Genomic DNA, 91,396 nt, shown 5'->3' with positions numbered 1-91,396 from the left:
CTTCCGATTTGTTAGCCAGCTTTGGTCGGCAACTAACAAGGGAAGATATATCCTACACACAGAAACGCACATCATTAAGCATTTTCCGATAGGAACAGTATACCAAAGGAAGTGATATCTGAAAAGAGTAAATTTCAAAAAAATAATTCACAGAAAGAATGGAAGTAGAATTCTTTTGGCCAAGGGTTGTGGATAAAACTTCTGAAAAAGCAGAAACAATTCCAATAATCCCCTTATTTATCCACAATAGGAATTATTGCAGAAATTAATGAAGTTTACCTTTCAGAGCTGACTTCTATTGCGATTCCTTGCACTCTTCCCTGTTTTATAATATAATGAGCAGATAACAACCTGACAGAAAGTAGAGAATATACCATGGATCATGATAATAAAATGCCCTGCAGGCATAGCTATGCTGTTGGGTATTCCTTTCGTATGCCCCACGCATTTTTTACCAGCCTGCCCTGTGACAAATGCGGCTGCATTATAAGGCTTAGTATGCCCTGGCGCATCCTTTTTCTATTTACAGAGCTGGCAGGCTTTCTGCTTGCCTATATCATAGCCGAAGCTGTTCCCTTCAAAATCTTCAGAACTACCTTCCCTGCTTCCCTGGCGGTCTTCATTTTGCTTATCGCAATTGTCCAGGTAATAGGACGGCTCATCCTAAGGTCTGCCAAATGGGTGGAGGCTGATAAAAAATAAATGGCTGCTTAAGCCCCGGTGGCACCCACAATCAAACTCTTTCTGCCGGACCGCAGACTTCATTCGGGAAGCAGTATATAATTTACAGGGGGAATTATCTTGGAACCAAAAACGAAGAAATATACCATTAACAGAAGCATTAAACCGGAAGCCTCAGAGGGCTCTGCCGTTATACTGGAGGACCAGAAGCCCCTGTCCCAATCCATGGTATGGAGATTGCAGGCAGACTTCTATGCAAATCAAGGGCCCGAAGCATGGATTAAAGGAATCGTTCCTCAATATATAACAACAAATCCCTATATTGCAACCCTTTATGCCAGGACTGTATTTGGCTACTGCAGAGACATAGCCGCCAGCGAAGCTTTCGATAAAAATACTACCATTTATATTATGGAGCTGGCCGCCGGAGTCGGGAGATTTACCTATACTTTTCTTAAAAGGTTTTTGCATATGGTTGAAAATTCTTCCCTGAAGGGACTTAAATTTCAATACATTATAACGGACCTGGCTGAGAGAAATGCTGCCTACTGGCAGAATCACAGCTATTTAAAGCCCTTTTTTGAAAGCGGGATACTTGACTGTGCCGTTTTTGACATGGCAAAGGAGGAGGAACTCCGGTTAAGAAACAGCGGCAGAGTTATCAGGAAAGGCTGCCTTAAAAGCCCCCTTATTCTGTTCGCCAACTATACCTTTGACAGTATTCCTCAGGATACTTTCTATGTAAACAAAGGAAAGCTCCATGAGGGGCTGATTACTGTTACTTCCAATAACGGACAGGATGAGCTTAAGGATAAGTCCATACTGGCAGGTAAGGATTATTTCTATACGGATAAGCAGATTCCGGGCAGCGGTTATTACGAGGATGTCCATTTTAATGATATTCTCCTGTATTATAAAGCCTGCCTGGAGGATACTGCCTTTTCCCTTCCCATCACTGCTTTACGGTGCCTCCGGAGATTAAAGGAGCTGTTTGATGATGACTTAGTCTTGATTTCCGCCGATAAAGGCTACCGCAGCACTGCTTCTATGGATAAAAATTATCACCCCTATTTATCAAAGCATGGCTCCATATCCCTGACTGTTAACTTCCATGCCCTGGAGCTTTATTTTAAGAGCCTTGGCGGAAGTGCCATACACAGTATCTATGAGCACGAAAATATAACCATGTCTTTATTTTTACTAAGTAACCGCTCCCATGATTTTTTAGAAACCAAAATGGCCTATCAGGAGATTATTGAAGGCATCGGACCGGATGATTTTTATATTCTGAAAAAGGCTGTAGTCCCCTTTAACAAATCTCTGACAACGAAAGAACTGCTGACCTTTATCAGGTATACCGTTTGGGACGCAAGGACATTTCTTGAATTCTATAATACGCTTTTGGAACGGATTGCAAAGGAAGAGGATTTTCCAAAGGATGAACTGATATCCGTAATCTATAAGCTTTGGGAATATTATTTTCCTATTGGGGAAGAAGGAAATTTGTTTTATTGTCTGGCAACATTATTAGGATACTTTGGCTATGATACGGATGCCATCAGACTTTTTGAATCCTCCCTGGAATTTTACGGCGAAGATGCCGGGATATATTATGAAATTGCTCTATGCTATTATAACTTGCAGGAATTTGAAAAGGCCATGGAATTTATTGAGAAATCCCTTCTGTTAAATCCTGAATTTGCAGAGAGTATTAATCTGAAAGACTTAATTGGAGAGGTTACCGATTAACATTGCATTATCCTTTGTATTAAACGGAAGCCTGTATTTATGCGGCTTCCGCCATTTATTGAATTTTAATTTTTCTCCTGCCGATTATTCTTATCCGATTCTCAGATTACTACATACGCAGATAAGCCTATTTCTTATAATTATTATTTAAAACTCTCTTTCTTTTCAGCTCCTTATCATTATCCTCTGTGCCCCGGTACACGCTTTTATATCTCCTTCCGTCTGCTGATACAATCGTACCATCCAGGCCGGACAGGTTATCACTAATTCCGGCAGTTCTTCCTTCATGGATACATGCCTTTCCGCCTTATCCTTTCTTACCCCGCCGATTACGGCCATAAGATGCTGCCCGAACTCCAGCATATTCTGGTCTTCTTCTTTGGTCTCCCACTGGGTCAGGTGGATGGATCTCTCCCTTTCATACCTGCTAAAAAACTGCTGATAGATATATTCCGTAATATGGGGAGTATAGATGGCATAGAGCTGTAATATTCCATAAAGGCTGTGATAGAGGGCATACTGCCCGGAGCGCCTTTCTTCCTCTCCGTGTTTCTCCGGCTGGTATAAGCGTTCCTTCACAATTTCTATATAGTAGTCACAGAAATCCCTCCAGAACAGCTCGTCAATTACATGCCTTGCCTGACCCGTTTCATACTGTTCCAACAGCCTTTTCGCATTTACGGTGGCTTCGTTTACTCTTGCAAGTATCCACCTGTCCGCCGGCAGCAGCTTCGGTGCTTCAGAGGCTTTATAATCAGCCAGATGAAGGATAGCAAAATTAGACGCATTGTAAAGCTTTGTTATAAAACGCTTTGACACCTTTAATTCCTCTTCCTCAAAAAAGGTATCGGTACCAAGCTTGGCATTTGCTGCCCAGTAGCGGATAGCATCCGCAGAATGGTTTTCTATCAGGCGGCTTGGTGAGGCGGAGGCATTGTTTTTGGACTTGCTGATTTTCTCTCCGGGCTTTGCAAGTACAAAGCCGCTTATCATAATATCCTTCCAGGGAATCTGTCCGGTGTGGTAAATGCTTTTTACAATGGTGTAAAATGCCCAGGTCCTTATGATTTCATGAGCCTGGCTCCTCATGCCCATGGGCAGTATTTCTTTTTCTTTGCTCCCTGCCTCCCAATATCCGGCATTAATTAAGGGCGTAACGGATGAGGTCGCCCAGGTATCAAATACGGCTGCCTCCGGAACTGCCTCCCGGCAGCCGCAGCTGCAGGGGTGGGGCGGCTTATCCTCCAGAGGATTGACCGGAAGCTCCTCCTCCCTTGCATAAATAGGCTTTCCGCATTCCTTACAGTACCACAGGGGAAAGGGAACACCGAAATACCTCTGCCTGGATATGCACCAGTCCCATTTCAGATTTTCCACCCATAGCTGATAGCGTTTTTTCATATATTCCGGGTACCAGTTTATTTCATCTGCCGCCTGTAAGAAGCGTTCCTTCTGCGACATAATGTCAATATACCATTGGAGGGAGGGAAGGATTTCGATTTCCGTACCGCATCTTTCATGGATTGCCACCGTATGGGTAATTGCTTCACTTTTTAGGATCAATCCCTCTTCTGTCAGCCTTCTAACAATTTCACTTCTGGCCTGCTTTACTTTCAATCCTCCAAGAAAGGGAACCTCCTTATGGATTCTGCCTTCCTCCGTAATGACCTTCTTATAGAGCAGCTTATGCTTGTGAAACCATTCCACATCGGCAGTATCCCCAAAGGTGGCACACATAACCGCTCCCGTGCCCTTATCCATGACAACTCCCTCATCCTCCAGAACAGGTATTTCAAAGCCATACAGCGGTACCTTGGCAGTCAGCCCGACAAAATCCCTGTACCGGTTATCCTTTGGATTTACAAAGATACAAACACAGCCATATAGCAGCTCCGGTCTGGTGGTGGCAATCATCAGCGGCTCCTTCTCCGTCTGAAAGGGCAGATAATAAAAAACCGAGTCCGTGTCCTTTGTATCAAGCTCTGCCTGGGCAACGGAGGTCCTGCACTCCGTACACCAGAATACCGGAGATTCCTTCATATAGGCTTTATTTTCCTTTGCAAGCTTTAAAAAGGAACGCTGCGAAATCCTTTGTGCCTTCTTTGATATGGTCTGGTATTCCAAAGACCAGTCAACGCTGAACCCTAAGCTCTTCCATAGTGCCTTGAATTCCTCCTCATAGCCTTTTACCGTATCCATGCACCCTTGGGCAAAGCTGCTTCTTGGCAATTCGCCGGCCCGGATACCCTGTACCCTTTCTACCAGACGCTCCGTGGGCAGGCCGTTGTCATCAAAGCCAAAGGGATAGAATACATCAAAGCCCTGCATCCGCTTGAACCTCGCAATCATTTCCGCCTGGGTATAGGAAAATACATGACCGATATGAAGGCTTCCGCTGACCGTTGGCGGCGGGGTGTCTATGGAGAATACCTTTCTTTCCCTTCCGTTCTGATAGGCATATACTTCTTCCCTCTCCCAAAACTGCTGCATTTCCTTTTCTGCCGTTCGAAAATCATACTTCTTATCCATTCTGGATACCTCCTGAAATTTACATACAAAACAGACAAAAAACGCCCTAAGCCAGGTAATTAAATACTTGGCTTAGGGCGAAACGTGTCCGTGGTACCACCTAATTTCAGAATAGACTTCTGCACTCATACAATACGGGAACAACTATGCTCCGATACCGCTTTCCCTGATAACGGTGGAAATCTCCGTTGGAGTCTACTAAGAATCTATCCGTTCAATCCAAAGCTCAAAGGCTACTTCCATGTTCCCATCACGAAGATTTTCACCAGCCATCTTCTCTCTGTTCATCCGGAATAACATGTACTCCTCCTCGTCAACGCTTTTGTCTGTGTTTGTTAGATTTATTTTATCATCTTTCTATTTTCTGTCAAGGACTTATTTCTATCTTTTTTTAACAAATTAACAAATCTTATTCCTATTTTATTTTTATAGGTCTTATTCGTATCTTATATAACAGGACTTATTCTTGTCCTATTTCACAAAAGCCCTCTCTGCTAATCTGCCAGAAGGTAGCCAAAGGCAGTTCCTATCTGTCCGCCTTCCCTGAAATATTTTTTGATATTTCTTTGCAGGGAAGTATTTTCCGGTAATTCCTCCAGGGTCAGTTTGGGATTTTTAAAGACCCATTCAAGGCAGGAAGGGTCCTCCTTATCCCAGGAATCAATGGTAAAGCCCTCCTGGAATTGAAGAATTTTTGATTCCGGTGCCAATACTGCCTTTAGTCCCGGGGAAAGCAGCCAGGAATCACAAATATAGTATTTATAGGAAAACTCTTTAAAATACGCTGCAAAGAATTCTCCTGCCTACTTATAGGATGCCTGGCAGTTTTCCTTTGTGAGCTTGGCATCGGAGGGGATATGTACACTGATTACATTTTCGCCCTTCCATTTCTCCAGCTCAAATTCCAGCTCACCCAGACGGAATTCTTCCATGGAAAGCTGCCTCGGTGTCCACCAACACCTGTCAAAGCCATAGGAGCCATAGCTTGCCAGGTGCTCCTTTACGAACCTGGAAAAACAGCCGAAGGTATCATAGAAAATCTTATCCTGAATGCCTTTTTCCTTATATATTTTATAGGTATCAAGAGCGGCTGTAAGCATACAGGTAAGGATTTTATAGCCTTTCGGATCTTCTCCCAATTCTGTTTTAAGCTCCTCCAGTCCCTCCTGCCATACTTTACGCTCATAAAGCTTGCTGACCATTGGTTTCAGTTTCTCATAATCTATTTCCTTTTCCAGCTGTATTATCTTTTCTGCCGCTTCTTCGGGCATATGGATGCCTTCCAGTAAACCTTTAAGTAAGCTCATATACTGTCTCCTGTTTCCCAATTTGATACCTTCAGTATAGCATGTACAGGGAGGTGCTGCAATACTTCCCCACCCTTTTTCCATGGCAGCCACAGGGAGGAAATTCTTACTTTTCACAGCGCAGCCTTTGCAGCCTGAAGGCAATAAGAACAGCCATAAATGCAAAAATTCCGCTCATTGCCAAAAGTGCCGTGGATACTCCCTCTCCCGTGGTCATCATACGAAATCCCCAGGTAGCCGGAAATGCCTTTCCCGCCTGGGCAAGTGCCTTAGGCAGCAGCTCTGTCGGAAACATGATGCCGGACAGCATAAGTGACGGCAAAAAGACCAGCTGTGACAGCATTGTAAGCCTGGAGGAGCCTCTGAAATATAATCCTAGGGCTGTACCGACGCTTAAGCATACGGCAATCAGCAAGGCAAGGGAGGCAAAATAGGCTCCTGTATCTTTTGGCACTGCCGCCTGAAAAGCAAGGGGCGCGGCAAGGTATATTACCAGGCTCATAAGAAGCAGATGTAAAAAGGCTGACAGGAAGTTATTTGCCGCACTGACCCATACCGGTATTCCGCCGACTTTATACGCCTTTTTGATTTCACTGCCATAAAGCTCCGAAAGGGGTACCGGGGCGCCAAGAATTGCACCCATTGAAACACCGAATATCGTCATTGACTGAATTAAAGTAGCCTTTGCCTCCTGGTTGATGGATGTAAAGATACCGCCCATAAAGGCAAAGAACAATAAAGGAACCACATAATAAGTAAGCAGCACACCTTTGTTACGCAGGTCCAGCTTCCACTGAAGCACTGCACCATATAAAAATCCATTCATATTAATTGCCATGTCCTTTCCGGTACCTGCAAGCTTTGAGCCGCAGGTATAAAGTTGTGTGTGAAATGCTATTCATTTCTAACCAGCTCCCACGCATATCCCAAGCCTTTAAATCAATCCCCTCTGGCTATATCAATAAACCGTTCTTCCAGGCTTGCCCGCTCAACCTTAATATCCTCTACTGTAATTTGCCTTTTCTTATAACTGTGTAGCACTTCAAGCAAAGTATCTACCATATTATCCGTCGTAAGCCTTTCTTCGCCGCTGCTGGTCTTAATCTGAATAACGGAGCTTGCTCCGGCTTTGTCAGTGAGCTCCCAGGCTGTTCCCATAAACCCGATTTTCCCGTCTTTTAAAATGGCAATGCGGTCACAGAGATTTTCAACCTCCGACATATCGTGGCTGGCCATAATGATGGTTTTACCGCTCTCCTTTAACCGTCTGATCTGCTCGTGGAGCCTGGCCCGGCCTTCTACGTCAAGCCCTGCCGTAGGCTCATCAAGAAAGATAATGTCCGGGTTTCCAATCAGGGCAATTGCCAGGTGAAGGCGGCGCTTCTGACCCGTTGACATATCCCTGTATTGTTTGTTCTTGATTTCATCAATGCCCAATGCCTTCATGACAGAATCCTCCAAAGGAGCCCGGTTCCATTTTGCAAACAGCCTCATGGCTTCATGGGCTTTTATATTGGCAGGAAGTGATGACGATTGCAGCTGGACACCAATTTTTCCGGTGCGGCTTATACTGCCGCCATCATAACTCTTTAGCCCTTCGATACATTCCAAAGTGGTGGTCTTACCTGCCCCATTGGTACCAAGAAGTGCGAAAATCTCTCCCTGCCTGACGTCAAAGGAGATACCCTTTATTACCTTGTTATCCCCATAGCTTTTATATAAATCGCAAATTTCAAGTGCATTGCTCATAAATTTACCCCCTCCATAGGATTATAGCCAAGAGTTTTGAAATATACCTCCAGCGCTTTTCCGATAAATCCATCGGCAAGAGCCTGCTTCTGGCGCCATTCCTCACTCCAGCTCTCCTTGCTTTCATTAAATTTCATAATTTGAGGCAAAAGGCTCATATCTCCACCGGTAAACTCCGTTACCATATCCCACCACTTTTTGGCCACAGCCTGACTCTGTTCGCTTTCCGGTTCTATACCCTTTTGAACCAATAGGGCTGTCTCCTCGCACAGCAGCTTCCAGGTATTGATTAATGCGGTTCCGCTTTGCTCATCAAAGCGGTTTCTGATATGCTCCATCAATTTTTCATCAAAGTGCTTGACTACCCAATAGCATTCATTCTTGAATTGCAGAAGCCTTATAATATCAGCGTATTTCTCAAAATCCACAGTCTGAATCTGTACAATTTCATTTTTTAATGCTTCAATTGCAGAAAGTGCCTCGGATAAAGCATTTATTTTTTCTTTTACCAGCTCTGCCTGTTCTGTCAGGACATAGGCTACCTCGTCAGGTGTTTCCAGCGAAATCAGGCGGTTCTTGATGTCATCAAGGGAAAAGCCAAGATACTTCATTGACAGTATCTGATGCAGCCGCACCATGTCTTTGTGATTATAAAGCCTCCTGCCTCCCTCACTTTCTGCGGAGGGTGTAAGGAGCCCTTCCTTATCGTAATACTGCAAGGTCCGTACAGTCGTATTCATCTTCTTTGCAAGTTCTCCCACTGTCATATAACCATTGGGAATAGTTTTATTATTTTCCATCTGTCTACCTCCTGTTTTTATTATAATTCATGACGCTGCGTCACAAGCAAGAAGAATTTTTAAAATTTATTATATTTTTTAACTGCCAGCAGACTGCTGCATTTTTGTGCAGCATAATCGGAGTAACCGTACATAATTTTTCCTTCTGAACTGTTTTTTTCTATGTACTGCTTTTCCTTTGTACTGCTCTTCCTATGTACTGCATTTCCTATGTACTGCTCTTCCTATGTACTGCTCTTTCCAGCATTTCCTATGTGCTGTGCTGCTTTTACCAGAATAAATTGCAAACAAAACCATTCTTTACTATAATAGAAACAAGTTCTACGTTTCAGAATGTTCTCCTCCAAATAAAAGTACTGAAATAATATGAAGAAAAGGCAGAGAAAAATACTTATGAAAAAAAGCGGACTATTAAGAAAAGGGATTATTGCAGCAGTATCAATCATACTGGCAGGAAGTGAATTAGCAAACCCCATTCCAATCCATTACACGAATGTGGTGCAGGCAGAGACAGCAGATTCTATAACACCGGCAGCCGGTATTAACGTAGCCCGGCATACAAAAGAAGAGATACTGGCGTTTCTGAACAGCAGCGGAGCAACGGCAGAGAATCCGGTTGTTTATAATGAAAAACCAAGTAACGTATCACCCTACAATACGGGCAGCCTGTCAGATGAAACCCTGAATTCAGCTGTAAAAATGCTCAATCAGATACGCTATATAGCAGGCATATCCTATAATGTCACTTTAAATGAGGACTACAATGCAAAAACCCAGGCAGCGAGCCTGGTAAATAGCGTGAATGGTGCATTGACCCATACTCCGTCAAAACCTTCCGGTATGGATGATTCCCTGTACCAGCTGGGAGCAAAAGGCGCCGGCAGCAGCAATATTGCCCTTGGGTATGATACGATCAATGGAAGCCTCGTTTATGGCTACATGGAAGATGGGGACAGCTCTAACATTGACAGGGTAGGACACCGCAGGTGGATTCTCAACCCTCCGATGTCAGCTACGGGATTCGGTTACTGTAATGGATACAGCGCTATGTACGCTTTCGATAAAAAGAATACATCGGCTGCTGAATATGGTGTGGCATGGCCTGCCCAGACAATGCCCGCTGATTATTTCAGTACGGCTTATCCCTGGAGCATATCCATGGGATATGAAGTTAATAAAGAAAATGTACAGGTAACCCTGGTTCGGCTTCGGGATAATAAGACCTGGAACTTTAGCAGTGCTTTAGCGGACGGATACTTCAATGTAAATAATAGCGGCTACGGTCAGACCGGCTGCATTATATTCCGCCCGGATGGTGTTGATGCCTATGGGGACGGAGACCAATTCCAGGTTACCATTGCAGGGTTAAAAACACCGGTATCCTATCAGGTATCCTTCTTTGACCTGGTACCCTCCACAGCTGTCAAGATAAAGAAAAACAATACAAAGCTGAACATAGGCTCCTCCATTTATCTGGATGCTGAAATTTCACCATCTAATGCAAGCAATAAAATGATAAAATGGACTTCCTCCGATGAATCGGTCGCAGTGGTTTCAGATTATGGTGAGGTTGAAGGCAAAGGCTACGGCAATGCAGCCATAACCGCCACCTGCCTTAGCAGCGGCCTGTCCGCAGATTATACGGTAACCGTAGTTCCCAACCCTATCGGTATTGACAGTGTCACCTCCCAAAAGAAGCAGCAGATAACGGTATCTTATACAGCTGATAAATCTGTCAGCGGGTATGAGGTCACCTATGCCGCCAACGAGAAATTTACCAAAAGTAAAACAACGACAGTTAAAAAGCCGTCCTCATCCAGGTTAACCATTACCGGCTTAAAAAGCGGAAAAATTTATTATGTCAGGATACGTGCTTACTATATTAAAAGCGGTAAGAAAATATACGGAGATTATGGTTATACTGATAATGTATGGGTTAAGTAATTTAACCCGGCCAAACAAGAGATAAATGGGGAAGTACAGCAGAAAGCATTGGAATACCCGCTACTGGGGCATGAGCAAAGATTATGAGGAAGAATTTTGTTCAAACTGTCATCAGACTTTATCTCCAATCCTGGGGTGCATTGATTACTTACAATACATCCCAGGATTGGCAGTTCTCAACACGTCCCTATCCCTTCAAAAAATTTCGAATACTCAACGTCATAAATCTTCTTTAATGCCACCAAGTCCGTAACTTTTATATTCCTATTCCCTTGCTCTATCTTAGCATAGGTAGAACGTGACATTGTACTTCCAAGCAACTGCATTTGTGCCACCAATTCATATTGTGATAAACTGCTAGATTTTCGTAATTTCTTCAAGTTAATATATAAATCTGCATTTTGTAAAATCATTGTCATAATCATCCTCCCTCTGTTCCTAATTAGGTACATTTCTTCCATTTTATCCGATAGCAACTAACTATACGGTTCACAATTAGGAACAAAAGATATTCACAGGACAAACTATTTTATGCATTTATTATTCTTCTACTTCTACCCCCTCAAAAAATTCAGCATAATCCACTTTATATATTTTTTGCAATATAACTAGATCCGTTATCTTTATATTTCTGTCTCCCGCTTCGATTTTTGCATAAGTAGATCTAGACATATTACTCCCCAACAACTGCATTTTTGCTACTAATTTGTATTGGGATAGACCACTTATTTTTCTTAATCTTAATAAATTGTCTCCAAATCTGGAATCTTGAATAATCACTCTCATCCTCATCTCACTTTTTTGTTCCTAAAAAGGAACATTATTATTGATTATATCTAACTATTTGTGTTATAATGGTTCACAAATAGGAACCAGTCAAAATTCAATTAACTAATAAATTTGACTAAGGAGGATAAATAAATATGCACTACAATCGGATTTCAGCCATATACTATTCCTTTTTGCAAAGCCATGAGTATGATGAAAATTTCAAAAATATAGAATTTGATATTTCTTGGTTGGAACAGAAATTAGAAATTTCAGACATTTTGAAGTTAGAAGAATTAATTATGTCATATAACCTTCAAACCTATCAAACAACCTTTGAATGTGGATTCACATATGCATGGGAATTATTTTATGAATGTCAAGAAAGGAAGATTCAAAATGAACAATAATCAATTATAAATAAAAAAAGTACTTTTCAAGATATCTGTAGGTTAGTACATTTACTTATACCATTGACACCTTTTATTATAAATCCATATTAAAATATTAAAGGTACTCATTACGGCACATGCCGCCATGGCATCCTGTATAAAACTTGCTCTTTTTGATGCATCATGATATGATAACTAGAATATTAATTTAATTATACTTACAGAGCCTGCCTGGCTGTTGGCTCTCCAACCATTCCAACTTTTAATGAAAGGGTTCAGGTAATATGAACATAGAGAAAGAGCATAAATACATCCCGTCCTATTCCCGGCCGGATACCTTTACCGATCAGGCATGGATTATTGCACTGGCGGAGAATAAGGTGCTGATGAAAAGAACTGAAACGGGGTATTCCATTCCTGCTTATCAGGATTTTAAGGGAGTTTTACAAGACAGCGGAGACCTTGAATTTATCGGAACTTATGACGGACATGACTGTTATTGCAAAAGGATTCCTGAAGCAACAGTGCTTCCGGAGCATTTTGAATTTGTTGAAAGAAGAGAGATTACCGCTCTTACAAAAGAGCCAGACCTGTTTCTTTTGGCCGGCAATGCCAATCATATCCTGCATTGGTACAGTATGAACCAGTTTTGCGGCCGCTGCGGACATAAAACATACAGCAAAGAGGATGAACGGGCAAAGGTCTGCCCGGCCTGCGGCAATATCATCTATCCAAGAATCTCACCGGCAACCATAACCGCCATATTTAAGGATGAGCAGATATTACTGGCACATAACCGGAAGTTTAAGGAAGGCCTTTACAGTCTGGTCGCCGGTTTTGTAGAAGCAGGTGAAACACTGGAAGAATGTGTGGAACGCGAAATAATGGAAGAGATAGGCATAAAAGTTAAGAACGTAAGATATTTCACCAGCCAGCCCTGGGCCTTCCCGGATTCCTTGATGTTTGCCTTTACAGCCGAATACGAAAGCGGCGAGATTACTGTCGACGGCGATGAAATTACGGACGCCGGCTGGTACACGGCAGACTGTTTGCCGGATATACCCACAAGGGACAGTGTAGCCGGTAAGCTTATCCGTTGGTACCGGGATAAACAATAAAAACAGCAAAAACAAAGGACTGCCTGTAAAATTACAGGCAGTCCTCATTGTAGGAAATACATTGTATATGAATTTGCACCAAATCATAATAGATACAAATTGCTACATAATTTACAGAACAAATACTTACCAAGCGGAAGCTTCCGTTCTCAATTCTTTCTCACCTGTTATGAGCATCTGTTCGAATCTGAAATAGCTTAGCGTTTAGCTGTGGGATTCTTTATCTTTCAAAAATTCTATTTTTCAATCTGCGTTAGCACCAACAGTTTCTAATTCTAAAAAGTTATTTATACCTGCCTTTTACTTTTAATTCCAAAAATTAAGTCACACACTTTTAATAAAGCATAAAATAGTATCAACTTTATTGAGGGGTAATATAGTTTCAACCGTCTTATGCTTTATTAAAAATGTATGGCTTAAGAATTCCAACTTCCCATTTTTTTATATGCCAGAAAGAACTGCACATAATAAAGGTAAGCGCCATCTTTTCTACTACATTTTTAATTATACATTCCATCCTTCATTTAGCAATATATAATGCAGAATTCGACTAATTAAAGCAGAAAGTGTATCTATAACAGGTCTTACAGCTATTTTAAATAGAATAGATGTTTTATTTTGGAATAATTATAGAAAAATAAAACTCGTCCCCACTATTTTGTATTATATAGGAGCCGCCATATTTTTCTATTGTTTCAACAATGTTTCTTACCCCGATACCATGCTCCTCCTCTTCTGGCTTTGTTGTCTGAAAGCCTCCGTTTACCTGATTCGGTGGTTTAATAAATGTATTTTTTACAGAAATAATAATATCATCCTCTTCCATAACGAATTTCAGTTTTATAACTTTTTTATCACTGCACTGTTCACAGGCTTCAATTGCGTTATTTAAAAGGTTTGACAGTATTACTACAATGTCCGTATCACTTAATTTCAAATTTGAAAGGTCATTGACTTTAAATGCAAATACAATATTCTTATCCCTTGCTTCCTGATACTTTGTATTCAGTATGGCATCTACAATAACATTATTGGTATTTATGGCATCAAGGTCCTTTTTTAAATTACCACTGATGTCTCTTACATACTCTTCCGCTTCGTTATATTTGTTATTTCCCAGCAGGTATTCAATACAGGTTATTTGATTTTTAAATTCGTGGGATTTCTTCCTCTGCTTTTCAAAATTTTCTGATATGGAATGATACATTGCTGTCTGGCTTTTTACCTTCATTTCAAATATCTTATTTTCACGTATTGTAATTTCTCTTTTTAAGATATCATGAATTAAATAAAAGGATACAATATTCATTCCTGCCAATCCGATTGCCATTGATACCAATAAATTGGACTGTTTCTCATTTTCAACATAACCGAAATTCGCCAAAAGTGCGGCTATCACTGCAATTGTCACTACTGGAAAAAATAAGAATTTAATCCATTCCGTGTCGGACACCATTTCATACGGCTGATGTCCGAAATATTTTTTCAGTACCAGTACACAGGCAAACAATAGCATTCTGCCAAGAATCACTACCATAATATTTACATTCTGATTTACTTGCAATAATAAAACAGCATTAGGAAAAAATGTCCCCATCAAGGCAATATCTAAATTATCTACCACTAACAATAGTCCCTGATATAAAAATACAAGAACCACTGTATTTTGAATATTTACTTGATAATACAGATGCATCACGATTACCGTAATCAATATAACAAGTATTTGTTTTATCATAAATTGACCGGACAGCAATAAAGCAATTCCATAATCAAATACTGTTAATACTGTAATTAATAAATACCCGAACCATATATGTTGATTTTTTCGCTTACCCGCAAATACTTCAAAAAACATTTTGCAGCAGAATATTTCCAATATTATAATAAAGAAACTCTGTATGTACGTGACCATTTACACTTCTCCTTTATATGCGATAAATGCATTTTTAACAGATTTATAACGGGACTTGGGTATGGGAAGTTCTATGCCATTGTTCAATACCGCCCGGTAACCGGAAACTTTATAAAGATACTTCAGATTCACAAGATAGCTCTGATGGATTCGAACGAACCCATATTCCCCCAGTATCTTCTCCTGTTTATTTAGCGTATCATACAAAGAATATGTTTTTGTTTTTTCCCCGACAACATAAAATTCCAGTTTATGAAGCCTGCTTTCAATATACAGTATTCGTTCCAGTAGCAGGTCCTTTTCGCCTTCAACAAAGGAAAAGTGTTTTTTTATAATTTTATAATTCATTTTTTCAATAATGGCATCAAGGCACTCATGCATCGTATTCTCAAAATTTGTATTATCCTTTAATAAGTACCTGACTGCGTCCACTCTGTATCCCTCTAACGCATAATTGAAATATGCCGTTACAAATACCAAATATATCTCACTGCTGATTTCTCTGATTTTTTGGGCTGCTTCTATTCCATTTAATCCCTCCATGCTGATATCCAAAAACACGACCTGAAAACGAACTATCTTAAATCCCATGCCAATCAATTCTTTACCGGAATGAAACAGCTCTACCTCACATTCCAGATTTAATTTGCCCATGTATTTTAGTATAAGCTCCTTAATAAGTTCCCGAAAGTGCCTCTCATCATCACAAACCGCTATTCTATACATTTATCCTCTAAAACCCCTCCATCTCTGAATTGTTTTGATAAGTAACATACCTCTTTTTCTATTTCGTCATAGTAATTGGAAAACAATAGTATAAACTTACATTTACTGATGCAATTCTGCTGCATCACCCAAAAATATACCTATGAACATAAAAAACCTATGTAAAAGGAGTTCATTCCACTTTTACACAGGTTTCTAATTGTTTTAATTTTATTTGTATGCGTTTAGCGGCTGCCTTTTTCATTGGTTCCACGTCGATACAAATTGCTTTTACACCTTGTTAAATAAAAACATAACTATATTAATTTACAGAATCCATCCTTTATACTCCATATATCAAAGTGAATTAAACTACAGCTCCGTTCCCTGCCCATCATCAGTCATGAGAATTTCTGCTGCGGAATATTCCAGCCGTTCTTTGGCAGCCTGAATCCTGTCCGCTTCTTCCTTTGTGATTGTCCCAAGCTTGGTCTTGCTTACTGTTTTTCTTAATTCAGCCAAAGCTTCCTTAATTTCCTTCTTCTTTGCCTTATCCAGCTCTTTCTTCCTGGAGGCAAGGGCAGCATCTGTCCTTAAAATAAGATTCTCCGCTTCATTCCTGGTATCCACTGCCTGCTTCCTTACCTCGTCTCCCGCTTCGTACTGGGCGGCTTCCCTTATGGCATTTTCAATTTCCCCTTCGGAAAGGTTGGAGCTTGCAGTTATCACAATATGCTGTTCTTTTCCGGTTCCCAGATCTCTTGCCGAAACCTTCAGGATACCGTTGGCGTCTATATCAAAGGTGACTTCAATCTGAGGCACCCCTCTCATAGCACGCTTAATTCCGTTCAGCTTGAAATTTCCGATAAGCTTATTATCCTTGGCAAACTGCCTTTCTCCCTGCAGTACCTTAATGTCAACGGAGGTCTGGAAATTTCCTGCCGTGGTAAATATCTGGCTGTATTTTGTCGGTATGGTTGAATTTCTCTCAATCAGCCTTGTGGCAACACCGCCGATGGTTTCAATAGAAAGGGAAAGAGGCGTTACATCCAGGAGAAGAATCTCCGATAACCCGGCCTCTCCGGCTAATTTACCGCCCTGAATGGAGGCTCCCAGGGCAACACATTCGTCAGGATTCAGATTTTTACTGGATTCCATTCCGGTCAGCTGCCTGACCTTATTCTGCACTGCGGGTATTCTGGTAGAGCCGCCCACTAACAGCACCTTGCTTAAATCGGAAGGCTTGAGGCCTGCATCCTTTAAAGCGTTCTGAACCGGCAGCGCTGTTCTTTCCACCAGGTCATTGGTCAGCTCGTCAAATTTAGCGCGGGTCAGGGTAATATCCATATGCCTGGGACCAGACTTGTCCGTGGTGATAAAGGGCAGATTGATGTTGGTACTGGTAGCAGCCGAAAGCTCTTTCTTAGCCTTTTCCGCCGCCTCCCTGATGCGCCCCAGGGCAACCTTATCCTTGGAAAGGTCAAGCCTTTCCGCCTTTTTGAATTCCTGCACCAGATAAGTTGTAACCCTCTCGTCAAAGTCATCACCGCCCAGCCGGTTATCTCCGGAGGTGGCAAGTACCTCGATTACACCGCCGCCGATTTCAATCACCGATACATCAAAGGTACCGCCGCCCAAGTCATATACCATGATTTTCTGGGCACCCTCATTATCAAGTCCATACGCCAGGGCAGCGGCCGTAGGTTCATTAATAATACGCAGTACATTTAACCCGGCGATTCTGCCGGCATCCTTGGTTGCCTGCCTTTGGGCATCATTAAAGTAGGCTGGTACGGTAATTACAGCTTCCGTTACAGCTTCTCCCAGATAGCTTTCCGCATCCTTCTTCAGCTTGCCAAGAATCATAGCAGAGATTTCCTGAGGGGTATATTTCTTTCCGTCAATATTGACCCTGTAATCCGTTCCCATCTCACGTTTAATGGATGCTATTGTCCTTTCTCCGTTGGTCACAGCCTGACGCTTGGCGGTGTCTCCCACAAGCCTCTCTCCGGCCTTTGAAAAAGCCACGACGGAAGGAGTCGTTCTCTGTCCCTCTCCGTTGTTTATGACTACCGGTTTGCCTCCTTCTATTACCGCTACACAGCTGTTGGTCGTACCCAAATCAATTCCTATAATTTTACCCATTCTGTCCTCCGTTCATTTAAATACCCCTTGCACTTCGCAAGTTTACGTGCGAAACTTTCCAATTAGAAAGTGAAAATTGCTTTTTAATTTTCACAATATCATTAAAGTCCGCAAACCTTTGTCAGCAAATTTTAAGCGGGCTATATGTCTGTCATATTACCCTTTTAACAGCTTTACTGTCAATTATGGGAATCTAAATAAATTATTAAATATTTAGTTTAGGCACCGGTATTTGAAGGATTATCAACGGTATCCACTATAGGAATATTATTGGACAAGAAGGAGCGGCTATCATCGACTATCATACGGGAACTAACAGCTGCCATCAGCAGCTGATTATTAAATCCTGATTACCATTTCATCCATTAGAAATCTGGAATTTACAAATTCCTTTGTGTCGGCTTCATTAAAGTTTATACTTAGCAGTCTTGAAATTTCTGGCTTAAGATATTCTCTCATGGTCTCCAGCTCTTTGACCTTCCTGACCACAATAGCTTTTTCCCTTTCTGGTGTTCCGTCGTACAATTTGTACATTTCCCTGTAGGTCGCCATGCTTTTTTGCCTGTAGATGGAAAGCAGGGAAGTGAATTTGTACACCTCTGCAATATACTTGTTTCTTTTGCAGTTCTCTGTAAGGAAGGAGGTTTTTTCATATATTTCCTCGCTTTCATTTCCAAAGCAATTTTCTACGCCCTCCACCCCAAAGAAATTCTCCAGAAACCTCTTCTCAAACTCCTGACTGTCGGACGCCGTATTCCAATATTTATCTGCCGAATAAAGCAACGGATACCAAATAGTATCAAAAAATGGATGGGGGGGAGCTATTGTACCGGTGTAATTTGACCAGACAGTCGTTAGTACTCCCATCAAATCAAATTTTGCTGATAATTCGCTCCAGTCATTTATGTTTATCAAACGGTCTTTTATGTTGGGCATATCAAGGTAATCAGAGCTCATCCCTTCGCAGCACTTCGCCGAGGAGGCCCCTATCACACGAAAGCCGGATTCCCTGTATTTTGTGAGCAGTGATATTCCTCTATCCAAATCGCCATTATAATAAAGCCAGCACATTATTACGATGTTCTTATCCAGCAGCTCAAATTCTTCTTCTGAAAAGCCTCTCAACATGTCATCCCAGATAACAGGTGTTTTATCTAAAGATGTAATAACCCTGGCCACACGGTTTGTGTGTTCCAGAAAAACCTTATGGAAGCCCTGTTCTCCGTACCTTGCTTTGCACAATTCACAATTGATCAAATTCCAAGCCTCGTCACAGCCGATATGGATATACTTGCTTGAGGGGTATTTTTCTGCCATCTCCCTGCACATTTTTTCTATCAGCTCATAGGCTTCTTCATTGGATGGGCAAAACTCGTCTATCTCATTAAAGGAAAGGCTGCCAATGGGATTGAAGGAAAAAGGCAGTTCACTATTAACCGCGTCGCTTCTCACTTCCCTCATAGGATAATAGTCATCCTTTTTCAGTATGTATTCCACATGTCCCAGAGTCTGCTGCAGGGGTATTATTTCAATGTATCGGTCATTTGCATACCTGATTATTTCCTTTAATTGCTCCTTGTTCAGGGCATTTGGCGAGGTTATTCCCTTGACCTCTTCATAGGGGAATTTGTCTTCCAATTCCATCAAAATGGTGTTGAATTTATATTTGCACAGCTCCTCTATTATTTCTATTATTCTTTCAAATTTGGGAATGCCAAATCTTGATTCAAAATGGTACCCTCTGATATCATTATCCGGCCAGTCGATTATTTCAAGTCCCCTTTCCCAGCCCTGCTCTTTTAGCTGTAAGAAGGTCTGTATTCCATAAAATAAACCTTTGCTGCTCCTGGCTGCAATAACAATTCCCTTCGCATCAGCCTTTAATAGATATCCTTCCTCTTTATCCTGTAAGATTTCAGGCAAATGCTCCATTTCCAGGCTAAATCCATCGGAAATCTGTAAAAAAAAGAAGGGAGCTTCCTCCTCCTGTAAAACATCCCGGCTGAATAGACCTGTTACATATTCCAGCATAAATCCGTCTGCATTGGTATATATCTTCTTTTCCGAAGGCTTACCCTTCTGTAATGTTTGGCCCTCCGTTATATTTTTGGGCCTTGGTATTATGTTCATGAATCCACCCCTTATATTTAATATTTTCGCTAAAACACGGTGTTGTTAATTTACTCAACTTTGTAAATTATTTCTTTCTTTTTATAAACCGTTTTTCCTTTATTCAACTTTGCAGCTTATTTTCTTTATTTCTTTTTACAACGTTTTTCCCTTTATCCAACTTTGCAGCTTATTTCATTTATTTCTTTTTACAACGTTTTTCCCTTTATCCACCTTTGCAGCTTATTTCCTTTATTTCTTTTTATAAACTGTTTTTCCCTTTATGATCGTTGTCTTTATGTCTATATCCGAATCAAATATCACGATATCTGCATCCTTCCCCGGTACCAGACTTCCCTTTCTATCATCGATTCCTATAACCTTGGCCGGTGTGATGGAAATCATTCTTATGGCATCAATCAGCGGCACTCCTGCCGACTTTACCATTGTCCTGACAAGCCTGTCTGCTGTGGCAACACTGCCTGCAAAAGCTTTTCGATCGGGCAGCTTGGCAACTCCATCCTCTACAAATACTTCCATGCCATCTTCCAGGCTCCCCAATATGCTCGGACCCTCACCCATACCTGCCCCACGCATGGAATCCGTAATAAGTACAGTCCGGGAGGGGCCTTTTATTTTATAGACCAGATGAAGCAGGTCAGCTGGAATATGTATTCCGTCCGCAATGATCTCAACCGTCATTTCATCTGTCAGAAAAGCACTTTCGATTACTCCTGAAACCCGTAAAGCATTTATTCTTTTTACACCAGACATAGCGGAATACAAATGTGTTATATGTGAAAAGCCATTTTCAAAAGCCTCTGCCACCTTTTCCCCTGTGGCATCGGAATGTCCTATGGACATTAAAACACCCTTTTTCCGGGCATATCTGCCAAACTCCAGTACTCCTTCAATTTCGGGAGCTGCACTCCACCTTATAATATCGTCGCTCCATTCGAAAATTTTTTCATATTCTTCTCTTATTGGTACCCTGATATATCTGGGATCCTGCGCGCCCTTTTGTTCCATTGAAAAATACGGTCCTTCCAGATGTATTCCAATCAGTTCTGCCCCCTGTTTATTTAGGGCCTTTGATTTTCTGAAAGCTTCAAAGGATTGCCTTAGACCTTCATTTGTACTGGTCAGTGTAGTCGGTACAATAGAAGTCGTTCCATACCTGGCATGAGTTTCTGCGGCTCCCAGGTATGCTTCTACCGTAGCATCCATAAAATCAAAGCCGCCGCCTCCATGTGTATGAATATCAATAAACCCGGGAGCTACATAATGCCCCTTTGCATCTATTATAACCGCCTCCTGTACAGGCACCTCTTCCCTTGTGACGCATGAAATAACGCCGTCTTCAATAATGATTGTTCCTCTCTCAAGCAGCCTGTACGGGGTTATGATATTACCATTGATAATTTTTATTCTATGCATAATCCTCCCTCCTATATTTGCATCTTCTTGCTGCTGATCCGCTATACTATCCCTGAAGCCCTATACTATCCCAGCAGCCCTATACTATCCCAGCAGCCCTATACTATCCTTGTAGCGCTGTCTGCATCCAGAAATAGTTCCGCAGCTTCATGTAATCTGAGTATGGAGGCAGGGCAGGCCTCGGAAATTTCACCCTTCAGAGCCTTCTCTACAGCCACTGCTTTGGACTTTCCAGGTACCATACAGTAAATATATTCCGCCGACATAATGGCAGGAATAGTAAGAGTAAGAGCACGGACAGGCACCATAGCAAGGGCCTCAAAGCATCCGTCATTTACCTGCTGCTTCCTGCAGACCTCATCCAATTCAACCACCTTGACCAGGGATTTATCATGAAAATCCGCTACCGGCGGATCATTAAAAGCAAGATGCCCATTCTCCCCAATACCGATACACGCTATATCCAGAGGAAATTGCCCCAAAAGCTTAGAATACCTGTCACACTCCATGAGCTCCCCGCCATTGCTTCCATTTAAATAATTAACAGACTTAAAACCCACCTTGTCAAACAGCTTCCTTCTCAAAAAATTCCCAAAGCCTTGCGGTGCCTCACTGCTCAACCCGATATATTCATCCAAATGAAAGGCATTAATCCTTTCCCACTGTATTTCCTTATTTCTTACTAACGTATCAAGAAATTCATTCTGAGATGGAGCCGCCGCAAACACCATATTAATTTCACTCTTAACCGCCAAAAGACCAATAATTCTTTCAGCAACTGCTCCCGCTGCAGCTTTCCCCATTTCTGATCTATCTCTGTAAACTTCTAACTTTAATTTATCCTTTGACATCTTAATTTACTACCTCCATTTTCTATCTATCATGATTAACCCACAAATGCCTTATTTCAATATACACGGCAATTTGCACAAAATCTTCAGAGAATTAGGACTTCTTATACATTGTAATCGAAGCATAAATCATCCTATTTTGTGCAAATTGCCGCCCCATTGTGAAAAACTGCCCTTTAACCAACCTAATCATATCATCCCAGTATATCGTTTCCTCCTGAACTCCCCAGGATTAACCCCCGTCACCTTCTTAAACACTTTTGTAAAATAAGCTTTATTCACATGCCCAACCATCGCTGAAATCTCTTCAATCGATAAATTCGTCTCCGCTAAGAGTTCTTTTGCCTTTTCAATTCTCATACTGGTCAGAAAGTCAATAAAATTGCCCCCGGTCTTACTCTTAAAATATCTGCTGAAATAGCTGCTGTTCATATTTACAAAGGCAGCTATGGTGTCAAGGCTGATTTCCTCCTGTAAATTTTCCGTGATATAATTTAAAATCTTTTTCATCTCAGGCGTACAGGTAAATGCAGCATTCTTATTTAAGACCTCCACAGCATTTTTCAAAAAGCTGTGAAAGGTTTCATTTAATTCATAAACACTATCAATGATACTAAGCTGTTTCAAGTAAGAGTCCAGAATGACAGGCTGGTACATAAGAACGTTCTTTTCGATATACTTATTCAAACTATTCACTATTCTTTCAATAACCATCTTTACATCTGCAGCAAATATAGTTTCCTTCTTCACTTTTTCAAAAAATATATATTCCAAATGTGTGAGCAGTTCGATATTCCGATTTTCCAAATGACGGTCAAACTCTTTCATTAAGTCATTTACATACTGAAAATCAATACTTGTAAACCTGGATTCTCTTTTTGAGTAAGACAAAAGGAAGCCATCCTGCATATAAAATCTATTATTTTTTAATATTAAAATCTCTTCATAGGCATGCTTGATTTCATACAGGGAGCCAACCTGAGCTCCGATATATATTGTACAGGTTGTTTTTATGACCTCTTTGATACAGCTCTGGATTTCTTTTGAAACAGCGGCTATTTTCTCATCTATGCTATATTTGAGGTTCGGGGTGTAATTAAAAATGATTACATAATTATTTTCACTTTTTGGAAATACTTCTCCGATATCATTTTTTTTCAGAATCTCCTCCACAACATTTAAAACTGCAAATTGTATTAATTCTGCATCCCTGTTAAACATATTGCTATTTAGTAAATTAATATACCGGTCTATGGTAAGTAAGGATAAAATATACTTTTGCTTCGATAAATTATAATTGTAAATACTTAAACGTCTTTCAAAGCTATTAATGTCCACTAATTCCTTTTTGAGTAATTCATTAATGAGTTTTTCACTAAGCTGGCAGCGATTGCGGTTCAGTTCTATTAAAAGCTCCTTCGTCTTTTTCTTTTTCAGCCATCTTTCCTCAATGCCGGCTTTGACTTTAGCTAAGGCCAGATAGATTTCCTCTCTTGTCATGGTATCTTTTATAAGATATTCATCAATATTTAAATTGACGGCTTTCCTCGCAAAATTAAAATCCTGATGACATGTCAGAAATATGATACTTAGTTCCGGCTGCTTTTCCCTGATTTTTTCGGCCATCTCAAACCCATCCATTTTATGCATGGTAATATCCGTAATTACCAGGTCAGGTTTATACTCGATAGCCTTTCGGTATCCCTCTTCCCCGCTATTTGCCGTACAAACAACCCCAAATCCATGTTTTTCCCACTCTACGGAAACCTTCAAACCCTCTATCACATTAATTTCGTCATCTACCAGCATTACTGTCAGCAATATGTTCTCCCCCTTTCTGGAATGGCATATATAAGGTTACTTTTGTTCCGTTTTTTTCTCCGTCACAAATATCTATTCCGTAGTTCTGTCCATAAATAAGCTTAAGCCTGTCATGTATGTTTTTTAACCCAACACTTTTGTAATACTTTTTATCATCCAGCGCCTGAGACTCTCTATTTAAAATACTGTCCAGAGTATCACCTTGCAAGCCCTTACCATTATCAGTCAGCTCTATCTTCAGCAAATCCTCTGCTGCTATTGCAGTTATTCTGATAACACCCTGCTCATTCCGATCCTCAAACCCATGCAGGATTGAATTTTCCACAATTGGCTGCAACAGAAGGTGAGGTATCCTGTATTTCATAATACTTTCATCAATATTACATTCAAAAATAATGGTGGTGCCCTGTTTCATCTGGATCAAATCAAGATAATTTTTCAGGATATTGATCTCACTTTCAAGAGAGACCATTTCCTGTCCGTTTGTAATACTGGCTCTGAGTAATATTGATAAAGCATGGACCATATCTTCAACCTTTTTATCTCCATAAGCTGCCGCCGCCCATCTTATAGAGCTTAAGGTATTAAATAGAAAATGCGGATTGATTTGGGCTTGCAGTGCTTCAAATTCAGCATCTCTTTTTAATCTTTCCTGCTCTTTTGTAAGTACCAGAAGTTCACTGACCCTATCCAGCATATTATTGAAGTTCTGGCTCAGCTTTCCAATCTCATCTTCACTTTGAACCTCTACCTTTCCATTAAAATCGCCGCTTTCTACTTTCAGCATACTCATTCGTAATTTGATGATAGGCTTACTTATGATATTTGAAATAAATAACGCTACAATTAAAAAGGAAACCATAAAAATCAAATTGATTAATAAAAGAATATTTTTAATACTGGTCAAAGGCGCTACCAGCTCCTCGTAGGATACCAGTGATATCAGTATCCAGTCGCCCTTATCAATCGATACGCTGTTAATGACTATTTTTTTTCCGTTTTTATCTACATCAATATAGGATTTCCCCAGGTTCTCGTTTATTTTTGTAACATTAAGCCTGTTATTTATGTTTTTAGAGATTTCGTCTTTGTTTTTACAGGAAAGGATTTCACCATTATGCTGTAAAAGATAAATTTCATTTGTTTCGTTATTTGAGCTTAGCGCCTTGTAAATATCCTTCTCATTAATGCGTATATGTACCACACCTACTCTGGTCAAGCTGCTGTTGCTTATCTTTATAGGCATGGCTGCTTCAAAAAAATAATTATCCTTATTTTCAACACCGGGCATAACTCCTATCCAGCGTATCCTCATATCCTTAGATTTGATTATTTCCTTATACCAGGCATTTTGCTTCATTTCTTTTGTATATCTTGAATACTCCTCCCAGTTCCCATAATCAAAATGCTTTTCTCCTAATATGGTGATGCTTGTGTTATAGGTCATTAATGAAATGGGAATGTTATCAAATATATCATCAAATTTTTTTTGCTTTACATATCTTTGGATTTTACTGAACTGAATTTTATAATTTACATTGTCGTCTTGAAGTAATTCTCTCACACGGCTGTTATTGGATATGTTTAATAATGTATAGGCCATATCATCAAGTGTTCTGTTTAATACCTTGGAAGAATCATTTATTGAAGTTTCGTTTAAACTGGCTATTTCGTCCAGCATAAAATTTGTTACGATATTATTGGACAGTAATAAAGAAGTTATTAATGGAAATACCACAATAACAGAGAAGGATATTATTAACTTTCTTTTTATGCTTAAATTTCGGAATTTACCGACAAAATTTCTCATAAAATCACCTGCTCACATTATAACATTCCACATTTCAAATATCCATATCTCCCTATTTCCATATTTACGAATAAGTGGTTTTACATGCCTTCCCAACGCGCCGCAAGACTGGGTAAATGAGAGAAACACTCTTCATTTACCCAATCTCATCTGCTAAAGCCTGAACTCTTTCTATTTCTCCGCTTTTTCGACTATCGCATTTGCCTTATCAATTGTATTTTTCATAGTGGCATCCAAAGACTGACCGCCTACAAAGTATTTTTCAGCCTCCGATGTAAACGCATCAATGATTTCACTTTCTCCGGGGCCAGATCTTGTTACAACGTTATCGACCCTCTGGGGATCATATATAACACTCTTAAGAGCCTCTAAATCATATAAACTCTCATCAGGACCAATAATACCTTTTATCACTTCGTCAGAATTAGCCTTTTTCCAGGGAGTCCACTTTTTATGTCCTATTTCCAGGCCTTCCGAGGTTAATGCTGTTAAGAATTTGTAGGCGGCTTCCTTATTTTTTGACTTCGCATTAATTGACCAGCCGAATCCGGCTCCATCAAGCTGAGATGTATTGGGTTTACTGTCCTTGCTCCATCTTGGGTATGTGGCAAATGTTGTTTTAAAGGTATGGGGATATTTATCAAGGAGCTGAATATCGGATACCATCCAGGAGCCCATACACACCATAGCTACTTTTCCGCTGAAGAATTGATTTCTGTATAAAAGTTTCTGTGATGACATATCTACATAGGGAACCTGACTCTTATCTACATTTTCCAGATCATATCGGTACTGTAAGCCGTCTCGGAATACGGGATTTTCAAAATTTAATTTATTATCCTCCGTAAAAAAAGGATCATCCATTATTTCGCTCTGAGTACCAACAGAGAAGAAATTTGACCAATCATTCATAAAGGAGCCATATATCTTATTGGCGCCTTCCCCTTTCGTAAGCTTTTTGGCATATTCCCTGTAATCATCCCATGTCCAGTCTCTTGAAGGCATAGGAAGCCCTGCCGCATCAAGCATATCCTTATTTATAAATACCAGCCATTGTGTGATTTCCTCAGGGATTGCATAAATTTTGCCTTTGTAAGGTGTAACACCTTTATATTCATCTGACAGGTTAACACCGGCATTCTTGGCATAGTCATCAAGAGGTTCGATTACGCCGTTATCAATCCACTCTGTTAATTCATATAAAGCAGAAGATTTCACCAAATCAATCTGTTCACCTGCTGCAATCATAAGGTCTACTTTTTTCTTATACTCATCATTATTTACATTTGCAACCAAAGGAGCCATTTCAACCTTAATGCCGGGATTCTTCTTTTCAAACTCATCAATAAATTCAGGCCATTTCAGCTGCTTGTTTGTAACCTCATCCGTAGAAGTATAGAACTTAAGAGTAACCGTTTTAGTATCCTTTCCAGTAGATGACGTTGCCGTCTTATCATCATTTTTAGGACTGCAGCCGGAAAGTACTGCAGACATTAAAAGTATTGCAGTTAAAGCTGTTGATAAAAGTCTTGCAAATCTTTTCATAAAATCTCTCCTTTTTTTATTTATAATAACGGCGTTCCTTATATTACGCCAAATATCCCAAACAAAGACTTTCAGCCTTTCACACTTCCGGCAGTCAGACCCTCAATTATGTATTTTTGTCCAAGTGCAAATACGATAAACAGCGGAATAATTGCCGATACCGAGGCAGCCATGATCAGCGAATAAAATGATCCGTATCTGTCAGTAAACATCCGTACTCCGATTTGAATCGTAAACAGCTTTGCATTAGTTATAAAAACCAGAACGTTCTGATAATCATTCCATGACCAAATAAATTTAACAATAGCCATTGTTGCTATAGCCGGTTTAGACAAAGGTAACATGATATTCCAGAAGGTCCTTAACGTTCCGGCTCCGTCGACTTTAGCCGAATCACTAAGCTCTGAGGGCAATGACTTCATAAACTGCGTAATAAAAAATATACTTGACTGGCTGAACAGCATACTGATTATCAGACAGAGATGCGTATCAAACAGATGAAGCCATTTGAAGTATAAAAACCTTGGAATAAGTGTAACCTGATCAGGAATTATCATTGTTGCTATTATTAAAACAAAGATTTTATCTCTGCCCGGAAATTTAAGCTTTGCAAAAGCAAAGGCTGCCATACTTGAAATCAATAAAGAAAAGAAGGTTGTTAATACTGTAACTTTAATAGAATTAAAATAATATAGAGCAAAGGGAGCATCTCCGAACCAGACTTCTTTATAATTTTCAATAATTCTGAACTTCCTGGGAATCCATTGAATCGGAAAAGTAAAAACATCAACTTCATATTTCATAGAGGTAGATATCATCCAGATAAATGGAAGTACCATTAATAGGCCAAATGTAAATAACCCGATTGTAACCACTATCTTCCCAACATTAATTTTCTTGTTTAAACGCAAGCCCTTAACACTATTATTCACTGCCATATCATTCATAAGAATCCCCTTTTCTATTCATGTACCCATTTTTTTCTGCCTAACCACTGAATCAGAGTAATGATAAAAACTATAATAAAAAGTACAACCGTAATCGCTGCTCCATAGTTTATATGGCTATTTCTGAATGCTTGTTTATATAGATAGAAAACGAGAACCTGTGTTGCATCACCGGGGCCGCCATCCGTTAAAACACTGATTTGGTCAAATATCCTGAAGGTTTCCATCGTCTCATAGATTATAAGAAAAAATATCGTAGGCGTTATCATAGGAAGCGTAATTTTTGTGATCTTTACGAACCAATTGGCCCCATCCATATCAGCGGACTCATACAATTCAACCGGGACCGTCTGCAGTGCTGCCAAAATAATGATAATATCATATCCAAGATTCTGCCATACGACCATTCCTGATAAGCTTGGAAGGGCCCAATGCATGTCAGAAAGCCATTTCGGTGTATTTTCAATTCCTATGGCTTTCAACATTTCTGTAACCGGGCCATAGGAAGGCTGCAAAACGACCATCCATATAGTTGCAACCGCTACTGTACTTGAAATATAGGGTAAGAAATAAACAGACTTAAAAAAGTTTTTAAAATAGCAATACTTGTTTATCATTACGGCTAATATAAAACTTAATAGTAACTGGATCGGTATTGTATAAAAAAGCAGCAATATATTATTTTTTAAAGCTGTATAAAAAGTAGCATCCTTGAATAAATCCTTATAATTTTCTAATCCGACAAATGATATCTTCGAAAATTCGGTAGCAACCGAGCCCCAATTGGTAAGGCTGATAAAAGCAGTTAAGAAAACTGGTAAAATCGCCATAAACAGCAGAAAAAACAAGCATGGTAAAATAAACATATACCCGGCAAAAGCTTCATTTCTACGCAGAGATTTTGTCTTTCTAGTATTTAAATCCATAATTATCGACTCCTTAATTATTTGTTTATCTATGCTGATTCAAATCCTTTAAACTAATTATATACTCAGGGTTACACTGCCTCAATCTTCTATTTTTACATATAATATTTATATTTTTACCTTTTGGCATTGCAGGGATGGTTTTTATAAATGCCTTGCCATAGCATTGATCTATACATAAAAGGGAAAAGGCTGCTGATAGTGCATCAGCAGCCTTTAAAGTGCAGACAAAGTCGATTATCTTGAATTTATAAAACAAGAACCCGATGCATAAGCTGGCATCGCCTTGCATGTGCATTGGGTTCATTAATTATGATGATGGAAGCCTCTATACGATAAATGGTGTTACATCCGGTTTCTTATTTAATAAATTCTTTAGTATGGTCAATCCCTTAATAAGTTCGTCTTGATTTTTGACAGACACCGTAGCAATTCGAACAGCGGCAGGTACTAAATTGCTGCCAACCGCAAATCGTTCGGCACAATAAATTTGCACACCTGATGCCTTCGCACAATATTCAAATTCCTTCCCAGTCCATCCATCCGGTAATATAAGCCATCTGAAATAATCACGTTTGTTCCCTTGAGTAATGAAGCCATTTAGGATTTCATCCGTGAGTTTATTTCTCTCTTCTGCTTCCAGTCTTTTCGCTTCGAGAATTTGATCAGCCAAACCGTTCTCTATAAGATTGGCTACAATCTCTACATTAAAATGGGATGTATTCAGATTTATGTTGTAAATACCACGACTAATTTGATCATGGAATTTAGGGGCAACAGCCATGAATGCAACCCTCAAGCCTGCGCTTAAAGATTTAGAAGTGCAATTTATATATATACTTTGCTCCGGAATTAATTCCGACACAGGAGGTAAATCTGAATTCTTTAAAAAAGAATAGGTATCATCTTCTATCAAAATCAAGTTATTTGCCTTAATAATTTCAGCTATCGCCTGCCGGCGGTGAATTGGCATTGTACATGTTGTAGGATTCTGACATTCCGGTATTAAATACAGCCCTTTTAAACATTCGTTTTTGCACGTTTTGCTAAGCATTGCAGGATTCATGCCATCTTCGTCCATTTCAACAGGAACCAGGCGAACGCCAAATGTACTTGCAAGATTTTTATAGCCTGTGTAAGTAAGAGAATCCGTGCCAATTTTATCTCCAGGCTGAAACAATGAGATCATTGTAACCGCCAAGGCATTTTGAGTACCTGAAGCAATGGCAATATTCTCAGGTTTAACATTTATATGAAATCGTTTAAGCCACTCACTTCCTATCTCACGATGGGATATCTTCATCTTAGGTTCATCATATTCCAAATACTTTCCGATTGTTATATTTTGAACCGTTTGCCTGATGGATTCAACCACCAGCTTATTTTGACTATATAATGGACGAATTGTTCCCATTTCAATTAATCCATTATCTATTTCGTCATCCTGTGAAACTGCTGAAATATTTGCATCAGAAGAAATGAAGGTTCCTTTGCCGACAGTTGCATAGATCAATCCTTTTTGTTCGCAAAGCTTAAACGCTTTCGTCACAGTTGTGAGATTAATGTGAAGAAAATCAGCCAGTTCTCTTTGTGGAGGCAGCTTATCACCCGGCTTTAAAGCTCCATTTTTAATATCGGAGTTCAACGTTTCCATAATGGCTAAATACATTGGCTTATCCGTTTTATCGATTTTAGGCATCCATGTTAAGTCGTTATAAAATGATTGCTGCATAAGAAGCCCTCCTTTTTGTATGTCATACAATCATATCATTGACATCATACAATGTCAACATTATAATTTATTGTATTATAATTATTATAAACAAGGAGAGGAAACAATGGATACTGAAAGGCATGTACTCAATCGAAATCTTGCACAAATGCTAAAAGGCGGCGTAATTATGGACGTCACCAATGCTAAGGAAGCCGCCATCGCCCAAGAAGCAGGGGCCGTTGCTGTCATGGCTCTGGAAAGAGTCCCTGCCGATATTAGGAAAGACGGTGGCGTTGCCCGTATGAGTGACCCCAAAATGATAAAAGAAATTCAAAAAGCCGTATCTATTCCCGTTATGGCTAAAGTACGTATCGGTCACATGGCAGAAGCACAAATCCTGGAGGCTCTCGGCATTGATTTTATTGACGAGAGTGAAGTTCTGACCCCAGCAGACGAACTATACTATGTTGATAAACTGGCATTTAAAGTTCCGTTTGTCTGCGGTGCTCGTAATCTGGGCGAAGCTCTTAGAAGAATAGGTGAAGGTGCTTCCATGATCCGTACAAAAGGAGAAGCAGGTACAGGAGATGTCGTTGAAGCTGTACGCCATATGAGGATTATTATGTCGGGTATCAGAGAGCTTTCCAATAAGCGAAAAGAGGAGCTTATGACATATGCGAAAGAAAATGGTGCCCCTCATGATTTGGTTGTATCGGTTGCGGAAAATAAGAAGCTGCCCGTTGTTAATTTTGCTGCGGGAGGGATTGCGACTCCCGCTGATGCGGCATTAATGATGCAGCTGGGTAGTGAAGGAATTTTTGTTGGATCCGGCATATTTAAATCCGATAATCCACTCGCGAGAGCGAAAGCAATTGTAAAAGCAGCTGCGTATTATGACAAACCGGAAATTCTTGCTGAGGTAAGCGAAGGGCTTGGAGAAACTATGAAAGGGATATGCATTAACTCAATATCTCCCGAGAACCAGTTTGCTAAAAGGGGCTGGTGAAATGGCAAAAAACTTGCAGATCGGTGTTTTATCATTACAAGGTTCCGTCCGAGAACATATAAGCATGTTAAGTAACATCAAAAATGTTAAACCCCTTGAAGTGAAATCCTTACCTTCATTGGAATCTGTCGATGGCATAATTTTACCTGGAGGTGAAAGTACAACCATATCAAAATTACTTATTGATTTTGGCCTTTTTGAACCGCTGAAGCAAAAGATAAAGCAAGGGCTTCCCGTTTGGGGAACTTGTGCAGGTATGATCCTGCTTGCTAAAGATGTAATTGACGAGAATCCGCATTTGGATCTGATGAATATAACAGTCCGGCGAAATGCCTATGGACGGCAAATCAACAGTTTTACAGTGGTAGAAGATATCCCAGCCATATCAGAGCAGCGGATTCCCCTTATTTTTATCCGTGCACCATGGATTGAAAACGCCGGTAAGGATGTTGAGGTGCTTTGTTACCTGGATAAACATATTGTAGCTGCGAAAGAAAAGAATATGCTTGTGACCTCCTTTCATCCCGAATTGACAAACTGCCTTGCTGTGCATCAGTACTTTATTGAGAAAATGATACGAGTTGGAGAAAATAAAAAATGAATAGTACATGTGATGCAAAGGCTTCTGGAAAACTAGTTTTGATATTGGGTCTTGCAGGATTTGTCTCAGCTGCAGACAATTGGTTTGTATCACCATCGCTTTCAGCTATTGCGGCCAGTTTCGGCATATCGGCTGCCATGACAGGCAGTATCTTGACTGCTTATATGATACCCTATGGTTTTATGCAGCCAGTATATGGCTTTTTCGGCGATCAGCATGACAAAATCAAACTACTGCGCTTAATTATAATTGGGCTGGCAATCGGGACGGGCGGCAGTGCGCTTTCAAACTCACTGCCCATATTGTGTGCCCTACGTGTGATTACCGGCTTTTTTGCTGCCGGGATTATCGCTTTGTCGCTTTCGGTAATTGGTGACACGGTTCCGCCGGGAAAACAACAGATATATGTTGGAAGGTTCATGGGTATTGTTTTTACAGGGCAAGGATTAAGTTCCGGCCTTGGAGGCATATTGACCCACTATGTCAGTTGGCGCGGTGCGTTTTTCTTCTTTACTGCATTTGCAATTGCAGCAGCAAGCCTTCTTTGGGCACTGCCGTTGTGTCCAGTGAAATCAAATGGACAGAACCGCAATTTCTTTTATCAATGCAAGCTTGCAGTTCTTTCACCAAAAGGAAAGCTGATTTTTCCGCTGGCTTTTGTAGCAGGGCTTTTGCTTCTGGGTATTTATGGATACCTTGGTTCATTTTTAAATGAACATATTCATCTTAATTACATACAATCTGGGATCGTCGTAATGTTCTATGGATTTGCATGCCTGATCGGAGGTTCAAAAATAGGAAAGCTGGCAAGCAGGTTCGGTAAAAAGCAGGTGATTATAGCTGGAGAATGCTGGGCTATTATTTCAACTATTCTTTTAAGTTGTAGTTTTCAAATAAAGAGTTGGCCGTTAGCGTTAGCTGCAACGGTATGTTTAGGTTTTGGCTACATCTCCATTCAATCCACATTGGCCACTATGGCTCTCAACGTCACAGAAGAATGCAGAGGGCTTCCTTCCGGTCTTATCGGATTCGGGCTTTTTTGCGGCGGAGGCATCGGCAGTATGATTGGAAGCTGGCTGCTTTTAGCTGGAACATACCAGACAATCTGGACGACATTTGGAATTGCCTTGTTACTCTTGATTATTATAACAGCAAAAATGCCGCTCAAATAAGCAAATTCAGCATATGATAAATGAAACGTTTTGAACGTTTGAAAACAACTTGTTTTAATTATCGAGATGATGGTATGTATACTTTGATACTTCTTTAACCGTAATACTTCGTAATGTTATTTCAAAGTGACCAGAATATAATTACATAAAAGACAGACAACCATCTGTCAATAATAAAAATGGACGCCTGTATTTTGATATGTCAAGAATATAAGTATAATCTTCTCTCAACAACTTTCCAATTTAACAGTATATGATTTACTATAGATTGTAAGTCCCATTCTTTAGTTTGTATAAATATATGTCTTTCACTATACCCAGGCAGTTTGCACCAAATAGAAAGATTCATGCGCCTATGGAGATGTATTAGAAGTCCTTTCCGCTGAAGATTTTGTGCTATATCATCAAACAGATTGTTTGAGCCTAGCGAGTTATCTGTTTGATGATATGTCCAGCACAAAATCTTCAGAGGATTAGGACTTCTTATACATTGGAATTGAAGCATGAATCTTTCTATTTGGTGCAAACTGCCGTCCCCTTGTGAAAACCTGCCTTTCAGCCAAATTAATACAGCTAACTAATTAACCACTAAAGCAGGCTTATTAGACGCATTCTCCCTACTGTTAAAACTTAAAGTCGCCCCATTATTGTTCTCAACCTGCATCTTAAAAGTCACCTTCTTATCCCCGCTCATCTGACTGTTCACATAGCTTGTAACATCTATAGCATACCACCCGGCAGCTGTAACATTCAGAGTTCCTATTGTTACCGCATTTGTACTGCTGGGCTGATTATTCCAGGTAATACTTCCGCTCCCCGATTCAATCCAGGTATCAGTCCCGGAAAACCCGTATATCACTAACGGTGTTGCTGCAGAAGCCCCATTGCAGTACACCTTCAAAGTTGCCGAAGCTACGGAGGTTCCCGTCCGGCCCGTAAGGTCAAACTTCAAAAAGCTCTTCCGGTTTTAGCCGGCATCCGGGTCTCCCTTAACATCAATCGTTGCAGCTGTGCCGTAATTCGTTGTGGCATAGGTTCCGTCCCTTACATAGGCATCGGCATTGGCCGGATAATCAACAGCGGAGGCAGACGTCACTGCACTTACGGCTGTACTCCATGCGCTTGTTCCGGCGCTGTTCTTGGCTCTTACCCTATAGCTGTGGGTCTGGCCCGGCGCCAAGCCTGTATGCACATAAGGAGAGACTGCATTGCTGATTATTGTTCCATCCGCTTCAAGGTCATAACCGGCTGCCCCTGCTGCCGCACTCCAGGTCACATTTATTTGAGAGGACCCTGCCGCAGCAGCCAATCCGGTCGGTACGGTTGGTACGCTCAGCGTATAACTGACTCCCATAAAAGCTGCCATTGCCATACCTGCCACATTTCCGGAAATCGTCACCTCATTTGTTGCATAATCTCTTCTGTTGTCGTGCCAGACCATACGGCTGTCATTGAATTGCACTATATTCGGATTTTCTTGTCCCGAAAGCAATGGGTCCGATTGATCTACGGCATACTGGGCGCTTGTCTCAAAGCCCTCGCTCCAGGCTCCAAGGAGCTGGTATCCGGGATTGCTTACCCGATTCAGTGTTGTCACACGATGACGGGGATTCTGAAACCAGGTGGTACCCGCACCATTTAACATACTGACACCCCACGGATTTTTGCCTAACATAAAGTCAAGCTGCTGCTGTGCCAGATTGAAATAAGTGGAATTGCCCGATAATTCCTGATACATCATGGCTTCAACAGCATTGTTGCTCATAGCTTCATAAGTGCCCCATTTGGGCTGGCTGCTGTTATTCCAGAATTGTGCATCTGCATAGGTTTTCATTACATTGAGATGATTATTCATACGGCTTATAACTGTACTTTTATATGCCGGATCAAGTGATGCGACCTCATAGTTTGCCCAGGCATAAGCCCTTGACCAGTTGAGACTGGTATCAGATTTGTTATACCATTCTCCTGCGCTGTCACAATAAGACTTTGCATCTGCCAGATAAGAAGCTGTTCCCGTAGCACGGTAGAGTTCAGCTGCTGCCCAGGCCATATCATCTTTATAATCGGTATCCACATAGAACTCATCGGCATCTCCTGCAATACCTGTTCTGGTCTTGCCCCAGGTATATATCTGCTGTGCTGCCGTAAGGTAATTGCTGGCTAATGCGGCATTGTAGCTGGGACCGCTTGGGTCTCCCCAGATTTTAGCTCCAAGTGCCAGGGCTGCCGCAGCTTTACCTGCCAGATTTGCACCTTTTCCAGCCGGGCATGGATGGACAGGCCGGGATGCACCATATATGGTGTTGTCATTTTCCGGCCAGCATTTACTGCGGGAATCAAGATCATCATTTTCAACATCATGGTCAAGACCATCTGCAACTTCCATATACAATATCTGGTTCGTGTTATCCCACATCTTTCGTATAAAATCCAGCCCGACCTTTGCTTCGGTCAATACACCGCCGGTACTTTCGGGTGAAGGGAAAACTTCCGGATGATGAATATAGGTTGTAAGCATTACATCTGCGACATGTCCGATGGTACTCATGAATTTGATGTAATCCGAGGCATCATGCCAGCCGCCTGTTACATCAATTGTACCGGATGCTCCATCCGGTTTACCGTCCACCGATGAACTTGTTCCTGTTATATGGCAGACTCCATGGTCCTTTGGATTTGTATTTCCGCAGCGCTGTACCTTGAAGAACTGCATTGATAAATCAGCTAAGCTGCTGTAAACGGAATCACTGACAGGAAACACCGGTGAAGTGTAGTTGTTGATTTTTATATAATATCCGCTGCCTATCGTACTTAAAGCGCTGAAATCAAGCGCATAGGTGTAGGCACAATTTGCACCGCCGGCATCGCCCCAGCTTCCTTTATTGGCTGATGAAACCGTTCCATTCAGAACTGAGGTATTGCTGGAATTAAAAACATCATATCTTACTCCGTTTAAATTGGTACTGGATAGAACCATAGCCACTTTACTTGCCGATGGTTTGTATCCCACCTGGTTTACTCTGATAAAAACCCCGCTTGCATTTGCCTGGACCACTGCCGCCGGCATAATGAATGCTGCAATCATGATAACCGCAGCCAGAAATGAAATAATTCTGCTTTGTCTTTTCATAATTTACACTCTCCCCAACTTTAATATATTCGATTATGACTATCCAAATCCTTCTGTCAATTCTCAAATGTGTTTAGTTCGTATATATATTTTAATTCTGGCAGCACCTCCTTATTAACCAGCAATTCTCATTATTTTCATAAGTTTTTGAGTTCAGAAGTTATTATAATATGATAGTTCTATTGTTCAAAGGCTTTTAGGACCTTTTCCCTGTCATGCTTTTTACATCCATTTTGCTCCAGTGCCCATAAAATAGCCCCTGCTACAGGCGGTGAATTTAAAACCTTAAAAGAAATTTCCCTGTCTTCATTTTTCAAAGAGACCTCCTGCCTGATTTTATCGATTGCCCTTGAATTTTCACCTTTGACAAAAATGGAACCGGCCATTACAACCTCCACAGGCTCCTGCCTGTAAAAATCCAGATTGGCTATGACCGCATTGATGCACCTTGCATATTCTCTGCCCATATTGTCCAGCAAACCCTTTGCCACCTCATCATTTTTATTGGCTGCTTCGAATACCAATCTATTAAAATAGTCATATTTATAGGTGCCGTCATCAATCCTGCCTTTTAGTGCTTCCACAAAATCAAATTTTGATTTTATATCTAACATGTTAAAAAACAGTTCCGTTATTAAAGTTTCCGGGTCTCCTTTAAAGATAGAGTTATAGGCTGCTGCTATAGCCTTACCTGCCAGATATTCTCCGCCTCCGAAATCTCCGCCGCTGATTTCCCCCAATCCGCCAATCTGCAGCATATTGCCCCTGGAATCAATCCCTCCTATGGAAAAGGCTGTCCCATTTATGGCACAGATTCCAAAGCCCTTCTCACAACCTGCCTTTATTCCCAGGTAAGAATCATTGCAAAGAGTAAAGTCTCTGATCCCCAAGTCTCTGATCATATTAGAAATAAATTCCTGCTGCCTTTTCGTATCCACTCCGGCCAATCCAAATACACATTTCCCCAAGTCCTCTGTGCCTATGCCGTTTTTAGCAAGAATATAGGTAAAAAGCTTGCCTAGCTCAATCTTAAGCTCATCATAGCTGCCGTTTAAGCACTCATGGTTTGTTGTTCCCCAGCTAATCAAGTCAACCATATTTCCATCCAGGTCAAAAATTGAACAATGGGTCTTTGTTCCGCCGCCGTCCATTCCAAGTACATATTTTTTCATATAGTTTATTTCCCTCCGAAAAACTGCGGTAAAAATTCTTTATTGGCTTCCAGCATCTCATCGAGTACACTTTTTGCCTTATAGTAATCTCCAATCAGAGGATGTGTCAGTAAAGCTCCCAATGCTGCATTATAATCTCCCTCAATTCCCGCTTTCACCGTTAATTTTTCAAATGCTTTGACAGCCTGCATTAAACCGATAATATGCTCATTGTTAAAATCATTCAGCTTCAGAGGGGTTGCACCGTCTTTGTTTATGATACATTTGGCCTCAATTACATCATCCTTATCCATAAAACTCAATGCCCCGTTGTTTTTTACATCAACCACATGGACCTCATTTCTGTCGTTTTCTATGGCATCCACAACTGAAACCGCAGCCTCCGAGTAAAGAGCTCCTCCTCTTTTATCCAATACTGCGGGTTTCTCCTTCAAGTTGGTATCCTTGTACAATTCCAGGAGTTCAGCTTCTATCAGCTTACATTCCTCTCCTCTGGTCATTTCGGCTTCCTTGCACTTTTTCACCATTTTATCTCTGAAGTAATAGTAATTAAGATAGGATACCGGAAGGCCTTTTATTGCTTTCAGTAATTCTTCCTCGTAAACAACTTCGGGTATATTCTTTAAACTGTTATTCTTATAGCCTCCCAAAAATAAGTTCTGCAGAATTTCCTTATCATCAGCATATAATGCCGTCAGCCAGAACAGGTGGTTTAAGCCTACAAAATCGTAATCAAATTTCTTTGTGTTTTCAGGAAGCATTTCCTTGGCACGCCGGAGCATATTGATAGGAGCATTACAAAGGCCCAGCATTTTTACATCTGAATTATTCAGCAGGACCTCCGCTATAATACCGGAAGGATTTGAAAAGTTTATGAACCACGCATTCGGCGAAAGCCTTTCTATTGTCTTTGCAATGTCCATCATAACAGGTATTGTCCGCAGAGCTTTCATAAATCCGCCTGCACCGGTCGTTTCCTGACCAAGGAGGTCATATTTCAAAGGAATCTTTTCATCCCTTATTCTGGCATCCAGCTTACCAACCCTGATTTGTCCCAGAACGTAATCAGCACCTTCCACTGCCTCTTCGACCTTGTCGGTAATGATGACCCTTGAATTCATTCCATTGGCCTCAAGCATTCTTTTACCAAGCCCTGTTACAATCTCCGTTTTCTCTTTATCAATATCCATCATATAAAAACTGTCGACCTTTAAGTGCTTATTCCTTGTTATAAACCCATTCATAAGCTCCGGTGTATAGGTACTGCCGGCTCCAATAACTGCAATTTTCAGATTTTTCATAACCATGCTTCTCCTGTATTTTCATGTCACCATTAATAAGTTATTTTCTAATATAATCCTTGACTTTCATTATATCCCTGCTCCATAGCAGCCTCAATGTCATATTTTTACTGATATTTCTTCTTTTTTTACATCCTACAATCTGAAATTTAAGGAATTTTCTTATTTCGATGAGTGTACTTCTTTCTTCACTCTTTCTCACATATAATGAACAAATAGCTTTAAGGATTGTGCTGTCATGTCGGACCAGGAATTTTACACCTTTCGGGAATACTTAAGAAGCGAGCACGAAGACTTATCCCCATCCGCTGAGGATTATCTGGAAATGATATACCGTCTGGCCAGGGACAGCGGATATACCAGAGCAGGAGATTTGGCACAGGCTTTGAATGTACAGCCTCCCTCTGTAACAAGTATGGTAAAGAAGCTGGCAGAATTGAGTCTTATCAAATACGAAAAATACGGCGTCATTACCCTGGAACCAAGAGGAGTTATAAAAGGAAAAGCCCTTTTGACAAGGCACAATCTGGTGGAAAATTTTCTGAAATTCCTGGATATTAAGAATGGCCTGTTAGAAGAAACCGAGAAAATAGAGCATACCATGAATGAGGAAATACTGTGCGGAATCCAGGATCTGCTGGATTTCTTTGAGAATAATACGGAAATGAATGATAAATTCAGGCAATACCGTAATCGGCAGCGCTAGGAGCATTTACCATAGCCTTTATATGGAATAATCATTTTCCGGCAGTATTCTCCTTAAGAACTGCCTGGTACGCTCTTCTTTGGGATTCGTGAAGATTTCCTGGGGCCTCCCCTCCTCAACGACCATGCCGCCATCCATGAATACTACTTTGTTGGCAACATCGGAAGCAAAGGCTATTTCATGGGTAACGACTATCATGGTAATTCCCTCAGCAGCTATTTTTCGAATAAGTTTCAGGGTTTCTCCTACTAATTCCGGGTCCAGTGCAGAGGTGGGCTCGTCAAATAATATGACCTCCGGGTTGAGAACAATAGCTCTGGCAATTCCTACCCTCTGCTGCTGTCCCCCGGAGAGCTGCTGGGGATAGTAGGCTTCCCTGTCTGTCAGCCCCACCTTTTTCAATGCCTCTCTGGCCCTCTCTTCAGCTTCTTTCTTCGGGATTTTTCTTGCTATGATCAGACCTTCCGTTACGTTTTCCAGTGCTGTTTTGTTCTGGAACAGATTGTAATTCTGAAAAACAAAGGCCGTCTGCTTTCTGATATCCAGTATCTGCTTCCTGGAGGCTGTCTTAAAATTAATCTCCTGATTATTTATGCGGAGAAACCCTTCTTCTGCCTTTTCCAGAAAATTTATGCAGCGCAGCAGCGTAGTCTTCCCCGAACCGCTGGGACCAAGGACCACTACCACATCCCCGTGCTCCACACGAAAGTTCACTCCACGTAATACCTGGTTCCTGCCAAAGGTTTTTTGAATATTCCTTAATTCAATCATTTCTGCTTATCCTCCCTATTTATAAATACACCCTAATCTGTTTGCTTCCAGTAACCGACCTGCTTACTAAATCCTTCTTGCAATATTATTATCCTTGTAATCTATCCTGTTTGTATGCTATTCAATCTGCAAAACTATTCAGCTTGTTACGGCAATATCATAAACCAGTTCCTTAATTACCTCTACTCTACAAAGTCGCCCCCCTTTTATATTTCCCAAAATACACCTCCAGCCCCTTCCCAATAAGCTCAATGCCCGCACACAATATCCAGTAAATTATAGCCGCCGCAATATAGGATTCCAGGAAAGCATAGGTAGCATTTGCCGGCTTTAGTGCGCTGTTCAGAATATCCGTGACCCCAATCATATACACCAGGGACGAGCCTTTCAGCAAGCCTATGGTATTGTTGGTCAGGGAAGGGAGTATTACGAAAAAGGCCTGGGGAAGTATGACTCGAAAGAAGGTCTGAACCTTGGTCATCCCCACAGAATATCCGGCCTCATACTGGCCCCTGGGCACCGACAGCAGCGCTCCCCGAAAGGACTCCGACAGGGAAGGGATGCTGGTAACTGTAAGCACGAAGATGGCAAGATACACCGCATCCACATCCCTGGCACGGATGCCAAGGTGCAGCAGCTTCGCCAGGTTATCAAACCTGGTGGCAAATAAAAGGCTTGTTGCCACCAGAAACAATACGGCCGGTATCCCCTTTAGAATGCTTATCAGAAAATCCAATATAGATGAAAGCACCGGAATGCGGTATACCCGAAGCACGGCTATGATTCCTCCCACTACAATACACAAGAGCAAAGGAACTAAGGTTATGTACAAAGTTACAGGAATAAACCTGGCGGCATAAAGAAAGCTTTTATAGATTTCCCCGGGATGAATATTCATAATGCTCCCTCCTTATTTTCCCCCGCCATAAGCAAGCTTTTGATTGACCCGATACAGAACCTTCTCCAGTATCACGCTTATAGTCACAAAGATAATTCCCGCGCACACATAGCCCTCTATATAATGCTGGGTTCTTGCTCCAATGGCATTTACCTGCCCCATGATATCAAAAATACCGATTAAATAAGCAAGAGAGGTCCCCTGAAACAGGTAAATAAAGCTGGTGCCTAGACCGGGCAGTGCTATCCGTGCTGCCTGAGGCATTACAATTCGAAAAAAGGTCTGCCTCCCGTTTAGTCCAACGGAATATCCGGCTTCCGTCTGACCTCTGGGAACTGCCTGAATGGCTGCCCTGATAGATTCGGAGAAAAATGCCGCTTCATTCAGACAGTAGGTCACCAATACAAAAAACATTTTATCCCATCTGCTAATATTGATCCCCGTTGTTTTTACTACCAGAAGAGGAAGCCCATACAGGACAATAAACAGCTGCACCAGTTGGGGCGTACCTCTTACAAAGGAAATATAAAGCAATACTGCCTGATTAAAAACAGGGATTTTGTATATCCGGATAAAAGCTAATACAGTCCCTAAAATCAGCCCCGCCAACGTTGCCGTAAGGACAATCCTGACCGTTACCGGAAATCCCCTCAAAACAATGGGGAAATATTCAAATACTCTGGAGAAAAAAGGCCCCATAAAGATACTTCCTTTCTCTTATTCATCCTTGGGCGTGTAGTCTTTGCCAATATATTTGATGGACAGCTCAGCCAGGGTGCCGTCCTTCTTTAATTTTCTTAAAGCCCCGTCCACTGCCTTCTGTAATTCTGCTGCTCCTTTTGGATACAGATAGTATGTATTGGAATTGGTAAAAGGTTTCCCGACAATCTTTAACCTTTTACCGTACTGCTCGTTATATCTTTCCACATTCCTGTCCAACAGGACAGTCCCGTCATAGGTCCCATTCTCCAGGTTGCTGATCAGCTGCTCTGTTGTTTCAGAGGAATAGATAATATCAAGGGGTGCATCCGGATGCTTTTCATTGTATTTCTCCAGATTGTAGGCTACGTTATTGCCCCCTGTAGAGGCCTTGACCTTCTTTCCGGCCAGGTCATCGATTCCGTTAATATCATTTCTGTCAATGGCTACTGTTACATAGTTATCATAGGTGGTATAGGCTTCTTCTGAAAAGAGATATTTCTCCTTTCTTTCATCATTTTCCTCAAACTGATGGGCTCCAAGGTCTATCTGTCCCGCATCAATCCCCACGGCAATGTTCTTGAATTCAAATATCTGAATATCAAACTTGTATTGGGGCAGTAATTCGTCCACTGCATTTAACACCGCTATTTCATATCCGGTAAGCTTCCCATTCTCGTCCAGATAGCAGTAGGGCTCATAGGAAGAGCCTGTTCCTACCACAATGGTCTTCGCATCCGGATTGTTGCCCGAAGATGTCTCCTCGGCCTGTTCCTTTTTTCCACAGGCTACTGTTAACATAATGGTTAACAGCAAACCTGTTGTAATTAAGAGTTTCTTTCCTTCTTTCATATTTACCCCCTTGCCTATCACAGGCTTTACCGGCAGGCCCTCTGGGATACTGCCATAAATTGAACGGTGTGAAAGAATCCTTATTCGGCATCCGTTTCTCCTTAAACTTCCTTAAACACCCGGTCAGGCCGCCTTCCTGATTGCCTTAAGAAGTCTGTTCAGCGCTTCCTCCAGGGTACTCTTCTGACAGGCCAGATTTATTCTGGCATACCCCTCGCCTTCTTTTCCGAAAATATATCCCTGATTCAGCCAAAGCCTTGCGTCTTTTATTAAAAATTCCTCCAGCTCTTCCTTGTTGTAATTCAAATTCCGGAAATCCACCCATAAAAAGTAAGTTCCCTCCGGCAGGATTACCTTTATTTCCGGCAGATAGGTCTTAAAATATGTAACAGCAAAATTCCTGTTCTCTTCCAGATACCCCAGCAGCTCTTCCAGCCAGGCTTCTCCGTAACGGTAAGCAGTCTCCGCTGCAAGGGCACCGAAAATATTGTAGGATTTAAGCCCTCTGGCTTCACAATAGCTGTCATAGCGGCTCTTTAATGCTTTATTAGGTATGATGATATTGGAGGTGGAAAGACCCGCCAGGTTAAAGGTCTTACTTGGTGCCGTACAAATAATGCTGTTTTGCTCCAGTTCCTCTGAAACAGAAGCAAAAGGTACAAAGGTATGACCCCCGTAGATAAAATCCGAATGGATTTCATCGGATATGACTGTTACTCCATAATGGATACAAAGCTTCCCTAAAAGTGCCAGCTCCTCCGCCGTAAAAACTCTGCCTACCGGATTGTGGGGACTGCATAGGATAAGAAGCCTGGCACCTCCTGCCTTTAAGATCTTTTCCAGCCCCTCATAATCCATCCCATATCTTCCGCCTTTTAAAACAAGAGGATTGAGCAGCAGCTTTCTCCTTGTCAGCGTTACCGCTCTGGCAAAAGGATGATAAACGGGAGGCTGTATAATAACGCCATCTTCTTCATCACTGAGAGCATAAATGCTGTTATAAATGGCATTTACCACTCCGCTGCTGTGGGTAATCCATTCCTGTTTTACCTGAAAGCCCTGCCGTCTTTCCAGCCAATTGATTAATTCCCGGTAATAGCTGTCCGTTCTGGCGGTGTATCCATAGATTCCGTGCTCTGCCCGCCGGGAAAGTTCCTCCTTAATCTCCGGAACCGTTTCAAAATCCATATCCGCAACCCAAAGGGGAAGGGCATCCTTTACCCCGGTATATTCTCCGATGAAGCTCCATTTAACGGAATTGGTATCTTTTCTGTCCAGCTTTTTCTCAAAATCGTATAATCCCATCCTTCTTCCGCCTTTCTGCCTGTTAAAAATTTTCCTGAAAATAAAAAGCAGAGGTTGTGATCAGCTAATGCCAATCTCCTTAACCTCTGCTTTTTACAGTCAGTACTGTGTTTTATATAATATTATATTCATATATGTTTAATATGGATTTTATTATACACAATAATTTCCAAATGTCAACTGTAATTTTTCAATAATAGACTTATCTATTTCTTTCTCACTGCGCAAAAGAAAAGCGCCTTCCAAAAAACAGAAGGTGCTTAACCTGAGAATTATTTTCAACCAAAAATCAGGAAATGCATCCTGAAATCAGAACAGCATCCCGGCAATGCGGTATATACCCGTTGTGATAAGGCATACGAGAATTGCAATTGCCGTGGGCAGCAGAGCCGAAACAACGGTCCATTTCACACTGCCGGTCTCCTTCTTTATCGTTAACAGTGTTGTGGCACAGGGCCAGTGAAGCAGACTAAAGAGCATGGTATTAAGAGCGGTAAGGTAGGTCCAATTGTGGTTTACCAGGATGGTGCGAAGGGATTCCAGACTGTCATACTCCGCCATGGAGCCCGTTGCCATATAGGCCATTAACAGAATGGGAAGAACAATTTCATTGGCCGGCAGCCCAAGAATAAAGGCCATTAAAATATATCCGTCAAGGCCGATGAGCCTGCCAAAGGGATCGAAGAAGTCCACCATATGCCCCAGTATGCTTGCATTGCCTATATGAATATTTGCCAGGACCCAGATAAGGGCTCCCGCAGGAGCGGCTACCGTTACAGCCCGCTTTAATACAAACACCGACCTGTCAATCATGGAGGTATAAAGGACCCTGCCTATCTTGGGCACCCTGTAGGGCGGAAGCTCAAGGGTGAAGGTTGACGGGATTCCTTTTAAAACGGTTTTGGATAGCAGGAAGGAAACCAGAAGAGTTACTCCAATTCCAATCACTATCATAGCAGTTACCGCCAGGGCAGGCAATATTCCCAGCCGGTTTCCTCCAAAGGAAATCAGGAAAACGCTTGAAATAGCTATCAAGGTTGGAAATCTGCCGTTACAGGGAACAAAATTATTGGTAAGTATGGCTATCATTCTTTCTCTGGGGGACTCGATTATACGGCAGGAAATAATACCCGCGGCATTACAGCCAAAGCCCATAATCATTGTCAGGCATTGTTTTCCGTGGGCGCAGGCCTTCTTAAAGAGATGATCCATATTAAAGGCGACCCGGGGAAGAAAGCCCAGATCCTCCAGCAGGGTAAAGAGGGGGAAGAAGATGGCCATAGGGGGAAGCATTACGGATACCACCCAGGCCAGGGTCCGGTAAAGCCCCAGGATCAGTACTCCGTGAAGCCATACCGGTGCATGGAAATATTGAAAAAGGGCTGTGAGCCTATCCTCTATGGCAAATAAAAAGTCTGCCAGTAAAGAAGAGGGTATGTTGGCACCTGTAATCGTAATCCAGAATACCACCGCCAAAGTCAGCAGCATAATAGGTATTCCAAACCGCCTGGAGGTAATAATATTATCGATTTTCTTATCCCTTTCATTCACCTGCCCTTCTTCCCGGATGTATTTTTTCTTGATCTCTTCTATTCTGCCGTAGATAGTCTCAGATATTTGGTCTCTTAAAGCCCTTTTATCCGGCAGCCCTTCCCCCATATCTGTATAGCTTATATCCTCTGGGAGAAGTCCGCCCATATGGGAGGACATGGCACTCAGAAGCTTATCATCCCCATCCAGCAGCCGAAGTGCCAGCCATCTTTTGGGAACCGCACTTTCCCCCTCTTTCATGGCAGGCAGCAGCCGGTCAATAACCTCCTCAACGGCTTCCTCATACTTCACGTGCTTCGGCGCAGGTATTATTTCACCGGCAGCAACCTTAACGGCAGTCTCCTTTAATTTATCAATTCCGATACCGCTTCTGGCAGCACAGAGAACCACCGGCACTCCAAGCTCCTTCTCAATGCCCTCGGCGTCGATTTGTATTTTTTTCTTTCTGGCCTCGTCAATGAGGTTAATGCAAAGTACCATCTTATCGGTCAGCTCCATTACCTGAAAGGCAAGGTTTAAATTGCGTTCCAGGCAGGTGGCATCTGTTACCACAATAACGGCATCGGCATTTCCGAAACAAATGAAGTCCCTGGCTACCTCTTCTTCCACGGAGGAAGCAAAGAGGGAATAGGTCCCCGGTAAATCTACCAGAATATTTTCTTTTCCATCCTGTGTAAATTCCCCTCTGGCATTCACCACTGTCTTTCCGGGCCAGTTACCGGTATGCTGGTGAAGGCCTGTAAGTGCATTAAAAACGGTACTTTTTCCTGTATTCGGATTTCCGGCCAATGCAATGACATGCTGTCCTTCCTCCCGTTCAATACGGTAAAGGTCTGTCATTGCATTATTTTGTGTGGATTGATAAGTCAACCCCATTGATGTCCTCCTTATTATTTTAATTTAATTCCACAAATCAGGGTGTGAAATGTCTTTCATTTCACCTTTACAGTAATCAATCAGCTACCGTTATCAGTGCGGCCTCTTCTTTTCTTAATGCAATCATTGCTCCTCTGATACCGTATACAGTCGGGTCTCCCGCAGGCCCCTTGCGGATTACCTCAACCTTGGCTCCTTTCGTAAGGCCCAGAGCAAGCATTCTTTCTCTTAACAGGTCAGAAGCTTTTAATTCCCATACGGTGGTATACGTTCCAACAGTAATGTCTGTCAGTTTTCTCATTTAAATCAACCTCACTTTTTTAGAATGTTTTAACTTTCTTAAATGAAACTAATTTTATTGTATGAATACCGTTATAAAATGTTCCAGTAAATTTTGAATTATAGTGTCCTTTTATAAATTCATTTTGAGCTGAGTTAGTTCAAAAACGCAAAAGAATCACCTCAGCCGGAGGTCTAATACACAGGAACATACGTTCTTTTTTCACTTGCATCTCATCACAGGATGTGATACGATAAAGCCAATGATAACAATTTACCTGCCAGAGCCGGACCTAAGCTATGGAAAATAAATTTTATGGATACGAACCGGCTGCTATTTTCTGGTTAATGGATTGGAAGGTGTGAATATATGTGCGGAAGATACTATGTAGATGACGAAACAGCCAGAGAGATTGAAAAGCTGGTAAATGAAATTAGCAGTACGCTCCATCAGAAAGGTTCCAAAAGGGACATTCATCCTTCCGAGCCCTCTACAGTCCTTACTGCATTTAAGGGTTCCCTTCATATGGAGGAAAAGCTGTGGGGATTTCCGGGCTATCATGGAAAAGAATTGATTATAAATGCCAGAAGTGAAACTGCTCTGACGAAAAGCACTTTCCGGGACAGTGTACTGAACAGACGCTGTGTCATTCCTGTTGCCGGATTTTATGAATGGAATTCTTCCAAAGAAAAGGCGGCCTTTTACCGGGAAGATTCCTCCCTGCTGTTTCTTGCAGGGTTTTACAAGCAGTTTCCGGATTCGGACCATTTCGTAATCTTGACCTCACCGGCCAATGAATCCATGATTGAGGTCCATGACAGAATGCCGCTGATCCTGGAACGGGAAGAAGTCTTTCCCTGGATTACGGACTCTCGGAAAACGGAGGAACTGCTGCTTAAAAAGCCCTGCAGTCTGAAAAAAGACATGGCTTATGAACAGTTGTGCCTGCATGACTTTACAGGTGACCTTACATAACTTTGGACTTTACAAGGGATCTTCATTTATTACCCTTCATAACATTTTACAAGCATTTCTTATAACGTTTTTTCATAATGTTATTCCTTTACTATTACAATTTACTACTACATTCGTCAGATGAAAAGGCGAATACTAATCAAGAATTTACTATTACTTTTTTCCAAAATCATTTTATAATTTTTATAATTATTTTTTATTTATTTTTCATAAAAAGCTTGACTTATACTAAACTCTATGGGGTATAACAAAGATATACAGAAGTGTTTTACCAATGCACAAATAACATAAATCCGGTTTATAGGTTCCCAGAGAAAACCTAAATATCCAATAAAAGGAGCATATATTATGAATTTTAACTACCACATTCCAACAAAACTATTATTTGGTAAGGGGCAGCTTAACACTCTTCACTTAGAAAAGCTTCCCGGCAAAAAAGCTCTCATTGTGATTTCTTCCGGTAAATCCATCCGTGCAAACGGATATTTGGATCGGTTGGAGAAAGAGCTTAGCCTGGCTGGCATTTCCTATACCGTATTCGATAAGATTCTTCCCAATCCAATTAAGTCCCATGTTATGGAAGGAGCAGCCATTGCAAAAGAAAGCGGCTGTGATTTTGTTATAGGCCTGGGCGGCGGCAGCAGTATAGATTCTGCCAAATCCATCGCTGTCATGGCGGCCAATGAAGGAGATTACTGGGATTATATCTTTGGCGGCAGCGGAAAGGGGCTTCCCGTTCCCAATTCTCCCCTCCCCATCGTTGCAATCACCACCACAGCGGGAACAGGAACGGAAGTGGACCCCTGGACGGTTATTACCAAGGAGGATACGGAAGAAAAGATAGGCTTTGGCTATGAAAAGACCTTTCCTGTATTGTCCGTAGTCGACCCTGAGCTGATGCTTACGGTTCCGCCTCATTTAACGGCTTATCAGGGCTTTGACGCTTTATTTCACAGTACCGAGGGCTATATTAACAAAACAGCCTATGTCATGAGTGATCTGTATGCCCTAAAGGCAATCGAGCTAATCGGCAGAAGTCTTCCCACAGCCGTCAATCACGGCAGGGATGAAACCGCAAGGGAAGAGGTTGCCCTTGCCAATACCCTGTCCGGTATGGTAGAATCCACCTCCGGCTGTACCTCAGAACACTCTCTGGAGCATGCTTTAAGTGCCTATCATCCTTCCCTTCCCCATGGTGCGGGATTGATTATGATAAGCAGGGCCTATTATACACACTTTGCCAAAGCCGGCTGCTGCGACAGCCGATTAATAGATATGGCAAGGGCATTGGGAGTAAAGGATGCCAGGGAACCCATGGATTTTGTAAACGCCCTTGTTCAGCTGCAAAAAGACTGCGGTGTGGATGAGCTTAAAATGTCCGATTACAGTATTGAGAAAGAGGAGCTCACAAAATATGTAGATAAAGCCTATGAAACCATGGGAGGCCTGTTCGAGGTAGACCCCGCACCTCTTAGCCGGGAAGATTGCCTCCTTATACTAAAGGATTCCTACCGTTAAAGAGATTTCCTATAGTTAAAAAGAGTCCGGGTACCCGCTTTTGCATTAACACTAACCGTTAGTATAAATTACCGTAACGAAACAGACACAGGTAACGCCTCTGTATTTTACTTTTACCTGTGTCTGTTTTACTCATACCGCCGATTATTTTAAACATTTCGAGGAATGAATTGCTGAAAACCATAATAAGTAGCGTTTCCGGCTATTTGCGAGAGCTGATCTTCTGAAACCGCAACTTCCTTTCGCAGCCACTTTAAATACACTGCCATTGTCCCGGCAGAATAAAATTCTGCGTACAAATCAAATACCTGGGGAGAGATATTCACTCTGGCCCTCAGGTTCTCCCAGAAGCTTGTCTTAATAACCTTCTTTATTTCCTCACTTAGAAAGTTATACAAAGAGGAATTAGCTATGTGGCGGTACAGGTTAATATTCTTCTCCATTAAAATATTTAACGCCTGAAACAGAATCGATACATCAAAGATATTGTTGAAAAAGTCCTTAAGCTCAAGCATATCGATTAACTCATCTACCTGGTTTTTGATAAATTCGTGTATTACCGCATCCGTTGTATCATAATGCAGATAAAATGTCTTCCGGTCAATATTGGCACGTCTTGCTATTTCGCTTACCGTAATTTTAGGTATATCTTTCTCCAAGATAAGTGAAATAAAAGCTTCCAATATGGCACTCTTTGTTTTTTGGATTCGTCTGTCTTCCATTTTCTCACCTTTATTCTGCCAAGAGAATAACCTTTGGCAGTGCCATGATATGCATCCTTTCTCCTCTTGATAATTAGTCCGTCTTACAGGCCTATGCCTGTATACGCCATCCCAGAGGCAAGAGACACTCCTCTCCATTGGCAGCTCTATTATTCCACACTTTTCTAAAATTTGTAGATAAATCCATAAATCAGGGAAAAGTGGCCATTGAAAGTACCTCATAGGTTTATTATAATACTCATATGTAGAAAATTCAACAGCTGTATCTATCATTTATTCAGTTGTGAAAGGCGGTATACGAATGAACTTAAATGAGAAGATGAAAAAATACGGATTTAATCATGCCATCCGCTATCTGGAGAAAAATCCGGAAGAGAACCTTCCCAAATTAATGAATTTTGCTGACCGGGTAATGCCTAAGGACGAATTTCCGAGCCAGAGAGTTGCATTTCGGGAAGTAATCGAGAAAAAGAATAATTGGTATGAACTGATTATGCGTATGTACGAGTTGGATGCACAAACACGAATTACGTTCTTTCAAAATTTTATATTGAATGAAAATGTCTTTGGATGGCCGGAGCAGGAAAAGAACCGGGAAAAATACGGCTGCAACATTCCCTGGACTATTTTACTGGATCCCACCTCCGCATGTAACTTACATTGTACCGGCTGCTGGGCGGCAGATTACGGCCATCAGCTAAGCCTCTCTTTTGAGGATATTGATTCTATTATAGAGCAGGGTAAAGCACTGGGAGTATATATGTACATATATACCGGCGGGGAGCCCCTGGTACGTAAAAAGGATCTGATACGCCTTTGTGAAAAGCACCCCGACTGCATCTTCCTGACCTTTACCAATGCAACCTTAATCGACGAAGAATTCTGCCTGGAAATGCTTCGGGTAAAGAATTTTATTCCTGCCATCAGCCTGGAGGGTTTTGAAGAAGCCAACGACAGCAGACGGGGAGAAGGAATCTATTCAAAAGTAATGTATGCTATGGATCTTCTAAAGATGCATAAGCTTCCCTTTGGTATCTCTGTCTGCTATACCAGCCGGAACTGCGAGGATATCAGCAGTGAAGCCTTTTACGATAAGATTATAGAAAAGGGAGCTCTTTTTGTTTGGTTCTTTCATTATATGCCGGTTGGCAAGGATGCCGCAAAGGACTTATTAGTCAGTCCCCAGCAGCGTAAGGCTGTATATGAGAATATCTGCGCTTTCCGAAAGACCAAACCCATATTTTCAATGGATTTTCAAAATGACGCTGAATTCGTGGGAGGATGCATAGCGGGAGGACGCCGCTATCTTCATATCAATGCCAGCGGAGATGCAGACCCATGTGTCTTCATCCATTACTCCAATACCAATATCCATGAGAGCACACTTATGGAGGTCTTGCAATCCCCGCTATTTATGGCATACCATGACGGGCAGCCCTTTAATGATAATATGTTTAAGCCCTGTCCAATGCTTGAGAATCCATCCATCTTGCCGGAAATCGTGAAAAAGACCGGAGCTCATTCCACCGACCCCCAGACACCGGAAAGCGCGGAGGAATTGTGCGAAAAAACCATATCCTATGCCGAAGATTGGGATAACGTTGCAGAGGAACTCTGGAACAGCAGGAATGCAGTCCGGAATAGTAAATAAGCTCATTAATTTTTCATGAAAAAGGATAGAGAAATAATACAGTTTTCTGTATATTTCTCTATCCTGAAAATGTAATACCATTCACCTTTTAATTATTTATTCCTTTTTAGCTCTGCTTTAAATATCTTTTTCATTTCTGACATTGCTTCATCACTTTTAATATCTTGTGTCCTTATTTCACCTAAACACATTTTCTCCATCAGTCTGATATAGGCTTCACCTAAAGCGGTTGTAATAACTGCTGCCGTACCGCCTGATATGGCACCTCCCACAAGAGTACCGACTCCCGGGAGCAGCTTAAATAAACCGGAGGCAATGGTCCTTCCTGCAATAGTAGCTCCGGCCGTTCCTAAAATAGAAGATATAAAGGATGTGATGATTCCCTTGTCAACCTTCAGGCCAAAAGCCACTGTGATAGAAGCAATCATTGCCACCTGTGTGGGCACCAAAAGGGCTGCATCAGCAAAGGGGACAGGTGCAAAGCCTTCCGCAAAGCTGGCTGTCACTGTTGTGGCAACTACCCCTCTGGCATACTTCACTTTCTGTTTGATGGCCGCCTTTTGAACATTCTGCAGGGTGGGGATCAATTCATCCCCTAACAACTCCCCCATTATTTCAATCAGCTCCTCGCCGCCATAGGGCTTGATCACATAATCATCATCAATTTTATACTCCAATGCCAGCACCGGAACTATGGCACATACATTCAGGTTTAAACTGTCGATATAATCCTTGAATTCCCTGGCTTTACTCCTGGAAAAGGATTTTGTCAGTACAAGGATAATCGGTACCTGGGTTTCTCTGTTTTCTTCCGAGAGTTCTCTAATCCACTCAATCTCATCCTCTTCGATTCTATCAGAAGCCGTATTAACACAATACCAGATACAGTGAATGCACTTATTTTCATCCTTCGTATAAAGGCATTCCTTTATTTTATCCATGATTTCAGACTTGATTTCTTTCTGTGTATCCCGTCCCAGCTCCAGGCCCTTTGTATCATAAATGGTTAAAGGCACATCCTTTTTTGTTATCATCTGGATATGCTGGGTCACCGGTTTACCGATGCCGGTCTCTGCAAGCTGCTCTCTGAAGATATAATTGATCAAGGTACTCTTGCCTACTCCTGTTTTCCCCGCTACTATAATGTTCAGATTTTTCAGGTTCTTTATCTTTTTATTTATTTCATTTATACATTGACTGGCTATATCTGAAATATTAAGTTCCATCTATACTTCTTCCTCCATCGTATCGGCATGCCTGCACTTTAGCTGCTTTTTATAAAGCTTAACGGCTCCTTTCCTGATTAACTTTGGCATAACCACAGCCGTTAAAATACTACAGCCAATGCCTAAAAGTACATAGAAAACGGACGTTACCCTTATCAGCCCTTTATGCTTTTTTGCCTCTAATTCCTGGTTGACTATGCTTCTTATTTCCTCTATTTGCTTATTAGAAAAACCTCTTCCCATATATACCTCCAGTATGCATAGATATAGCTTATCTTAACATTTGTTTGAAGCTCTGTCCATTCCTTTATCAAACCGGTATTTTGAACATAGCAAACCGGTATTTTGTACGTTAGCAAGCCGGTACCTTGAACATTACCAAACCGGTATTTTGAACATCCTTTCCGAATGTATCCCCTTTTGCACTCAAAACGTATAAGGGTGCCCCAAAAGGCTTTAGGCTGAAAGACTTTTGAGACACCCTCACTATTAAACAGAGATATATTATATTTCATTATTTACAGACGGATATTCTATCAACGCTTTTTCACAGGATAACGCAGTACCGTCCTCATATTTGAAACGTCACTTTTGCGGAAATCGGATAGATATATCTCATGATGCCGCCTTTCCTCCGATAAATCAAAAAGTAAGCTATTTTCTTCTGCATAATCTTTTATCTTTTGCAGCGTTGCCGGCTCATCATCATAGCTGCCAAGATGCATGCACTGAACACATAACCCCTCTGTAAAGCTTACAAGCCTTGCTTTTTCCAGAGCCAGCTGGGGCTTTTTCCTTCTTGTCAGCTCCATTGCTATTTTGAATACTGCTTCATCCACAAAATCAGGCTGGCGAATCATGGATGTCCAGTAAAGCTTCGACTTATTGCTGCTGTCAAACTCCTCATTGTCCTCTACCTGCCACAATCCCTCTAAGGGAAGTACTACATAATCATGATAACCTATAGCTGTCTGCTGTTTCTTAAAGGACATTTTAATTGTGTAGGACAGTGCATAAAGGATTTCTACTGCTTTCTGATATTCACCTTCCGGTTCATTGGGGTCGCCATGGCCGTCGACCTGGATAAATTTCATAGGAGGAACATCAATCATTTTCGGAACTGCCTCCGGCTGGTATAACTCCTTAAACATTTTTTTATAGTCTATCTTTTCCATATATCCGCTCCTTTTTATATACTGATTCCTATTGCATGCCGTATCTGCCTGCAGGTGCGGCACTGTCATCAATCAGGATGTGAAATGTCTCTTATTTCACTCTAACTGCCATGCCTTCCCTGCACGCCGCAAGATTGATCTGAGGATTTCGCAGGCACAATCTTGTGTGTGAATTATGCATTTCAATAATTCACACTAGCTCACATGCATATCACAAACCCATGCATTTTGCAAGCCTGCTTGCGATACTGCATAAATAAGGGGGTGAATTATGATTCTTAATAATCCACTCTATTATCCAAACTATATCACTCTAAACAAGACAACTGCATGTCATATTGTTAATTTCCATTTAAAAATTTTCATGCTCGTTAATCGGCGGATATACAGTAAAATTATGATTTTGGGTCTGATTATAGCCATCCTTCTATTTGTAGTACTCTTAAAAGTTTTTCATGTTATTTTCATCCATAAATTCCGCAAGGGCATGATGCTTAATATTGATAAGAAAAACACCTCCCCACTCATCATTTTCCCACTTCAAAGCTTCTTTTGAGTGGATTAATAATGCGGAAAAATATTGCATACCATTTCCATTGCCTGTTAATTTACCACATTCACTATCAACTGCTGCTACTTTATAATCTGCATTCAGTTTAAATTTTTTTAACTCATTTGTATGTTTATGCAGGATGATATTGTTTCCGATTGGAACAAAAGCCACTGCAGCTGGTATGATGAGCATCAATACAATAATTCCTGTGTATTTTAAAATCTTTTTCATTCTATTCTTCCCTTAAATCAAAGTAAACTTTGCTATATATACTCCCCGTTTCTGCATATTCCATAGAATTCTAAACGGATTAGAAATAATAAAACACTGCGAATCAATCCATTCCCTATAAAAGGAATCCTGAGCCAATCTGGCTGTGAAATCATTCCTCTTTTAATATAATTTCCACAACAGAATCCTTCTCATCCGGTAATGGATAGTTATCAAATGCATGACAGTCAAAGAAGAAATATGCATTTTCCGAATATTCTTTTAAGTTCCAGAAGAAGGTTTCCTTTACTTCTGAGCCATCCTTTATTAATCGCATAGACTTCACCTTGCCGGCCATTTTAGGCAGACAGATCGCACCCACTTGTTCTTCCATCACATGTGCATAGAGCTTATTTCCATTTTGGGTAAATCTCCCCCATTCAGGTTTCACATAATCAGAAAAGGTACATCCGTAAATACTCTTTCCATTTTCCTTCATCCATTTACCAACCTCTTTTAAAATGGTAACGGCTTCTTCCGGAAATTCCCCTTTTATAGTTGGTCCGACATTAACAATTAAATTGCCGCCTTTACTTGCACATTCTACCAATGTTCTAACAATTAATTTTGAAGATTTATAATGTTTATCATGAGCACTATAACCCCAGTTATTATTCAGGGTAATACAAGCTTCCCAGGGAATTGGATTGCCAGCTTCATCACAGATACAAGCTGGTGGTATCATCTGTTCCGGTGATGCAAAATCACCGGAATATGGTGTCGGATTCAAGGTTCTGATGGAACCTGCATCCTCTGCGCTTCCTTCTAACCGATTATCAATGATGATATGCGGCTGAATTTCGCGCACCATCTGAATTAATTCTGATGCTTTCCATTTATCACATTTCATATCGTCATAAGAGAAATCGAACCACATCAAGTCCAGCTTTCCATAATTAGTAATCAGCTCACGAACTTGTCCATGCATGAAATCCAGATAACGATCAAAATTACGATGGTCACTTTTATATTCTTCACAATCACGCATTGGGTGCTGACGGTCACCATAGTGAGGAAAATCTTCATGGCACCAGTCAATGATTGAAAAATACAAGCCTACCTTAATTCCTTCTGCACGGAAAGCCTCTACGTATTCTCTTACCAGATCCCTTTTACAGGGTGCGTTAGTTGACTTAAATTCTGTATACCTGGTATCAAACAGGCAAAACCCATCATGATGTTTGGCAGTTAAAACGGCATATTTCATGCCTGCATCTTTTGCAATTCTTGCCCACTCTTTTGGATTATAGTTTTCTGCATCAAATTCATTCATATATTTTTCGTATTCTTCTTTTGGCATTCTTTCTACGCTTCGAACCCACTCACCACGAGCTGGAATTGCATACAAACCCCAGTGTATAAACATTCCAAATCGCGCCTCACAATACCATTTTGTTCTCTCTGTTCTAGTTTTTACTACTGCGTTGGACATTTTTAACACCCATACCTTTCATTTATAATTTATTTAAAAATAGAATAAGCCCAGACCTGTATTTGTTGTAATCCTTTTTCTTTCTGAGACTCCTAGTCCGCATTTAAGATACGCATAAGCATATCTGCTGTTCCAACATTATATCCACTTGTTGCATATGTTCCCAGAAAGCCTTCTTTTATAACTATAATTAATGGCAGCTTATCTGGATCTACATACATCCTTCTTGCCAGAATCTGTGCGTTTGTTTTTGATGAATTAAAAACAATCTCAACGTTTTCCAATACTTTTATCGTTCTGTTAAAAGTCACATCCTGCAAATCTTCTTCCTTTTTTAATACAAAATAAATTTTTGTTCCTAATTTATTAATTTGGTCTGATATCTCATATAGCTCATTTAAGATATGTTCCGTTGGCTCTCGATTCACCTCTAACCAAAGAAACAGCATTTTAGGTGAGCCTGCCAGTTCCCTTGCTGATACCTCCTGCTGCTCCCATTGTAATTCAAAATCGGGAAGTTCAATTTCCTCCAGCATTTGTGAAAGTTCGGCCTGCTTCATGGATAATTCAATCCTTGTATCTTGCCCGCCATTTACTTCAAAGCAATTTTCTTTTGCAAAAATATTCCCGTTTGGCAGTCTATTGGATGTAATTACACGATAAATTCCGTCTTCCAAATCCAATGCGCCTAATTTATCAGTGGTAATATCCCCATATAATTGCAGCGTTTGAAAGCCATTTTCGCTCCATTTTCCGAGGCTCCAATTTTGTGAATATTTCCACTTAGTATTGCTATCACCTTCAAACATAACACAAGACTTAGCCAGTAATTTTTTATTTTCGACCGGAACAAATTCACCATTTGAATAATATTCCATCGTTCCATCGATTGGATTCATCCGAGCCGGTATCCCAGAATATCGAAGAATTCGAATGCTTAATATCTCTTTTGATAACCTGCTTCCAACCCCTGACTTGAAACAACCGGTTATAGAAGTAATGAGCTGTCCGTATTCCTTTTCAGGTATGGAGACAATCTGTTTATCAATATAGTTCCATATATCTTTGGGATCCATCTGCAATATTTCTTTCTTATCCTGCAGATAATGCTTCAGAAATCCCACATCATCTGTTAAACGTTCAAATTGTACACGGGGGCAAAGGATATAAGAAGTAAAAATATCTTCCGGATAGGAATCTTTATATCTGGCGATTGCTTTTAAGTGATTTAGGAGCATATCCGCCTTTACATCCAGATAATCCTTGTCACTTAAAGTCAATAAAAGCTGAATACCCATAGCTACATCGAGTTTCTGTTCTTTTATTCTATGGAGGTAATCTTTGATCTCCGAAAAATTACCAGATGCTTTTTTTAATATTAACAGGACTTCTTCTTTATAGCCACTAAAATCAGCAGCCACTTCCTTGGCTTCTTCTGTTTTATAGAACTGTGTAATTTTATTCCGTCGCTTTTGTGCAGCTTCATTCAGTCTTTGCTCATTTCGGCGTTTTTCTTCTTTTGTCAAAACTACCGGAGAAGGAACACAGTCAATCGGTGCTATTAACTCCCGCTCTTTCCAGGTATCCAGCTTTGTCTTTATGGACTCCAATATTAATATGCATTGCTCCTCCTTCTGCGTGTTCATCAGGTAATCTGCATACAGCTCCCCAACATGAGCAGAAATATGGATACTTCCCAGCCCAGTCATAATACTTGTCTGTCCCATCTGATCCGTTGTTGTAGCCGCAACATTCCCAAATTCCGAATAATTCAGAACCTCATAACAAACCGTAACACCTGCACAAGGCTGCTTCTTCTCATCTTGAACTTTTATTGTTATTTCTTTAACCTGCGCATACCATTGTAAATGATTTATAATCGTCGCAATTCCTTTTTTACCTACAATTGCATCCTGCGGCTGGGTTAGTCCAAACCATCTGGAATGAATCATCATAGCTCTGGATGCAGCATTGGTAAACCAGCCTTTATCCAGAATCTCCTCTGGTTCACAAGCCCCCAGATAATGCCATCCTCCATCGCACCAGACCTCGACCCAGGCATGATTATCATCACAATGTGACCATAAAGGTACATATACCTGTCTTGCCGGAATTCCCAACCCACGGAAAACCGAAACCGCAAAGGTTGACTCTTCACCACATCTGCCAAATCCGCTGCGATATGCAGTAATTGCAGATATGGTGCGCTCGTCACTTGCCCGATATGTTACTTCTTGTGCACACCAGTAATTTATTCTCTTAGCAGCTTCTGTCATATCACAATTTTCAATCTCTTTATGAAGCAATTCATAGAAATATTTTCGGCATGATACTATGTCTTCATTGTTTACACGGTGAAGCAAAACATAATTCAAAAATATTTCTAAGGGAATTTTATTTGCAAATGGTCCATGGTGATACAAAAACACTCCATGTTCTGCATATTCCAATATAAGATAAAATGGATAATCTACTGCATCACTAACAGGCATTGCAGCATAAAGCCACTTAATTGCATCTGCAATATCTCTATCACATTTCTGCAAATATGTAAAAACTTCTCCGGACAGCTCTTCAAGATGATGCATTTGCTGCAGAAATGGTTCTTCTATTTTCATTCTGATTTTTTCCGAAAACATAGCCAATCCTCTTTTCAGTAATTTATTTTAAGCTATCCAATACCTGTCTTGCTGCACAGATTTTGCCTTCATCTGTTTGATATATTTCATATTCACTCAAGAATGGAAGACCCATATTCACCTTTGGATTACGATATTGCATTTTACTTTGTAATACGCATTTCCCTGACATATGATAGCTGGTACATCCAGTAATAGAATATAGTTTTTTAATCACTTCCGCATCCACACCACCGCCAGCTAAAATATCAATTCTTCCGTCTGCCTGCTGTACTAACTTCTGTAACATGGGGGCACCCTTCATACAGTTATTTTCATGACCTGAAGTAAGTATGGTATTAATTTTTAATGCTATTGCAGCTTCTAGTGTATCAAGCGGCTCTTTACACATATCAAATGCTCTGTGTAACGTCACAGACATTCCTGCAGCTTCTTCTATAAACATTCTCATGGCAGGCAGATTAAGAGTTCCATCAGGATTCAATGCTCCAATTACGACGCCATCAGCCCCCAGCTCTGAGAAAATGCAGATATCTCTGCGTATCATCTCGATTTCATAATCAGAGTAGCAAAAGTCACCATACCTTGGCCTGATTAATACATGAATTTTAATATCGGCATGCTTTTTTACTTCTTCAAATAGGGATTGCGACGGAGTAGTACCACCAATTATAAGGTTTTGGCATAGTTCAAGTCTATCTGCCCGCCCACTTTGAGCATTAAGTGCTGATTCAAGTGAATCAACACAACATTCCAAAATTTGATTTTTCATACTTAGCCACCATACCTTCCCAACGCACCGCAAGATTGGGCCGAGGATTTCGCAGGCACAATCTTGTGTTTGAAAATTGTTTTGTAATTTTCAAACTTAGCCTTTCACGGCTCCTATCATTACACCTTTTACAAAATGCTTCTGTACAAATGGATATATAAGAAGAACGGGTACAGATGCCACGACTATGGTCGAATATTTAAGTAATTGTGTCAGACCTTGCATCTCTGATGCCGTCTTTACATCACTGATCATTGTATAATCTATCTTATTCTGTATCAATATTTCACGCATAATAATTGTTAAAGGTTGTAAAGAATCCTTCTTTATATACAGCATTGCATCAAAGTAATTGTTCCATTTTGCAACTCCATAATACAGAACCAATACTGCTATAATTGGTTTGCAAAGTGGTATTACTATCCTCTTTAAATATTTCCAGGGTGTACAACCATCTATCTGACCTGCTTCATACAATTCATCCGGAATAGAGTTTTGCATATATGTGCGGCAGATAATCATATTATACGTGGACATTGCACTTGGAATAATCATTGCAAGTGGTGTGTTAATCAGTCCTAATTTGTTTACCAAAATATAAGAAGGTACTAACCCGCCACTAAAATACATGGTAAATACAAAGATTGCTGCCAGTTTATTTCTCGCAGTAAACTCTTTTCTGGATAGTGGATATGCACATAATATCGTCATAACAATATTCACAAGCGTACCAATAACCATGTATGAAATGGAATTTATAAATCCTGTAACAATTTTATGATTTTTAAACACTGCCGCATACCCTCTAAGTGTCGGTGATACCGGGAGAAGTACAACTTTTCCACTAATAACAGCTTGTGGGTCCGAGAAAGAAGCACTGACTATATAGATTAGAGGATAAGCAACAATGACAAATAACATTACTAAAAGTGCATATATAATCACAATAAAGATCTTATCTTTATTGTTTTGATTTTTGAATTTATTGTTCATTATTCTCCTCCTTTACCACAAGCTTGTTTCAGTTACTATTTTGCTAAGCTTATTCACTGCAATTAGCAGGGTAAAACTTACTATAGATTGAAACAGACCCGATGCGGTTGAAAATCCAAAATCTGCATTTACAACCCCCACTTTATAGACAAAGGTAGATATTACCTCTGATACATCTGCATTTAGACTGTTTTGCATCAGATAAACCTTATCTAATCCGATATTTACAATATTACCACAGCTGAAAATCAACATTATAACAATAGTAGGTAAGATACCTGGTAAGTCTACATGCCAGATTTTCTGCATACGGCTTGCACCATCCATCATTGCAGCCTCCTTTAGTTCTGTGCTTACACCGGAAAGTGCTGCTATATAGATTATGGAAGAATAACCTATGGTTTGCCACAAGCCGCTCCATACATATAGATGTCTAAATAATGACACATCACCGAAAAAGTTAATTGGCTTAAAACCAAATTTTTGTAAAAAAATATTGAAGATGCCCGTACGGAGGTCCATCATCTGCATCATCATACCTACCATAACAACCGTAGAAATAAAATATGGTGCGTAAGTAACCATCTGAACGGTTTTCTTAAACCTCACACATTTGATTTCATTTAACATTATTGCCAAAATAATTGGAAATGGAAAATTAACAACAAGAGTATACACACCCAGTATCAGCGTATTCATAATAACCTTAATACTGGAAGTAGATGATAAAAATTGTATGAAATATTTTAATCCGACCCAGTCGCTCCCCAAAATTCCTTTTCTAATACTATAATCTTTAAACGCCATTAAAATTCCGCCCATTGGAATATAAGCAAAAACAATTGCGTATAACAGAGGAATACTAATAATGAGCCAAAATTGCCAATTGGATTTTCCTAATTTGCTCTTATGTTTCAAGGCTATTCTCCTTTCGGATAAGCTGCTGCAGTTGACAGCAGCTTATCTCTTCTTATTCCCCCTATTTCTTCATCATTCTGTCATAAGCAGCCTGATAGGTATCTAATAATGTTTTTAGTCCCGATTTATCCAAAGAATTTTTATAGCTGTCCCACTCCGTATTGATATCTTTTGCTCCTGTAATGAATCCTACTGATGACTCCGTAATGATTTTTTCAACCTCTACTGCAATAGTAGATACATTCGTAGATTCTTCATCTGTTATTTTTAATTCCGGTATCATATCCAGATCAGAATTCGACTCATTTTGTGTATATGGCTCATAGTCTTTTTTAGATGAATCATATAAAAGTTTCTCAAGTCCTTCCGGCGCATAAGGATCAATATTCGGATCAACGGCCTGGCCTAATCTGTAAGCAGCAGGAGCAACGCGGATACCAATGTCCTGCCAGTCATGATTCTGTGTTTCAGCAGAATAAGGATTTAATACTTCGTATAATGCTGGTTCTCCATTTAATCCAACTTTACCTTCCGGATTTAATTTCCAGTCGACACCCTCATCCGCACCATACTGTGAACAAAGGTCGCCTGTTTTTGAGTAGAAAAAGTCAACCCAGCGTAATGCTGCTTCAGGATTCTTGCACTTATCTGTTATACAGAAATTACCACTTGAAATTGCTGAATATTTAAAATAAGAAGTAAGCCTTGTACCATCAGGTCCTTCCAGTGGTGATAAAGTAGCATACTGTTTGTAAAGGTCCGGATTCGCTGCAGAATCGATATAATCGGAAATCGTTCCTTCCGGGAAGCATAATACAGGAGCATCCTCCTGATTAACAATTGTCTTTAACTGCTCCTGTGTCTGTGTAAAATCACCATCATAGATAGCGCCAAGCTTATATAAAGAATTACAATACTCAAGATACTTTTTATATCTGTCATCTGTAGCTGCAGTTACAATTTTTCCTTCTTTGTTTACTGCTGTCATATCATTAACATTTAAGGTATAAGATTTGCTTGGGCTAAGTAAAAAAGAACCCATTAACCATTCCTGGAAGGTCGAATACCAGCCTGCACCAGGAGCAGTACCACCAATTGCAATTCCATTTGGTTTATATTCAAGGAATTTCTTACATACGTCATAGAATTCCTGCGTTGTCTGCGGGATTTCACATCCCATATCAGCTAAGTACTTTGTATTAATCCACATTTTTCTACCATACGAGCAATGATAGCAATCATTGGTAGATAATAAAGAATAGATACTTCCATCGGATTCACGGCTTAAATCCAAATTATCTTTAAACATACTGTAATAGTTGGGTGTATTTTTCTCGTTAATATAGTTATCCAATTTAATAAAGATTCCTTCTTTAACGCCGTACTTTGCAATATTTGGACTTACACCCATAATAATATCCGGGTAATCACCTGATTGTAAGGACATATTTAATTTATCTTCCCAGTCATCTCTTGTTCCTGTTTCAAATTCAATATGGATACCAGTCTTTTCTTCTAAGAATTTTGTGAAATCATTGGTCTGAAGGTCCTCAACATTAGGCATGGTCATTGTAAAGCATGTTAATGTTATATTTTTTCCGTCTGCGACAATTGGATATGTACCTGAATCTGTTAATGTTATCTCCTGGCTTACTGTCGATGAACTCTTTTCCTTACATGCTGTCATTCCTAATACCATAACAATACTTAGTGTTACTGCAGTAAATTTCTTTAATAAACTTTTCATAAACTTTCTCCTTTTTAATAATTTTCATTTAACAATAGGCGATGATTCTTTTTCAGAACAGGTTCCTGCAGTAACCCATCCTTACTTCGTTATTTTCTATAACAATTACACTTTTTTTATACCATTTTTATACACATTAAACAACAAACACTTTTTAATAAGCCATACATTTTTTGATTTTATGCACTTTTAATTGCTGAAAACAAGCAAAATAGCATGATAATAAAAAAATAAGGCCAGTAAACATACCAGCCTCTATTTATAGAATACCCTTTTATTATATATATTTTTCTTTATTTTATCTTGAGATAAGTACTTGGAATCGTACCTGTAATTCGCTTAAATGCTCGTCTAAATGAATAGTCACTTCCATATCCCACTTGAACAGCAACTTCTTTTACTGCTATTCCTTCCATTAACAACTGACTCGCTTTTTGTATTCGTAAATTTTCCAGGTAATCACTAAATGTAACATCAAAGTATAATTTGAACTCTTTATAAAGCCGTTGTTCAGGTATATTCATACTTTCAGCAACCATTAATAGATTAAAGTTCATATTTGGATAATTCTTTTGTATTATCCTTTCTAGTTCCTGTTTTATTTCTTCCCGTTTTTTATCCTTTTTTTCTTCTGCAATCTTCATCTGGTACCGTTTAGCAATACGCAGAAGTGCAAATATTTCATCCGGCCATTCTGTCTTCTGTGCCTTTGTTATAAGTTGATTGCTAAAATCATCTCTTTCTTTTTTCAAGCAACGAACCAGGATGCACTGAAGCATATTAATCATATGGGTTACCCAATAAAGATGCTGCACTTGCTCTGAATTTAATTCCCTAATCTGAAGTAAAATAGCCTCCAGATCATTCTCCGAGCCATACAGGAGGGTTTGTTCTAATTGGAACTCATCCTCCAATGACATCCCTGCTCCCCGTATTTCTTCTTCTGCCTCTTCTCGAATTAATGGTACATGAATTTGGAAAAAGCTTGCGCTCTTACAGACTTGCACTGCTTCCTCATATGCCGCTGACAACTTTAGTATATTGTCAGCTCGCTGGCTGATACCCATGAAACTTCCACTAATCCCCTGGTTGTACAAATTTAGTTTGCCCAGCTCTTCCTTTATACCAAATATATTCCTGTTATCATTATCAGCCAATATGATAGCATAGGAATAATGTTCAATCGGATAAATCCAATGCTGTATTTTCAACTCTGATGCAAAATAGCTCTGCACTTTTTCCTCAAATTTTAGGTCCGAAATAAGGAAATCACCGGATAGCTGAGACTCGACTCTTACAACCACAACATAATATGCCGGATATTGCAAAAAGCTTTCCACCCCGTCTCCTACTTCTTCTTTAAATTCTTGAATATTTTCATATTTACCAAATAATAATTTTCGAATGCATTCCTTATGTACAATTTCCTGCTGTTTGTCCAATGTACCTTGAAGATCTTCTACCTGATCTAAAAATGTTTCCAGACTCCTCCAGAAGCTCCGATTCTCATTTTGTGCTTTTTCTGTACTGGATATATTAATCTTAACTGCTAAATTCTCTGAGCAGCGGTAATATTGATTTACCGTTTTTTTATTGTGATACCAATAATAGATACAAATAAATACACCCGCCAAAATAGATATAAGGTATAAAAAAACCATAAAATACTTAGCAGTTCCGATTTTTTTCGTTAATTCTGATTTCGGAGTTATGACAGCAAAAGACCAGGAATAGAATTTGGACTCTACTTGATATGTAACTACATTTTTCTGTTTCTGGCTTACTTTGGCATAATCCATCCCGATTACCGCTTTGTTATCCAACTCATATTCATTGTTTAGAAAGCTCTGAATAATCTTACCCTCTTCATCAATTAAAAAAACACTGCTATTATTATCATTTCTAATTTTTTTTAGAAAACTATTAACTACTTTATTATTTAATGAAATTATGATTGCTCCATTGTATACTCCATTATTAATATAGGGGAGAGATTGAATAATTCTATAATGCAAATAATCTTTGTTATCATCTTTTACTTTGACATGCTCCATTTGAATATAGTGATATTTTCCACAAAAATTATTTTCTAATTCTTCACAGCTCTCTCCTTGGAAAGAGGATAAGGTTGATATCCCTCGTTCCGTTTTTGGAATAACCTTTGGAATGCTAATGATATAATCCTTATTTGCAAACCATATACAAATATCTTCAACCATTGAGTTAGTTAAGGTATAAATAGAAAATTTATCTACATTTCTATACATGTCATAATAAATACTCTGTTTTTGATCTTCATTCTTTAACAGCTCAATTATTTTAGCGTCTTCGCTTAAATAAGTCGCAATATTTCGTATACCTTCGATTTCTCTGTCAAAATCACTTACCATATCTGTCAGAATTCTATATGACTTTTCTTTTTGGACATCTATCAATGCTTCTCTTGCTGTAAAATAGATAATTGTAATAGAAATCGTTGGAACCAAAAGAATCACCAAATAATACCACAGGAGTTTGAACGCCATTTTGTCAGCATCTGATTTATTTTGCTTTTTTAATTTATTCATATATAGTCGTATGATGTTTATAAATGCTAAACATCATGGCTTCCTTTCTTTAGATTTGTGAGCTGTATTTGAAGGGCATTGAAAAATTACAAATCTTATAGTATTATATGAATATATTTTAATAAAAAATAAGAAATTAGGAGTAAAATATGTTTTTTAATCATAAATCTCATAAATCGCCCCTACAACCTAGTATCCAACTTTTTTATAATAGCACATGCATTTACCAAGGTTTTCTGAAAGATATCCCCTTGAAGGACTCCGTTATTAAAGATGAGAGTAACCGTTTTTTTAATGACCCAGAACCTTGTGACATTCACCGAACAGCAGTAAGACTACGTATCACGGAAGAATTATTAATTAAATTAATAGAAGCTGAACAAAGTGAAGGTTGTCAGCTCCTTATGGATTTATGTACTTTTGAAAAGATAGACCGGATTATATTAAACTAAACACCATATAAATAAAAAATAATAAAAATAAAATTCCATTAAATAACTTTATTAAACCCATACGATGCAGCATGAACTCTGAAACCACATTCGTTGTCTTTGTTTTATAAACTACCATAAGTACAGCTATTGTTGGAATTGACATAGCTCCTACATATACCAGGAACATACTTATTATCTGTAAAATACTCTCGGAATGTGTTCGAAACATATATAATATGGATGCCATATAAATCTGACCGGTGCAAAAAAATTCACCGAAGGATATTACAATTCCCAGAGCAAATGCCAATAAGGGTATGAATTTTTCTGATACATTCCCCATTTTTTTAATCATATGATGATTAAAAGTCCGTAAATTAACAGGAAGCTGCATATGGATTTTGCCAAACTGCTCTCGTTTTACATTTATAAAATCCACAAAATTCATAACCGCAAGCATCAAAATTATCCCTGATACTACTATTGTAAAAATTCTGCTGATACTTTTTAATTGATCCGAAAAAACAGCAGCTACGGCAAAATATGATCCTATTCCAATACTAAAATAAGTGATAATCTTGGCAAGGATATATAGCATACCATTTCTCAACACTCCCGATTGAGCAGTTAATAAGATAGATAACAGCATCAGCAGCATTGAAATACCACAAGGATTAAACCCTGCAAGCAGGCCGGATCCAAACAAGGCTAAATAGCTCGTCTTACTAATGGTTTCGGTTCCCATATTTTTTTTAATTGCTTCAATCATTGTCCCATAAGTTGCATTCGTAAATGTGTCTTCTCGACTTAAGGCTGTAATGATTTCTTCTTGCCCAGTAAAAACCTGATTTCCCATAAAAATGGTTGGTACATGTTGTCTACTATCCGCTACATGATAATAGGCATACAAGGTTTGCAGTATCTCAACTGCATTTTCTGCACCAATGTTATACTCTTCTATGATAACAGAAGAATCAATTTCTTTTAGAAATTCCTTAACCTTCTCACATTCTTCACAAGAATAGGTTGTAAACAACAGCAAATATTTATCATCATTCTTGATATTTTTTTCTCTGGAATTTCGAGTTAATTGGTCCACAATTGAAGTGCCTGTATCACCCTCAACCTTATTTTTCTGCTCAGAATTAGATTTATCCTTTTGTTTTTGTCCATTATCTTGTTTAATCCTTAAGTCTTCTTTTTCTATTATGAAATCATTCTTCAAATACCGTTCAATCTCGTCATAGCCCGTAATCCACTGCCCATTAATTACCAGCATTGGGAACTCGTCCGCCGAATTATCAATCTGGTAGTCCTTGCAATATTTTTTATAAACCTCCTTTCCAGATTGTTGAAACACATTATAAACAAAGATTTCATAATCCATCTGTGCCTTTTCTTCAGAAGAAAAGCATCGGTTAAAGAGTTGGTAAATATCTTCATCTTCTTTACAGGATGCACAGGAGTTATTATAAAAAAAAGCAAATGAAAAAGTTGCAGCAGAAATTGTTTTGGAATTTCTGCCCAATAAAATTGCTATCAGAAAACATACTATTAGTAATATTGCTCTTTTTTTCCTCATATTTAAAATATATCACAGATTATCTTCTGCGTAAAGTCGAGATTCTATAATCCCCGTGTCCGCATATTCCCTATTAACTTAAACGTATTATAAATACATCTATATGTACTACAAATATAAAACTCTGAATTTTCTCAGATTAAGTATTTAAAGTTTTTATCCGGCATTATAATACGGCTATCTTACGGTACCGAACAGTCCGCTGTCTCGTATCAAATCTAATCCCCTTATTAATACCCCTTCCTCCTGCACCAGTGCCATTCTCACATGTCCTTCTCCGGAAGGTCCAAAAGCGCTTCCGGGAGTTACTAATACCCCTGCCTTTTCCACCAAGTCCAGGGCAAATGTTTCTGAACTGCTGTACCAGGCAGGTATGGCAGCCCAGACAAACATGGTAGCTTCCGGTTTTTCCACCTTCCATCCCAGGGCAGTCAATCCCTCACACAAAATATCCCTGCGCCTTTCATAGGTCCTTCTGGTAACCTCCACACAGCTTTGTTCCCCCGTAACGGCAGCAATAGCTGCTTTTTGCAAGGGCAGGAACATACCATAGTCCATATTGGATTTCAGGGTCTTAAGGCGGGAAATGACCCCGGCATTCCCTAAGCAAAAACCAATTCTGGCACCTGCCAGACCATAGGTCTTGGATAAAGAGTTAAATTCCACTCCCACATCTTTCCCGCCGGGAAAAGCGAGGAAGCTTCCCCCTTTTCTATCTCCAAAGACCAACTCACTGTAGGCATTATCATGAAGCACAATAATATCATATTTCTTTGCAAAATCTATCAATTCCCTATAAAAGGAATCCGGCGCCAATCTGGTTGTGGGATTATTCGGATAAGAAACAATCATAAATTTTGCTTCCCTGGCTATTGCTTCCGGAATATCCTGCAATTGGATGATGTATCCATTCTCTTTTTTCTGAGGCATGTAATAGAGTCTGGCCCCTGCCAGCCTGGGCCCATCTGCAAAAATAGGATAACAGGGGTCCGGTACCAAGGCTAAGTCCCCTGCATCCAGGATGGATAGGGAAATATGTGCAAGCCCTTCCTGTGAGCCTAACAAAGAACAGATTTCTGTTTCAGGCTTCAGATTAACGCCGTATCTGTTTTTATACCAGACACTGACAGCCTCCAGTAAATCCTCCTGATCATTTAATGCATAAATATAATTCTTCTTATCAGAGGCAGCATCTACAATGGCATCTATTATATGCTGTGCAGGAGGAATGTTCGGTGTCCCCACACTTAAGTCAATAACTTCCTCGCCTTCAGCCATTTTTCTTCTTTTTATTTCAGACAGTCTGGTAAATATTCCATCTCCAAACTGCTCCATTCTTTTGGCAAACTGCATGGTAATACTCCTTTAAGTACGTATTTTCCTATGGTATATAGAATAACTGTGTAATAATTCTTTGTTGGCATATTATAATTATACACTTTCATTGCATATTATCAAGATTAAATTTATTTTACGGTATTTATAGGAACCTTGAATTTCCGTTACCTGAAAATACCTGCCATTCTGCTTTGCAATTTATAAAGTATGATTTATTATAAGAATATACGGAGAATGTACCAAGGAAATAGCATAAGGCAGCTAGAAATTGTTATTGTTATATAGAAATGGATTTGATTATTCTGGTGAATTCGGGATGCCTTGTATTGCGAATACCGCTTTCATTAATTGTAGTTATTACTCAAAATCATGATATTCTATGTATCACGTTTCACTTACGGCACATTGGAATTGCTAAAAAAGAGACTATGTTATTTCATAAAAAACATAATCTCTTAACTTTAACCATATGATAGCTTTATTTGTTTTAAATTAATCTCTCTGTTTACCACTTAATACCCAAAACAACAGGGCATCAAACCTGGAACTATCAACCCTTACTCCGCATTTTAATCTCAAGCTATGCTTCCTCTGTAAACATGGGGATTGTAGTTATTCGGGCTTTTTATCGTCCAGACAAGTGCTTTGATTTGTGCATGAGATAATTTTAAAGGATTTACACCATAATAATGTTTTGCTGCTTCCTTTAATCCATAACAGCCTTCCCCGTAATAAGCAATATTGCAATAGAGTTCCAATATCTCATCTTTGGTAAGTTCTTTTTCAAGATGGTAAGCAACAAAAAGCTCTGCTACCTTTCTTTCATATTTCTTTTCAAAAGAAAAGTACATATTTTTTGCAAGCTGCTGGGTAATGGTGCTGCCCCCTTGTGAATAGCTTCCTGCAATTATGTTATTTGCCATAGCCCTTGCAGTAGAAATCGGGTCAAAGCCAAAATGATAATAAAAACGTCTGTCCTCCGACTTTAACACTTGTTTTATATATTCTTCCGGTATCTTATCAAATGTAATATAATCTTTTTTTTGCTTGATCTCCTCTATTTTGTCCTGTATACTCATTGTTTCCGTTGCATTTTTATACATTTCATATCCTGTAAATACGACAGGAGATATTTTTACAATACCGGCAATTAAGCCGATTATTACAAGTACCAATATATTGATTCTAATTATTTTATTTTTCATTAAAACCACTCCCTTCATACTTTGTATTTTCAGTATAGCAGTAAAAGGAGTGCAAAACCATCGTTTTTCCTTACAATAAACTAACAAACTTGTAAGATTAGTACGAGTGGTCTTATAAGCCTTACGCAATAAACCAGTATAACCAGGATTGCAAAGCATCTAAGAAAAAGAATGGTCTTTTGTTACCGGAAAGGAGGTTAAAAGAAAAGGTGTAAGTGGAGTGCATCAATGACTTGCGGAATGGAGATGAGGTCACCGCGTTTTTTTAGCTACCGCAAGGCAATTGCCGTGGCTACATAGGGTGAAATGGTATCCAAATGTCCGCACGTGCACCGGCTTCCTCCTGATTACTTAGCTCTATTTTTCCTCTATCACCATACAAAATTTTAATTCTTTGTTCCAAATTAACCAAACCAATATGATTATCTGAACCCCGTGTATTATTTATCTCAGCTTTCAAGTATTCAGCGGGATATCCCGGCCCTGAATCATAATATGTCACATGCAGCTGACTTTCTTCCTGCTCCGTCTTTAAATAAATTAAGACCTTATCCCCAAATCCAACTGCATATTTTATTGTATTTTCTATTAGAATCTGTATTCCCATAGGCAAGAACTCAACTTCCTGCTCTTTCAATGTATTCTGCAATTTATAGCAAAAAATATCTCCATACCATAATTCATATATATGCAGATAATTTTCAACATTCTTTAATTCCTCGCTGAGTTTCACCAGACGAATACCATCTTTAAACTTGTATCTCAGGTAATCTGACACGTAAACTGTCATTTGCTTTATCCTATCATAATGCTCGGACTCCACCATATAATAAATGGTGTTTAAGCAGTTAATAAAGAAATGAGGCTTAATCTGCAGCTGCAAGAATTCCAGGGAAGCCTTTTGCTTTTCTAGTTTTTCTTCATATAAATCTATTTTAATACTTTCTAACTGCTGGTTTAAACGATTATAGATTTCGGCAGCATTGCTTAACTCATGGAAAGAATTGTCCGCCATCTTACGGGCAGGCTCTCCTATCCCTTCAAGTTCCCTGGAAAAATTATATACAGGTATCAATACCCTTTGTACAATATACATCAGAATACCTACACTAATGAGGATGAAGCCTGCGGATATTCCTAAAAATAACACCTGAATATTGGTAATCTCGCCTAATACACCATAGGCATATGCGACTACACGAATACTGACTTCACTGTTATTTATAGGCATATCTGCTGTGATGTATCTGCTGTAAAGCCCCAAAAAACTGTTATGCTCTATGTTCTTCTTAACATACTTATTAACCGCTGTCAATGGTTCCCCATGCTCAACCAATAGTACAAAATCTTTTTTTGTCAAAGAAGCAACTTGATTGATACTTAAAAAATGATTAACAGGAACATAGACACCTATGATTCTATCCATGTACCGGTAACAAAGAATCATATACTGCTTATTATTAATTGTAATTTCGGTCCATTTTCTTGGTGCTTTCTCATACAGTTCTCCGGATTCTCCCAATTCCTTAATGGTCCGCCTCATTCCAAAAATCTGTTCTTTTGATAAATTTACCGGCATTCCCAATTCCACCATTTCCTTATTTTTTTGAAAATAAAGAAAAAAGTTAAAGTTTTGCAGACCATTTTCCCGCATTGTGCTATATTCCGACCCTAAATCATAGTAATAGTTGTATGTTTCAAGCTCATCCTTCGCCAAACGGATATAATCCATTTTAGTACTCATTAACGTCTTCAGCATTTGATTCTGAATCTGTTCCAGGCGGTTATTCTGCTCATTTCCATAGCCTTCTGCCAGATGGGTAATATATTCCTGGCACCATTTGTGTACTTTACTCGTACCATATAATGCTACGCCAAATACAATTACCAAAATTAATCCGCTTACTGCCAACAGTTTATTCACTTCTCTTAGTGTGTACTTTTTTTTCATATTCTTTATCTTCCTTTACCCATAGGAATATGTTGGTATCTTCTCCCTGAACCGGTTTTTTAGAATATTGTAAGACAGTTATTTATTCACGTCAATATACCAATAATGCTTTACAGCTCTCTTATATTATGCCTGTAATAAAGCTAACTAACAAGGGGGATGCTGCACTTGTTTTGCGCCGCATCCCCTTTTTCATATTACTACAATTATTATCAATAAAAATATATCTTTACGTTACTTCCAGCCTATCCTTTAACTGCTCCTACGGTCATGCCCTTTTGGAAATATTTCTGCAGAAAGGGAAAGATTATCAATATCGGAATCATGGCAATAAATGCAATGGCCATTCTTACTGTAGTAGCGGGTATTTCTGCTATAAGTGCACTTCCTACACTGTTGGAGGACAAAAACTGCACATCCGTAATCATCATATTAATTAAGTTCTGAATACCATACAGACCCTTCTCATTTACATAATATAATCCATTCGTCCAATCATTCCAGTAATTTAAACCGGCAAATACACCCATGGACACCAGAATAGGCTTACCCAAAGGCAGTACCACTGTTAAAAACACTTTAAACTCACTGGCGCCGTCAATTCTTGCTGCTTCATACAAAGCGGAAGGGATATTGGCTTTAAAAAAACTTCGGATAATAATAACGTTCATTGCGCTTAACATAAATCTCGGCAGAATATAGGCAAAGATAGTATTCTTTATATGAAATATTCCCGTCCACATGAGATATTGAGGCACCAGACCCCCGCTGAATAACATGGTAAACACAATATAAAAGGTAAAAAATTTCTTTCCCGGCAAATTGTCCAAGGACAGCGGATATGCCAATAAAGAAGCCAATGTCAGGTGTAAAAAGGTACCAGTAAAGGTTACCAGTATTGTGATCCCATAAGCCCTAAAAATCTCGGCCTTCGAACCCCAAATATACCTATAGGCATTCAAACTGATGTCCTTCGGAAAGAAACTATAGCCATTTGCAATCAGACTGCTTTCATCTGTAATAGAAGACATAAACAATAAAAGAAATGGAATTACTGCTATTATCAATATGGCGACCAGAACACTATGGCAAAATATCTGGGTCTTGGTGGATTCTTTTGATTTCATATGCAACCTCCTTAGAACAATGCGCTGTCTTTATCAATTTTACGAACGATCAGATTAGCTGTAACAACAAAAATAAACCCTAATATGGATTGATAAAAACCTGCGGCTGCAGACATTCCAATATTACCAATCTGCAATAAAGAACGGTATACATATGTATCAATCGTATCAGTTACGCTATATAATGTACCTGAGTTTTGTGGCACCTGATAAAATAAGCCAAAATCACTATAAAAAATCTTGCCTACTGAAAGCAGCACCATGGTAATCATAGTTCCCTTTAACAGGGGGATTATTAATAGACGAATCTGTTGCAGCTTGGTAGCCCCATCGATTTTAGCAGCCTCGAACATAGCCTCATCCATACCAAGGATAGAGGCTATATAAATCATGCAACCATAGCCTACGCCAATCCAGCAATGAACAAAGGTCAGAATAAATGGCCAATACTTCGGTTCACTATACCAGGTAACAGGCTGGAGCTTTAAGCCTTCTAAAACAGTATTGTTAATAAAACCATAATCTGAGTTAAAAAAACCATATACCATATAAGCTACAATAACAATTGACATAACATACGGAAGCAGTATCGCACTTTGATATACTTTCCGGGCTTTTTTGTTCCTGATTTCACAAATACAGATTGCAAAGAATACGCCTAAGAGCAAATCCAATAAGATAAAGCTGATATTGTAACACATCGTGTTTTTGGTTATTTTCCATAAATCATCTGACTTAAATAGAAACCCAAAATTTCTCAGCCCTATAAAGTCACTGCCGAATAGCCCCTTTTTCACATTATAATTTCGGAAGGCGATTGTAATACCGGCCATTGGAATATAATTATTAATAAAAAAATACAACAAACCAGGAAACATCATAAGATATAGCGGAATATACCGTTTCATTTTTCTTAAAATATGCCCTGTTTCTGTTTTCGTTCTTGCCATGTCAAGTCTCCTTTTTATAAATGCGGATTTGTGCTGTGCCAATCAAATCCGCATTTATAATAATTGCCTATTTATTGCTTATAAAAGCATCCAACTGTTTTTGCTTTTCTTGGATAACAGTATCTATCCCTGCCTTTTTCAAATCCTGATTCATTTTTTTAATGGTAGCCTCCGGTTCCGCACTGCCTGCGGTCAGGGCATTTACATATTGTCCCAGTACGTTGGAGATAGCTGCCATCTCATTCGTAACGGGGGTAGAATCAAAAACAAAACCAAAGGCTTCTGATTTGAAAGATTGTTCGTTAAAGCTCTTGAAATTTACCCATGTGTCAGGATCACTGCCACTCCATAAATAGGTTAAAAATTCATTGGGAATTTCCCAGCCAAGGTTTAAATGATATCCACTGGTTTTGCTGTCCACACCTTCCGGATAATTAATGATTCCCTTGTCCTTATCTTCAAATACATAGTCTTTCCCTTCTTCACCCCAGTTAAGCAAATTATTGAATTCGGGACTGGTATAAGCAAAGTTCAAAAATTCCATAGCTTTTTCGGGATTCTCACAGGAGCTGGAGATTCCCCAGGAGAAAGTCGAGATCTGAGAAGTGAGCGCCATTGGCTCTTCCAAAGGAACAACTGTTAAATCATACCCTGCGCTTTGCTCCAATTCAACTTCTGCGGTAGGTGTATAGGAATAAGGAAAGGAGAAGCAGGTTCCTGACTTCATCATGCTTTGCTTTGACTCCGTATTAGTAGCACCGTCCTTTAACATATATCCCTTCTGATTCCACGCATACATTAATTTACTATAATCCATGTATTCATCCGACTCAAATAAATTGGTCACTTTGGTACTATTCTTAGGGTCCATAAGTACACCACAATAATTATCAAGCTGGTCATACCACACATACTGGTTCGGATACCCATTAGAGGAGGACTGTGTTATAAACATTGTCATATCCGGCTCCTTAGCCTTTACGGTTTCAAAAACCGGAGTCATATCATCTAAGGATTTGATTTTGCTGGTATCTATGCCATATTTTTTTATAAGGTCCGTACGCATTACAATTGAAAATTGCTGCACATAATCACGATTCATTGGGATACCGAACATCTTGCCATTCATTTGAATTGCCTTTGCCGTATCAGGCATGGCTGCAATAATATCCTTCCCATACTTGTCAATTAAATCCGATAATTCATATATATAGCCTGCATTTAAGTAATTTGCTGCCAATGAGCCCATTATCATAACTACATCATAATCATCTCCCCCGGATAATGCCAACTGACATTGTTGTTTGTAATTACCGAAATTAACCATAGAAATTTCGATTGTCATATTAAGCTTTTCCTGCAATAATTTGTTCATTGCATCTACCACTCTCTGTTGGTCTGGCTGTTCGGTGCCTGCCATTAAGATCTTAATATGCTCCGTTTTTTCATTTTTAGCCTGCTTGCCTGCATCCGGGGTGCTCTGGGCGTTTTCTGCGGAATTGGCATTGTTATTCTTCTTTTCCTGTGAGCCGCATCCGGCTAATGCCCAAACTCCAACCACAACAACCATTATAAGTGCCATAAGTCTGCGTTTCATAAATAATACCTCCTTTTTTATAGTTAAATAATATCAGAATTATCTCAGACAGACTGCAATAATTCTGTCTATTTCATGCAACAATTCATACCCATATGGGAGCTGCCTGTCTTACTATCCACGTACAATTACACCATAATTACAGGGCAACCTTAACAGCAGATAATACAAATGCTCTTCTGCTTTAATAACCTCTGCCCTCTGAACAGTTCCGGTAAAGGTATCCCATACTTCCGGCTGTTTATCCGCTTCGACCGCCACCTGCACCGTGACCTCTTTATTACCATAATTCATAAATAGCGTATTTCTCTGTCCGTTTTTTATGTATCTGGTAAACATCACACCTGTTATATTTTCTCCGGTATGCAGATAGGGGTCAATTAAGTAGGACGGATAGCAAAGGTGGTTATTCTCCGTCCCCTTACTTCCCTGTACAATTTTAACTGGATGGGGAATTTTCCTGATAACTTCACTGCAGACAGCCTCTTTATCTTCTATCGGTAATAACGTAATTTTTCCCTGCGCTTTCATATTCCGGAATGCTTGAATCACTTCACTATCCGCACTTTGCGGCATAGCCATGGCAGGCAGCTCATCCAACGCAAGAATATGTCCTCCCTCTTCTGCAAATTGCTTCAGTAAGCTTACAGCCTCCACTGGCAATACCCGGCACATCGGCAGGATTATTAACGAAAAACGCTGGTCTGTTTTCGTATTTACCATTATTGCGTTTTCTGTTTTAAAATTTTCCAGTGCATCCTTGTGTAACAGTTCAAAATCTATATTGGCAGATAAAAGTGCATTCAAAAGCAGCTGCAGTTCTCTATCCATTCTCGCAGCCTGCTCATTTTCCAGAAAAGCTCCTTCTGCAAAGCCATGAGTATACAGCAGATTGGGCTCGTATTGCAGCCAAAAGCTTTCCATGGGATGGTATACCAGCACCTCCATTTCACTGCAGCCACCGGTCAGGGCATAATGCAAGCGCCTGATCATGGCATTCCCTTCCTTCATACGGCTCCACCCCTGCCACTGAAAAAATTGTGACGGCGGCCAGTCATTTTTCCTGGCACCTCTGTCCGAATAAAAGAAACCATGATTGATGATAGTTTTCATCCCCATCTGGTACATCCAAGTCACCATGCGGATATATTCTTCAAAGGTAATATCCCAGCCACAGCCTGCAAAGACCTCCACTGCTGTCATATCCTTCCCATAGGAATGGGCACCGGATGCAGTATATTTAATATTAAGACTGCCAATGCCCTTACCAAGATGGTCCGCCCCAGGTATATCCAGATACTTGTTCTGTCTAAGATAATCACCGCTGTATCTGGCATGCCCATATATCGTTTCCTCTCCCAAAAGATGCGCAAACAGCTTCAGATTATTTGCTTTACACCATTTATGAATCTCACCGAAATATCGTGTCTGATAAAGATAAGCAACAACATCAAAGTAATCACACCTGGTTCTCCCTGGTGTTTCTCCCGGTATAATCAAATCAGCAAGACGGGGAAGTATGCTGTAGCCTTTCCTATCCTGAAAAACCCCGGGAAATTCTTCGCACCATGGCAACGGGTTGCACATCCTGGTTTCATCATTGAATACCCCTGTAATAGTAGTCCCAAATTCCGTCTGGTAATACTCCCGGTATTTCTCGTAGGTGGATTGTAAAAATGCCCTTGTGGCTTCACCGTTTATATAACTAACCTGCCCTTTTCCGCCGTACTCATAAGCGTCCACCTGTACCTTGGCTACATAAGCCACCGCATCCCTGTCTGCCTGGAATTCTAATTCCGGTCCAAAAATCAGGTACTTAAAATATTCTCTGATATCATAGGCTTGCATGGTTACTTTATCAAAAATAAAAATATTATAATCAAATTCACCCTTTTCAACCGTCTCCGGGTTTCCTGTGATACGCTTTCCCGTTACACTCTTTAACTGCGCCCGAAAAGGCTTTCCGGCAGGAATTTCAAATTTTTGAAAGGTCAGGTATTGCTCTCTGTATTTTTCCTCAAGCGTAATGGTCTTATTACAGGTACCGGCGGGCCAATCTATCTCATCGTACAGCCATAATGGCTCCTGATGCTTTTTCTTATATTGCATTACCGTATCTATTTTATCAAACCAGTCTTCATCCAAATAGCCGCCTATATATCCCTCTCCTCCATTGGTTCTTGCATGAGGAATGGTACAGGTTACTCCAATCTCCGTTTTCATTTTCAGCTGGCGCAGCAATTCCCTTTTCTCCAATTTATCATTCCAGAACCATAGAGGTATTTCTGCCTCCTCCAGTTCTTTTGCTGCCTGTGGATTTTTCCAAACCTCTCTGTCCATAAGATTTCTCCCTGTTTTCCTAGTCTGCCCTTTCTTTCTTCTCTTCTATCTCAAATTTAAGAATGGCACCCAGTAGATTCGAATCATTTCGGTATTTGCATGGGATAATTCTGGTATGCAAGAAATCAATTCCCTGAAATATGTCCATGCATAGAGCATGATATTTTTTACTTAATGCTTTTAAAAACCACTCTTCCTCGGAGATACCCCCACCGATACATATCACTTCCGGATTGAGGCTTACCGTAACAGACATCAAATGAACAGCTATTTTAAATAACCATTCGTCTACAATCTTTCCAGCAGACTCATCCCCCGACAGATATAATGCCGTTACCTCATGACCATACTTTACCTGCTGTTGTTCCATTACCCTGCTATTGTAATTATTTACAAGCCCCTGCACAGAAGAAACCCTGCCTCTCTTCCAGGCCTGCTGTTTCTTTTCATCGGTTATATACGGTATAAAATGAAATTCTCCGGCAAATCCATCTACTCCATATACCACATCCTCACTATTGCAGATACATCCGCCGATACCTGTTCCTATAATGAAAAAAGCTGAGCTTTGTGTTCCTTTGGCGTTCCCAAGCTTTAATTCACAAAGTCCTGCTGCCTTAGCGTCATTAATAACCGTTACTCTATTCCCCGTTCTGGATGCTATTTCCTTAGCAATATTGCTTCCTCTGATAGGGTCCAGTTTCGGAACGATAAATGTCTGAATCACATAATCACTGTCAATCAATCCAGGTGAACATACCCCGATACCATTTACCTCTTTGCAGTCTTCCATATTAGCACAGATATAATCAAAAAATTCATCCTTGTGGGTGATTTCAAGGGTAGGAATCTTCCAACGCTTTTCTATTTGATAGTTTTCATTCACAATACCGTATTTAATGAAGGTACCCCCAATATCAATACCTAACCATTTTTTCATAGATCCTCTCCATTACTATCTATGCATTTTTTATACCAGGAGAAGCTGTCCTTCTTATAACGCTTTTTACTGCCATGGCCGGTTTCATCCTGGTCTACATAAATTACTCCATAGCGTTTGCTCATTTCAATAGTACCGCAGGAGATAATATCAACAATTCCCCAGGCAGTATAGCCAAGCAGATCTACTCCATCGCTGACAGCTTCTTTCATTTGTTTTACATGCTCTCTCATATAAGCAATACGGTAATCATCATGAATACTGCCATCCTCTTCCAGCACATCACGGGCTCCGATTCCATTTTCGGCAATGAATAACGGCAATTGATACCGGTCATACATTTGATTCAAGGATATTCTCAGACCAATGGGGTCAATCTGCCATCCCCATTCACTGGCCTCCAAATATGGGTTCTTGTTGCCGGATACTAAATTTCCGCTGGCCTTTTCCTGCTGAACGTCTGTTGTAGTAGTCATGGACATATAATAGGAAAATGCCAGAAAATCCACGGTATTTGCTTTTAACAGCTCATCATCTCCCTCCACCTTTTGAATCGCCACCTTTAAGGAATCGAACATTCTATCCGTATAAGACGGATATTTTCCACGTGCCATAATATCCGTATAAAAGTAATTTTTGTAATTTTCTTCGAGAATGGTCTCCATTACATCCTCTGGCTTGCAGGTAAGCGGATAGGTCGTAAATCTGGCAATCATACCACCAACCTTAGAACCCGGTAAAAGCTCATGTATTTTTCTTATGGCAAGTGCATTTGCTACAAACTGATGATGTGCGCATTGAAAAATTGTACTTATATAATCTTTTTCCTGGTCTTTAATTATACAGCACCCATTGTAGGGATTAAAACGGGAACAGTTAATTTCATTAAATGGCAGCCAATAATCCACTAAATTGCCAAAACCCTTTGCTATAGTTTCAACATAATTTACATAAAATTCTATCGTCTTGCGGTTTTTCCACCCACCATATTCATTGACCAGATGCACCGGAATATTATAATGAAGAATCGTAGCAAATACCTTCATTCCTCTGTTATGGCATTCCATAAACAAATCTTTATAAAACCTTAACCCCTCTTCATTGGGCTCCGCATCATCTCCATTGGGGAATATTCTCGCCCAGTTGATGGATGTCCTGAAGATTTTCATATTCATTTCTTCCATCAAGGCCAAATCCTCTTTGTATGTATGATAAAAATCTATACCAAAACGGAAGGGATAATGCTCGTCTTCCTTTTCTGCCAAGGCTTTTGTAAAAATTTCAGAGGTCATATTAATATTGCGGTTCTCCGTCCTCCTGGTTTTATCCCATTTTGTATCAAAATACCTTAAATCCTGGGTATCGACTCCTTTTCCTCCTTCCTGCCATGCTCCATCTGCCTGGGAGGCTGCAATAGCCCCTCCCCATAAAAATGATTCCGGAAATTTTTTCATTGTCAAAGTCCTCCTTCTATTTTAAATCCTGCATGCCGCATCTGCTTACAGATTCAATTCATTCTCTATCAATTTGAGGTTTTGCATCCTCTGGCATCAGGGATACATATTTTTGTTTGCTGGATTTCAGCTCCAGCTCCGTTTTTGCACTACTGATAAGCTCCGGATGCAAAAACATATCAGCCGCTGTACATGCCAATATTTTTGATGCGTACAGAATCCCTTTATGCATCAGGGAGGATTTACCCTGGGCAACTGCCTGCCAGGTATGCATCTGCGTGCCCGCTGCCCAAGTCGCAGTGTGAATCTGTGAGGTAGGACAGATACGGCTTACATCACCTACATCCGTAGAGCCGAACAGTAAGCAGTCTTTGGCAGGCCTGGGCTTTACAAACGCGTAGATGTCATCCTCTTTATGCTTTAAAATCTCATTTACATCCACAGCTCCACTCATTAATTCCTCCAAGGTTTGCTGTTGATCCTCAATGGTGCTTTTGAATCTGGCGGCATACCCGTATTCTTCTTCCGAGTATCCGGTTAAGGGAAGTGCCTGTAAATTCTCAAATAAAGCGCTGTCCAGAACGGAATTGGGCAACAGGCTGGATACTCCCTTATGATAATCCACTTCCACCTGGGTTTCCGTCATTAAGGCTGCTCCCTCTGCGATTTTGCACACTCTGTTATAAATATCCAATAAGCTATCCGGTTCCGGTGAACGTAAATAATAAAATACACTAGCATCCGCCTGTACTACGTTAGGAGATTTCCCGCCTGCATTGGTAATGGAATAGTGCATTCTGGTCTCCTGGGGAACATGCTCTCGTAAAAAATTAACTGCTACATTCATAAGTTCTACCGCATCCAGGGCACTTCTCCCAATATGCGGCATCCCTGCGGCATGTGCACTTTTACCTTTAAAGCGGTAGGTCACCCCAATTACCGCCAGTGTTCTTCCAGAAAACAGGCCTGTAGTATCACATGGATGCCATGATAATGCCGCATCCACCCCTGCAAAGACTCCTGCTCTTGCCATAAAGCATTTCCCGGAGCCTCCTTCTTCGGCAGGGCAGCCAAAATAAATCACAGTCCCTTCCAGGTGCCTTTCCTGCAAAAACTTTTTAATTCCTATTACAGCTCCCAGACTTCCCGTTCCCAGCGCATGATGTCCGCATCCATGCCCATACTGCTTCGTACTATCTATTTGCTTTTCCAGGGCATCCTGTACCTGGCTCATACCATCCAGGGCATCATATTCCCCTAATATTCCTATTACCGGTTTTCCCTGTCCGAAAGCAGCTTTAAAGGCAGTATCCATTCCTGCAATGCCCTTTTCTATCTCAAAACCTTCCTGTTCTAATATCCCGCACAGCTTTTCTGCTGCCTTAACCTCATGAAAAGCAATTTCAGGATTATCCCAAATATAATTACTGACTTCTTCTAATAAAGCCTTTCTTTTGTCCAGCTCTGCTATAATTTCTTCATAAATCATACGAAACCTCATTTCTGTGCTATCCCGGCACAAAGTCCATTATTCTCTGTCTATAAAATAATTATAATATTTTTGATTTTTCTCAGCTAACACACATAAGACCCTTTTATAATACAAATCTGTTCATTCGAAATAATTAAAAAAAATAGCTGCAAGGTTATAGTGCCTTGCAGCTGCTTTCTGTTCCTTTCATATTTCATTCCTTTTACGATAAATTGCGGGTGTTACACCGGTAATTCTTTTAAATATTTTTGAAAAATAAGAGAAGTTTACGAAACCTACCCGAACCGCAATATCACTAATTGACAACTCCGTACTGGTTAGCATCATCTGCGCCTTCTCAATTTTCCGCTTCTGAATATATTCGCCCAATGATATTCCCTTCTTTTTGCGAAACAGCCTGGATATATAATCGGAAGATAAAAAGAACTGGCTGGATAGCTCCTCTCTGGTAATGGTTTGATCAATATTCTTATCTATATATTCCAATAGCTTATCCATAAGCGTTCTGGATTGCTCTACCAAGCCCATCTGCCGGCAGGACTCATCAATCAGGAAAAATAGATACTTTTGCATATCTTCCACTGAATCAGATGCTTTATTGAACAATAGCTGGTTTTCATTATTCACCAGAAACATATTAACAGCTATGTTTTTTTCTTTTAATATTGCATATGCCATCTGTTGGATATCCATTCGCAGGCATATAAGAAAATTATAATTTATCTCCTTGTGCAGCATCGCATTCTGAAGAAAAAAACGAATACTTTCCTTCAGCTTTTCACGGCTGCGTTCCCTAAGCATTATCTCCCAGTCCTGAATCTGCTTCAACTGATATTCCACTTTTTTAACATAGATATCTTCTTTGCGCAATACCACATTGTATTTCCCCACATAGTCCTGATTCATAATTTCCAGCTCTTTTACCTTATCCGGTACCTGATATAAGCGGCAGGAGCTTCCAATATAGATAACATTATCGTATTTCAGAAAATCTCGGATAAATTGCATACATTCCATGCACTTCTGATAGATAAATTCTAATGAAGCCTCTTTTTTATCATGAGTGCGAATAATTACAAGCCACATTTTTTTATCGTTTTTTATAATCGTTTCTATGCTTGCGCACTCGCCTCCCAGACATTCTTCCATAATGTTGCGGATTACAAAGGAATAATTAAACTTATCAGCAGTATTATATTCCTCCGCATCCACTTTAATCAAAATGGGTAAAAAAACTGTATCCTCACCGCAATCCACGCCGAAACCAGCCGCCTCTTTCAAAAGGACTACCTCCTGTGCCGGTAATACCTCTTCAATTAACTCCCTCCAAAAGTATTCCTTTAGAGATTGTATCTTTTTTTCATAAGTAAGCCGTTTTTCCCGTAGCTTCTGCTGGCTTTCTTCATATTCACACAGCTTAATTGCCTGGATTACTGCTTTCTTCAAGGTGTGTGCTTCTACTGGCTTTAGCAGGTAATCTATGCTTCCTAAACGTATTGCTTCCTGTGCATAACTAAATTCCGCATAGCTGGTAAGGAATATCACCTGTCCTCTCCAGGCCTTCTCTCTCGCTTCCTTTACCAGCTCCAGACCACTGCCCCCAGGCATCTCAATATCACAGAGAAGAATTGTTACCTCTTCTTTCTCTAATATTTCCAGGGCCTGACTTCTGCTATAGGCTGTATAAACATCCTTTATTCCAATTTCCTTCCATATTGAAGAATGTGCTAATCCTCTTACAATATATCGATTATCATCAACAACCAGAACTTTCATTTTATTACCTCAGCCAATGTACTTTTGATTATTATAATGTGCATATTTATGAGATGTAAGTGTCTTTATTGTAACCGTTCCTTCTTCTTTTGGCAATCAATAAACCTCCTTGCAATACGATGCTGCTAAAAGTGTCGCCTCTTTTTTGACCAGAATTTAAATAATTCAGAAATCAGAAAATGCCTTTCTCTTTTCTAAAATGTCCAATTATAAAGCAAAGTATGGCACCTCCCAGATATGATAAAGAATCAATCCATTCCAGACCGGTTTGATAAATTTCATTCACAGAAACCTGGTTTGAAATAGCATTTGTAAGGGCAGAACCAAATATAGCAAAAAGCAACAGTATACCAAGGGTACGCCACATATTTAATTTTATAATCTTATTAATTAATATTACAATCCATATTATCGCCAGCCAAATCAGTGTTATCGGTAAGGCATATACTGTAAACCAATGAATTGGTCTAACCAGATAATTTTCATTAACAACATACTCTATCATGTATAGCAACGGCAGCACTAAAATGCTTGAAACGAATGTCGATGCAATTATTTTATTCCTTTTACTGAATATGGCAGCCAATACAGTGATATAAAGGAAAACTATGCCGCCATCAACAATTAAGGACCAGGTCAATTTACGATTAACTGCTATATCTACGATAAAAGAAACCAAAATACCGATAATTCCAATGGACCAGGCGACCCCTTTTAGTAAATATATTTTTTTTGTTTTATTTAAAAAATTTTCTAAATTTAATTTCTTGGGAGCCTTCTCCATATTCAAGCTTCCCATCATTTCATCACGCTCTCTTGCACAGTCGGCGCAATTAGAAAAATGATTCTCCAGAATTTGGTTTGTTTCCGCACTGGTAAGCTTATCAATATAATTTGGAAGTAAATCCTTCACAACTGCACAATCTATTTCTTTATTCATTTTAGGTCCTTCCTTTCATAATTTTTTGTTTTCCGCGATAAAAAGTTACTCTTGCCCAATTTTCATTTTTCTCTAATATTTCACCTATTTCAGAAAAACTGAGTTCACCGGTAAGCCGAAGATACATTACTTCCCTTGTCTTATCATCCAGCTGATGTAATCTTTTAAATAATTCGACCTTATCAATATTTTGAATATATTGCGCTTCAAAATTCTGATTAGACTCCATTTCCTCAATAGCATCAATTGGTACAATCTGATGTTTTCTTTTTTGAAGCTCCCTATACCATAATCGTTTTCCTATCTGGCATAGCCATACAGATATTTTACATTCACCCCGAAATTTATGTATCCCTTTCGTTGCCTGATAGAAAGTTTCCTGCGTAAGCTCTTCCGTTAGGTTTGCATCATGGGTTAAGCAGAATAAATATTTATAAACAACAGCTGCATTTTCCTTATATACTTGTTCCAGATCCTGCTTATCCATTTTTTCACCTCCTCAAAAGATAAGTGCAGTAAAAGTCTATTTCGTTACAACAAATTGAAATATTCCTAATCATTTTAGATATTTATAAATCCAAATCAAGTTCATTATAGCACATATGCCTTAAATTATCCTGCATTATGCAGAAGCTCTGAATCTACTATTTTAGCACAAACACAGAAAAGGTATAATCTATGCTTTTCAAATTGGTCTGTCATATCTGCCTTGGAATATGGCAAAGAAAGCGGCAAATAAAAAAATCCCTAAACCTTACTAATTTCAAAGTTTAGAGACTTCTTTAAGAGAGTGATAACAGCCAGATTTGTGTGGCCATATACTGGTTATTTCCTGCCTGTCCCAACCAATTCTATCGGAACAAAGATTTCAAGCTGCCTGTACCCCAATCTTTTATTTGTATCTTTGGGACCGACCACATGCCACAAATGGCGATGCCCCGGCCGTTCGTCAAGTTCAAAGGATTCATGCTCCGAAACCCATGCCTTTATGCCCTCATAGACCCTCATGCCATCGCTGTAGTCGTCTTGCCTGCATATCCCCGCAGCATAGAATCCCCCTTCAAATTCAAAAATTTCAAAACCTTTGGTATCTTCTTCCGTCACCCAATCTTCAATAGCATACCACCATATGGATACGTTGCGCTCTTCGTCCCACCACATAAAATCACGAGGGAAGAAGTGGTCCTTCCGTTTCATGTCAAGCCTGGACCACAGAATATCGAACCGTCTCAGCGTCTCTTTATCGCCTTCCCCCGACGTGATCATCCTGCATTTCGGCAATTCAATAATTCTGACGTCCGGCTTCTTTTCAAGTTTTTCAGTAACGTCTAAAAGACGTTTTACCGTGGATGGATTTCCGCCGTAATCCACATTCACAAGTTGCCGCTCAACTTCCCTGGCTTTTTCATAAAGCAATTTGACATCGCTTCCGTTGTAAAAATCAAATTGCTCAATCTGCCTTATAAAGTCAATGACAATTTCCTTTAACTCATGCAGCAGCGCTGCTTCATCATCAATATCAGTTACCTTTTGACCGAGGATTTCAAGTACGACTTCTGAGCCCTCGGAATGGAAAATCCTTTGGATATCCTTTATTTTGATGTTCAGTTTACGCAGAATCAGGATTTGCTCCAACCGCTTAATTGCATTTTCATCATAGAGCCTGTAAGCGTAATCGTCGCTTTTTGTGCTTTGAATCAGGCCCATGTCTTCATAATACTTTAAAGCCCTTGTGGTAATGTCATACTGTAACGATACCTCGCGGATTTTTATAAGTTTGCCCATGTTTACTCTCCTATCACGGCTTAGTAATTCCATGATACAGTACGACGCAACGGCGTAGTCAAGTAGCTTTGTATAAAAATAGGAAACGGGATTCGAACTATAGACCCATCTTATAAATACTGAAAAGAAAGAGGTTCCATCTTATCCGATTTATGTACACATAATAGTTTACATATTATATAAGGAATATTGAGTCATAGACTTGCTTAATTATCAGCCGGCATGTTCCGAACAGACCCGAAGCAAGCCGCAGCGAAATGCATCGCTGGGCAGGAAATCCATAAATTGGCATCTACCGTTCCATTAAAAAGCGAAACACTTTAACATTTCCATCCATCTCGGTTCCATCTATTTTAAATCCACACTTCTTAGTGTAAAAAGCAATATTCTCCTCTTTGTCTGCAGGTGTTACTAATGTTACTTTATTCCAGTCAGAGTATAAATCCAACATATATTTAAAGGCTCGTGTACCAATTCCTTTCCCTTGAAATTCAGGAATTATACAAAGGCAGCCGAGATAATATTCACCATTTCCTTTATTTGCAACTGAAATAGCTCCTATGGGAAAATTATCATAGCAGATAATCAGTTTAGGGAATTTCTCTATGGATTCTTCCATACTCCCTCGGGTCCTGCCATAAGCAGGACATTCACCATATTTAATATAATCATTATAGAATGACGCATTATAGATGTTTATTAACAGGTCTGCATCTTCTTTTTTTGCGTTAATATATTTTAAATCCATAATACTTCTCCTATTCTATCTATTTACATATTCGTTATTTCAAACACTATTATAACATATTAAAAATGTAAGTAAACTAAATTTACCAGAGGTATGTGTATACCGATTATCCATATGAACTATTTGTTCTAACAAATGGCAATCTTCTAAGCTGATTCATTAGAACGTCAAATAATGAAGTATCTCCATCTTCCTTAAAAAATCTCCAAACTCTTTTTTTCTGGGTTTGGAGACCATGATCAGAGGGGCGGCAGCCAAATTTGAACTATTTGAACATTACCAGAACCCGCATAGAAAGGAGTGTCTTCAATCTCTGATACTGGCTGCACTTGTTTTGCACCTGATATTCATATAAAAGGATGCGATAAAAATACATTTCATATAGTTGCTGGACTTAATGGGAACCAATATATTGTTTGATCAGTAAGAGCTGGTCTCTAGCTTAAAATAGTGACCAGCTTTTCCTTGTATATCATCACTTACTTATGTCACTTGTCATCCATTAGCACTTTTCACATCGACTTTCATGTTATCAATAACTCTTCGCTTCTGTTTCACCCACTCATTCAAAATCTCTAAAGAAAAATCTTCCTTCCCAAATATAGATGTATCTGGTTTCAAAATTATCTCCGTACCCGAAGGACCTTCTAACTTATTAGTATAAAGTTCATGCTGGGCAATGCCGCGAATAAAGTCTTGACGAAAAATCTTCCCATCCCTTTTTACAATGATTTGCAAGGCTTCACATAATGAATTAACGGTCTGCAAGCCCGCTTGTATAAGGTCGCCCATTTGACTATATTCTGCATTAGTTAACGGGCCTCCAGCTAATATTTTATCCAATACAGCTTTACTTGCATGAAAATCTTCTGACAAGGGTAAGCCTCTTCCATTATCACTAATTTTTATTCTGCACTCTGACAAAAGCGTAATTTCTATGCTAGTACAAAATCCAGCCTTAGCTTCTTCAATTGATTGTTCAAGAAATTCAAAAGCAAGCTTGTGCATATTGTGCTGTAACGAGCTTATTGCTTCCATATTTGTCCTCCCGTTAATAGTATCTGGTACAACATACTTAGGAACCGCATACGAAGTGAGATGCTTCCTAACAGTAGTTGGCGTTGAACCAAAGAGTTGTGTAAAGGCGCGTGTAAACCCTTCGTGAGAGTCAAATGCATATAATATTGCAACATCGAGAACCTTACGCCCTTCCAGCAATGAAACAATCGCATATTGTAATTTGCGAATGCGAATATAGCCAGTAACTGGCATTCCCATTGCGTCAGAAAATAGTTTGCTGAAATAGAACGGACTATAACCTGCTAACTCAGCTAAAACACATAAATTTATTTTTTCATAAATGTGTTCATCTATATAGGCTAATACTTTTTCCAATATGTCGCTATTCATATACATTCACCTCCCAGTAGTATCAAGTTGCTGCCGGCAACATAACTATTATATCAATTATTTCAGCGGTGTTCTTGACTTCATATATTATAAATTTGTAATAGTTTATAGATATAATTAAGGTAAACATTTTTTTATATATTCTTATCTGTCTATTTTTCAAATTCTAGCACCATAATACCACCGAATAAAATTATAAACTGATATTCCCATGTGTACTACTATCTCATAGCTTATTATCTGCACATTGTTAAAAAGACTTTATCTCTAACAACCAAAGGGTCTCTAAACCTATGCATTTTCAAGGTTTAGAGACCTTTTTTTGAGAGGCGGCAGCCAGTTTTAACTATTCTTCGTCTATTTTTACTCTTAATAATTTATTTTTTACTTTCGATGCATATTTTAACTCATAGGCAGGAATTCCCTTTTTAATATCTTCCGCAATAGCATCCATTTCTTTTTTAATTTTTCTTCGTCCGCATACCATCCAAGTACTATTGACTTTTCTCCCCAAAATGCACCGTTGTTAACACCAATTAACCAGTATTGGGGTTCATCCGACCTTGCTTTAAACATTACCTGTGAAGCAAAAACTTTATAGCAATTAACAATTGATTTCCCGTCAAATGATTTTATTGTAATCTTTCCGGTAGGTGCAATTATATTTTGAGAGAATGGTTTTTCACTTATTGCATTTCCTGTTTCACCCAACATTAAATAGTCTAACGAAACGTTCAGTTCATGGGATAAGATAAGTAATTTCTCTGTTTCCGGATAACCGCTCCCCTGTTCCCATTTAGATATCGCTTGACGACTTACTCCAATTTTTTCAGCTAACTCCTCCTGAGAAAGTTGTTTCTCTTTTCTTATTGATTGCAGATTATCTGCAAAGCTCATATTTTCTACCTCTTTTCTTTATGATTTTATGTTAAGTATAGTGTATTTTTAAATAGTTTCAACCAATTTGAGATTGCATTTCCGCAACCTAAATTTGCGAATAATAAAATTATACTTTTTAAGGCTAAAATTGAAGAAACTGGTAACTCACCCTGGTGAACTGAAATTCCTCAAGTGGTCGGATATCATTCCTCAACCCAACGCTCAGAAACTTGCCAGAAAGCGAACCGGATTTCAGACAGCGTTTACTCTCCAAAATGTTTGCATCTATTTTCGGACATACAAAGAAATCTCCAAATCCTTAACTTTAAAGATTCAGAGACTATTTATGAGAGGCGACAACCAGATTTGAACTGGTGATCAGGGTGTTGCAGACCCATGCCTTACCACTTGGCTATGTCGCCATATACTATTTTGTTTTTAAATATATATAATTCTTTACCTAGAAAAACTCCCCGAGTAGGGCTCGAACCTACAACCCCACGGTTAACAGCCGTGTGCTCTACCATTGAGCTATCGAGGAATACGGGACTTATTGTAATACTTTTTAATTAAAAAGTCAATACCCATTTGCTGTACTTTTATTCTACACATTGAACCATCCAAATTAAAACCATTTTTAGGTCAAGCCCTCGACCTATTAGTATTAGTCAGCTGCATGCATTACTGCACTTCCACCTCTAACCTATCCACCTGATCGTCTTTCAGGGGTCTTACTAGCTTATGCTATGGGATATCTCATCTTGAGGGGGGCTTCACGCTTAGATGCCTTCAGCGTTTATCCCTTCCCGACTTGGCTACCCGGCCATGCACTTGGCAGTGCAACCGGTACACCAGAGGTCAGTCCAACCCGGTCCTCTCGTACTAAGGTCAGCTCCTCTCAAATATCCTACGCCCGCGCCGGATAGGGACCGAACTGTCTCACGACGTTCTGAACCCAGCTCGCGTACCGCTTTAATGGGCGAACAGCCCAACCCTTGGGACCTA

General features: G+C 39.8%; 70 protein-coding genes, 2 tRNA genes, 1 rRNA gene, 2 pseudogenes and 1 other annotated feature. Of the genes and pseudogenes, 13 read left to right on the top strand and 62 right to left on the bottom strand.

What is annotated here, in order from left to right:
• Nucleotides 1-375: 375 nt before the first annotated feature.
• Both BUB77_RS22835 and BUB77_RS22830 read left to right on the top strand, forming a co-directional pair.
• Complete coding sequence (locus tag BUB77_RS22835; RefSeq protein ID WP_242962570.1) at nt 376-702, top strand: hypothetical protein; 327 nt, start codon at nt 376-378, stop codon at nt 700-702.
• A 99-nt stretch (nt 703-801) separates the two neighbouring features.
• Nucleotides 802-2,430 carry a tetratricopeptide repeat protein gene (locus BUB77_RS22830; protein WP_073279328.1) on the top strand — a complete coding sequence of 543 codons (1,629 nt, stop codon included), beginning with the start codon at nt 802-804 and terminating at the stop codon, nt 2,428-2,430.
• 165 nt (nt 2,431-2,595) lie between these two features.
• On the opposite strand, the gene BUB77_RS22825 is transcribed toward BUB77_RS22830, so the two are convergent.
• The 5 genes and pseudogenes from BUB77_RS22825 to BUB77_RS22805 form a co-directional block, all read right to left on the bottom strand.
• Nucleotides 2,596-4,959, bottom strand: coding sequence for a valine--tRNA ligase (locus tag BUB77_RS22825; RefSeq protein WP_073279327.1), 2,364 nt, complete (start codon nt 4,957-4,959; stop codon nt 2,596-2,598).
• A gap of 70 nt (nt 4,960-5,029) precedes the next feature.
• Nucleotides 5,030-5,285, bottom strand: a binding site (T-box leader).
• 168 nt (nt 5,286-5,453) lie between these two features.
• Nucleotides 5,454-6,266 (bottom strand): annotated as a pseudogene (locus BUB77_RS30560) (acyltransferase domain-containing protein).
• 106 nt (nt 6,267-6,372) lie between these two features.
• Nucleotides 6,373-7,104 carry an ABC transporter permease gene (locus BUB77_RS22815; RefSeq protein ID WP_242962569.1) on the bottom strand — a complete coding sequence of 244 codons (732 nt, stop codon included), beginning with the start codon at nt 7,102-7,104 and terminating at the stop codon, nt 6,373-6,375.
• 101 nt (nt 7,105-7,205) lie between these two features.
• Complete coding sequence (locus BUB77_RS22810; protein ID WP_073279326.1) at nt 7,206-8,015, bottom strand: ABC transporter ATP-binding protein; 810 nt, start codon at nt 8,013-8,015, stop codon at nt 7,206-7,208.
• Nucleotides 8,012-8,815, bottom strand: coding sequence for a MerR family transcriptional regulator (locus BUB77_RS22805; protein WP_073279325.1), 804 nt, complete (start codon nt 8,813-8,815; stop codon nt 8,012-8,014). Before BUB77_RS22805 ends, BUB77_RS22810 begins: the two co-directional genes overlap by 4 nt.
• Nucleotides 8,816-9,208: 393 nt before the next feature.
• On the opposite strand from BUB77_RS22805, the gene BUB77_RS22800 reads away from it, so the two are divergent.
• Nucleotides 9,209-10,759, top strand: coding sequence for an Ig-like domain-containing protein (locus tag BUB77_RS22800; RefSeq protein WP_170866719.1), 1,551 nt, complete (start codon nt 9,209-9,211; stop codon nt 10,757-10,759).
• 176 nt (nt 10,760-10,935) lie between these two features.
• On the opposite strand, the gene BUB77_RS22795 is transcribed toward BUB77_RS22800, so the two are convergent.
• The gene (locus BUB77_RS22795; RefSeq protein ID WP_073279323.1) at nt 10,936-11,178 is read right to left on the bottom strand and encodes a helix-turn-helix domain-containing protein; all 243 of its coding nucleotides are present in this window, start codon (nt 11,176-11,178) and stop codon (nt 10,936-10,938) included.
• 121 nt (nt 11,179-11,299) lie between these two features.
• Entirely contained in the window at nt 11,300-11,539 is a 240-nt protein-coding gene (locus BUB77_RS22790; protein ID WP_330392669.1) for a helix-turn-helix domain-containing protein, read from the bottom strand.
• Between the two features lie 143 nt (nt 11,540-11,682).
• On the opposite strand from BUB77_RS22790, the gene BUB77_RS22785 reads away from it, so the two are divergent.
• Together BUB77_RS22785 and nudC are read left to right on the top strand one after the other, a co-directional pair.
• Complete coding sequence (locus BUB77_RS22785) at nt 11,683-11,937, top strand: hypothetical protein (protein ID WP_073279321.1); 255 nt, start codon at nt 11,683-11,685, stop codon at nt 11,935-11,937.
• Nucleotides 11,938-12,203: 266 nt separating this feature from the next.
• Nucleotides 12,204-13,037 (top strand): NAD(+) diphosphatase, encoded by an 834-nt coding sequence (gene nudC, locus BUB77_RS22780; protein WP_073279320.1) that lies wholly within the window; start codon nt 12,204-12,206, stop codon nt 13,035-13,037.
• A gap of 613 nt (nt 13,038-13,650) precedes the next feature.
• Here nudC and BUB77_RS22775 read toward each other — a convergent pair.
• The 12 genes from BUB77_RS22775 to BUB77_RS22715 form a co-directional block, all read right to left on the bottom strand.
• The gene (locus BUB77_RS22775; RefSeq protein ID WP_073279319.1) at nt 13,651-14,952 is read right to left on the bottom strand and encodes a sensor histidine kinase; all 1,302 of its coding nucleotides are present in this window, start codon (nt 14,950-14,952) and stop codon (nt 13,651-13,653) included.
• Nucleotides 14,953-15,678 (bottom strand): LytR/AlgR family response regulator transcription factor, encoded by a 726-nt coding sequence (locus BUB77_RS22770; RefSeq protein ID WP_073279318.1) that lies wholly within the window; start codon nt 15,676-15,678, stop codon nt 14,953-14,955.
• Nucleotides 15,679-16,029: 351 nt separating this feature from the next.
• Nucleotides 16,030-17,802 carry a molecular chaperone DnaK gene (gene dnaK, locus BUB77_RS22765; RefSeq protein WP_073279317.1) on the bottom strand — a complete coding sequence of 591 codons (1,773 nt, stop codon included), beginning with the start codon at nt 17,800-17,802 and terminating at the stop codon, nt 16,030-16,032.
• Nucleotides 17,803-18,141: 339 nt separating this feature from the next.
• Nucleotides 18,142-19,932, bottom strand: coding sequence for a family 20 glycosylhydrolase (locus BUB77_RS22760; RefSeq protein WP_073279316.1), 1,791 nt, complete (start codon nt 19,930-19,932; stop codon nt 18,142-18,144).
• 231 nt (nt 19,933-20,163) lie between these two features.
• Nucleotides 20,164-21,348, bottom strand: coding sequence for an N-acetylglucosamine-6-phosphate deacetylase (nagA, locus tag BUB77_RS22755; RefSeq protein WP_073279315.1), 1,185 nt, complete (start codon nt 21,346-21,348; stop codon nt 20,164-20,166).
• Between the two features lie 98 nt (nt 21,349-21,446).
• On the bottom strand, nt 21,447-22,199 hold the full coding sequence (locus BUB77_RS22750; protein ID WP_073279314.1) for a glucosamine-6-phosphate deaminase: 753 nt from the start codon (nt 22,197-22,199) through the stop codon (nt 21,447-21,449).
• A gap of 189 nt (nt 22,200-22,388) precedes the next feature.
• A complete protein-coding gene (locus tag BUB77_RS22745) occupies nt 22,389-24,020 on the bottom strand; it encodes a response regulator transcription factor (protein ID WP_073279313.1) in 1,632 nt (543 codons plus the stop codon).
• The gene (locus BUB77_RS22740) at nt 23,995-25,830 is read right to left on the bottom strand and encodes a sensor histidine kinase (protein ID WP_073279312.1); all 1,836 of its coding nucleotides are present in this window, start codon (nt 25,828-25,830) and stop codon (nt 23,995-23,997) included. Before BUB77_RS22740 ends, BUB77_RS22745 begins: the two co-directional genes overlap by 26 nt.
• A gap of 171 nt (nt 25,831-26,001) precedes the next feature.
• Nucleotides 26,002-27,375, bottom strand: coding sequence for an ABC transporter substrate-binding protein (locus BUB77_RS22735; protein WP_073279311.1), 1,374 nt, complete (start codon nt 27,373-27,375; stop codon nt 26,002-26,004).
• 71 nt (nt 27,376-27,446) lie between these two features.
• Nucleotides 27,447-28,322, bottom strand: coding sequence for a carbohydrate ABC transporter permease (locus BUB77_RS22730; protein WP_073279310.1), 876 nt, complete (start codon nt 28,320-28,322; stop codon nt 27,447-27,449).
• A gap of 14 nt (nt 28,323-28,336) precedes the next feature.
• Nucleotides 28,337-29,248, bottom strand: a complete 912-nt coding sequence (locus BUB77_RS22725; RefSeq protein ID WP_073279309.1) for a carbohydrate ABC transporter permease — start codon at nt 29,246-29,248, stop codon at nt 28,337-28,339.
• Nucleotides 29,249-29,576: 328 nt separating this feature from the next.
• A complete protein-coding gene (locus BUB77_RS22715; protein WP_073279307.1) occupies nt 29,577-30,980 on the bottom strand; it encodes an aminotransferase-like domain-containing protein in 1,404 nt (467 codons plus the stop codon).
• Between the two features lie 106 nt (nt 30,981-31,086).
• Here BUB77_RS22715 and pdxS point away from each other — a divergent pair, with 106 nt between their 5' ends.
• Genes pdxS through BUB77_RS22700 form a run of 3 tightly spaced genes read left to right on the top strand, consistent with a single transcriptional unit; the run spans nt 31,087 to nt 33,741 of the window.
• Entirely contained in the window at nt 31,087-31,968 is an 882-nt protein-coding gene (pdxS, locus tag BUB77_RS22710; RefSeq protein ID WP_073279306.1) for a pyridoxal 5'-phosphate synthase lyase subunit PdxS, read from the top strand.
• A 1-nt stretch (nt 31,969) separates the two neighbouring features.
• On the top strand, nt 31,970-32,569 hold the full coding sequence (gene pdxT, locus BUB77_RS22705) for a pyridoxal 5'-phosphate synthase glutaminase subunit PdxT (protein ID WP_073279305.1): 600 nt from the start codon (nt 31,970-31,972) through the stop codon (nt 32,567-32,569).
• Nucleotides 32,566-33,741: an MFS transporter gene (locus BUB77_RS22700; protein ID WP_073279304.1), complete on the top strand. Its 1,176-nt coding sequence runs from the start codon at nt 32,566-32,568 to the stop codon at nt 33,739-33,741. The genes pdxT and BUB77_RS22700 overlap by 4 nt, the downstream gene beginning before the upstream one ends.
• A 577-nt stretch (nt 33,742-34,318) precedes the next feature.
• Here BUB77_RS22700 and BUB77_RS22690 read toward each other — a convergent pair.
• The 3 genes and pseudogenes from BUB77_RS22690 to BUB77_RS22680 all read right to left on the bottom strand — a co-directional run bounded on the left by BUB77_RS22690 (nt 34,319) and on the right by BUB77_RS22680 (nt 39,347).
• Nucleotides 34,319-36,811, bottom strand: a pseudogene (locus BUB77_RS22690) (glycoside hydrolase family 9 protein).
• A 242-nt stretch (nt 36,812-37,053) separates the two neighbouring features.
• Nucleotides 37,054-38,046 carry an N-acetylglucosamine kinase gene (locus BUB77_RS22685; RefSeq protein WP_073279301.1) on the bottom strand — a complete coding sequence of 331 codons (993 nt, stop codon included), beginning with the start codon at nt 38,044-38,046 and terminating at the stop codon, nt 37,054-37,056.
• Nucleotides 38,047-38,051: 5 nt separating this feature from the next.
• Nucleotides 38,052-39,347, bottom strand: coding sequence for a 6-phospho-beta-glucosidase (locus BUB77_RS22680; RefSeq protein ID WP_139241287.1), 1,296 nt, complete (start codon nt 39,345-39,347; stop codon nt 38,052-38,054).
• Between the two features lie 238 nt (nt 39,348-39,585).
• Here BUB77_RS22680 and BUB77_RS22675 point away from each other — a divergent pair, with 238 nt between their 5' ends.
• The gene (locus tag BUB77_RS22675; protein ID WP_073279299.1) at nt 39,586-40,053 is read left to right on the top strand and encodes a metal-dependent transcriptional regulator; all 468 of its coding nucleotides are present in this window, start codon (nt 39,586-39,588) and stop codon (nt 40,051-40,053) included.
• Nucleotides 40,054-40,071: 18 nt separating this feature from the next.
• Here BUB77_RS22675 and BUB77_RS22670 read toward each other — a convergent pair whose 3' ends face one another.
• The 7 genes from BUB77_RS22670 to BUB77_RS22640 form a co-directional block, all read right to left on the bottom strand.
• Nucleotides 40,072-40,824 (bottom strand): amino acid ABC transporter ATP-binding protein, encoded by a 753-nt coding sequence (locus BUB77_RS22670; RefSeq protein WP_073279298.1) that lies wholly within the window; start codon nt 40,822-40,824, stop codon nt 40,072-40,074.
• A 187-nt stretch (nt 40,825-41,011) separates the two neighbouring features.
• Nucleotides 41,012-41,722, bottom strand: coding sequence for an amino acid ABC transporter permease (locus BUB77_RS22665; protein WP_073279297.1), 711 nt, complete (start codon nt 41,720-41,722; stop codon nt 41,012-41,014).
• A 12-nt stretch (nt 41,723-41,734) separates the two neighbouring features.
• The gene (locus tag BUB77_RS22660) at nt 41,735-42,421 is read right to left on the bottom strand and encodes an amino acid ABC transporter permease (protein WP_073279296.1); all 687 of its coding nucleotides are present in this window, start codon (nt 42,419-42,421) and stop codon (nt 41,735-41,737) included.
• A gap of 18 nt (nt 42,422-42,439) precedes the next feature.
• Entirely contained in the window at nt 42,440-43,273 is an 834-nt protein-coding gene (locus BUB77_RS22655) for a transporter substrate-binding domain-containing protein (RefSeq protein WP_073279295.1), read from the bottom strand.
• 123 nt (nt 43,274-43,396) lie between these two features.
• Nucleotides 43,397-44,578, bottom strand: coding sequence for a MalY/PatB family protein (locus BUB77_RS22650; RefSeq protein WP_073279294.1), 1,182 nt, complete (start codon nt 44,576-44,578; stop codon nt 43,397-43,399).
• 309 nt (nt 44,579-44,887) lie between these two features.
• Entirely contained in the window at nt 44,888-47,005 is a 2,118-nt protein-coding gene (gene feoB / locus BUB77_RS22645; RefSeq protein WP_073279293.1) for a ferrous iron transport protein B, read from the bottom strand.
• Between the two features lie 76 nt (nt 47,006-47,081).
• On the bottom strand, nt 47,082-47,306 hold the full coding sequence (locus tag BUB77_RS22640; protein ID WP_073279292.1) for a FeoA family protein: 225 nt from the start codon (nt 47,304-47,306) through the stop codon (nt 47,082-47,084).
• Nucleotides 47,307-47,654: 348 nt separating this feature from the next.
• Between BUB77_RS22640 and BUB77_RS22635 the strand changes: the two genes are divergently transcribed.
• Complete coding sequence (locus BUB77_RS22635) at nt 47,655-48,260, top strand: SOS response-associated peptidase (RefSeq protein WP_073279291.1); 606 nt, start codon at nt 47,655-47,657, stop codon at nt 48,258-48,260.
• A 348-nt stretch (nt 48,261-48,608) separates the two neighbouring features.
• Nucleotides 48,609-49,778, top strand: a complete 1,170-nt coding sequence (locus BUB77_RS22630; RefSeq protein WP_073279290.1) for an iron-containing alcohol dehydrogenase — start codon at nt 48,609-48,611, stop codon at nt 49,776-49,778.
• Between the two features lie 149 nt (nt 49,779-49,927).
• On the opposite strand, the gene BUB77_RS22625 is transcribed toward BUB77_RS22630, so the two are convergent.
• Nucleotides 49,928-50,500: a TetR/AcrR family transcriptional regulator gene (locus tag BUB77_RS22625; RefSeq protein WP_073279289.1), complete on the bottom strand. Its 573-nt coding sequence runs from the start codon at nt 50,498-50,500 to the stop codon at nt 49,928-49,930.
• 301 nt (nt 50,501-50,801) lie between these two features.
• Here BUB77_RS22625 and BUB77_RS22620 point away from each other — a divergent pair, with 301 nt between their 5' ends.
• Complete coding sequence (locus BUB77_RS22620) at nt 50,802-52,151, top strand: radical SAM/SPASM domain-containing protein (RefSeq protein ID WP_073279288.1); 1,350 nt, start codon at nt 50,802-50,804, stop codon at nt 52,149-52,151.
• A gap of 92 nt (nt 52,152-52,243) precedes the next feature.
• Here BUB77_RS22620 and BUB77_RS22615 read toward each other — a convergent pair whose 3' ends face one another.
• The 11 genes from BUB77_RS22615 to BUB77_RS22565 all read right to left on the bottom strand — a co-directional run bounded on the left by BUB77_RS22615 (nt 52,244) and on the right by BUB77_RS22565 (nt 66,443).
• Nucleotides 52,244-53,377 (bottom strand): YcjF family protein, encoded by a 1,134-nt coding sequence (locus BUB77_RS22615; protein WP_073279287.1) that lies wholly within the window; start codon nt 53,375-53,377, stop codon nt 52,244-52,246.
• Nucleotides 53,378-53,620: a hypothetical protein gene (locus BUB77_RS22610; RefSeq protein WP_073279286.1), complete on the bottom strand. Its 243-nt coding sequence runs from the start codon at nt 53,618-53,620 to the stop codon at nt 53,378-53,380.
• A 293-nt stretch (nt 53,621-53,913) separates the two neighbouring features.
• Nucleotides 53,914-54,552: a GyrI-like domain-containing protein gene (locus tag BUB77_RS22605; RefSeq protein ID WP_073279330.1), complete on the bottom strand. Its 639-nt coding sequence runs from the start codon at nt 54,550-54,552 to the stop codon at nt 53,914-53,916.
• 442 nt (nt 54,553-54,994) lie between these two features.
• Nucleotides 54,995-55,336: a hypothetical protein gene (locus BUB77_RS22600; RefSeq protein ID WP_073279285.1), complete on the bottom strand. Its 342-nt coding sequence runs from the start codon at nt 55,334-55,336 to the stop codon at nt 54,995-54,997.
• A 151-nt stretch (nt 55,337-55,487) separates the two neighbouring features.
• A complete protein-coding gene (locus tag BUB77_RS22595) occupies nt 55,488-56,807 on the bottom strand; it encodes an alpha-L-fucosidase (protein WP_073279329.1) in 1,320 nt (439 codons plus the stop codon).
• Between the two features lie 92 nt (nt 56,808-56,899).
• The gene (locus tag BUB77_RS22590) at nt 56,900-59,446 is read right to left on the bottom strand and encodes a transglutaminase-like domain-containing protein (RefSeq protein WP_073279284.1); all 2,547 of its coding nucleotides are present in this window, start codon (nt 59,444-59,446) and stop codon (nt 56,900-56,902) included.
• A gap of 22 nt (nt 59,447-59,468) precedes the next feature.
• Nucleotides 59,469-60,218: a copper homeostasis protein CutC gene (locus BUB77_RS22585; protein ID WP_073279283.1), complete on the bottom strand. Its 750-nt coding sequence runs from the start codon at nt 60,216-60,218 to the stop codon at nt 59,469-59,471.
• A 96-nt stretch (nt 60,219-60,314) separates the two neighbouring features.
• Complete coding sequence (locus BUB77_RS22580; protein ID WP_073279282.1) at nt 60,315-61,211, bottom strand: carbohydrate ABC transporter permease; 897 nt, start codon at nt 61,209-61,211, stop codon at nt 60,315-60,317.
• A gap of 12 nt (nt 61,212-61,223) precedes the next feature.
• Nucleotides 61,224-62,129, bottom strand: coding sequence for an ABC transporter permease (locus BUB77_RS22575; RefSeq protein WP_242962568.1), 906 nt, complete (start codon nt 62,127-62,129; stop codon nt 61,224-61,226).
• Between the two features lie 61 nt (nt 62,130-62,190).
• Nucleotides 62,191-63,876 carry an extracellular solute-binding protein gene (locus BUB77_RS22570; RefSeq protein ID WP_073279280.1) on the bottom strand — a complete coding sequence of 562 codons (1,686 nt, stop codon included), beginning with the start codon at nt 63,874-63,876 and terminating at the stop codon, nt 62,191-62,193.
• 293 nt (nt 63,877-64,169) lie between these two features.
• Nucleotides 64,170-66,443, bottom strand: a complete 2,274-nt coding sequence (locus tag BUB77_RS22565; protein WP_073279279.1) for an AraC family transcriptional regulator — start codon at nt 66,441-66,443, stop codon at nt 64,170-64,172.
• 149 nt (nt 66,444-66,592) lie between these two features.
• On the opposite strand from BUB77_RS22565, the gene BUB77_RS22560 reads away from it, so the two are divergent.
• A complete protein-coding gene (locus BUB77_RS22560) occupies nt 66,593-66,895 on the top strand; it encodes a hypothetical protein (protein WP_073279278.1) in 303 nt (100 codons plus the stop codon).
• Here BUB77_RS22560 and BUB77_RS22555 read toward each other — a convergent pair.
• The 21 genes from BUB77_RS22555 to BUB77_RS22455 all read right to left on the bottom strand — a co-directional run.
• On the bottom strand, nt 66,882-68,459 hold the full coding sequence (locus BUB77_RS22555; RefSeq protein WP_073279277.1) for a glutaredoxin domain-containing protein: 1,578 nt from the start codon (nt 68,457-68,459) through the stop codon (nt 66,882-66,884). The two genes, BUB77_RS22560 and BUB77_RS22555, sit on opposite strands and share 14 nt — an antisense overlap.
• Before the next feature lie 177 nt (nt 68,460-68,636).
• The gene (locus BUB77_RS22550) at nt 68,637-69,812 is read right to left on the bottom strand and encodes an aminotransferase class I/II-fold pyridoxal phosphate-dependent enzyme (RefSeq protein WP_073279276.1); all 1,176 of its coding nucleotides are present in this window, start codon (nt 69,810-69,812) and stop codon (nt 68,637-68,639) included.
• Nucleotides 69,813-70,372: 560 nt separating this feature from the next.
• Nucleotides 70,373-71,002, bottom strand: a complete 630-nt coding sequence (locus tag BUB77_RS22545) for a biosynthetic peptidoglycan transglycosylase (protein ID WP_073279275.1) — start codon at nt 71,000-71,002, stop codon at nt 70,373-70,375.
• Nucleotides 71,003-71,294: 292 nt separating this feature from the next.
• On the bottom strand, nt 71,295-72,953 hold the full coding sequence (locus tag BUB77_RS22540) for a sensor histidine kinase (protein WP_073279274.1): 1,659 nt from the start codon (nt 72,951-72,953) through the stop codon (nt 71,295-71,297).
• A 245-nt stretch (nt 72,954-73,198) separates the two neighbouring features.
• Entirely contained in the window at nt 73,199-74,080 is an 882-nt protein-coding gene (locus tag BUB77_RS22535) for a carbohydrate ABC transporter permease (RefSeq protein ID WP_073279273.1), read from the bottom strand.
• 11 nt (nt 74,081-74,091) lie between these two features.
• The gene (locus BUB77_RS22530; RefSeq protein WP_073279272.1) at nt 74,092-75,030 is read right to left on the bottom strand and encodes an ABC transporter permease; all 939 of its coding nucleotides are present in this window, start codon (nt 75,028-75,030) and stop codon (nt 74,092-74,094) included.
• A gap of 67 nt (nt 75,031-75,097) precedes the next feature.
• On the bottom strand, nt 75,098-76,627 hold the full coding sequence (locus BUB77_RS22525) for an ABC transporter substrate-binding protein (RefSeq protein WP_073279271.1): 1,530 nt from the start codon (nt 76,625-76,627) through the stop codon (nt 75,098-75,100).
• 114 nt (nt 76,628-76,741) lie between these two features.
• A complete protein-coding gene (locus tag BUB77_RS22520) occupies nt 76,742-78,967 on the bottom strand; it encodes a glycosyl hydrolase (RefSeq protein ID WP_073279270.1) in 2,226 nt (741 codons plus the stop codon).
• Between the two features lie 19 nt (nt 78,968-78,986).
• Nucleotides 78,987-79,907, bottom strand: coding sequence for an ROK family protein (locus BUB77_RS22515; RefSeq protein WP_073279269.1), 921 nt, complete (start codon nt 79,905-79,907; stop codon nt 78,987-78,989).
• Entirely contained in the window at nt 79,904-81,361 is a 1,458-nt protein-coding gene (locus BUB77_RS22510) for a family 1 glycosylhydrolase (RefSeq protein WP_073279268.1), read from the bottom strand. Before BUB77_RS22510 ends, BUB77_RS22515 begins: the two co-directional genes overlap by 4 nt.
• A 58-nt stretch (nt 81,362-81,419) precedes the next feature.
• Entirely contained in the window at nt 81,420-82,850 is a 1,431-nt protein-coding gene (locus tag BUB77_RS22505; protein ID WP_073279267.1) for an amidohydrolase, read from the bottom strand.
• Nucleotides 82,851-83,039: 189 nt separating this feature from the next.
• On the bottom strand, nt 83,040-84,629 hold the full coding sequence (locus tag BUB77_RS22500; RefSeq protein WP_073279266.1) for a response regulator transcription factor: 1,590 nt from the start codon (nt 84,627-84,629) through the stop codon (nt 83,040-83,042).
• A 172-nt stretch (nt 84,630-84,801) separates the two neighbouring features.
• Entirely contained in the window at nt 84,802-85,569 is a 768-nt protein-coding gene (locus tag BUB77_RS22495; protein WP_073279265.1) for a zf-HC2 domain-containing protein, read from the bottom strand.
• 1 nt (nt 85,570) lies between these two features.
• A complete protein-coding gene (locus BUB77_RS22490; protein ID WP_073279264.1) occupies nt 85,571-86,056 on the bottom strand; it encodes an RNA polymerase sigma factor in 486 nt (161 codons plus the stop codon).
• Between the two features lie 338 nt (nt 86,057-86,394).
• A complete protein-coding gene (locus tag BUB77_RS22485) occupies nt 86,395-87,354 on the bottom strand; it encodes a helix-turn-helix domain-containing protein (RefSeq protein ID WP_073279263.1) in 960 nt (319 codons plus the stop codon).
• A gap of 292 nt (nt 87,355-87,646) precedes the next feature.
• Nucleotides 87,647-88,102, bottom strand: coding sequence for a GNAT family N-acetyltransferase (locus tag BUB77_RS22480; protein WP_073279262.1), 456 nt, complete (start codon nt 88,100-88,102; stop codon nt 87,647-87,649).
• A gap of 495 nt (nt 88,103-88,597) precedes the next feature.
• The gene (locus BUB77_RS22475; protein WP_073279261.1) at nt 88,598-89,512 is read right to left on the bottom strand and encodes a helix-turn-helix domain-containing protein; all 915 of its coding nucleotides are present in this window, start codon (nt 89,510-89,512) and stop codon (nt 88,598-88,600) included.
• A gap of 402 nt (nt 89,513-89,914) precedes the next feature.
• Nucleotides 89,915-90,409 carry a helix-turn-helix domain-containing protein gene (locus tag BUB77_RS22470; protein ID WP_084124616.1) on the bottom strand — a complete coding sequence of 165 codons (495 nt, stop codon included), beginning with the start codon at nt 90,407-90,409 and terminating at the stop codon, nt 89,915-89,917.
• Nucleotides 90,410-90,742: 333 nt separating this feature from the next.
• Nucleotides 90,743-90,813 (bottom strand) — tRNA-Cys (locus tag BUB77_RS22465).
• 47 nt (nt 90,814-90,860) lie between these two features.
• Nucleotides 90,861-90,932 (bottom strand) — tRNA-Asn (locus BUB77_RS22460).
• 97 nt (nt 90,933-91,029) lie between these two features.
• Nucleotides 91,030-91,396, bottom strand: a 23S ribosomal RNA gene (locus BUB77_RS22455); the annotation flags it as partial.

The sequence above is a fragment of the Anaerocolumna jejuensis DSM 15929 genome (assembly GCF_900142215.1).
GTDB lineage: Bacteria > Bacillota > Clostridia > Lachnospirales > Lachnospiraceae > Anaerocolumna > Anaerocolumna jejuensis.
This window is presented reverse-complemented; position numbering and strand designations above follow the sequence as displayed.

What these genes read in the sequence shown, in the direction of transcription:
- BUB77_RS22835 (WP_242962570.1), top strand. Translation starts at nt 376, where the DNA reads ATGGATCATGATAATAAAATGCCCTGCAGGCATAGCTATGCTGTTGGG.
- BUB77_RS22825 (WP_073279327.1), bottom strand. Translation starts at nt 4,959, where the DNA reads ATGGATAAGAAGTATGATTTTCGAACGGCAGAAAAGGAAATGCAGCAG.
- BUB77_RS22815 (WP_242962569.1), bottom strand. Translation starts at nt 7,104, where the DNA reads ATGGCAATTAATATGAATGGATTTTTATATGGTGCAGTGCTTCAGTGG.
- BUB77_RS22810 (WP_073279326.1), bottom strand. Translation starts at nt 8,015, where the DNA reads ATGAGCAATGCACTTGAAATTTGCGATTTATATAAAAGCTATGGGGAT.
- BUB77_RS22805 (WP_073279325.1), bottom strand. Translation starts at nt 8,815, where the DNA reads ATGGAAAATAATAAAACTATTCCCAATGGTTATATGACAGTGGGAGAA.
- BUB77_RS22800 (WP_170866719.1), top strand. Translation starts at nt 9,209, where the DNA reads ATGAAAAAAAGCGGACTATTAAGAAAAGGGATTATTGCAGCAGTATCA.
- BUB77_RS22795 (WP_073279323.1), bottom strand. Translation starts at nt 11,178, where the DNA reads ATGACAATGATTTTACAAAATGCAGATTTATATATTAACTTGAAGAAA.
- BUB77_RS22785 (WP_073279321.1), top strand. Translation starts at nt 11,683, where the DNA reads ATGCACTACAATCGGATTTCAGCCATATACTATTCCTTTTTGCAAAGC.
- nudC (WP_073279320.1), top strand. Translation starts at nt 12,204, where the DNA reads ATGAACATAGAGAAAGAGCATAAATACATCCCGTCCTATTCCCGGCCG.
- BUB77_RS22775 (WP_073279319.1), bottom strand. Translation starts at nt 14,952, where the DNA reads ATGGTCACGTACATACAGAGTTTCTTTATTATAATATTGGAAATATTC.
- BUB77_RS22770 (WP_073279318.1), bottom strand. Translation starts at nt 15,678, where the DNA reads ATGTATAGAATAGCGGTTTGTGATGATGAGAGGCACTTTCGGGAACTT.
- dnaK (WP_073279317.1), bottom strand. Translation starts at nt 17,802, where the DNA reads ATGGGTAAAATTATAGGAATTGATTTGGGTACGACCAACAGCTGTGTA.
- BUB77_RS22760 (WP_073279316.1), bottom strand. Translation starts at nt 19,932, where the DNA reads ATGAACATAATACCAAGGCCCAAAAATATAACGGAGGGCCAAACATTA.
- nagA (WP_073279315.1), bottom strand. Translation starts at nt 21,348, where the DNA reads ATGCATAGAATAAAAATTATCAATGGTAATATCATAACCCCGTACAGG.
- BUB77_RS22750 (WP_073279314.1), bottom strand. Translation starts at nt 22,199, where the DNA reads ATGTCAAAGGATAAATTAAAGTTAGAAGTTTACAGAGATAGATCAGAA.
- BUB77_RS22740 (WP_073279312.1), bottom strand. Translation starts at nt 25,830, where the DNA reads ATGAGAAATTTTGTCGGTAAATTCCGAAATTTAAGCATAAAAAGAAAG.
- BUB77_RS22735 (WP_073279311.1), bottom strand. Translation starts at nt 27,375, where the DNA reads ATGAAAAGATTTGCAAGACTTTTATCAACAGCTTTAACTGCAATACTT.
- BUB77_RS22730 (WP_073279310.1), bottom strand. Translation starts at nt 28,322, where the DNA reads ATGAATGATATGGCAGTGAATAATAGTGTTAAGGGCTTGCGTTTAAAC.
- BUB77_RS22725 (WP_073279309.1), bottom strand. Translation starts at nt 29,248, where the DNA reads ATGGATTTAAATACTAGAAAGACAAAATCTCTGCGTAGAAATGAAGCT.
- BUB77_RS22715 (WP_073279307.1), bottom strand. Translation starts at nt 30,980, where the DNA reads ATGCAGCAATCATTTTATAACGACTTAACATGGATGCCTAAAATCGAT.
- pdxS (WP_073279306.1), top strand. Translation starts at nt 31,087, where the DNA reads ATGGATACTGAAAGGCATGTACTCAATCGAAATCTTGCACAAATGCTA.
- pdxT (WP_073279305.1), top strand. Translation starts at nt 31,970, where the DNA reads ATGGCAAAAAACTTGCAGATCGGTGTTTTATCATTACAAGGTTCCGTC.
- BUB77_RS22700 (WP_073279304.1), top strand. Translation starts at nt 32,566, where the DNA reads ATGAATAGTACATGTGATGCAAAGGCTTCTGGAAAACTAGTTTTGATA.
- BUB77_RS22685 (WP_073279301.1), bottom strand. Translation starts at nt 38,046, where the DNA reads ATGAAAAAATATGTACTTGGAATGGACGGCGGCGGAACAAAGACCCAT.
- BUB77_RS22680 (WP_139241287.1), bottom strand. Translation starts at nt 39,347, where the DNA reads ATGAAAAATCTGAAAATTGCAGTTATTGGAGCCGGCAGTACCTATACA.
- BUB77_RS22675 (WP_073279299.1), top strand. Translation starts at nt 39,586, where the DNA reads ATGTCGGACCAGGAATTTTACACCTTTCGGGAATACTTAAGAAGCGAG.
- BUB77_RS22670 (WP_073279298.1), bottom strand. Translation starts at nt 40,824, where the DNA reads ATGATTGAATTAAGGAATATTCAAAAAACCTTTGGCAGGAACCAGGTA.
- BUB77_RS22665 (WP_073279297.1), bottom strand. Translation starts at nt 41,722, where the DNA reads ATGAATATTCATCCCGGGGAAATCTATAAAAGCTTTCTTTATGCCGCC.
- BUB77_RS22660 (WP_073279296.1), bottom strand. Translation starts at nt 42,421, where the DNA reads ATGGGGCCTTTTTTCTCCAGAGTATTTGAATATTTCCCCATTGTTTTG.
- BUB77_RS22655 (WP_073279295.1), bottom strand. Translation starts at nt 43,273, where the DNA reads ATGAAAGAAGGAAAGAAACTCTTAATTACAACAGGTTTGCTGTTAACC.
- BUB77_RS22650 (WP_073279294.1), bottom strand. Translation starts at nt 44,578, where the DNA reads ATGGGATTATACGATTTTGAGAAAAAGCTGGACAGAAAAGATACCAAT.
- feoB (WP_073279293.1), bottom strand. Translation starts at nt 47,005, where the DNA reads ATGGGGTTGACTTATCAATCCACACAAAATAATGCAATGACAGACCTT.
- BUB77_RS22640 (WP_073279292.1), bottom strand. Translation starts at nt 47,306, where the DNA reads ATGAGAAAACTGACAGACATTACTGTTGGAACGTATACCACCGTATGG.
- BUB77_RS22635 (WP_073279291.1), top strand. Translation starts at nt 47,655, where the DNA reads ATGTGCGGAAGATACTATGTAGATGACGAAACAGCCAGAGAGATTGAA.
- BUB77_RS22630 (WP_073279290.1), top strand. Translation starts at nt 48,609, where the DNA reads ATGAATTTTAACTACCACATTCCAACAAAACTATTATTTGGTAAGGGG.
- BUB77_RS22625 (WP_073279289.1), bottom strand. Translation starts at nt 50,500, where the DNA reads ATGGAAGACAGACGAATCCAAAAAACAAAGAGTGCCATATTGGAAGCT.
- BUB77_RS22620 (WP_073279288.1), top strand. Translation starts at nt 50,802, where the DNA reads ATGAACTTAAATGAGAAGATGAAAAAATACGGATTTAATCATGCCATC.
- BUB77_RS22615 (WP_073279287.1), bottom strand. Translation starts at nt 53,377, where the DNA reads ATGGAACTTAATATTTCAGATATAGCCAGTCAATGTATAAATGAAATA.
- BUB77_RS22610 (WP_073279286.1), bottom strand. Translation starts at nt 53,620, where the DNA reads ATGGGAAGAGGTTTTTCTAATAAGCAAATAGAGGAAATAAGAAGCATA.
- BUB77_RS22605 (WP_073279330.1), bottom strand. Translation starts at nt 54,552, where the DNA reads ATGGAAAAGATAGACTATAAAAAAATGTTTAAGGAGTTATACCAGCCG.
- BUB77_RS22600 (WP_073279285.1), bottom strand. Translation starts at nt 55,336, where the DNA reads ATGAAAAAGATTTTAAAATACACAGGAATTATTGTATTGATGCTCATC.
- BUB77_RS22595 (WP_073279329.1), bottom strand. Translation starts at nt 56,807, where the DNA reads ATGTCCAACGCAGTAGTAAAAACTAGAACAGAGAGAACAAAATGGTAT.
- BUB77_RS22590 (WP_073279284.1), bottom strand. Translation starts at nt 59,446, where the DNA reads ATGTTTTCGGAAAAAATCAGAATGAAAATAGAAGAACCATTTCTGCAG.
- BUB77_RS22585 (WP_073279283.1), bottom strand. Translation starts at nt 60,218, where the DNA reads ATGAAAAATCAAATTTTGGAATGTTGTGTTGATTCACTTGAATCAGCA.
- BUB77_RS22580 (WP_073279282.1), bottom strand. Translation starts at nt 61,211, where the DNA reads ATGAACAATAAATTCAAAAATCAAAACAATAAAGATAAGATCTTTATT.
- BUB77_RS22570 (WP_073279280.1), bottom strand. Translation starts at nt 63,876, where the DNA reads ATGAAAAGTTTATTAAAGAAATTTACTGCAGTAACACTAAGTATTGTT.
- BUB77_RS22565 (WP_073279279.1), bottom strand. Translation starts at nt 66,443, where the DNA reads ATGAATAAATTAAAAAAGCAAAATAAATCAGATGCTGACAAAATGGCG.
- BUB77_RS22560 (WP_073279278.1), top strand. Translation starts at nt 66,593, where the DNA reads ATGTTTTTTAATCATAAATCTCATAAATCGCCCCTACAACCTAGTATC.
- BUB77_RS22555 (WP_073279277.1), bottom strand. Translation starts at nt 68,459, where the DNA reads ATGAGGAAAAAAAGAGCAATATTACTAATAGTATGTTTTCTGATAGCA.
- BUB77_RS22550 (WP_073279276.1), bottom strand. Translation starts at nt 69,812, where the DNA reads ATGCAGTTTGCCAAAAGAATGGAGCAGTTTGGAGATGGAATATTTACC.
- BUB77_RS22545 (WP_073279275.1), bottom strand. Translation starts at nt 71,002, where the DNA reads ATGAAAAATAAAATAATTAGAATCAATATATTGGTACTTGTAATAATC.
- BUB77_RS22540 (WP_073279274.1), bottom strand. Translation starts at nt 72,953, where the DNA reads ATGAAAAAAAAGTACACACTAAGAGAAGTGAATAAACTGTTGGCAGTA.
- BUB77_RS22535 (WP_073279273.1), bottom strand. Translation starts at nt 74,080, where the DNA reads ATGAAATCAAAAGAATCCACCAAGACCCAGATATTTTGCCATAGTGTT.
- BUB77_RS22530 (WP_073279272.1), bottom strand. Translation starts at nt 75,030, where the DNA reads ATGGCAAGAACGAAAACAGAAACAGGGCATATTTTAAGAAAAATGAAA.
- BUB77_RS22525 (WP_073279271.1), bottom strand. Translation starts at nt 76,627, where the DNA reads ATGAAACGCAGACTTATGGCACTTATAATGGTTGTTGTGGTTGGAGTT.
- BUB77_RS22520 (WP_073279270.1), bottom strand. Translation starts at nt 78,967, where the DNA reads ATGGACAGAGAGGTTTGGAAAAATCCACAGGCAGCAAAAGAACTGGAG.
- BUB77_RS22515 (WP_073279269.1), bottom strand. Translation starts at nt 79,907, where the DNA reads ATGAAAAAATGGTTAGGTATTGATATTGGGGGTACCTTCATTAAATAC.
- BUB77_RS22510 (WP_073279268.1), bottom strand. Translation starts at nt 81,361, where the DNA reads ATGAAAAAATTTCCGGAATCATTTTTATGGGGAGGGGCTATTGCAGCC.
- BUB77_RS22505 (WP_073279267.1), bottom strand. Translation starts at nt 82,850, where the DNA reads ATGATTTATGAAGAAATTATAGCAGAGCTGGACAAAAGAAAGGCTTTA.
- BUB77_RS22500 (WP_073279266.1), bottom strand. Translation starts at nt 84,629, where the DNA reads ATGAAAGTTCTGGTTGTTGATGATAATCGATATATTGTAAGAGGATTA.
- BUB77_RS22495 (WP_073279265.1), bottom strand. Translation starts at nt 85,569, where the DNA reads ATGAATAAAGAAATAGATTGTGCAGTTGTGAAGGATTTACTTCCAAAT.
- BUB77_RS22490 (WP_073279264.1), bottom strand. Translation starts at nt 86,056, where the DNA reads ATGGATAAGCAGGATCTGGAACAAGTATATAAGGAAAATGCAGCTGTT.
- BUB77_RS22485 (WP_073279263.1), bottom strand. Translation starts at nt 87,354, where the DNA reads ATGGGCAAACTTATAAAAATCCGCGAGGTATCGTTACAGTATGACATT.
- BUB77_RS22480 (WP_073279262.1), bottom strand. Translation starts at nt 88,102, where the DNA reads ATGGATTTAAAATATATTAACGCAAAAAAAGAAGATGCAGACCTGTTA.
- BUB77_RS22475 (WP_073279261.1), bottom strand. Translation starts at nt 89,512, where the DNA reads ATGAATAGCGACATATTGGAAAAAGTATTAGCCTATATAGATGAACAC.
- BUB77_RS22470 (WP_084124616.1), bottom strand. Translation starts at nt 90,409, where the DNA reads ATGAGCTTTGCAGATAATCTGCAATCAATAAGAAAAGAGAAACAACTT.